We start from the raw sequence: 115,343 nt of genomic DNA, 5'->3' as shown, positions 1-115,343 counted from the left end.
TTCATCATTTCCAGAAGAGGTTCTGATGCTGCATTGATTAAATCAGAGACCTCCACCTGACTTGGTTCAAAGGCAATGACATGGGAGTCCAGCTTTGCCAGAATTAAAAGCCCGGATACCAGTTTTTGAAGCCGTTTCGCCTGATTTTTCAAATGTACCAGATATTCTTTCGTTTCCTCCGTCTGATAGTCTTCCAAAAGTTCAGTCATCAAAGACATGGAGGTCAAAGGTGTTTTTAACTGATGGGCGATATCTGCAATTCGCTCTGACAGTACCTGATGGTCCTGTACCGCCGTTTCCTTCGTACACTTTAATTCCAATACCGTTTTATAAATCTCATCCTCCAGCTGGGAAAAGCAGTCTTCCATCCGTGGGAGTGTCTTTGCTTCTCCATAATTTATGGCTTTCAGATATTCTGTTAACTCCTGTATTCTGATCTCCAGCTTAATTTCTTTTCTTCTCTTTTTCATTAACAGAATCCCACCGATACCTTCAAAAAGTCCGATACCTATTAATGAGGTTAATAACATATGATCACCTATTTTACCCAGAGGGCGGTAACCGTATTTCCCCAAATATGCTCTGCCCGCGCTTCTTTGTTCCTTTGAAGCCCGTTTAAGTCCTGCCTGCAGGGAATCGTTTTGCAACACAGAGCCCACCAGGTCTGCCGTCATATGATATTCATGTACTGTCAAATATGCAGCCATCAGCAAGCCTGTCAGAATGCCAGGAATCAGCCAAAGCAAACATGTTCTTAATAATGCTCTGCACCCTGGACTCATGGTATAATTTCCTCCATTCGGTATCCAATTCCACGTATTGTTAAAATATGACTGGTGTTTCTTAATTTTTCACGCAGACGTTTCATGGTAACCGTCAAAGTATTGTCATTGACAAAGTTTCCTTCCGAATCCCACAACTTCTCCAGGATAAGATTCCGCGGAAGTGTTCTGCCTTTGTTCTCCATGAGAACCAGAAGCAAACGGTATTCCAGTGCTGAAAGAGCGATGTTTTCTCCTTTCAGCACTGCCTGCATCTTTTCCTTATCGATTCGGATATCTCCGCAGGCAATCCATTCTTTGCCGTCTTCCGGCACTCTCCTTAAAACCGCTGCAATCCGCGATTCCAGCACAGCAATATGGAAAGGCTTCGTAATATAATCATCTGCCCCCATATCCAGTCCTTTTGTAATATCTGCCACCTCGTCACGGACAGTTAAAAAGATAATGCTGGTATTCCCCTGTTCCCTTACCCATTTGCAGAACCCGTACCCATTACCATCCGGAAGATTCAGATCCAGTAACACCAGTTGAAATCCCTGGTGAAACTCCTTTTTCGCTTTTTCCAAAGTCTCACAATGCGTAACCGCATAGCCCTTTCGGGAAAGGGCTGCTTTGATTCCGAATGCGATTGTTTCATCATCTTCTAGTAGTAATATATTTGTCATTTTATTTACCTGCGGCTTTCTGGATCTTTATCTTATTTCTGATGTTTAATTAAGTTTTCTAAGTTTGTTTATGACGATAATTCTTTTCTTCTTTTCTACAAGTATACTATAGTTTGACGCATTTTCCAATCTGCAAAGTTTTTGACCCTGTTTTTAATTGTATTTTAATAGCTCATTTTACGTCATAAAAAGGGGGCATAACGAAAAAAACTTCCCCGCAGCAAGCTGCGAAGAAGTTTACACCAACATAATTTAATTAATCAAACCAGACACCTCAGCCCTTCAGCCAACGATAAATCGTATCAATCGTCGCCCCCGTAGCGCCCTTCGCCTGGAATTCATACAGCGGCTTTCCAACATGTGCCGTTCCGGCAATATCCAGATGAATCCATGGCACCTGGTTAGCAAAATGCCGGATGAAAAGTCCTGCCGTAATTGCACCGCAGAAGCTTTCACCCATATTCTTAATATCCGCAATTTCACTTTCCAGCATTTTTTCATTTTCCCGGTAAAATGGCAGACGGCAGAAATATTCCCCGGTGCCCGCGGACGCTTCTTCCAGCTCATTCCATATCTGGTCGGAATCGGCGATTACACCTGTGACATGGTTCCCCAGTGCATTTGCCATAGCGCCTGTGAGCGTAGCAATATCCAGCACCCTGGTAACCCTTTCCTCCATTACGGCATAGCTCACTCCGTCAGCAAGTATCAGGCGGCCTTCCGCATCGGTATTTAATATTTCAATGGTCTGTCCCGAATAGGAAGTAATGACATCCCCTGGAAGAAGGCTTCCGGCTGTCAGGCGGTTTTCACAGATGGGTATTACACAAGTCACATTGACTCTTGCTTTGCTTTTCGCCAATGCCTTTATCACTGAGGCCGTCACTGCACCGCCTGCCATATCACCGTGCATGCCAATCAGGGAATCACGGGATTTCAGACAATAGCCGCCGGTATCCGACGTTACGCCTTTTCCAACCAGTCCGGTGATCTCTTTACTGTCCGGATCTCCATTATAACGCAGTAAGCACATGCAGGGCGGGAATTCACTGCTGCCACCTACCGCATTTAATGCACCCATACCCATTTCCTGAAGTTTTTCGTAATCATACAATACGTATTCTATACCGCAGTCCTTCACATGCTCTTCAATTTCTTTTGCCAGATCCATGGGCCGCAGTTTATTTCCCGGCATATTCACCAGCTTTCTAGTAAAGATCACTGCATCACCCAGAACTTCCCCTTCCCGGTGGAGTTCCTGTGCCAATGCCCGCTGATCCTCCGGGATTCCGGACAGGAAAATATTATATTCTTCTGTCTTTGCATCTTTTTTATAAGTCAGTCCTTCAGCCAGCCCAAGCCGAATGCTCTCCACACATTTCTCAACACATTGGATACCAAAGATTTTAAGAAGCTCAGAAATATCGATTACCGCTTCTTTCATTTCACAGTTCTTCACTTCTTTTGCTGCTTTTGCCAGCAGTTCTTTCAATTTCAGAATGGTAATCTCTTCCGGATTTCCCATCCCAGTCAAAATACATACTCTGCCTTCCCCATCTGTTAAAACCCGGCTCTGCAGATATTTCCCCTGAAAAACGGCAGAAGCCTTTTTGAAATCTTCTTCGATTGCAGAAGACCCTTCCCCATAAAAACGAACGATACAATTTGCAAAGCTGTTATTTCCAATTAATATCATAATACACTCCTTTCAGATCCTCCCATTATTAGTTACAGTGTTTGAAATTGCTTTCTGACAGCTGTATGTACCAGTTTGTGGGATGGATACTGCAGCCATCCCACTTTTCTATTTTAACGTTATCTCTACCACCGTATCGTGTTCATCCGGCAGCGGATAGCAGTCACTGCTATGGGTATCAAAGAAGAAAAATGCATTTTCCGCATATTCCTTTAAGTTCCAGAAAAACGTTTCCTTCACTTCCGACCCATCCTTTAATAAACGCATATGGTCAACCATTCCCGCCATCTTTTCCAGACAGATTGCTCCCGCCTGTTCTTCCATAACATGGGCGTACAGCTTTTTACCGTTCTGGGTAAATCTTCCCCACTCAGGCTTTGGAAATTCTGACAGTCCGCAGCCGTAGATACTTCTGCCGTTCTGCTTCATCCACGTTCCCACTTCTTCCAGAATTTCTACCGATTCTACCGGGATCTCTCCCTTTGCATTGGGACCTACATTTAAGATCAGGTTGCCGTTTTTGCTGACACATTCTACCAGCATATGAATTACCATTTTAGCTGATTTATAATGGTAATCATGAGCCGCATACCCCCAGTTATTATTCAGGGTAATGCATGCCTCCCACGGTATAGGGTTTCCGGCTTCATCACGGATGCCTTCCGGCGGAACCATCTGTTCCGGTGACGCAAAATCACCGGAATATGCGGTAGGATTTAGGGTACGGATAGACCCGGCATTTTCCGCACTTCCTTCCAGGCGGTTATCAATTACGATATGAGGCTGGATGCTTCTTACCATTTCAATCAGTTCCGATGCTTTCCACTTTTCACAATTCATCGGACCATAAGAAAAATCAAACCACATCAGGTCTAAATGCCCGTAATTTGTCAGCAGCTCTTTTACCTGTCCGTGCATATAGGTGAGATACCGGTCAAAGTCATGTTCTTTCCCTTTAAAGTCTTCATTATCTCTCATTGGATGAAACTTGTCCCCATAATGCGGGAAATCGGGATGGCGCCAGTCAATAATGGAAAAATACAGTCCCACACGAATTCCCTCGGCACGGAATGCATCCAGAAATTCCCGTACAAGGTCTCTTTTGCAAGGGGCATTGGTGGACTTAAAATCTGTCAGTTTCGTGTCATAAAGGCAAAATCCGTCATGATGCTTTGCAGTTAATACCGCATATTTCATGCCTGCTTTTTTCGCCAGTCTCGCCCATTCTTTCGGGTCATAATTTTCTGTGGTAAATTCATCAAAAAACTGATCATATTCTTCCTTTGGCATCCGTTCGGTACTGCGCACCCATTCTCCCCTTGCAGGAATTGAATAGAGTCCCCAATGAATAAACATTCCAAATCTTGCGTCACAATACCATTTCGTTCTCTCAGTTCTCGCTTCCACTACCTGGTTTCCCATTTTTTCACTCATTTCATATCCTCCTGTTCATTTTCTAAATTACTTACACATTCTCAAGAATCCTTAGCAGCATCTGACCGGTTCCAACGTTATATCCGCTGACTGCGTATACCGCACAGAGATCTTCTTTTAAAGCCACCACCAGGGGCAGCTGATCAGGATCGACATACACGCTCCTGGCAAGAGTCTGTACATTTTCCCCGAAATCATCATACAATATCTGTATATCCGGGAACGCATCCAGCACTTTATGAAGCGCCTCATCCGATCTGTCCGGTTTTTGCCGGAAGATAAAGCACATCTTTGCCCCGGATTTCAAAAATGCTTCCCTGTTGTCATACAATTCATTTAAAATGTGGTCGGAAGGCTCTTTATTTTCTTCCAGCCAAAAAAGGAAAAGCATGTGGGATGCATCCAGAGAAGATGCCATGATCTCCTTCTTATTTTCATCCAAAAGCTTAAAATTATCAACCGTTATTTCTTCTAACATGTCAGAAATTTTTGCTTCTTTTTGGGATAGGGTAATATGCTTCTCCTGTCCCTTTGCCAAAGAGAAATAATATTTTCTGGCAAATTGCGTACCATTTGGCAGACGGTTGACGGTAATCAAACGGTATTCCCCTGCTGCTGCTGGCAGCCTAAGACCCTGTTTACCACAGCGCTGCCCCTCCAGAACAAGGGAATTCCAGCCTTCTTTTTCCAGTTTGCCCAGACTCCAGTTTCCGGAATAAATCCATTCCGTTTCCGACCCGTCCCCCATAACCGTAACGGCGGCATCGGGTTTCGTTTTTTCCAAAACAGCAGCAAAATGCTCCCCGTCATAATATTCCATTGCCCCTTCTGCTTCCGTAAGCCTTGCCGGTATCCCTATTGACCGGCAGACAGCCACAAACAGAATCTTTTTGGATAAAAAACTGCCGGATTTTACTTTTAAGCAGGCACAGGGAAAGGTGATCAGGTTCTCCTGCTCAGCCTCCGGATTTTCCTTTACATGATCTGCAATAAAGTTCCATAGCAGAAGCGGATTATTAATAAAATCCTTCTTTTGCTCCGGACTGAAATATGCACATAGCCAGGTACGCCAGCAGCTCAGCGGCTCTCTGGATATTCTGGGACAAAGCAGGTACGGCACATATATTTCCTTTGGAAACCTATCTGCATAGGGTTTCGCTTCCCTGCAATGCTCTGCCAGGATATCTGCTTTCAGATCCTGATAATCCTTCTCCCTCAGGCTTTCCAGCAATAAAAGTTTATCCTCCCACTGGTTTTCCATCTGGCCGCTCTCCTGCTGCCATAAATTCCATTTCAGGAATCGGATCACCTCATCGCGGTTTCCCCTGGCTGCTTTTAAAATCGGCTGAAGTCTGTCATCATCTACGGATTGCTGTATTGGAAGTGCATATCCTGCATCATCTGCTTTCCCTTGCGGAGCACTCCCTGTAATCCCTGCGAAAACAACTTCCTGATCAAATCCTTCGATCTTTCTGCGCAGTGCCTTTGCCGCAGCTTTACTTTTCTTTCGTCCCAGCTCTTTCTGTTCTTCGGTTAACGCTACCGGATTTACCGGAGCTGCTGCCGGAGGATAGAATTCCAGATCCTCCCAGACATCTGGCTGCCAGGCTTCACCGGACAGCTGCAGAACCGTTTCATTCTCTTCCCGTGTATCGATACATCTTTCTGCGCAGCTTCCGTCTTTTGCTGCAAACAAATACAGGCTTCCCATCCCGGTCAAAAGCTCTGCTTCCCCGTTCTGGTTCGTCCGTACAGATGCCGCCGTATCCAGCTGGGCATAATTTAATATTTGGAAATCTACTTTTGCTCCTTCACAGGGCAGGTTATTCTGATCCAGCACCCTCACTTTGATTTTCCGGGTTCTTGCATACTGACGGGTCAGATTTACCGATACTGCGCTGCCATTTTGAAGGACTTCTCCATGCTGTGGTGCCTCCACATCAAACCATCTTGCTTCTACCAGCATTGCCCTGGAGGAAGCACCGGTGAACCAGCCCTTATTCAAGATCTCTTCCGGTTCACAGGCCCCCAGGAAATACCACTTTCCGTCACACCATACCTCCACCCAGGCATGATTATCATCGCAGTGGGACCATCTTGGCACAAATACCTGTCTGGCAGGAATCCCCAGACTTCGGAATACCGAAACTGCAAATACCGATTCTTCCCCGCATCTTCCGGCCCCGCTGCGGTAAACGGTAAGGGGCGGTGCCGTCCGGTCATCCGTGGTCTGATAAGCCGCTTCTTTGGCACACCAGTAATTTAAGCGGATCACATCTGCTATCCTGTCTTCTCCGGTAACGCAGTCCTTTGCCGCCTCCCGGAAAAATTTTCTGCAGGGTACAACCTCTTCACTGCTGATCCGGTGATAGAGTACATAGTTCAAGAAAATTTCCCCAGGCATATTCCTGCAGTAAGGCTCCTTTTCCCACAGTGCTATTCCATTTTCGGCATAATCTAAAAAAATCTCAAAATCATAATTTGCCGCATCACTCAGAGGCATTATGGCATAGAGATATTTCAGCGCAAACCCCAGGCTGCCCGGATATACGGCAGCCTTCTTTTCAATTTCTTCTCTTTTTTTTCCCAACAGGGAGAGTTTTTTCTTGTAAGCCTCTGTGATCTTATGTTCGTATTCTTCTGAAAACATTCTATATCGTTCCTTTCCAAATCATCCCATCGGGAATGAATTTTCAAACAGGCATCAGCCCTTCACAGCTCCGATCATAACACCTTTTACAAAATGCTTCTGCACAAATGGATAGATCAAAAGTACTGGAAGTGAAGCTACTACTATTGTGGAATATTTAAGGAGGTCTGTCAATCCCCTTTGTGCCGCCACGGACGATACATCACTGATCATAGTATAGTCAATCTGATTCTGTATTAGTATTTCCCTCATTATGATGGTAAGTGGCTGAAGCTTCTGATCCTTTAAATAAAGCATCGCATCAAAATAGGAGTTCCATTTGGCGACACCATAGTACAGGGTCAATACAGCCAGAATCGGTTTACAGAGCGGAGTTACAATTCTCAGAAGGTATTTAAATGGTGTACACCCGTCAATACTTGCCGCTTCATACATCTCATCCGGGATAGAATTTACCATATACGTACGGCAGATGATCATATTGTATGTAGACATTGCACTAGGAATAATCATTGCAAGCCTGCTGTCAATTAAGCCCAGTTTCTGAACTACCATATAAGTTGGTACCAGTCCGCCGCTGAAATACATGGTAAATACAAACAGCATTGCCAGTTTATTTCTTGCCGCAAATTCTCTTCTGGACAGCGGATACGCACAGAGCATTGTCATTACAAGATTTACCACAACACCTACCGCCGTATATAAAATGGAATTAAAAAATCCATTCATAATCTTCGTGTTTTTAAATACAGCCGCATAGCCCCGCAGGGTAGGATTTACGGGAAACAGAAATACTTTTCCACTGACAACTGCCTGGGGATCGGAAAAAGATGCGCTTACAATATAGACCAGCGGCAGTACAACGATCAAAAATACAGTCGTCAATACCACATATACCATTATAATAAATATTTTATCTCCCAATGAGGAGTTTACAAACCTTGACCATTCTTTCTTATTCATGTCTTCTCCTCCTTACCACAGACTTGTCTCGGTAACTTTTTTACAGACCTTATTTACAATCACCAGCAGCACAAAGCTGACAATGGACTGGAACAGGCCTGCCGCCGTCGAGAAACCAAAGTCGGAGTTCACAATACCGACCTTGTATACGAAGGTGGAGATAACCTCAGACACCCCGCTGTTTAAAGAATTCTGCATTAAAAATACTTTGTCAAACCCGATATTCATGACACTTCCGCAGTTGAAGATCAGCATTGTGATAATCGTGGGCAGGATTGCCGGAAGATCCACATGCCAGATTCTCTGCAGCCTGGACGCACCATCCATCCTTGCCGCTTCCTTTAATTCAGGGCTTACACCTGCCAGAGCCGCGATGTAAATAATTGCAGAATAACCCGCTGTCTGCCATAACCCGCTCCACACATACAGTCCACGGAACAGCTTCACGTCCCCAAAGAAATTAATGGGATCAATCCCAATTTTTCCAAGCAGAATATTGATTACTCCCGTTCGAAGATCCATCATCTGCATCATCATTCCTACCATCACTACGGTAGAAATAAAATAAGGTGCATAAGTAACCATTTGTATTGTCTTTTTATAACGCACACTCCGCATTTCATTTAACCCGATTGCCAGTATGATCGGCAGGGGGAAATTAATCAATAATGTATAAACGCCCAGCACAAGGGTATTAATTATAACCTTTGAGCTGGAAGGTGACATCAGAAACTGCTGAAAATATTTAAGCCCCACCCAGTCACTGCCAAAAATCCCTTTTCGGATACTGTAGTCCTTAAATGCCATCAGTATCCCGCCCATAGGAATATATGCAAAAACAAATGCATAAATTGCAGGTATTGCAATAATCAGCCAGAACTGCCAATTAGAAGACTTTATTTTATTATTTTTATCCACACGGATCTTTGCTGTTTTTGTTATCGCTTTCAAGCAAATCCCTCCTTCTTCCAAAAAAAGGCCGTCACCATAACCTGTCTTATGCAACGGCCTCTTCCATTTCTGTTCTTACTTGTCTTTACCCATCTGTCTTTCATATGCAGTCTGGTAAACACTTAATAAGGTCTGCAGTCCGGCATTATCCAGCCCCTGTTTAAAGGACTCCCAGTCTTTATCCAGATCCTTTTGTCCTGTGATAAATGCTACCTGGTTCTCTGCGATATATTTTTCTACTTCGACGCCTACAGTCTGAATATCGGTTGCCTCCTGATCCGTCAGCTTCAGCTGCGGCATAATATCCAGTTCCCCTTCTTTTTGCGCATATGGTTCCTGAAGGTTCTTGCTTGCTTCATAGAGCATTTTTTCTAATCCCTCTGCCGAACCGATATCAACATTGGGATCTACAGCCTGTCCCAGACGATAATCAGCCGGTGCCACACGGATTCCGATATCCTGCCAGTCATGATTCTGAGTATCCGGAGAATATGCATTGATTACTTTATATAAAGCAGGTTTTCCATTTAAGCCCACTTCTCCTTCCGGATTCAGTACCCAGTCCTTGCCTTCCTCTGCGCCGTACTGTGAACTTAAGTCCCCTGTTTCCGTAAAGAAAGTATCCACCCAGCGAAGTGCTGCTGCCGGATCTTTACATTTGTCCGTAATACATAACCCAAATTCATCTACTCCTGAATATTTGAAAAATGGAGTAATCTGTGTTCCGTCCGGTCCCTTCACTGGAGACATTGCAACATAGTCCCGGTAAAATTCATTATTTTCCGCTGGGTCAATAACATCGGAAAGGGTACCTGCTGGTACAAATAATACCGGTTCGTCTTCCTGGTTCATCAGGGTTCTAACCTGTTCCTGTGTCTGGGTAAAATCTCCGTCATAGATATAACCCTGTTTGTAAAGCTCGCTCATATATTTAAGGCCTTCTTTGTACTTATCGTCTGTAGCAACGCAGACTACTTTTCCTTCTGGCGTTACTGCAGTCTTATCCCGTACGGCCTGTTGTTTTCCCGGGTCTAAAATGAATGATCCCATCATCCATTCTTCAAAGTTTGCATACCAGCCATTTTTTGCATTTGCCCCGGCAATTGCAATACCATCCGGCTTGTACTCTTTGAATTTCTTACATACTTCCATGAATTCTTCTGTTGTTGTAGGAATCTCAACACCCATCGCATCCAGGTATTTCTTATTTACCCACATTTTTCTTCCATACATACAATGGTAACAATCATTAATTTCCGCTATGGAATAAATATGCCCATCCGTCTGGCGGGTAAGATCCATATACTGGCTCATCATTTTCATATAATTTGGCATATTCTTCTCAATCAAATCATCCAATTGAATAATAACGCCCTCTTTTACCCCATATTTTGCTAAATTAGGGTCTACACCCAGAATAACATCCGGATAGTCACCTGACTGCAGTGCCATATTCAGCTTATCTCTCCAGTCATCCCTGGTACCAGTCTGGAACGTCAGCTTAATTCCCGTCTTCTCTTCCATATACTTTGTAAAATCATTTGTCGCCAAATCCTCAACATTTGGCATTGTCATAGTAAAAACTGACATTTCAATGGGTTCTTTTACGATCGGATAAGTTCCCACCTCATTTAAATTACTTTCATCAGATGCTGCGTTTGACTCTGTCTTTGCATCTTTGCCATCTACCGTATCGGTACTTCCTCCACATGCTGACAGACTGACTGCCATCGTAAGAGACAATAAAAGTGCAGTGATCTTTACGAATCTTTTTCTCATAGATTCTTCCTCCTTTTCTTTTTTCTTGTTGTCCCAAAGCAGGCTTAAAACTACAAACATAAAAATTTGAAATAATTTTAAGCAAGCCCAATGTGCAATTATACTTTTGAAAAGATTTTCCACAATTCAATCTGTACTTTATAGACAAAGTAATTTTTCAGTTACTAGGTCTACTCCGTACTTTCCATTGTGTTTTTTCACAGTACGCACTAGGTTTTTACACTCTTTTTTATACATTTTTATCACCGCAATAGCAACGTACAAATCTTTTTTTGGACATACAATTTTTGTCAGACCTTGATTTTAGAGGATTTTCACCGCACTTATCATAAAAAAGTACTGCTTCTGTACTTCTTTCATCTTTATTCTATTTTTTTCAGATTACTGGGTGTCGTTCCCATTACCCGTTTAAATGCTCTTCGAAAAGAGTAATCACTGCCATATCCCGTCTGTTCCGCAACCTCTTTTACAGGACATCCTTCTCTTAACAGACGGCATGCATTCCGTATTCTCACCTGCTCCAAAAACTCACTGAATGTAATTCCAAAATAACTTTTAAAATCTTTGTAGAGTCGGTTCTCCGTAATGTGAAGTTCATCTGCCAGCTGTACCAGGGCAAAGTTTGGATTGGAATACCCGGAATTAATCCGGCTTGCCAGATATTCCTTCATCTGGACCGCATACCCTTCTTCTGTCACTTTGGTATACTGCAGATAATACTGTTTCGCCTCACCGATTGCCCGAAAAAGCTTTTCCTGGTTCTCAGCCTTCTGTATGGCTTCCATTATATCTGCAACGGCTTCTTCTTTCTGTACTTTTTCCAGACTTCTGATCGCCGTGCACCGAACCATTTCCAGCAAATGTTCCGTCATAGAGAGACTCATTGTTTTCTTTAAATAGCAATCATTGATATCCGCCATTATTTTTTCCAGTTCTTCTTCTGTTCCCTTTTTAATCGCATTTTCCAAATGTATCTCCATATCAATGGGGAACATGGACACCTCCATTTTGGAAGGAAGGTCCTCTTTGCAAAGGGGAATACGGATACCATAGAACCTGGCGTATTTGCAGATATCCAGTGCTTCATCATACTTTTCCCCAAGCTTTAACAGGTCAGTAACCTCACCGCTGAGTCCTGCAAAAATATAGAGCCTTTTATCGTAATAAAACTTATAATTCAAGCTCTCTATTTTCTGCTTTAATTCATCTTCCGCATAGTATTCCAGTTCTGGAATGATCATTGCATACACCAGCTGGTTTACCTCATAAAGCATATGGGGAAGATCCAGATTTTCCCGGAAATGTTCCTGGACGTATTCCTGAAATTCTTCCACCGATGAGAAAATGTTGTCTTTCAGCGGATCTTCAAATTCCAGCACGGCTACAAAATACCTTTCTGCATCCAGTTCCAGTTTACTGCATTCCAGATCGGCACGCAGGTCATCCTGGGAATCGTATCTTCCATACAACAGCTTCTGGATAACTGCGGCACGCAGAATCGGTTCCTGATACACCACTCTGCTTTGCAGACTTTCCACACTCTCTAAGAACGGATACAGGCCTTCCCAAAAATTACGCGGCTTCTTTCCATCCGCACCTACAATGGTATCACTGCAGTCGCAGTACTTTTTTACGGCATCCTTTCTTTTAAACCAATAAATAAAGCAAATGGCATAGCCGATCAAAATGGAAGTGATACTGAATATAATGATGAAATACTTCATATACCCGATCTTCTGCATCATCACCTTCCTGGGAGTAATTGTGGCAAATGTCCATTCCGTATAAGTGGATTTCACCGAAGTTGTAACAATCTCCGATTGTTTCATATCATTTTTAGAAAGGTACTCCGAAAACGTCTGATAAGAAGTATCCTTTTGTCCTTCATCCCCAATAAAACAGCTGATAATATTACCCTTTTCATCCATAATAAATGCATCATCTTTTTCATCCACCCTGGCTCCGCTCATCAGATGTTCAATGGCACTGTCATTTAATGCAATCGCAACAGCTCCTTTTTCATCCTGAAAGCTGCTGTTGGGTACGGTCTGTGCCATAAATAGGGCAGTTTTCTTTTCCGTCGGTATATCTACAATTGTTCCGGACATATATTTCTTGCAAAAAGTATCTACTACATTTTCATACTCCATACTTCCAAATCCATTTACCGTGTTATATCCGCTTTTCGTTACCGGTGCCACCGTAGGCATTTTAATCAGATAATTTTTACCTGGAAAAAGCAGATAGACTGCCTTTATTACCTGATTTGTAGTGGAATAATCCGGAAACCTCCTGGATAAGAGATACATTTCATAAAATTCCTTTGACTTATCCTTGCTGTAAGCTGAATCAGCCATTCTGCATAATTCCGTGTCCTCACTGATGTAAATTCCCACGTTCTTAATTTCTTCCATCTGCCGGTCAAAGCTGGTAACCGCCTCTGACAGAAACCGGTTCGCCTTTTCCTTTTGAACATCCAGCAATGCCGACTGCGCCATAAAATAAATCACGATAATTGCAAGAGTTGGAGCTGCTAAAATTATAATATAAGAGCAAAACAACTGTATTGAAATTCTTTTATGATGCAAAATCCCTGTAATTTCTTTTTTATTTTTCACATTATTCCTCCCAAGCATAAAGCAATTAAATCTTATATTTTACAAAATCTGACAATCCACAGCTTGTCAATCCTGCACGCTTATGATAATGTTATATCAGAAGTCAGATAAACAGTCCTCAGATAAGGAGCCGCCTATGTTTTTTAAATCAAAAAAACCAAAAGAAATTCTCTGCATCTACAGCAAAGGCAAACTACTCTATCAGGGTGAATTAAAAGATATTCCCCTCAAAGAATCCGTTATTTTAGAAAAAAGCTTAGCTTTCTTTGATGATCCGGATCCCTGTTACATCCACAGAAGTGCTGTCCGCGTGCGATTAACAGAAGAACTGCTTCGTGAAATTCAGCAGGAGACAGCTTTATCACACTGTCCGCTTATAACTGAATATGTTGACCTTCCCCACATGGAAGAATTCACTTTTATATCAGAGCAGTAAAAAATATACTGCAAACCCCAAAAACAATGCGGCATTAAACAGCTTCACAGCTCCCATATGCCTAAGCATAAACCCGGATACCCGGTTGACATTTTTTGTCCTGCTGATTATGAGTATAAAAACAAATGAAGGCAGGCACATAAACGTTACATATATTACAAACAAGAGACAAATCCAGAACATATTGTCTGCTGCATGCTTCATCAAATATAAAATATTTGCCATATAGATCTGCCCGGTGCAAAAGAATTCTCCCAGCGAAATTGCTATCCCCAATCCAAAAACCACAAATAAAAGCACCATGGGCCTTGCCGCATGAACCCGCTTAATCAGGCGGTGATTCCAACCCCGCAGTTTTGCTGGAAGCTGCATTCTGATCTTACCGTATTCTTTTTTCCTTACATTCCAATAGTCAATAAAATAGAATACCGCGGCAATCAGGAATAAAACCGTAATACCAATATTTATTGCTGTTCTTGCTGCTGCAAATGCTCCCTGGTCAATCCAGGATACCGCATAATAAATACCTGCCCCAATTGCAAAATAAGTAATATATTTGCCCGCCAGATACAACAATCCGCTTTTTAAAACCGATGTATCCGTGGTCAGCAAAATGGAAAGCAACATCAGAAGCATGGATACCGCACAGGGATTAAATCCAGCTAAAAAGCCAGATAATGCAAAGGTAAAAAAATCCTTCCCTGTCACACCCTTATCCGTCTTATGATCGGCAGATACGCTTACGAACCGGTCAAACTCTTCGAATTGTGCCTTTCCCCCATCCAGATCTTCTAAAAACCGGTCACAAATATCCTCTGCGCCTGTCAGATACGAATCTCCGTAAAATAAAGCAGGAACCTTCTGATTCTCCTTAGGTACCTGATACTGACGGAAGAATTCCTGCACCAGCATAACATGATTGGCCTCAGCAATGTTATATTCATTCAGTTCAAATTTATCTCCGGCACCATTATCCAAAAGAAAAGCTTTCACTTTCTCACAATCACTACAGGAATAAGTAGAAAAATACACCACAAAATTCTGTTTCGGGTTTTTGTTTTTTCTTTTTAACTGTGCAATCAGTGTATTTACTTCCGCAGCCTCTGATTCCACATTGCTATTTTCCGTAACTCTATCTGCCTGCGCACTGCTATTCCCTGTAACTTTATCTGCTTGCTCGCTGCTATTCCCTGTAACTTTATCTGTTTGCGCACTGCTATTCTCTGTAACTTTATCTGAATCAAAATTGCTATTCCCCGCAGCTATATCTGATGCTCCATCCGCATTTTTTTGACTTTCACTGAAAAAAACCTCTTTCAGATTTTTTTCTATATCCTCATATCCCCAAATCCATTTGGATCCCACAATGAGAACGGGCAGCTGACCATCCTGTTCATTCTTTGCAGCTTCACAAACTTCTTCGAATTTCTTTTTATCCTCCGGTTGGAACGTATTATAAGTGCGGACTTCATATGTAACCCTGCTTTTCTCCTCCGGGGTAAGGCATTTATTGAAAAGCTCAAAAATCTTTTCATCTTCCTTACATGAGGCACAGGCATTGTTATAAAAAAACTGAATTTCAAGCAGATGATCCCTGGCTTTTGCCGGTAATACAGTCATAATTAGCACAAAAATAATTAACAGACCCACACTGGTCTTCATGCATTTTTTCATTTCATACTCCCTTTTTCTACATATTTTGTTAAATTATAACAAAAAACCTCGCTGTTGTCTAATAACTTTCCATATGGGATTATGACAGAGCGTCTACAAAGCGTCCCTTAATCAGCAAAACCCAAATTCAAGAAATTGTTCGCTCTAGAACCTGTTTCTTTTAAGACATAAAAAGAATCCCTCCAAAACAGCAGTGTTTCCATTCACACAGCCGCTATAGAGGGATCATCCCACAAGAAATAAGTTTTTTATAACCTTATAAATATTTTTTAACGAAATTAGCATCTGTAGGATATGCACAGGAGACCTTTCCTATTTTCTGATGTGTCTCACATCCCTTCCCCAATACCAGTACCACACTCTCTTCTTCTGCTTCTTCAATAGCCCTTTTGATTGCGTCTCCTCTGTTTTCAATACATTCATAGGGACAGCCGACACTTTCTACATAACGTGCGATGTCTCCTGAAATATGTGTAAACTGCTCTTCTCCCGGATCATCTGCGGATAGGTATACTTTTTTTGAATACAGGCCCGCGATCAGTCCCAGATCCCTTCTTCTGTTATAAGCTTTATTGCCGGGGCAGCCAAAAACAGATACAATCTTAGAGAAAGGATGCTCCATCAATACTGACTGGAAAAGCTTTTCAAAACTCAGTCTGTTATGGGCATAGTCCACGATCACCGTAAGCCTCCTTTTGTGGCTGACGTACTGCTCCATCCGTCCTTTCACTTTTACCTTTTTCAAACCGGCAATCATATATTCAACGGGAATATGATATAAATACGCAACCGCAATTGCAGCTAATGCATTCTCAACATTAAAAACTCCGGGCATACCAAGTGTGAATCGTTCATCAAAACGTCCGCTTTTTACCCGGAAATTAATCCTCCCTTTTTCCTGTTGGATATCATACCCAAAAATATCGGGTATTCTGCCATTTTTAACGTCCCCATCAATCCGATCGGCTTGTCCTGTACCAAAAGTAATAACGGACTTCGCCAGCCTGGATGCCTGAAGAATCCGGTCTGCCTTATCTGAGTCCAGATTAATGCACGCTGTCTGACATTGTCGGAAAATGGATAGTTTTGCACTGAAATAATCTTCAAAGTCATCATGTTCCGAGGGACTGATATGATCCTCTGATATATTCAGGAAAACACCCACATCAAAGTTCAGCCCCCGCACCCGCTGGTACTTCAGTGCCTGGCTGGAAACTTCCATAACCATACTGCGCTTTCCGGATGATACGGCATTTTTCATATGCCGGTATAGTTCCATAGATTCCGGCGTTGTCATGCTGGATGTTTTATGTTCCACACCATCTTTAACCTCAATAGATGAAATAATTCCCATACTGCGCAGACCAATGGATTTCTGATACTCATCCATAATCGCCTTGATATAATAAGAAGTGGTTGTCTTTCCTTTGGTTCCTGTAATCCCTACCAAATCTAGTTCCCTGGAGGGGTCCTCATAGAACTGCTTTGCTAAAACAGGCATTGCTTTTCTGATATCCTTTACCAGTATGTAAGGAACTTCATAATCCAGGGGAAAATGCTCCTCTCCAATATAACAGACAGCTCCATTTTTGAAAGCCTGCCTGAGATAGTCTATTTTGAATGCTGCTCCTTTACATATAAATAGTCCCCTTTTCATCGTTTCCCTGGAATCAAAAGTTAAATTTTCAATGATCTGATCTTTCTTTCCATATAAACAACAGGATTTTACTAAATTGGCCTGCTGCAATAATTTCAGATATGTTTTAAGCATATAGTGCATTCCACTTTCCCCCTTATCGGTTGATTTTTTCATTATAACGAATAAATGCATCAAAAAATGCATCTGCTTGTATCCAACTTGTAAACTTTATTGTACAAAACCATGCAGACAGTTAGATGTTACTATATATTAGACGCTAAATTTGAAAAAAGGGTTTCAAAAATATTTTAAATATTTCCTTAAGTTCTTAAATATGAAAATATAAAAACTTTTAAGAAGATATTGACATAAAATACCCAACATGCTATATTAGATACATGCAGTATGTATCTAATATAGCATGTTGGAAAGGAGGAAAAAATTTGGCACGGAATAAATATCCGGAAATTACGGAAAACCGCATACTTGAACTGTCCATGAAGCTGTTCATAGAAAAAGGTTATGAACAGACCACATTACAGGACGTTGCAGATGCTATGGGCATGACACGCGGAGCAATCTATCATCATTTCAAAAATAAAGAACAAATGGTAGATGCCGTTACCACCTACATGTTTCATAAAGCAGTGCCTTTTGAAACAATTAAGGAAGATACTTCACTGACTGCTCTGGAAAAATTAAGAAAAATCGTACTCTGCTCGGTGTCGTCTGAGGATCAGGTGAATACTTTTCTGGCATTATCCAAGACTTTTCTTGATAATCCAAAACTGGTTGCTGCGTATTTGAACAGTGTGAAAGAAAATGCAGAAGGGATCTTTCTGGAGTTTATTAAAGAAGGAATGTCAGATGGATCTGTTCAGGCAGAAAACCCCAAAATTGTGGCGGAGCTGCTTTCCGTCCTTATGGAAATATGGCTATGCCCTTTCATTTTTATGGAAAACCGGGAAGACTTTAGAATCAAGCTCAGATATGCCGCAAATATACTTAACAGCGTGGGACTGCCAATTATCGATGATGAATTGCTTACTGTATTTGAGAAACTGGAAACAATATTCCCGGAAAGATAGATTGCTGCATAGCAATTTATTTTTTACAATTTTACATACATTCTGTATGTATATATAAGGAGGTTTTAATTATGACTGAAGAAAGATTTGAGAAAATGATGGAACATGCGGGTGATGTGATTGAGAATACTGTGGAAGGTGTGGCAAGTTTCGTTGACAATTCTTTAGAAGCTGCTGCAAAGCACAGAGCGGTCCGTATTCTCTTTAGAGCAATATCATATGCCGGTTCTCTTGGCCTGATCATAGGTGCTGGTTACCTTGAAAAACACGGGCACCACCTGATTGCTAAGATTTGTTTTATTACTGGCTGCGCTGCAATCGCAACGAATATTATTCTCAGTTTCATATTTCGAAGGAAATAACGTGTCCACCGTCATCAGGGTGGTCTAAAAAACGCCGAACCCATGCTTAACATTATATTTATGCAGTGGTTCGGCGTTTCTTTGTTTAAAATTATTCCTTACTTTGTGTCTCTTTTATTGCAGCTGCGCTAATCTCTCTTTTACTTGTTCCATCATTTCTGTATATTTTGCAAGCTTACCTTTTTCTTCATCTATTTTTGCCTGAGGCGCTTTGCTAACAAAACGTTCGTTGCTTAACATTCCATTTACTCTTGCCAGTTCCTTCCCTAAGCGTTCTTCTTCTTTTTTCAAGCGATCGATTTCTTTTTCAATATCTACCAGCTCTGCGAAAGGCATATAGATAACTGCCTCCGGTATCACTGTGGATACTGCATCTTCCCCGATACCCGAGCGGTCTGCCTGAACAGTGACCTCACTTGCATATCCCAGGGTAGCGAAGAATACCTTTCCATTTTCAAATATCTCACGGATATTTTCCTTTTCGGAAACCACAAATACCTTTGCTTTTTTGCTTGGCGGAACATTCATTCCGGTACGGGCATTTCGGATTCCACGTACCGCTTCTTTAATAGTCTCTACTGCCTGCTCATCTGCCGTAAAGTTCCATTCCTCTTTAAATTCCGGCCATTCGGAAATCATAATTGATTCTTCTTCTGTCTGAAGAGTGCAGAAAATTTCTTCTGTAATAAACGGCATATAAGGATGCAGCAGTTTCAGGGCATTTGCCAAAACAGTCTTTAATGTCCACAGTGCTGCTGATTTGGTGGTATCTTCATCGTTATAGAGACGGGGTTTCACCATTTCAATATACCAGTCACAGAATTCTTCCCAGATGAAATCATATACTTTCTGAACAGCGATGCCCAGTTCGTATTTATCCATATTATCTGTAACGTCTTTTGCAAGCGTGTTTACTTTGGACAAAATCCATTTGTCTGCTCCGGTTAAGTCTGAAAGATTCATCCGGGATGGAACCTCTGCTTTTTCCAGGTTCATCATAATAAATCTGGACGCATTCCATACCTTATTAGCAAAGTTTCTGCTTGCCTCCACACGTTCCATATAGAAACGCATATCATTTCCCGGTGCATTTCCGGTCATAAGGGTCAGACGAAGTGCATCTGCACCGTATTGTTCGATAATTTCAAGCGGATCAATTCCATTTCCAAGGGATTTACTCATCTTACGTCCCTGGGAATCACGAATCAGTCCATGAATCAGTACGTGATGGAAGGGAACTTCCCCTGTCTGCTCAAGCGCTGAGAATACCATACGGATAACCCAGAAGAAGATAATGTCATATCCGGTTACCAATACGTCCGTAGGGAAGAAGTAATCCAGGTCTTCTGTTTTGTCTGGCCAGCCTAAAGTAGAGAAAGGCCACAGTGCAGAACTAAACCAGGTATCCAGGGTATCCTCATCCTGTGTCAGATGTGTGCTGCCGCATTTCGGGCAAACGGTTGGTACTTCTTTGGATACTACGATCTCACCGCAGTCATCACAATAATACGCCGGTATCCGGTGTCCCCACCAAAGCTGTCTGGAAATACACCAGTCACGGATATTTTCAAGCCAATGGAGATAAATCTTATCAAAACGCTCAGGTACAAAATTTAAAGTATGGTTCTTCAATGCTTCAATCGCCGGCTTTGCCATTTCTTCCATTTTTACAAACCACTGCTGTTTGATCATAGGTTCAACGGTGGTCTTACAGCGGTCATGGGTACCAACATTGTGGGCATGTGGAACTACTTTAACGAGAAGTCCCATCTCCTCTAAATCCGCAACCATTGCTTTTCTGGCTTCATAACGGCTCATGCCCGCATACTTTCCGCCCAGTTCATTGATGGTGGCATCATCATTCATGATATTGATCTCCGGCAGATTGTGGCGTTTTCCCACTTCAAAGTCATTAGGGTCATGGGCCGGCGTAATCTTAACACATCCGGTTCCAAATTCCTTGTCAACATATTCATCTGCAACAACCGGGATTTCACGGTCAGTCAATGGCAGTTTCAGCATTTTGCCTACCAGGTGTTTGTAACGGTCATCCTCCGGATTTACTGCAACCGCTGTATCTCCAAGAAGCGTCTCAGGCCTTGTGGTAGCAATTTCAACAAAAGCATTTTCTTCCCCTGCTACCGGATAATTAATGTGCCAGAAATTTCCGTCCTGATCCACATGCTCTACTTCTGCATCTGAAATGGAAGTCTGACATACCGGACACCAGTTAATAATTCTGGAACCCTTATAGATATAACCTTTTTCATATAATTTGATAAATACTTCTTCAACCGCTTTGGAGCATCCTTCATCCATGGTAAAGCGTTCTCTGTCCCAGTCAGCCGAGGAACCTAACTTCTTCAACTGGTTGATGATCTTTCCGCCGTACTCTTCTTTCCACAGCCAGGCATGTTTTAAGAATTCATCTCTGCCGATCTCATCTTTATCAATTCCCTGTTCTTTCAGCTTCTCTATGACTTTGACTTCAGTGGCAATCGCTGCATGATCCGTTCCAGGCTGCCATAAAGCATTATATCCCTGCATTCTTTTATAACGGATCAGAATATCCTGCATGGTATTATCCAGTGCATGGCCCATGTGAAGCTGTCCCGTAACATTCGGCGGCGGCATCACAATCGTAAATGGTTTTTTGCTCCTGTCTACTTCTGCATGAAAATATTTCTTGTTCATCCACTTATCATATAAGCGGTCTTCAATTCCTTTCGGATCATAAGTCTTTGCTAATTCTTTGCTCATTGTCCTATTATCTCCTTTTTCATTTTTAGCTGCCCGTGCAGATCCCTCTGCACATACATATATGGGTTATAAAATATACGGATTCCCATTTCCCTGCCTGATTTTGCATAAAAAAATGCCCCTTGCTTCTGCAAAGGGCGAATAATCCGCGGTACCACCTTTATTTATATTTACAGAAATCTTCTGCAAATACATCTCAGTCATCCGATAACGTGGATGATACGTGAAAATCTACTTTACGATGAAATCTTATCCACAGATATCCGGCTAATCCGCCAGGTTATCCACAATTTCATCCGGTTCAATCCTCCGGTTCAAAAGCTACCTTCCATTCACACTGCCTTGAATATTCTTCCAGCCGATGAAATATTCTCTCTGTCAGGGTTTTGAATGTACTCCTCTTTCTCACTACCTTTTTATTATGTTATCTTTTGTGATATATTTTCCATAATAATCAAGATGGGGGGATTTGTCAAGGGATTTTGTAAAAATAGGTAAATCTTTACTGTCGGTTCTGCAGTCCGTACATAGTTTACGTATCAAGTAGCTTTTCCTAATCATTTGCAGTACAATAAACACATAACTAACATTTTACCCCAACTAAACCAAGGAGGAATATCATGAATATCAAAAGTGTACACTGTTTAACCTTTAGCCCCACCGGCACCACAAGAAAAATTACAGATACTATTTCTGCTGTTTTTCAAACCAAAATTCATAATCATGACGTAACCTATGACAGAACAAAAGACTTCCCCGATTTCGCCAGTGAAGATCTGCTGATCGTTGGCATCCCTGTCTACGGTGGCAGAATCCCCGCAATATTAGAAGATCTGTTTCACCGCCTTCATGGGAACCAGACGCTTTGTATTCCTGTTGTTCTCTATGGAAACCGGGCTTTTGAAGATGCTCTTCTTGAATTATCTGATCTGCTGAAAGCGCAGGGCTTTATAACTGCAGGCGCGGGTGCTTTTATCGGGGAACATTCATATGGAAGTGAAATTGCAGGCGGACGCCCCAATGTATTTGACCTCGCAGAAGCTAAAAAATTTGCTGAAGCCGTCCGGGATAAGATCACTGGTATTGACTCCCACGAAGCTATAAAACCATTACATATTCCGGGAAACCATCCTTATAAAGAACGTTCCGCCCCGGGCATTCCATGGGGTCCGGTTACTATGGATTCATGCAATAATTGTGGAATCTGTGCCACCGTCTGTCCCATGGGTATCATTGACCGGGAAGATCCGAAAAATATTACGGATCCAGGCAGCTGCCTGCATTGCTGTGCCTGTATAAAAACCTGCCCGCAGAATGCTAAGGCTATGGAATCAGAATTTTACAAGAAGTTCAGGGGGTTCTTAATTGCAAATTGTTCTGAGACACAAAAAGAACCCGAGATCTTTATCTGAATCTAATTAAAGCGAACCCTCCAAGATCTTATATAGTTAGTATAAGACTTAAAGTTACTAGACATTAAATTTGGGTTTTGCTGAGGAAGGACGCTTTGTATTAGTAGTTAGTGTACGAAAAGAGAAGGCGGCGGACCAGGACAGGTGTTTGGAAGGCTTAACGCAGAACTGGTATTTTCTAACCTTCCCGGAGCACTTTTTGGCGGCACGCGGGCATTCGCTCCAAAATCCTGATGCATTTTGCAGCTCACTGCCCGCTTACAATCCGATGGGAGAAGTACTGCATTTTGCAATGCAGTACTAGTCGAATTGTATCCGCCAAAAAGCACTCCGGGAAGGTAAGTAAATGCTCAGCTCTGCTATACGCCTTCCAAACCAATGTCCTGGTCCGCCCCCTTCTCTTTCCGGGATAGCATTCATTGATACAAAGCTGGTTTTCTCAGCATGATGGAATCCTGGGGTTGTGGCATGCTGGACGCGATTGGCGTAAAGCTAATGATGTCAAGCAACTGATCTTGAGAACGGGATTTGTTTTTCTTTCTGTGATCAGAAAAAGAAGTAGAATTTCACAAACTTTCATCTTTTACGCATAAACAGCCGAAACATAATACGCTGCATCCAATAAAGAACAGCCAGCCACAGCCCAGGGGTTCCAACCTGCTGAGAAAACCAGCTTTGTGGCGGCAACCTGGATCTCGGAAAGATGGGTGTGGGAAACTGGCATGGGCGGAGGATGCGTAGAGCAGAACTGAGTATTTACTTACCTTTCCGGAGTGTTTTTTGGCGGATAGTATTCGACTGGCTCCCATTGGATACTAAGCGGGTACTGAACCGAGAAATGCATCAGGATTTCTCGGTGAATGCCCGCGTGCCGCCAAAAAGCGCTTCGGAAAGGTTAGAAAATACCAGTTCTGCGGCCAGCTGACGGAGCCCATGCCAGTTTCCCACACCCATCTTTCCGTACACTACCTACATCTACAAAGCGTCTTTAATCAGCAAAACCCAAATTTATTTGTATTACTTCTTACAGAGACTCCAACATCATAATCCGAAACTATTACCCCATAGGTACGATCAGGCCAAGAAGTTCTTACATAGTAACAAAAAAGTTCCGCGCCATAACACTGGCAGCGGAACTCTTTTAGTTATCCATGAACGCGAAAGATGTAATGATATCAGGTCGACTCTGAAAGTTCCAAATTGCAGTCAACGGTTGTCAGCACCTTATTTAGTGTCATTGAGTGCATAATTCTCATCCACGCCTGCTTTGTATTTTCAAAGTCCTGATAATGTTCAGCTACGTGCTTTCGGAAAAAATCCAGTTCTTCTAATAATACATAAAAATCATCATTCCCAAAATGTTTACAGATTTTCGGTATGGTAAATCTCAGACTCTTTTCAATATTCTCCATTGCGTCCTCATACTTCGCTCTTTGGGTAATATATAACAGAAGAGGCTTATACCTGACCCAGCCAATGGATGCTTTTAAAAATCGTTTGGAAACACTTCCCCCATTGGATTTCATTGCTTTTAGTTCATTTGGCAGTGCTCCGGATAATAAGCTTCCATACGCAGAAAACCCATCATGAAAGGTATAACACGGGATTCTTGTAATGATATTCTCTCCAATGCAAGTACTTAAAAAAGTATCTTCGCCTCTCGCCCCGGGAGGATTATAAAACGGAAATAGTTTGTCTGGATCTTTCAGATTAATGCCGAGATTGGCACCTGATATAAACTTCATACCATTTTTTTCTTTTACTTCACTGACAACTCCATGGTCAATTTTACCTATATCTGCATAGGTAACGCCGCCGTTCTCCATCTTTTCCCTGACGGATTCCCAGTTAATAATATCATTGCTGATGGCTTCTATAAAGATCTGAAAATCATGTTCCGTGAAATTTTCATCGAAAGATATCTTGGGAATTGGAGAGATATAACCACAATGACAGCCGTTTGTCATATCTGATCCCTTAATATTCTGAATATGAGACTCGAGCACTGACTGCCCTACCCACATTAGACTTTCACCCATCTGCACATTGGCAATAGGATACTCATCATCGTCCAGAAATATCAATTCATCCATCTTATTTAACATGGCGAAATATAGCACTGCGTTACGCTTCATGGCATATCCTTCACCAAAGATTAATTTTGCATCTCTGACACTCAGAATTTTTTTTGAAACTAAGGCAGATGCTTCATTTGCTATGGCTGCTTTTCCCAAATAGTGCACCGAGTCTATCAAATCCAGTATTTCTTCATCCACAATCTGATAATCCGACAATTCTGTGTTGGTAAACTTCAGGTCATATGCCACAAATAAATGAAGTGCATATTTTTTGATGTCAATCGTCTGTGAATCTTTCCAGTCATTCAGGTACGATCTTACTACCTTTCGAAAATTCTTTCTGCCAGTTACAAAACCAATCCCTATATTTATTTTTTTATTTTTGATAACATTGTCCTTCTCTCTATTGGGCAAACACAACTTTCTTACTGTATTTTTTTCTTCTTTTGCACAAGTTCCGGTTCAGCTGCTTCTGTAGTCACTGCAGATGGCAATACTGCACTTTTCTTTTTCTTCTTGCCTTTTTTTTGGATTTTTGTCTCCCATAATATTGACCTCATATCTTTCTTTTCCCTGTAGGAAATAAAAAAAGCCACTTTCATTATAAAAGTGACTTGTTTCGAGTTCATATTTAATTTACCTCAGCGCCCTTTCACCAGGAGATGCTGATAGAGTAAGTGTAACACCTTTCGGACATGTTGTCAAATTTACCGGCATTTTTGCAGGCTCTTTCCTTTATCCGAACCGGTGAATCCTCATTTCACAATCAGACTTTTCCTCATATACAACCTGTATTTTTTTCGGTATCCTGGCTCTGCATTCTTTCCTTCCACTTTCCCTGCTCCACTCAATATGGATTACTCCATGAGGTGTAGGCACATCTCCTCTGCACCACTTCATATCCCATAACGGATCTTTTATTTCTACTTTTGCAAAGCCATCCTCCAGCATCTGTACCCCAAGGGCATATTTAATGAAAAAATATGCGGGTGAAGCCGACCAGGAATGACAGTAACTTCTGGTTCTGCTGACTTCGTAAAAGCCCGGAAATACTTCCCAGCAGGTAGTGGAATCATATTTCAGCATTTCACCCCATCGGATTTTAATATCATCCATAATATCCTGCAGTCTGCCCTGTCTCACCAGACACTCATACTGGTAATAAAGCATAAATGGAGAACCGGCCTGTATCATTTCCTTTGGAGCATGAAGAATGTAATCCTCTGCTATTTTCTTCTTATCTTCATCCAGGATTCCGCCATAAAGCAGCAGCAGAATATGTGTCTGTATGCTGAATGTACGGGAAGGTCCATACTGGGGAGAATAGCCGTCCCGATACATTTTTTTTATCAGAATCCCAGAGCTTCGTATCCATATAAGCTAAAAGCCTCATTCTGCTGTCCCCAAAATAGGCTGCGTCTTCCTCATGATCACTTTTTCCCGCATACGCTGCAGCTAATCCGTAACAATATGCCAGAACAGCCTGCTGTCCCGTGACTACACCATGATTATGAATATCCATATCTGCCCAATCCATCATATTCCAGGCATTAATTAAGAAACCTCCGTCCTCCTGTATAAATCCTGCATAATAATTCAGGGTTTCTTTTACCACACCATACATCTGCGGGAAGATAGCTGTATCGCCGCTCACCTTTGCATACTCGAAAATTGAGATGATCCAGTTCATGGTCCACATTGGAATAGAAGTATTCCAGTCCGTAGGTGTCAAAGCATTTAGCAGGGGTGTATTTGCCCTGGCTTCTGCAGAGAGCTCTATACTGTGCTTTATCAGGTCATATTCTCCAAAAAGGTAGGCATTTGTAACGGCACTGATGCCTGCATCTCCAATCCAGAAAGCCTGTTCATAAGTTGGACAGTCCGTAAAACTATCTTCCATACAAAGCTGATGGGTATGGCGGCACATTTCAAAAATCCGGTTTAACAGATAGTCATCACAAGCAAATCCTCCGAAATTACTGGGCGCATAAGTTGCATAGCTGACTCTGAAATCCCGAATCATCACTATATCCCTGCATTCCCGGAAGGTCAGCATGGCATAACGCATCCCCATACGTGCCATACAACGGTATGACTGCCATCCTTCTTTACAGATGTAACGCACGCTGTTATTCAGACCTATGGTATAATCGATCTCCCCCTGATACATATTTTCAAAGCAGTAGATATCTAAAATAGTTCCCGCCGGCGCTTTTATTGTAAATTCCAGACTCCCGGCGTAGATATCCTCGAAGTCCACAATCATCCGGTTCCAGCCATTGGATACCGGAGGGTCTAGCACGGTAATTTCCTGATTGTCCCACAGCATTCCCAGATGCCGGGGCTCCACGGCTGATTCTGCAACTACTTTATCTCTCTTCGCCAGGGAGTAGATATATGCATCACTAAAAATATACTGCGGCTCTATGTAGGTAACCGGACCTCCTGCCTCCACCATTTCTTCCAGTGAGGATACCGTGAATAAACGTTTATGAATATCCGGATAATCCTCCAGCCGGTTATATTCATCCAAACCTCCATATACCCTTTTATATCCATCAACCACCGGAACGATTCTGGATGTAGGCCCTTTTACGAAAAAGTTTCCTGCCACCATCAGCTTCTCCGGAAAGCAAAATTCCATATGGCAATATAAATCATCAAATTTCCCCGATATCTGCAGCAGGAAGAAGTGCTTTCCTTCTTTTAGAAATACCGGTATTTCCCTATGTTCATTGGAAACCTCATACAGCTTTCCATCTATAGTAAAATCCCCGATTATCCCATTCCAGGTCCTGTTTGGAAATGCAATCACACCCTCCATATCCTGTGGTACAATAATCTCACACCCCAAAAACCCGGAAAATATCGTCTCGTCTGCATCTTTGCGCCCCGGGAAGAAAGCATTTCTTGTATTTACAGAAAATTGCTGGCACCCCGGCATTACCTCCTGTATCCTTTTAATCTTTGCAGGGGTCTTTGCCTCCCTCTGGAATTGACGCAGCGGATTCTTTTTTAACCTGCCCTGGCTGTATTCCAATACCCTGGCTGTTCCCCAGTTTTTTGATATCTCCGGTTCTTCCATCCACCGGCTGTCAAATTTATTGGCATTGTAATAATCTCCAAAGCCCAGGTTCACATTTCTCTTTACCGTATGAGAAATATGGCCGCTGTCTTTTGCACATTTCGTTTTCTTCCCGGAAGCTGTTAATACTTCATCATTGGAAGCAACCTGAAACCATACTTTCCCCTCTTCTGCAACAGTCTGATAGGTAGACCATCCGTAACTCCACACCCGCACTGCAAGAAAGTTGCTGCCAGGCTTAACATCCGGGGTCATATCATACAAATCATAAAATAATTCACCCGGTCCGGAACGGATCGGTCCCCGTCCGATTTCTTTTCCGTTTAAATAAACAATGTATCTGGTAACCCCGCAGATCATTAGTTTTATATCCTCCGGCTCCCACCCGGCATAAAATTCTGCAGTAAAGCAGCCCCTTTCATTTTCCGATTCCTGATGTTCTGAAATCCAGATCCACTTTCCCTCCATCATAATACCTCCTGGTCTGTACAATAATCGTATTTTTTAAAAACCGTCCAGCATATCATATATCATATCGCACCTACCCCTTCACGGCTCCGCCTGTAAGCCCTGCCACAATCTGATCCGAGAAAAGAAAATATATAATAATGACAGGAATCAGCGCAACAGTTGCTGCTGCAAAAACCTTATTCCAATTTGCAAGAAAATTTGCAGTGTAGGAATATACGCCCAGCGTAAGAGTTCGCACAGAAGCCTTTGTCAAAAATACCAGCGGCAGATAAAAATCATTCCAGATCGTAACAAAGTTTAAAAGCCCAACGGTAGCAATTACCGGTTTTGAAATAGGTGTAATGATGCTTTTAAATATCTGAAACTCCCCTGCTCCGTCAATTCGCGCCGACTCAATCAGGGATTCCGGCAACTCATTAAAGAATTTCGTAAAGACAAACACCGGAAAAGACATATTCGCAGTATAGATCAGCGCCAATCCCAGCAGATTATTAGTCAGATGAAGCCTGGAAAGCATGATATACAGCGGCAGTATTCCCAACTGGATAGGAAACATAAGCCCCACTAAAAAATAGGTCTGCAAAAATTTACGGCTCTTAAACCGATACTGGGCAAGTCCGTATGCAACCATGGAAGCCACTATAACCAATAGCATTAAAGAGACTCCAACCAGAAAAATACTGTTAAAAAAGTAGCGTAAAAATCCATCATCCCCCAGAACAATTTTAAAATTATTCATTGTAAATTCTTTCGGAAAACCTATGGTATTATTGATCAGATCCTGTTTTGTCTTAAAAGACGAAAGGATCGTATTTCCGATTAAAAAGATAGATAAAAAGGTGTAAATAACCAGGATTACCGAGATGATATTTTTCCCGATTACAGCCCGTTTTGATTCAATTCTTCTGTTTGACTTTTTTTGCCGTTTTCTCATCATATTCCCCATTATATCCCCTCCTAATCCTTCTTACGCTTCAATAATTTTGTAGTGACCAGAGAAAACGTAAGAATAATAAGAAACATGGCAACACTGATGCTGGAACCAAATCCGATAGACGTTTCCCCGAAATAAGTACCGCCAAAAGCGTAACGGTAGAACACCATATTGACAAAATCAATCTTATTATTCACTCCGCCCTGGGGACCAACCAGAATATAAGGGATATCAAACATCGTCAGAGCATAGATCACGCTCAGCGTAATATTCGTAGACATAGAAGCGCTCAGTGACGGCAGTACCACATACCGAAACCGCTTCCATCCGCTCGCCCCGTCAATAATGCTGGCTTCAATAATTTCCTCCGGTATCTCCTGTATATCAGCATAAAAAATCATCATACCGGAGCCGATACACTGCCAGATTACCACCATAACAAATATTTTAAATACCAGGTCCGGATTGCCCAGCCATGCACTTTTTGCCTGGTTGCCAAACAGGCTTCCCACTATCTCATTGAGAACTCCAATATTGGGATCCAGCATAATGATTGCAAAAAACCCAACAATTGACGTACTGATTACGTACGGTAAAAATAACATCATACGGATGTATTTATGGAATTTGATCTTTATATAGATCATGTAGGCAAAAAAGATCTGCAGCGGTGTAATTACAAGCAATACGCAGACAAGATATTTAATGTTATTGCCCAGTGCATTGAAGAATATTTTCGACATTCTGGGATCAAACATCAGCTTTCTAAAATTATCCAGACCAATAAATTTCATATCTCCAATGCCGCTCCATTCAAAGAAGCTGAAATAAACGGCACATATAATCGGTACTATCATAAATATGGTATAAATCAAAAATCCCGGTGCTATAAAACCGATGTATGCCTTTCTTTTTCTCATTGCAGGCACCCCTTTCATTATAAAATCAGGGGGTGCTGTACAAACACCCGTCTGGATGGTACAACACCCCTTTCCTATCCGTTTATCCTGTTTTAACGGGTCAGTGCCGCAAGTTCATCCGTAAATTCCTGTGCTGTCATACCTTTGGTAAATACTTTTGTCTGATCCTCTTCCCATACATTTCTGGGGCTTCCCCCCTCTTTCTCCAAATATCCCAGAATATTGTAGTAGCTCTCCGTCTGGATATCAAACTGGGCAATTTCATTAATTACTTCATTTTCCGATACAATTTTATCGGTACACGGAATGGAATCTAAAGATTTAATCCAGGCTGTCTGCCCTTCCAGGCTAGAAAAATAGTTCACAAATGCAAGTGCTGCATCCGGATTTTCCGTGTCCTTGCTGACGGAAAAACCAACGGAACTGGTTCCTACAAACGGTCTTTTACCATCTTCCGTAGGAAGCTGGAATGCGCCAAAGTTCAGCTCGGGGTTATTTTCCTGGATAGTCTGGATATTCCAGGTTCCTTCGATACACATTGCCGCGTCACCTTTGGAGAATGCAAGCAATGCACCGGACTCATCCACTCCGGTATATCCAGGCCCATAATATCCTTTATCTGCCCATTCTAACATCTTGTCATAAGCTGCTACCACTTTCGGATCGTTTACTTTCGCTTCTCCGGTATCTACATATCCCTGAATCCAATCCAATGCCGTCGCTGCCAGAACCGGTTCAAACTGGAATAAGATTGCCCACGGATCGGAAGCACTAAAGGAAATCGGAAGATAACCTGCATCATTGATACTTGCCAGAGCGGATTCAAATTCACTGAATGTCTTCGGTACTTCCAGTCCCAGTTCTTTAAAAATATCTTTGTTATAGAATACAGCTCGTCCACCTACTTCTGCTGTAGGAGATGCGTAGGTTTTATCGTCCACCTTAACCAGGCTCATTGCATTTGTTCCGTCGTATAAAGAAAAATCCACTTTATCGGTCAGATCCATTAACAGTCCCTGTTTTACGTAAGCCTCCAGATTCGTGGTAGCTGTGCCGTTTGTCCAGAACAAGTCCGGTGTTTCGCCCGCCTGCATCGCTGTCTGAAGCAAATTGTAATATTGATCGGAGGTCTTAATCTGGTACTCTATCTCCACATTGGGGTATTTCTTATTGAATCCTTCGATTACAGCTTTCAGAGGTGCCTCAAACTGCGCCGTATGCTCCCATACCACGAGTTTTCCGCCAATGTCTCCCGCATTTGCATCCCCGCCCGTACTTTCTTCTGTCTTCTTTTCTGTCGTCTTCTCTGTCACTGCCCCGGTGGTTTCAGAAGCCTTTGCCTGTGTTTCTTCTGCTTTTTCTGTTTCAGCCGCCGCTTCTGTAGTCTCCAAAGCCTTTGTATCCCTGGCCTGCGTCTGTGCCGGCTCCGTACCGCCTCCGCATCCCGACAAAATACCTGCCGCCATACTTACGCACAATAAAGCACTGATCATTTTCTTCTTCATATTGATACCTCCCATATCATTTGATATATTTATTCTAACAAGAAGGCTTCTTTATCACTAGTAAGAAAATTTATTCATTTATTCAATATTTTTCTGTCTTTTCCACTTTCCTAACTGCCTGTTCACGATATTATGATTTATTCACATAATTTATATCAGAATCCATAAAAACGCCTTTTCTAAACTCGCCTACTGTTTTCCCGGTGATCTGTTTAAATACCCGGAAAAAATAATTGCTATTCATAATTCCTACCTTTGCAGCAATTTCCTCAACGGACTCTTCCCCCTTTAGCAGCAGTGGTTTTGCTTTTTCAATCCGCAGGCAATTGAGATAATGAACGAAAGTATCCCCCGTATGTTTCTTAAAATATTGACAGAAATAGGCTGTACTCATATGAAAATGTTCAGCAACCTCTTTCAGCGGCAAATCCTTCACATAATGCTCTTCCAGATAGGATTCCATTTTTTCAGCCATACTCTCTTTGTCCATGAGATAAGCCTGTACCCGCTTTCGGATATCGGACAGCCATAGCAGCAGCTCCTGCCCCGAATCAAAACTATTTACCAGAATATAGTTAGGGGATTCTTCCTTGGAAAATAATTTATAAAGTTCTGTCTGGTAATATTTACTAAGATAATCTTCCATATCATGTATAAATTTTACCACCTGCAGCTTTACCTCTTCCGGCGGCCGGTTTGCTTCCTTTTCCGCTTTTAAGAACCGTTCCATCTGTACAGATGCCTGTTCCATCCACTGCTCACTAAATGCCTCTTCTTTTTCAAATACAGGCGCCGGCATTATCTGCTCCCGGGACGTGGAATTGTGAAGTTCTATCAATCTGGAAGTTTCATAGTAAAAAGACAGGCTGCATCCCTCTTTGGCTTCTTTATAAAAATGATTCACCTGACTCAGACTGTCAAATATGTCCGTAATGGACAGAAATAGATTTTTATTAAAATAATTCTTCATATTTTTTCTGGCATTCTGATAAAAATCCAGTACTTTTTTATTGATCTGATCGGATGTCTCTTCCGGTTCAAACCGCATAATACAGAAGACTTCCTTTCCGTGTCTCAAAAAACATTCTCCCATGTGGTTAATATTCAATATTTCCTGGAGGATCTCAACGAGAAAATCATAATCTGTATTTTCTTCACTGATTGTTGTCCGCTCTCCGGTTCCTCTCAGGTTTATATAAGCAATACGATAGCGCTTATCTCCATTTCCGTCTTCAAAAAAAACCGGATTATCATTTCTGCCCTTGGAGATCATGCCCTTTTTTAATTTTTTCTGATAAATTTCGGAAACCAGTTTGGGAAGCTCATCTTCTGACAGTTCATGCTTTAATATGTATTTATCCACACCAAGTTCCATGGCACTTCTGGCATAAGAAAAATCCTCATAGCAGCTCAGAACAATGACTGCCATATGGGACATCTGGGATTTCAGATGCCTGATCAGATCCAGCCCTGTCTCACCGGTCAAACGAATATCCGTAATCAGCACATCTGCCGTATTCTGCTGAAAATAACGTTCTGCATCTTCACCGGAGCCAAAAGCCGCAGCCACTTTCATTTCAGCGGAATATTCATCCAGACACATTTTCATGCCCAGGCGGACCAGCATTTCATCTTCTACAATTACTATATTAATCAAAATTTATACCTTCCTCCTCACCAATAACCGGAAGCCGCAGTAAAACCTCCGTTCCTTCGTTCTCATGGCTTACGATAGACACGTGATAGCTTTCACCATAGTTCAGGCGGATACGCTCCATTACGTTTACAATGCCAACGTGATCCATTCCTTTTGAGGTATCCTTCGCATTACAATCCGCCAGAACACCGGTATTAAACCCTTTTCCATTATCTGTGATCTTTACATAGAGTGCATCTTCTTTGTAAAACTCCATTAGGACTCTGCCCCCATCCGGCTTATCTCCAAATGCATACTGAATGCAGTTTTCCACAAAAGGCTGCAGAATCAGCTTTAATATTTTTAAATTCCCCAATTCCATAGGCAGATCATATTCAAAATCAAAATTCATAAAACGCATTTTCTGGATATAGACATAACAGCCCAGCAGTTCTACTTCCTGCCGGAGAGTGATTTCCTCATTAGTATTATAGGTAACGCTGACCATTAGTTTAATCAGGGACTCTATCATCTTCTTGATGTTCGTCTGCTTATTGGCTGCTGCCATCCATTTAATGGTATTCAGGGTATTGTAGATAAAATGCGGTCCAATCTGCATAGAGAGCACTTTGATCTTTTCTTCATTCTTGGCCTTTTCTTCTTCCCTGATATCCCGGATCAGACATTGTATTTCATCCACCATATAATTAAAATTTGCTGTCAGCATTCCCATTTCATCTGCGCTTCCGGTTTCCCTGATCCTTTGGAAATCCCGCTCTGATACTCTGCGCAGGCCCGTACTGAGATTTTGCATTGGTTTAAAAATATAGTGAGACAAAATATAATAGGCAGTAAACAAAAAAACCGCATAGAGGCATGCTATCACCGAAGCCATCCATTTAATATAGTTTACATCCTTAAAAATAACACTCTGATCCGTCACTGTTAAAAGTACCCAGTCATTCACCTCGGATGAGGAACAAACCACCGTCTTTTCTTTTCCTGTATCCGGGTCCTGATAGGAAAAGGATCCGTTTTGCTGCATGAGCGCCTTCGTAAACAGTTCTCCATTTTGAACCACCCCTGTCTCTTCTTCATAATTGCTGGTAACGATATGCCTGTTCCGGGAGACAATATAATAATCCGTGCCTTCTTCATGATATATGGGATTTTTTAAAATATTCGTGAACAGATCTTCTGAGAAAAACAGCCACAGGGTACCTACATTTTGATTCGCAGAGTTGATCGCTCTCGCCAGTGCAAAGTTTTTCGGTCTCTGATTGTAGGATGCAGACATCTGCTGCGTTGGAATCCAGATCACCTTCCCTTTTTTATCAAGGACCTGCTCCAGATGTTCATCCAGGTACTCCTCCCAATTCAGATAGTGATAACCCGAATTATATATAATCCCATTCAGGTCCAGTACTGCGGAAACAATATATTTCTCAGAATTCACAATACTGCTTAGCAACTGGGATATGTACTTATCCTCTTTGGAATAGTCTTCTCTGTTAATATAATTTTTGGCAGCCTCATTATAATACAGGGACATTGAAGTGTCCTTGAAACTGGAGAACTGTAATTCAATATTTTTATGGGTTTCTTTCATGATGTTCTGCTTCTCGGCAATGATGCTCTTTAGCGCATAAGAAAAATAGCTTTTTACAAAAAAGCCTAAAAAGAAAATACTTGGAATAATAACACAGACAACAAAAATAACAATAATCTTGCTTTTTAGCTGGAAAATGATTTGATGATGACGTCTTTCTTCCATAGAACCCCCCGTCCTATTAAAAAAATCTGTATATTTTGATATTTTTCCCTACTTTTTACTATATAACAAAAACGCGGGAATGTCAAAATAGGGGGATAAACTTTTAAAGTTAACACTTTTAAAGCTACAGATTTAATAAATTCAGGTTTTGTTGAGAAATAGATGCTATGCGGATGGGGGCGTATACGAAAAGATAGGGCATAGAGGAATTACATGGACTCTGCCGGCTGACCGCAGACGTCCACGCAATTCCACTATGCCCCATCTTTTCGAAATTCAGGCTGTCGCCACAAAGCTGGTCTTAAGAGCGAATACATGCCCTGATCTATTCATTTTCATAATGTACCCGGACCATAATATCCTGGTTATAATTCCCGAATCCCGCACCAAATAACGTGAGTCCGCCCACATGTTCCGATTCCTTCTCTACTTCAAATCGAAACCGGATTACCCCTGCATCTTCCAGCCGTAACTGATCCAGCCCCACATTCGATATCTGGAGACCGTCTACATATGTACCGCTTCGGCTGATGACTACCAGTTTTAAAAGACCGTACTGATTCAGGCTTCTGCTCCACCAAAGCGGCGTATAAATGCCATGTCTTCCTCCAAAGTCTCCGGGACTTGTCCACTTTCCAAGTGACTGCCCATTGAGTTTGAAAGTAACATCCGACATCCATTCATTGTTATAACTGGGTGCCTCGGATGAAATCTCAAAACAGAGCGTAATCTGGGAAATATGGTGCCCCGGTGACAGCAGTCTGGACATATTGTACTCTACATATCCCTGGGTAAACCAGATAATACCTGCATCCACATGTTCAGGTCTTGCAAAATCTTCCGGATTATCCCATCCGCCAATCCGGTGATCCCCGGTAGCCAGACCACAGGTGGGGTATACCTCGTAATCACAATAATCCCCCACCATAAATTCTGTCTCTAACAGAGTCATTTCTTTTTTATCCTGTTCCTTTGCATCCACCAGAATTTCATTCACCTTAAGCCTGCAGATTTTCTGGTTTCCCCTGCCGCCGCATTCTGTCAGCACATCGATAATCCCTGCTTCTGACAGCTTTTTTATATGGCTGGTAATGGCACCGTTTGTAATATGAAGCGCCGATGCCAGTTCCCGCATATTCATTTCATTATTTTTTATAAGCAGCTTTATGATATTCACTCTGAGATCAGAGCCCAACGCTTTAAAAACCGAAGCGCCTTCTTCTAAACTGTTTATTACCAGCATCTTTTATCCTCCCTGAAATACGAACCCTGTTTGTGAACTTTGCGGAAATGAAAAAGCGGGGATTCCCGCTTTATATCCTTAAAAGTGGAATTTCTTATGCAGTTCCACCATAAAATCTTTCCATTTAAATATAACCAATGCTGCAATAAATAAAAATGACAGTCCGGAACAGATCACAGAAGGATAGTGGACACCTACACATCCAGTCAATATCAGCAGAAACGGAACAATTCCAACACCTGCTGACATTACGTAATAAATCATATATTCCGGTGGTCCTAATTGCTGTACCTTGGAAATTGTCAGGATCGATATCGTAGTCAGAAGGCTGATACCCGGCAGTACATAATCAATGGACCACCTGTTCCACCCGGTAAATGCATCCCAGGCGAGACAACAGGCAATGATAAGCAGCAGCTGCCACATGGCATTTTTCAGTAAATTTCGTCGTTTGTAAAATCCAACTGCAAGTGCCAGCCACATACAGAGCATGGCTCCCCCCACAAAGAGTGACCAGATACTATGAGGTGTAATAATTACATTTGCCATAACACAGATTACCACAGCCGCCAGACATAAAAAGGAAAACAGTTTAAAGAACTGCATTCCGGGATACACCGGTTTTCGCTTTTCCGGGTATTTATCCTTTAGCATCTCCACTTCAACGCCCTGTTCGTTTAGAATGCGGAAAAAATTCCGCTGAACATTTTCACTTTCAAACCTGGAGGTAAAGCTTAAAACAACATGGTCTTCAAAGGAACACATACAGAGTTCCGTTTTCGGCGTACTGGTAAACACATGGAACCATTTAATATAAGGCCGGTATACTTCCGGCATGTCCACAACACCCATATTCGAAAAGATTGCGGTTACATTTTTAGAGGTAAACTTTGCCGCTGCCTGCAGACAGAGATTCTTAAGCGCCAGCGGTGCCACTCTCAAAAAAGGATTCTGTTCCAGGTTCATGAATTCATTCATCCTGCCTGCAACCCGCTCCTTGGTAAGTTCAATTTTAAAAAACTCTTTCACATGGTTTACCACGTCTTTGAATGTGGTAACTCCCGTTTCAAACTGGAATCCGGCATCAATCCAGCTGAAAAAATTAAGCATGGACTGGGATGGAAAGTACTTGCGCAGATTAACCGGAATCATCAGAACTACCGGATATTTCTCCTGTCTGGGACTCATTTCCCGGTGAATGGCACACAGATAAACTGCCGTCAGAAATACGGTCATCGACACACCATATTCCCTGGACTTTTCCAAAAGCTGCTTTACGGACACCATTCCTTCCGTAATATGCATATTTTCATAATCTGATTTCAATCCCCGAAGCTGATAGGAATGAACAGATTTTTGTTTCTCATCTGATTTTGTTTTAGAATAATATTTAAAGAAGCTGTCGTCTTCCATATCTGCATCGGTAAGATCCTGACTGTCCAGAGGTATCTCTTCCGGAAATTCCTCTTTGTGGGCTTTTAGAATATAATTTTTCACCAGTTCCCTGGTAAACTGCATGGCACCCGTACCATCTGTCAGTGCATGAAAAACCTCAAAGTTAATTCTGTTTTTGAAATAGGTTACTTCAAATAAAAGACTCTTCTTATCCCGGACATAGATATTGCTGCAGGGAAGTTTACTCTCTTCCTTTACAACAGGACGCAGGGAACTTTTCTCCAGATAAAACCAGAAAAATCCTTTCCGCATCACAGAGCAGAACATCGGATAAGCCTCAATGGTTTTATCCAGCGCCTCCTGAAGGATTTCTTCCCGGATCGTTTCCCTTAAATCACAAGAAAAGCGAAATACCCTGGTATCCTTCTTCCCGCTGGTAGCCGGAAATATTTTCGCCGCGTTATCTAATTTTCGCCAACGGGCCAGCTTGGTCTCAGCCATTTCCTAGACCCCCTTTAAAAAACTGTTTATAATTTCAAAACTCTCCTGAACATGATAACTCATAATCCCAAGCGCAAAAAAACCATGCAGGGCATCTTTAATACGATGCACCTCCACTGCATTTCCCGCTTCTATTAATTTTCTTGCATACTCCTCCCCTTCATCCCTGAGAGGGTCAAATTCTGCCGTAATAACCAGTGTTCTAGGAAGACTGGAAAAATCCTGTGCCAGAAGCGGTGCAAAATACGGACTCTGCCGATCCTCGTCACAACTTTGATACAGATCCAGATAATCACTCATTTTCTTGGCAGTCAAAAGAAAATCCGTCCCATTTTCCTGCACGGATAGAAAGGGGGATTTTTCAGAATAATCATTACTGACAGCCGGATAGATCAGGATCTGCCTCTGGGGTACGAATTCTTTTCTGTCCCTTGCCATCTGGCAGATCGCTGCCGTCAGATTGCCTCCGGCACTGTCTCCGATAATTGTAATTCGCTCAGGGTCAACATTTAAAATCATGCGGTTCTGATAGACTGCCTTAACTACTGCATAGCAATCCATAAGCCCGATAGGAAAACGATGTTCCGGCGCAAGCCTGTATTCAATCGATACAACTACATGACCGGTACTTTTCGCCATACGGGCGCAAACACGGTTATAATTCTCAACGCTTTCCGTAACCCATCCGCCGCCATGAATGAAAATCAGAACCGGGCAGGTGTTTCCTTTTGTTCCTTCCCCGGTCAGAATATCTTCATCCGGCATATAGATTCTGACCGGCACCTGATAATCACCATTGTATATCTTATCATCGATTGTCTTATAGAAAATCTTCAGCGGATCAATTGCCTTAAGATTAGCCATATGTCTGGCTGAATCTATTTCGATTCCTCCATAAGACAACGCTTTAAGTGCCAGTCTGAGCGGTTTATTTATCGTCATTCTATTCTCCTTTGGTATTCAGCTGTCCTTTTACCAGAAGCAGATTAAAGCCCATTGGATTTAAGACAATTCCCTTTGCCTGCTCCACAACTACTTTATTCAGATTCTGGAAAGGCATTGCAATAGCCCTGAATTTCTTTTCTTTATTAAATTTATGGAATTCTCCGGGGTCTGTGAATACCGGCTGGTAAACATCGCCATTCTCGTATTTTACAAATGGTACCATAATATTTTTATTATCTCTGGTCAGTTCTTTTGGCTCTTCTTCGCCTTCATTTAATTCCTTGAATTGAATCGGCACCAGATAGTTGCCTCTTCTTATATTAACCAGCATTTCTTCTTCTAATTCCCGTAATCCCTGTTTTTCTTCTTTTTCAACAGGTCTTCTCAGTTCCTGCATGAAATAAAGAGCTGTCAGCTGCAGTTCCGGATTCAATACCGGTATTTTTTCTTTTGGAGCATTGGTATAGTCCGGTTTCTTACATAATTCTTCCAATTGGATTTCAAGAGAATTCACTCCACGGTCAATTACAACTGCATTTGCTCCCATTGGGAATAAATTTATGTAAAAACCAAGGAACTGGTCCTTATTGAATTTAATAATCTGTACCGGTTTCTTTTCCTCATTTAATTTTGCTGCTTCCCGTTGAGCAAACTGCTCTCTGGAGAATATAAAAATCTGGTCATTAAATGTATCTTCATCGCAATGAATATAAGGCATGTTGGTTCCCTTGGAAAATAAAACAAACATCTCTTCTAATACTTTCAGTTTTTCCAAAACTACATTATAGAGAAACTTGGATTTTGTCTCAAAAAACTTAAATGCATTTTCATCTTCTTTATTCTGTTCCATTAAAGATCTGCCGGTCTGGCATAAAATGATAATCTCCTGCATATCCAGCTCTTTATATTTTTCAACCTGAAAGTCATTGCTGACTAATAATTTCTTAAGTTCCTGTTGTCTTTCCTCAGTCATAGTTTTTCCCCTTGCATTTTATTTTATGTGAACATATGCATTTATTATACACTACCATTATAAAAAAGTCAGCACTTATTTGGGGGTTTTGTGGTGGAAAATGGGAATAAAGATATCTTCTATCGAAATTATAAATATAAGTTTGACGGAGATCCTTGCATATTATGACAGAAATTCTATTCATTTTCACTACTTTATAATTCCCTGCATATTTAATAGTACATTGATAATATTTGTTTTTTTATTGATGTAACAAAAAATGTATTAAAGGAGTGATAGATATGTATAACGATAATCAGCTGTATGGCATTGATTTACTGCAGGATGCGGGACCCACCGGGCCAACCGGGCCTACAGGGCCGACTGGTCCCACCGGCGCAGATGGAAGTGTAGGTCCTACCGGCGCTACCGGAGCTACCGGTGCGAATGGCTTAACCGGACCCACTGGTGCCAGAGGTGCTACAGGAGCAAACGGCGCTACCGGCAGTACCGGGCCAACCGGCAGCACGGGTGCCACAGGCGCGAATGGTTCTACCGGACCCACTGGAGTTACCGGACCTACCGGCGCGAATGGGATCACTGGTCCTACCGGCGCAAGCGGCGCTACCGGACCCAACGGAGCTACCGGTGCCACCGGTGCGATGGGCAACACAGGGGCTACCGGCGCGAATGGTTCCACCGGACCTACCGGGGTTACCGGAGCTACCGGTGCGAATGGGATCACTGGTCCCACTGGTGCAAGTGGCGCTACCGGACCAAATGGAGCCACCGGAAGCACAGGACCGCGTGGTAATACAGGTGTTACCGGCGCAAACGGTACTACCGGACCCACAGGTGCTGCTGGCGCTACTGGTGCAAACGGAATCACGGGTCCCACCGGAGCTGTGGGTTCTACCGGTGCTGCCGGAAACACCGGGGCTACCGGGGCAATCGGAGCTACCGGGCCTACAGGCGCTAACGGCGCTGCCGGAATAACGGGTGCCACAGGGGCTACCGGCGCTAACGGAATTACCGGACCCACAGGTTCTAACGGTGCCACGGGAGCTACCGGCGCTGCCGGTAGTACCGGACCTATTGGGGCTACCGGACCAACCGGGGCAGACGGAATCACCGGACCAACAGGCGCTACCGGTTCAACGGGGTCTACCGGGGCAGATGGGGCTGCCGGGCCTACCGGACCAAGCGGCGCTACCGGCGCTACCGGACCCGATGGTCCTGTCGGGCCTACCGGCTTAACAGGCGCTACCGGCGCAAATGGTGCTACCGGCGCCACCGGACCCGATGGGGCTACCGGACCGACCGGAGCAGACGGTCTTGAGGGTCCTACCGGTACTGCATGATTCGTACAACTGCATTCAAGCTATTGTTCCCTTAAAACATATTCTAACAATCCCTCACAGCCTTCGTAAATATCTTCATAAGTCCGGTCAAAATTACCGGTATACCAGGGATCCGCAATGTCTCCGGGATTGTTAGTAAAGTCCAGGAGCTTAAATACCTTATTATCCCTGTCTTCTCCCATAATCCGAATCATATTCCGGATATTAGCCTGCTCCATTCCGATGATATAATCATATTTCTGATAATCATTCCCGGTCAGGCGTATAGCTCTTTTCCCATCTGCAGAAATATTGTACTGCTTTAATTTCTTCCTTGTTCCGGGGTGAACCGGATTTCCAATTTCTTCGCTGCTGGTTGCAGCTGAGTCAATGATGAATAAATCACTGAGACCTCTTTTTTTTACCATATCTTTGAAAACAAATTCTGCCATGGGGGATCTGCAGATGTTGCCAAGGCAGACGAATAGGATTTTTATCATACTCTTGTAACTCCTTATATCTTCGTTTTTCCTTGTTTTTAAAGGGTTTTTACAAATTATATTTTTCTTTCCATTTATATATCTTCTTATAATTACATATTTAAGTAGTCAAAAGTTGTATAATAAATGATAAAAATTCATCTTACTTAACAACCATGTGAAATATGAATCAAGCTAGACAATATCTACATGTTATTATTTTAATTTTAGATATTGCGCACTAACCCTTTTTTAAAATCCAGTATCTATTTCTTCTTCAATGCTTAGCACGGTTAAGTCAACTGGCAATCCACTTATTGTTTCTAACGTAGAACTAATAATATTTATAACATTTAAGATTTTATTTGAATCCTTTGAATAAATAAGCAAAATATCAATATCATTTGGAATCCTATTTGCATTTAATATTGATCCAAGCAAATATATATTATAAAAAGAATCAAACAACGTTATATTCTGCTTGATAAATTCGGAAATATTATGCAAAATTCAGACTCCCCAATCGTACTTTAGCACGCCCAAAACAATTATATTCAAAATATAACTGTCTTAATCTTGGGGTATCATTCAAAAAAACTTTACTTATTTTTCCATCGTCTTACAATTTGAATAAAAGGATTATCAATTCCCAGTCCTTACCGGGTTCATCATAGTATCTCTTATACGAATCAACTCTCCTTAATTAATGCAAGGGATTTCTTCTCCTGTTTTCTGGTCATCTACTACCATGGGAGACGCTGGTCAGAGAAACATGCGGATGGTTTGGATCGTACATCATAAATGCTTTAGTTTATGCTAAGTTGCTTCTCTAGCCACGAAATCACAATTCCACAATAAGGTGTGAGCATCTTTTGTTCTGCATACCTTTTATACACACTCTCTAATACTGCCAAATATGTATCATGGCTCCTATTTCCACACATATTCCTAATCTCACGTTTTGCCTGAATCAATACATTTTTTCTGTTCTCTGGCAGTGATCTGGCTTTACAATTTAGATTGAGTGTCTTTTCTACATCTTTTCTTATCTCTGCATCCAATGAGGTAATATAACCATCTGATGTATAGCGGATTTTTCTAATCGAGTAAATGTCACGAGGATCTACGGTCAACGGAATATTTCCTCTGTGGGCATCACAGGTCTTGTCTTCCTCTTTTACTCCTGGATGAAGGCTATTTCCATAGCATACTCCCAGCATACTTTTATAGTCCAATGTATTCGTTGCATCATATGTTCCGCTCTTGGGATGTCTGGCGCTGTAATGTTCAATTCTTACGTCTTCCGGCGCCTTAAGCTTACACATGCAATACGCACACAATCCTTTTTGTTCCCACCACATTTGTCTACGAATATCTTCACGTGGTTTCGACGGCAAATCTTCATAACATGCTTCTTGATTACTTTTCCTATACTGTAATAGACTATTCGGTTCCTTTTCTTTCCGAATTAATATCACTGTGATTCCTCCTGCATTTTCTCAAAATCCAACGTTACTCTTGCACCGCTTATTTCAGGATCGCTATTTCCTATGATTTCTTCTAATCGGTTTAACAATTCCTCCGCTTTTATTACTTCTTCTCTGTCAATGGCCTGATAGAAATCTGACAACAACTGCTGAACATCCGCTGGACGTTCCCCAACTCCCATCACTTCTCTCAAAATAGAATTTGCATCTCTTCCATAGGTCTGCTCTACAGGCATATAAACTTTACTATTATCAAGAATCCGAATGCGCTCCTTCTCAACAGAATTTATGACCGCCGGAGCGTGTGAAGTAATTATAAACTGCACTTTTGGAAATACACTCTGCAGATCTTTTAATATTGTCTGCTGCCACTCGGGATGAAGATGCAGGTCAATCTCATCAATTAAAATAATACCTGGAGTTTCCGCCAGTACCTGCTCTCCCAGCTGAGGGTTCAGTACTGCCATTCGGTAAGCTATATCACTAATCATACTTAATGTATTCTTATATCCATCACTCATCTCATTAAGTGCAAATCTACATTTTTCTCCGGCATCATTTGTATATTCCATTATGATCCGATGTGAGTCAAGATCAAAGGAGATAGTAGGATCTTTAGCTCCACTAATTTCCCGGAAACATTTACAGACAGCTTCTTCCACTACTTTTAATTGTGTTATTTTTTCTACGCTGCCAGTCTTTTGCTGATTCTGCAGGCTTTTCAATGTCATTTTTTCAAACCAGTTCAGCATCATTTTTTCATTTGACTCAGCTGCCATACAGTCCAGGTATCCCACCTGCCGACTAAACTTTTGAAGGGCTTTTAAATTTCTCTTCTCTTTTTTCTGGGCATAAAGCCTGCCTGTTCCATAATAGGATAATATAGGCAGAACAATATGCGCATCTCCCAGCATAATCTGTTTCTGCATCTGCTCTGCAATATTAATGATCTCATGGGCATCCTTTAATGTCGTTTTTCCTCCGGCAGAATTTAATGAACGTGTCCATATTACGTTCTTTTTACCGTTACATATACCATAGCCTGTAATTTCTACCGGAAACTGGTGCTGTGAATCAATAATGCCATCTAATTCATAAAAATTATATCTCGCATCCTCTTTATGAATATTCCTGCTCACAGTTCCTTCAATACCACATAAAAAAGAGCTGATTGCTATCGCTATTGCATCTAGTATCGTGGATTTCCCTGCCCCATTCTTTCCGACAAACAATGTTAAATGATTATCTAAATTAATATCTGTATCCTCAAAACATCTATAATTTCTAATGTGGAGCGTATTCAATACCATTCTCTGCACCGCCTCGCTTCTTATATTCGTGATTTTTCTTTTCAGATTACTTTTCTATTATATCCAATAACTGTCATGCTAGCAAGGACTTAAATTCCTATTCAAAGTGAATTTATTCCCTTTTGCCCATATTTTAATCAAGGGGTTTGTAATACGTTTACGCACAGCCTGCAGAAAGCATTTTTTACCCTTGCTACTTGCTACTACTATATCTCATCATATTTCAAATTTTTCCCTCTAATCTTTTCCACCGGATACTTCTCGCCATTCTTCTGAATCTTATTCTCTAAAATAACCCCCAGATCTATATGGTTCATCTGGGCAAACCGCAGAATAAAAAACAAAGTATCCGCCAATTCCTCTTCTATATGCTCTCTCTTTGACTGATCTGTGAAGAATTGACTCATTTCTTTCTCTGATTTAAACCGAAAAATATCAAGCAGTTCATTTGCTTCAGTAGAAATTCCGATGGCTAGGTCTTTGGGATTATGAAACTGGTCCCAATCCCGTTCTTCACAAAAATTTTTAACTTTTTCCATTAATTCTTTTACTGTATTTTCATTCATATTCTATCCTCACTAAATAGCGGCTGCAGCTTCTTTCAGCGCTTTTCTCAGTTCAGCGTCACAGGCGTAAATATAAAGTCCATTTACACCACGTGTCATCAGCACTCTTACCTCATGTTGTATTAATATCTCACCAAACTTTTCTTTTGTTCCGTCTGATAAGGTACGATTTTGAATAGCTTTTGCATTATGACTTTCCACCGGATCAAATATAATTTTTCCATTGCGGTATTTTACAGACGGTCCTAATATTACACCTGCATAATTTAAGTCAAACCCCTGAATGGTAAAAGTAGATCCCACCTCGTTTACCGTCTGCGGCTGTTCCGCCCAGGACAATGATTTGATTTTCTTCTTTTGTTTCCGGTCCAGTTCTTTTTCCAACTCATAATTCCAGGGCTTATGCCAGTTTCCAATGCTAACCTCCCAATATTTCCGTAACCTGTCTTTTGCCCAGTCTTTTGCCCGGTTTTTAGCGCTGTATTCCCAGTCATACGTAGCAATCATTCTGGAGAGTGCACAGTCTTTTGTAGATATCTTCCTCTTTATCTCCAATTCAAGTTCCACCGGCTGGTCAAAAATTTTAATCTCATAGCCGGTTTTGTCAGCTGGAATCTTATTCAGTTTCCGGGATTTCGTAAAAGCATCAATCCAATTTACGGTTGCTTTATCCGCTGATATTCTTAACTGATTCTTTAACTCCATATAATTATGGTTTTGTTTCGCCAGCGTTTTAAAATGATCCAGTACCTGAGCTTCCCAAAGCTGCTCTGTTGTCAGTATCTGGTTTTCATCAAACATGACCACCGTCACTTTAGCTCTGTCAATAATATCCTGCAATTGATTTTTTCCCCGATAGGATTGCTTGCCCTGGGTTAATAATAAATGTGCTTCATCTATAAATGCCACATCCACCGGATCTTCCGTTGTATGGTGATTAATAAATGTTGTGGGTTTGCATACAAATTTATCCGTTATGCCAAGTTTCTTTGCAATCTGCTCATATACCGTTATCTGCTCAGTATGGTTTACCATCATATAGCATTGTAATTGATCCATGCCCAGATCCCCTGCTTTTGTAATCAAATCATAAAAGGTACTGCTGTTTAACACGGTCTTTCCGGTTCCCGCTTCCCCTTCAATAAATATCAGTTGTTTTGTCTGATTCCCCTGCATTGCACGAATCACCTTTTGGATAATTAATTCTTTTGCCTGCAATTGCTCCGGTGTCATTTTATGCAACGGAGATGCCTTAAATATAGCTGAATCTTTAATTTCTGTTTCTGTTGGAAACAGATTCGGATCCTCTTTTCTTAATTTACTCCATATATTATGGAAGATAACATCCAGTTCCTCAACTGTATAGTACTTATTTTGGGGATTTTCATTTTGATTATGTACTTTTTTAACATGCTCTATGCTCATCATATAATGCATCAACCGGTTTTCAATATCAAGGGTCAGAGATTTATTAAAATGCTCATGACCAATCAAAAACAGCCTTGCTCTGTTCTTATGCAGCTGGTATTGCCATTTCTTTTTATCATTTGCTTCCTTATAATGCTGTTTTGTTCTCTGAATTACATTATTTGATTCCCCTATATAGACTTCATAATCATTTGATTCCTGCCAGTTATGGATATAAACAGTTGGATAATTCAATATGAGCTCCTGCACCTTTTCCGATTCGGCAGTCTGCAGTCTCTCTTCAAATTCTTTTAATGAAGCATCATTATCCTCAATTTGAAATATAATTGGTTTAAGATTTTCAATTTTTGTCATAATCGTACCTCCATATACTGCCGAAACAGAACATTTATCCATATATTACCACATAATCATTGAAAATTCATTTCTTTTCTCACCTTTTCGGAAACATCAATTCCACAAAATAAAATCTCCCCATAAAACTTCCCATTCGTTTCTATTCACTCATTCACAAAGATTTTATGCTCAAATACAACACACGCCCCACCGGATTTCAGGTTACCGATTTTAATAGTTCCACCGAGTAGCTCCACTAACTGCCTGGCGATATACAATCCCAGACCGGAATGTCCGTCTTTGGTTTGCCGGGCTTTATCGCCTCTGTAAAATTTTTCAAATACTTTTTGTGTGTCTTCCGTACTGAATCCTATACCTGTATCACTGATTTCATATGAGATACATTGATCTACAGCATTTACCGTTATTGTTATTCTCCCTCCCGTTGGGGTATACTGCAGACTGTTCGATAAAATATTATCCAGTATTCTCTCCAGTTTGCCGGGATCTGTTAAAAACGGGTCCGGTATATCTCCTTTGATATTTAATTGGATGGAGATATCCTTTCTCTCCGCCTGGACTTCATAATCATGTACTTTCTGCTCCATAAATTCAGGCAGATTTACCGGAATCAGATGGAGCTGGACAGATGATCTTTCAAGATCCGAGGTATATTGCATTTGCTGTACCAGTGAGACACTTTTTTCTATATTTTCTTCGATAACGTTAAGGTATTGCAGCTGTTCCTCATTCACTTTTGTATCATCAATCAACGCTTCTGCGTATGCCTTTATCACAGACAGCGGCGATTTCAGGTCATGTGCCAATGACTCCACCATTTCTACCCGTTCCTGTTCCATCCTCCACTGGGCTGACAGGGATTTTTTCAGTTCATCTTTCATTTCCATAAAAGCAGTGCAAAGTTCACCCAGCTCGTTATCGGAATGATAATCGATTTCAAAATCCAGATTTTTATTTTTTATCTGACGGGAGCCTTCTTTTAAAAGCTGCAGGGGACTGGTTATATTTTTCGTCAGTCTCCTGGAAAACAGAATAATACATGCTATGAAATAGAACACTGGTGAGAAAGCCACAAGGATAATTGCATAGTTTAGCCATTCATTCCCTTTATTTACAGCAGATAAGCTTAATTGATAGGCGAGGGAAACTGCTCCTTGTATTTTTCCGTCATCGCCAATAACCGGTACTATACGAACATAATTTCCGGAGATGAGCAGCGTCATATTCAGGTTGTCATAGAGCTCTTCTTTCGTTTCAAAAAGCCGGTCAGGATATGTGCCATATAAAATATTGCCTTCCCAATTTACTACCTGATAAGTAAGTCCGGTTTCCTGAATGATATTTTTCAGACCCTCTTCGCTGGATAAAGACAGAATATCTGCTTTTTTATCCCGAACATAGTCTGTTATTCTGGGAATTTGCTGTTCATAATAATCCTGTGGATTGATCTCATTGTTATTAACAGCCTGACGAAACAGCATTATTGCACCTGCATAGGTAAGCAATGATGCAATTAAACTGGTAACTACAATTAAAACCAGTGTGATACGGAATTGTGCTGCAAGTGACCGTTTTTTCATAGCGATTTCCCCTTCTACATTTTATTCCACTTATACCCAATTCCCCAAACCGTAGCGATATAAGGAATAGTAGGCGTGACAGCTGCAAACTTGGTGCGGATATTTTTAATCCTTTCAACTACCGTTGTATCATCTCCACACGAATCATATCCCCATACGTTTTCATAGATCTGTTCTCTTGAAAATACCTGCCCCGCATGGAGGGCAAGCAGTTCTACAATCTCATATTCTCTTTTTGTAAGGGAAATTTCCTCATTGCCAATGTGAACTGTCCGTCCCCGTAAATCCAGGGAGAGGCTGCCAAAATACAGTTTCGGACGCTTCTGCTCTGTATTGATATATTGAGACCGTTTTTCACGCCGTAAATTAGCTTCAATTCGCGCCATTAACTCCCTTAATCCAAAGGGCTTTGTGATATAATCATCCCCGCCAAGAGTCAGCCCCTTGATTTTATCAGTTTCCGATTGTTTGGCACTTAAAAATATAATCGGGCATAACACATCGTTTCGTATGGCATGGCAGACTTCAAAACCGTCCGCTTCCGGCATCATAATGTCCAGTATAATAAGATCCGGCTGTCTCTTTGCCAGTTCAATACCTCTCCTGCCGTCATCTGCAATCAGTACTTCATGCCCTTTTGACTTTAGTTTTTTCTCTAATAAAGCAGTCAATTCTCTTTCATCATCAATAATTAATATTTTACTCAATTTTACATCGCCTCCCATTCCAAAACGTTTAGGACAGGCTTTTAAAAGCCTGCCCATATAGTATCCGCCAATTTTCCCTATTGGTCAAGTTTATGAAAAAGTTGGTAATCACTACTTACCGTATTTGGCAGTTATTCCCTTAATTCTCTGCCATCCCATCTATTAAACCAGATAATTCCGCCAGCCAGAAAAATAAAAAGCCCGAATGCGGTCAGGATAAGTTCTAATATTAATATTCCGCTCCCGGAAATATTTGCAGTTGAAGACCCGGTCTGAAAACAAACTGCCGGCAGCATTGCCATTTTTACCGGCCAGGACCAGGGAATGATCATCCAGATTTTCCCTCCAAGACCGGTTGCCCCGATCAAAGCAGCCATCAGGATTCCACCCATGCTGATTCCGATAGATGCCCCCATTCCCCACAGCAGGCTTACCCACAAATGTATGGACAGTACAGGAAGTGCACCAACTACAGCAAGAAGTGCCGCAGATATAAATAAAAAAATATTACCTCCATCAGATATAACCACCTTCATTCCGATACAGAGAATAAGTATCGCAATAAATGTGCAGCACGTCAGGCAGAAAATTAACATCAGAAACTTACCAATATACAACTTCATTCTGGAAATATGATTGTTCAAAAAACCGGTAAAACTTCCTGCCAGTTCTTCCTCTTGTATCATAAATCCTGACAGAACACCCGCCCCTACCGGAATAATCATTGCCGTCCACACAACAAAAAAACCTTCATAAACAAACTCAGATGTAACGCCACTGCGGATTGACAGATAGGCAACTATGCAAAGGGCAACGATTACAGGCATACAAAAAGTAATCCATCGAATCGCTGTTCGTTTTGTTTTCAACCATTCTGATAATAATAATCTGATCAATGTATTTCCCTCCTTCTAAACCAAACGCCTGAAATTACAGTTATGATAATTAACAGAATTACGGACACAGCAATTCCAACAGGGATTACAGAGCTGTTCAGCAGCGGATTACCGGATTTCAATTCAGTACCGTTGGGATGAACCCCAATAATCGGACACATTAACCTCGTTGCCCAGGACCAGGGTACCAGAAACCAGTAAGACTGCGGTGCTGCCATTACCCCTGCTATCATCCCTGCAAACGCAACTCCCATGCTGAAAAGTATTCCCTTCCAGGCAGCCGCCCATAGCTGTATGGGAATCAGCACAAGAGATACCAGCCAGCATACCAGACAACCGGTTATCATCTGGTATATGGGTATCTCACCTTTTGAGGAGAACAGTCCGGAAATTATAATGGAAAAAAACAGAACCAGTGCTGATAACAGGCTGTGAATTGCCATGGCTGCCACCTTATGTACCCAGACAGCCTTCGGCGAGATATCATGTACCAGAAGTGCGCGGTAATCTCCGGCTTTCTTTTCCTGAGCGGCTGCCATGCCGGCAAATAGTCCCATACCAAGGGGCAGGAATATCAATGGCCACCAGTTAAATACTAAAACCATAATACCTCTCCATGAGTTGGAAAGGGTCGGGACCAGCATTCTGATCACTAAGGAATAGAGTGCAAAAAACAAAGGTATCCATACAATCAGTTTTCTCATAAATGTTCTTTTGTATTTTAACATTTCCGATTTTAAACCATTCATCCTGCTTTTCCCCCTTTGATAATTACATCCGTAAAAAACGCTTCCAGATCTTCATTGGGATTAGGCACACCCTGAAATAAAAGCCTTCCTCCGCTGATAATCCCGATTTCATCAACAACCTGGGCAACTTCCGATAAGATATGACTGGATAGAATTACCGTAATTCCCTTTTCCGGCAAAGAAGAAATAAATTCACGTAATTCCTGAATGCCAAAAGGGTCAAGCCCATTGGTAGGTTCATCCAGAATGAGTAATTCCGGATTATTAAGCAGGGCTATCGCGATTCCGAGCCGCTGTTTCATTCCCATTGAAAACTGTGATGCTTTCTTTTTTTGGTATCTTTAAGATCAACCGTTTTCAGTACTTCGGGAATTCTTTCATTTGGGATTCCCAGAAGCCTTGTATGCACCAGTAAATTTTCCTCTGCTGTAAGATTTCCATATAGAGCGGGTGCCTCTATCAAAGAACCTATTTTTGCAAGAGATTCCCGTTTCCAGGGTTTTCCCTTAAAGATAATCTGCCCTTCCGTAGGTCTGAGAAGCCCAACAATCATTTTAAGGGTTGTGGATTTCCCTGCACCATTGGGACCAAGAAGCCCATAGATACTATTTTGCTCAATTTGCAGCGAAATTTGGTTGGCTGCCATTTGCTCTCCAAATTTTTTTGATAAATTTTTTGTTTCCAATATCATTTTTCCCATATCTAACCGTCCTTTCCTGTAATAGTTCCAAGTCATGTTCCTGTCTATTACAGAAATGATCTTAGCATATAAAAATAACGTTTCTATAACGCGTATCAATTTTAATTTCCACGGACAACGTAATGGTAAGGTCCGGTAAATTTCTGCAAAGTAAAAAGCACATCCGCTCAGACGTGCTTTCTAAAAAATGTTTCTTATTCTTCATTCATTTTCATTTTGCTTTAAGCAATTCCCTTATCCACAGGTGCCATGAGTACTTTTCCCGTGCCACGGTAAACATTCACAAGTCCTTCACCTGATGCAGCTGAACCGATCAGTGTTTTTCCGGAACGCTCAACTGTAAAATCCAGGCTGCCGCTCCATGCTATCGCCATGTTCCCGTCAATTTTCAGTACATCATTATTTAAAGTAATCTCAATCAGTTCTTCCCGGGGAGACGGAGATTCCAGGCATAACACACCGGCACCATTCACACTGAGGTTAAAAAGCCCTTCATTGCCGGCTACCGCTGAAGAAAGATTTGACCGCATTACTGCCTTATGTTTTAAATTAGAGTCGCAGGCAAGGAATAAACCGTCATCCAATACAATAGAACCATTCCAATCCTGCACATCGATCAGCAAAATATGTTTGTAAGTCGGCTCCAGCACTAAGGTGCCGTCTCCGGTATATTCCGGCTTAATTGCTGATTCACCGGTAACTTTTCCACGTACGGCTTTACTGAACAAATCACCCACGCCTTTAATTCCGGTTGTGGCATTTACATTACCAACCATCCACTGCATTGCTCCTGCCTGAAGTGTAATATTGGCTTTGGTCATATCACAGATTACCTGTCTCTTGCGAATATTCATTGCATTGCAGAAATATGCTCTCTGTGCGTCTGAAGGCATTACGCTTAAATCACGTTCATACTCTATTACGGTAAAAGGTCCCATAGATTCCAGTGTGTTAATATCATCATTTTCTGTTAAATTCGAAATACGGTACATATTAAATCCTCCTGATCTTCTTTTTACTGAATTATCTTGTTATTGATTATAACAAATTTCGACCTGAAATACAATTCATTTATTGTGCACATTGATGAAACTTAAAAGAAAAAAATCGCTATATCTCAGCTTATATGCTTATCCCATCCATTTTATGTATCGGTATTCTAATTTAGAAGTTCATAATCTATCTTTACCTGCTCCTGCTCTTCCAGAAGCGCAATCAATAGTTGAAAGACGCTCTCTGCTTCCGGCAGTTTTATTTTCTGCCTACCTGCAGCTGACCGTTCTTCGTCTGAACGGTCTGCTCCTTGCATTTCTGCTCCAGTCACTTCCTCTTCCAGTTTTCTATATTCCGGTTTTTCCATATTCCTGCAGCCTTTCTGTACCTCATCCATATAAACTATGCTTCACCCTTTATCCTGCTACATCACATCAGGGCTCATAATCCATTGCCATTTCTCATAAATTGCTTAACATAAGGAGGGATACAAAATGTTGCCAGAAATATTAGAATACTCATCCCAGCCTGTCACACGCTGCGCACTTTATATCCGGGTATCTTCATCCGAACAGGCAATGCACGGAAAATCCCTGGAAGCCCAAAGAATGTATCTGGAAGAACATGCCGTTAAAAATTCTTATAAAATTGCAGGTATATATGCGGATGAGGGGAAAACAGCCAGGAAGGAATTAAAAAAAAGAAAAGCGATCCATGCCCTGCTGGAATCGGTAAAAAGAGACGAGATCGATGTAATATTATTCTGGAAAATGGACAGATGGTTCCGAAACGTATCCGACTTTTATAAAGTACAGGAGGTTTTAGACCAACACCATGTGAAATGGTTTGCAGTTGCCGAACCAAACATGAACCTGGATACCCGGGATGGACGTTTAAATCTGAATATTATGCTATCTATCGGTCAAAATGAGGTGGATACCACATCCGAAAGAATAAAATTTGTAAATGAAGCTTCCATCTCCCAGGGCAGATTAATATTTGGAAAATGCTCCATGCCCTATGGATATACATCACAAAACATAAATGGAATTAAGAAAATGGTAATTGATAAAGAAAAAGAGGCAATTGTCCATGAATGGGCACGATTTTTTCTGATGTCGCAAAGCAAACGCTCCACGGCTGAACACATCCGCACAAATTTTGATGAAAACTTTACCTATGATATCATGAACAGTATGTTGAAAAGTGAATTCTATATTGGTAAATACAGAGATAACACCACATACTGTGAACCCTACTTTTCATCCCAAACATGGGATATAATTCAGAAAGCAGCAAACCGGAATGTAAGAAAGCCAACCGGAGAAAGAGTATACCTTTTTACTGGATTGATTAAATGCCCCTATTGCGGAAGATCATTGTCTGCATCCTATTCTACTAGAGTTCTGTATAAAAAAACTGGTGCCAGAAAAACATATATTTACTACCGCTGCTCCTATGGAACAAATAATAAACTGCACAAGATTAACCCGCTGAATGAAATTAAAATAGAAAATTATTTACTGGAATACTTACTTAAGGAATATGCCAGATACAAAACCAGATGTATTAGAATTGATGAAATAAAAAAATCAAAACCAATTGGTACTCCGGATAAAATAAAAAAGGAAATAGAACGATTAAATTTTCTCTTTCAAAAAAGCCGAATCGGTCTGGAAAAATATGAAAATGAATATAACAATCTGACCCGGCAACTGCATGAAACAGAGTCCGTCTCCACTAAATCGCAACAAAAAAAGGATCTGTCCGAATTAGAAACTGTTATAAACTGCGGTTTTCATGAAATCTATAGAAGGCTGGGCAGGCAGGGAAAGCAGCGTTTCTGGCATCATATTATTAAAAAAATTAATGTGAACCAAAAAAATGAAATCGTATCTGTTGAATTCAATTATTTTTGATTGTGTTGTACGAATCCGGGAGTACCTACCGGGCCTACTGGTAATACGGGCGCAGACGGAGCTACAGGACCCACAGGAGCTGCCGGGGCCACCGGCGCTGATGGCGCTGTGGGCGCTACCGGACCGACCGGAAATACAGGACCTGCAGGCGAAACTGGCGCCACAGGACCTACCGGAGCCACAGGCGCTGGCGGAGCCACCGGAGTTACCGGCGCTACCGGAAGTACCGGGGCCACTGGAATTACCGGCGATACAGGCGCTACCGGCGCAGTCGGACCTACCGGCGCTACCGGGGCTGATGGGGTTACCGGTGTTACGGGCACTACCGGGGCTACCGGCGCTGACGGAGCGGACGGACCGACCGGCGCTACCGGGGCTACCGGCGCTAATGGAATCACCGGGGCTACCGGACCTATTGGTGCCACCGGACCGACCGGGGCTGATGGCACCGCCGGTGCTACGGGAGCAACAGGTGCTACCGGCGCTAATGGAATCACTGGGCCTACCGGCGCTGCAGGCCAGGCAGGAGCTACGGGAAGTACCGGGGCTACCGGGGCAGTAGGTCCCACCGGGCCAACCGGGGCAGATGGTCCTGCAGGCGCTACCGGGGCTACCGGCGCTACCGGAGCAAACGGGGCCACCGGACCGACGGGCGCCGTTGGTGCCACAGGGCCGACCGGAACCGCAGGAACAAATGGAAATACCGGAGCTACCGGCGCTGCAGGCGCAACTGGTGCTACGGGTGCTACCGGACCTTCTCCTACCCAGACAAATGCAAGATATACGGTAACCTCTTCATCTTTAACAAATAATGCAGCGATTGCTTTTGGTGTTGTTTTCAATAACGGCACCAACATCACCGCACCTACAACTACTACGTTTCAGTTAGCAGCAGGTCATGTTTATTCCGTATCCTATATTGTGAATGCCACCGTAACTTTAGCTGGATTTATCGGAGTAACACCACAGGTAAACGGTGCTGCACAGACCGACTTTGTGACAAACAGCACCTCCACACTATCTGCGACAAACCCTGGCGTATCGGGAACTTTCCTTATTAATGCCACTGCAGCTACAACACTGAGCTTTTTATTTAATTCCTCTCTGACAGCTACCGCTCCACATGGTGCAGTATCGATCGTAGAGTTATCATAATCGCTTTTTAAGCAGAAAGGGAGCTGAATCACAGATGGGTAACCATCTATGACTCAGCCCCTTATTTTTCCTGCATCAGATCATCACGCGGAAGGGTCCCAGAACTACTCCCAGCACCTTCCAGATCACTTTCTTAATAAAAGGAACCTCCGCCACTTTTACATGTGCCGGTGTCTCATAAGTATCTTCATCTATGACTTTTCTGGCATCCTGCTGCAGTTTGTCCATATAACCCTCTAATTGTTTGTTTAGCTCTTTGCTGTCTACAACCAGCATCAATTCCGTATCCACATAAGTGCTTCGAAGATCCAGATTATAAGATCCTACAATCGAGATATCATCATCAATTAAGATGGATTTCCCATGATAAGACACACCCCCGTCATATTCATAGATCTGCACTCCGGTATCAATGATCTTTCCTTTATTTTTCAGATAATCCGATGAAGCAACAATATTATCACCGTTTTCCACCGAATTGATCAGCATGGTGAAATCAACGCCGGTTTCACTGATTTCTTTCATACCCTGGTACATATCGTTACTTAAGACAGCGTATGGGGTATGTAATACCACCCGCTCTTTTGCATGTGCCATCAATTGCTGCATTTCATACCATGCAGTGGGTTCTTTTCCATAGATATCTTTGGGGTTGGAAACCAGTGTTGCCTTATTAGTGGGAACCGTCACCTTATCAAAATAATCATCTTTAACAAATAACTCCGGTTTTTCTTTTTTTATTTCCCGGTAATGCTGTTTTAAGGACTCCACCTCGGCCTTTACACCGTCTTTTTCCTGAAGCCTGCTGTCGGAATGGAAGACTCTGCAGTACTTGTAATCCCACATTTCATTAAAATAGGACTCCAGTTCAAACAGGGAACTTTCCTTAGTCCGGTCCGTCCCTGCCGCTGTATTATAAATAAAAACTTCCCGGTCCAGGCTCTTGTCATCTTCGATATAGTTTCCAAGGAAATAGTCAAATGTATTTCTGCCGCCTAAAAGGTAATACTGATCGTCAACAATCAAATATTTATCATGCATTCTTCCATGAAATGTCCAGGGCTTTACCGGGTTTGGCATATTATAAATGCGCACCTCAATGTTGGGATGACTGGAAACCGCATAAAAAAGCTCTTTTCCCTCCATTCGGATTAAGCCGCTGATTCCATCTACCAGAATCTGAACTTTCACCCCACGGTCTGCCGCATTTAAGATCATCGCCAGTATATCTCTTGTGCTGTATCCCGGACGCATATCAAAGGTGGATAAAATAATCCGCTCCTTTGCCTGCTCAATCATCCTGATCCGCTCATCCAGAGCATCCATACTGTCTTCCACAATATATGCCCGGTCTACCGACAGGGTATCGGAATAATATTTATCTGCACTGGATCCCGCCTTATAGTCTGCACTGACTTTTTTCATTTCCAGAAAAGGTGCCAGCATTCCGATTACGAGATATAAAATAATGGCTATGATAGTAATGATAAGCCAGTGTCTTCTTAAATATGCCTTCATACTATGCTCCTTCTACCTTTACACATGCTCTATCTCCACTTTAGTTCCGCTGATACCGCTTTGTGCCGGACTGACAATCAGCCGTACCGGAACCCTTGCCTTTACTGATTCCACATGAGAGATGATTCCTACTTTCAGATGTTCATTGTGAATCCGCTCCAGGGATGTCATAACTACATCCAGAAGATTCTCGTCCAGGGAACCAAATCCTTCATCCAGGAAAAACAGTTCCAGCGGCGCTGTTCCCTTAAGCTGGATTTCTTCGGACAGGGATAAGGCAAGCGCTAAAGAAGTCACAAATGTCTCTCCGCCGGAAAGGGTTGCCGGAGCTCTTAACACCCCACCGTTTTTATTGTCCCGAATCACAAATTCTCCTTCCAGATTCGTTTCCAGCTCATAATTACCGTTTGTAATCTCTGACAGCCGTCTGGATGCACTTCTGGAAATATACTTCAGGCGCTCTGCCGCCATATATTCTACAAACCGTTTTCCCCGGCTGACCCCTTTTAAATCCTCCAGAATACTGATCTGATGCTCCACGGCATCCAGTTCTTCCCTGAGCTTCTTCTTTTTCTCCAGATTGCCCTTAATACTTTTCACCTGCTGTTTCCATTCACCCAGCTGCTCCTTTTGTTTGTTCAGCGCAGCTTCAAGCCCCTGGCACTTCACATTTAATTCTTTTATTTCTGCTTCCGATACAGCTCTTCCACCCAGCTTTTCACCGGTTTCCTTTATCTTCAAAGAACACTCTCTTAATTCATTATAATGATTATCAATAGACTTTTCAAACTCCTGATATTGCTTTTTGTCTAAAACAGCATTTTTCACTTCTTCCATATCTGCAAAGTTCAGACGGGCCATCTCTTGCTTTAAGCTCTCCTCCGATTTCACACGGGCATTCTTATTACCTTCAAGCTGCCCAAGCAATTGATCTGACTGCTGCTTTATCGACTGGCTTTCCTCCGTTGCCTGTTGAAATTCCAGTCTGTATCTCTCGTATTTCTCCAGCAGTGAAGAAAGTTCTTTTTCCAGTAATGTTACACAGGCTTCCGGATTCATTTCATTTCCGATTTTTTCTGCAACCTGCCTTTTCTTCTCCCGAATACTGCTCTCAAGAGGTATCAGCTCCAGCTGTATTTTATTTGCAGCTTCTTTACCTGTACTGATATTTGCCAGGATATTCTTCTGTAAATCCCGGTTTTCACTCAGTGACTGCCTTGCCCTTTGCAGCTGTTCTTCTCTTTCTTCCCTGTCTTTGTCAAGGCTCTGAATCCTTTTCTTTTCCTCTTTAAAATCCAGTATCCCCGTTTGTGACTGCAAATCCAGTAATAAGGCATTCTGATTTTCCCAGTCAGTCCCGGCTATTTTAATCTCTGCCTGCAGTTCCTCCTGCTGGCGGGACAGAAGATTTATAATACCTGCCTGGCTGTCCTTTTTCCGCTCCAGCATTTGGATTTCAGCATTGCATGTTTCCAGCATTTCCTCCAGATTTTCTACCTGGTTTTCTTCACCCGGCTGAAAGCCATCTGTCTGTTCAGTGTCTTTTCCCCACTCATGGTGTCTCCCACCGCATACAGGACAGGGCTCTCCTTCCTTCAGTTCTTTGCGAAGGAGTGCTATCTGCCTGTCTCTGATACCTTGCTTTAATTTTGTTAACTGTTCCGTAATCTGCTGTCTTTCCCTGAATTTTTTCTCTAATTTTTCGGAGAATTCATTTGCAGTAACTTCTTCTTTCTGAAGTTTTTTGATGCCGGCTGTCCGCTTATTTTCCTGGCTGTTCAGATCCTTTTTAGATTTATTTACGGATTCACTCTGATGAATACCATATTCAATCTGATCCCGGTAATCTGCCGTTACTTTTAACTCCAGAAGGCTCGTTTCCAGTTTATGAATATTCTGGCTTTCTGTTATTTCCTCCTGAATCAGATGTTCCTGTTTCTTTTCAAGATCTTTCAACTGTTCCTGCTGCATAGACAACTTCTTTTGAAGCTCCTGCTGCTGCTGCTGCATGCCCGGAAGTTCTTTCCACTGCTCCCATGCCTCTTTGGCACTCTGCAGCTTTAAGCGGATGCCGCTTTCCTGCTCTTCCCTCTGCCTTGCAATATTCTGAAATGATAATTCTTTCTTCTTTTTCCTTGCATTCGTCTCTTCCAGCCGGAGCTCCCACTCCCGGATCTGATCCTGCAGCATTCTTTCCTGTCTTGCCAGTTCCTCATAAGATACCAGCATGGGCGCTATACCCCCGGCTCGGTCTGCAGCTTTCCGTTTTTCTTCCCGCAGGGCTATTTTTTCTGACTGTTTTGTCAGTTCACCAAGCCTTTGTTCATGCACCTCCCGCTCTTTCATTAAAAAACGGACTGTCAGAAATTCCTGGTACGTTTCCCCCGTAATCCGAAACTCCTGTTCTGTCTTAGCCAGAAGCTGCTTTCCCTCTTCCAGCTGCCTGCTGCGCTGCTCCAGCAGTTCTTCACTGGCAAGAACATAGGCCTCCATCTGACCCTGGATATTCGACCGTTTTGCCCTCTCCTCATTTAAGGCACTGTTCAGCTTTTCCTCCAACCCTTTACCGTATTCTTCCAGACGGAACAGGCGCTCCAGAATTTCTCTTCTGTCCTTCCCGCTGACTTTTAGGAATTCACTGAATTTCCCCTGTGGAAGTACAACTGTCCGCATAAAATCATCAGCAGTTAGTCCGATAATATCCGCACAGGCACGATCCACTCCTTTCACGGTATCCTCTAATATTAATTCTTCCTCTGTAACATCCACCAGTTTACATTTCCCGGCTTTCGTTCCCTGGGTAGTCAGCTTAAATTCCCGTTCTACCCGGTAGCGCTTTGCCCTGACACCGGTAACCTGAAATTCATAGCTGACAGAAGCGCTCTGGCAGTTCTTGTTAATAAATTCATTTGTTCCACGGGACATGGCTTTTATTCCGTACAATGCCATAATCATCCCGTCCAGTATGGTAGATTTTCCGCTTCCCGTGGGACCGAAGATTCCAAAGAAGCCACGCTTGGCAAGCTCCGTAAAATCAATTGTCTGTTCTTCAACAAAGCTGTTCAGTCCCCGTATCTTAAGTCTGATCGGTCTCATGTTCCACATCCTTTCCCAATAACCCCAGCAATACCTCCATGGTTTCCTCCGGAGCCGGAACACCCCGTTCATGGAGATAAAATTCCTGGAACAGCTCATGAAACGGCCTCTCCCGATACCGGTATTCACCCTCTTCTCTTTGGGTCTCCGGAAAAATGGGATGTATCTCCAGGATATCTTCCTTTAACTGTTTCATCTGTTTGATCTCATCTTCCAGAATCGCCCGTCCCGTTTCAATCTCCAGATAAACCCAGCAGACTTTCTCTGCATTATCCTGGCACAGGGAAATCGCATCCGTTACACTTTTGCAGCGCCATACTTCAATGGGCTTATACTGTTTCAGAGGAATCGACGTGATCTTTGCTTCTCCATGGGCACTTACATCCACCAAAAGCACCTGCTTCTGATAGATCTCTTCCCCTCTGTGATATTGGAGGGGTGCCCCGCTGTAACGTGCAATGTGGTTTCCCGGCACTACCTGCGGTTTGTGAATATGTCCCAGCGCAATGTACTGGGCCTTTTCAGGGAAAATATCCCCGCCTACGATATAACTGCCGCCCAATTGAATGCTTCGCTCTGACCCGCCTTCCACACTGTTCATGACAAACAAATGAGATACGATAAGATTTACCGTATCTTCCCGAAAATGTCCTTCCAGAGAGGTAAAAAGCTGCTTCATCCGATCCCCATAGGTAAGCAGCCGCTGCTCATCCGTATCCATATCTCCATAGAGCACTTCATTTAATCTCTTTTCACTTGGAAACGGAATCGTCAGTATTACCGCCCTTTCCGCCCCCAGATCGATCTCTACATATCCCTCATTGGATTCCGTCACCTGATGTTGTCCATACCGCCCCGGAGAAATCACCGTTTTTGGCGTACCCACCATAATAATACCATGATCCATAGCCAGAGGCGTCGCTGCTACAAGCCGCTGTGGATTATCATGGTTTCCTGCAATGACCACCGTTATCCTTTTACCCTGACCTGATATCCTTTTCAAGGTATCGTAAAAAAGCTTCTCAGCGCGGGCGGACGGGTTGGCGGAATCATAGATATCACCCGCAATCAACACAATATCCGGGTTATTTTCTTCTACTATTTTCACAAAATCTTCCAGGAACAGTTCCTGTTCATCCAGCCGGCTTCTGCCCTCCAGATTTTTACCCAGATGCCAGTCGGCGGTGTGTAATATACGCATCCAATGCCCTCCTTTTTCCTGTGTAGTTATTATACTTCCCAAACCGGCAAATGTCAAAAAAACTGGATGCAGCAATTACGTTCATCAGAACACCATTAACACCCTTGCACCCCCAAGTCCCCTGGAATTACCCAGTTCAATCCGGCCCCCGTGTGCCTCGGTAACACTTTTTGCAATAAACAGTCCCATCCCATAATGAAGTTTTGAATTTCTGCTCTTATCACCCTGGTAAAATTGTTCAAAAGCCCGTTTGATCTCCTCCTCTGTAAATCCTCTGCCTGAATCCTCAATGCAGACTGCCAGATGATTGTCTTCTTCAAATCCACTGATCTTTATTTTTCCCCCATCCGGTGTGTATTCCACTGCATTGTCAAATGCATTCATGACTGCCCTGCAAAAAGCAGACTCATCCAAAGCCATTTGCTCCGGCAGATTCCTCAGGTCCACTTCTATCCCTATGGATTTCTCCAAAACCAGTATTTTTGCCTGAGATACCACTTCTTCCATCAAAACCTGCGGATTGGTCTCTTTTCGAAAAATTTCAAACTCCCTGCGGGCACTGTTAATATCCAGCAGCATACGGATATAACCCTGCATCTCTGCTGCACTATGCAGTATATTACCACTATACATCTGCTGTTCCTCATCCAGGTATGTCTCGGATAAAAGCTCTGCATTTCCCCGCAAAACAGTGAGCGGTGTTTTTAAGTCATGGCTTAATGCCGCCACCTGATCTCTTCTGCTCTCTTCCAGTTTCCACTGCTGTTCCAAAGAATCTTTCAGATTTTTCCGCAGTTTTGCAAAAGAATCCAGAACATTGCTGATTTCTTTAATATCAGAACTCTCCATCTCAAAATTAAGTTCTTCCATCCTTATTTGTTCCGTGGTCCGCTCCAGTACGGCAATCTCACGGGACAATAATTTTCCAAACCGCCTGGAGAGCCAGATAATGATCCCCAAAGTCAACAGTATAAATATAATTGCAAGACACACCAGCGGGTTTGGAAGATATTTTTGAAGCACCGGATTGGTAAAGCTCATGGCTATCTTATATAAGATAACGCAGGTTCCTCCAGTGACAGGTACCGTTTTAATAAAATAATCCCGAATGGTATTCGCTCCCTTTACAGCGTTGTCATAAGCCTCATCCTTTAAGTCTTCCTCTATACTTCCCTTTCTGAAAATGCCATCTTCATCATATATGCCATAGAGGCATCCCCTGGGAATAAAAGCGGATACATCTGTACTCTCTGCAATCTGATCCCTGTACGCCTCTATCTGGCGTTCATAATAGTTTGCCGGAAGCACACTTGTGCTGTATGCCAATGCCTGCAGAATCAGTATCACCACTCCTGCCGCCGCCAGTATTCCAAACCCGAGAAAGACCACATATCTTGTAAATATATTTGTTATTGTCGTCTTCTTTTTTAATCTCTCCATTTATATCCCATACCCCATACCGTTTCAATCGGACAGCAGCCATATTTAGACAGCTTGCCTCTGATATTCTTAATATGCTCCACAATTACCGCAATGTCACTCTCTTTATCGTAACCGAAGACCGCTTCGTATATCCGCTCTTTGGAAAAAACCTGTCCGTGGTTCAACGCAAGGTATTCACAAATCTCATATTCACTTTTCGTGAAAAGAATCTGGTTTTCCTGAAACCAGACTTCTTTTGCCTTCAGCTGGAATGTCAGCCCCGACAGATGAAAGGCATTTTTCTTCTGCCTGTGATCCCTTCTAATATGTGCTTCCACCCTAGCCCTCAGTTCTCCAATGCCAAAAGGTTTCGTAATGTAATCATCGCCTCCGATGCTAAGCCCGGTCATGAGGTCGGACTCCATGGTCTTAGCCGTCAGAAACAAGATTGGACAGTCCACTTTGTCCCGTATTTCCCGGCACAGGGTAAAACCATCTGTTCCCGGCATCATTACATCCAGTAATATCAAATCAAAATTATATTTTTTTATTTTCAATACTTCATCCGCACGGTCATATGCCGTGACATGGTGACCGGATTTTTCCAGCGCACTTTTAATAATCATAAGGATTCCTTTTTCGTCATCCACTGCTAAAATTTCTGCCATACCTGCTCCTCTAAGATGTACTCTTTCTGCCTTCAAAACGGGAAATAAACACCAGTGATATCAGAAATACAACCATAGTGGCAATGAACATCCCTGCCGGTTTTCCAGCGTCCAGAAACATTTCCATCTGCCCCTGTGGGTAGTATAACAAAAAATAATCACACAGTCTAGCCCCCCAGGAACAAGGTAAAAAGCCCCATATTCCATCACCAAGCCCGGTAAGCATCAGCGCTGTCACAAGGCATTCTACCACTGCAAGCCCCATAAGTGCGCCTCTCCCAAAACGTATCCCAACCATAAGATGAATCGTATACATAATTACCTGACAGCAAATTATGATTACCGCCGCCCATGCAAATAGAGAAAAATCAACCTGACCTGTTCCCGGCAGAGAACGAAATCCCAGCCAGAAGGTTCCAATTGTAAAAACAGCTACTGCCATACCGGATAAAAACAGCATAATAAATTTACTGATCCAGACTTTCCATCTTGGATACTGTTGTGACAGCATTTCTTTAAATCCCCCTGCCATTGCCTCCTGCTCTGCCGCCATAGCGGTTACTACTGCTCCAATCAGTGGAAACGCAATTGCCACTACTTCTAAATATGCCTGTACTTTACCTGCCGGCTCCCAGGGAGAAATCACAAAATATACCAGAAAGAGAACATTCCCAAGCAATGGTACCAGAATATGCACCGGAAAAAATGCCGTATGTCTCATCTTCATAAAATCTGCCTTTAACAAATACCATAAGCTTCTCATTAATTCTGCGCCTCCCTGTTTTTATACCATCTGCCTGTAAGATAAGTAATTACGGCAAACAGCAGTAAAGATAATATAATTCCCGGCAAAAAAACACCCTTTGAAAGGAGTTCCGGTGTAAAGGTATAACTTCCCGGTTCAGCCATAAGTCCGTTGGGCAGAATTCCAATAGCAGGTATCATCAGCCTTGCCGTATAAGTATAAGGTACTGCCATCCACCAATTACTTAAGGAAACCGTTGCACTAAATACAATATATGCCGCCAGATTTATAATAAAGGTTGGGAATATACCAATCTTATACCCCAGAAACATACACAGTGGAATCTGCCACAGAGAAGTTATGATCATCAGTGCCGTTCCAGCCAGCATAGATAAATTGGAAACAAGGGGGTATCCGGTATCTTTAAATAATATTCCCTCCACAAATGAAACAATTAGAATCAGCAGGCAGGAAATGGCAAACCGTTCTGCCATAACAGCCGTCTTCGCATACCATATATGTTTCATTTTAACCGGCATAACCAATACTGCCTGGTCTTTTAATTTCTTGTCAATTCCGGCACTTAGCGTACAGGCAATCGTCAGCATACCGGGCATAATCATTCCATACCACCAGTTAAAATTATCAATCTGTGCATAATTAGAGGCGAGGAACAGGGAAATAAAGGAAGTGACTAGCGGTGCCGCAAAAAACAATACTTTCAAAAACGTATGTCTTATTTTTATTCTTTCTGAAATGATACAATTGTACATTAGATTTCCCCCTCTCTGCGGTATGTTCCCGCCACTTCCATAAATAAAGCTTCCAGGTCATCTTCTTTATTGAATTTACCCTGGTATCCCAGAATTCCACCTGAAATAATTCCCACATAATCTGCCATCTGATTCACTTCGCTGAGTATATGACTGGAAATGATAACGGTAATTCCCTTTCCCGCGAACGAGCAGATCAGTTCCCTTAATTCCTGGATTCCAAAAGGATCCAGTCCGTTAGTAGGTTCATCCAGTATTAGTAGCTTCGGATGATTTAAGAGTGCAATGGCAATCCCCAGACGCTGCTTCATCCCCATAGAAAACTGTCCTGCCTTTTTCTTACCCGTACCCGTTAATTCTACCGTCTGCAATACTTCCTCAATTCTTTTTTCCGGAATCTGAAGAGCGGTTGTCCTGACCAGCAGATTTTCTCTTGCCGTCAGATTTTCATATAGAGGTGCCGATTCAATAAGCGCCCCAATCCTGGCAAGATCCTTCCTCTGCCACTGATGTCCTTCAAAATAGATCTCTCCTGAAGTAGGCCGCAGCATACCGGTCAGCATTTTTAATATGGTAGACTTTCCTGCCCCATTGGCGCCCAACAGCCCATATACGGAATTTTCCGGTATCTTTAAACATACATTGCTAACCGCTTTCTGTTCCCCGAAATTTTTACATAAATTACTTGTTCCTAAAATAACATTCATTTTCTCACCTATTATTCATTACAGGCAATCCTGCAATACTGTTTCCTCTCTTTTAATTGATACCAGTATCATACAGCCCAATTATAAGAAATCTATAAGGAAAGAAAAAAAGCCATGATTACTCATGACTTTTACCCCTTTGTCTGACATTAAAATAAATTGTAAATGTTGTTCCATTTCCCAGATGGGATTCTGCTTCTATCCAACCGCCATGTCCATCAATAATTGTCTTTGCGATATGAAGTCCCAGTCCCTTTCCTTTTGGTTCCCCGGAAGCTCTCTTCGAATAATTTGCTTCGAAAATATGTGGCAGATCCTCCGGTGCAACACCTTTTCCAGTGTCACTGATTGTAATCCGTATTTCTTTTTTTATATCCATCCGGATATGAATCTTACCTTCAAAGGGGGTGAAATCAAACGCATTATAAATAATATTTCCAAACGCCCTGGCCAATAAATTCTCATCCAGTTCCATATAGATCTTCTGTTCCGGAAGGCTGATATTAAAATAAATGCCATATGCCTGTGCATCCGGAAGATGATTTTCATAGAGTTGCTGTAAAAAATCGTTGAGAAGCTGCCTTTTTTTCTTAAATATAATTCTGTCGTCCACAGAAAGCTCCTGCAGATTTGCAACTCTGCTTTGTACCTCTTCCGACTTTTGTTCAATGGCTGTCAGATAGGCTCTCGTCTCGTCGTCAATTCGTACATTACTGATTTTCATAAATTCGATAAAAGTCTGAATGGAAGATACCGGTGCCTTCAGGTCGTGAGCAACCTCAGAGAGCAGTTTCTTTCTTTCATGAAGAAGCCCGGTCAATTCCCGGGTACGCACATTGACCTCCTGCTCCAGATGCCTGGTCAGCCTCTCATTCTCTTCCTGGATCTCACGGATATAAAACTGCAGCATAACCGAAAACACAATGATCAGGCAGAAACCCGCGTATTCCTTTGGCCAGGCTCCCCGGACCGGTTCGAACAGATTACTGGTAAATACATCCCAGAGGATTCCGATTCCATATATCACATTGCCGGCAAGCATCAGGTAGAATCCACGTTTTCCCATGAGAATCCCTTTAAATGCCATCAACAGCATATAGCAGCTGATAAAAATCTGATATCCGTCTATTACACTGCCGTAAATTCCATTCAGACTGGGCGCTTTTGTTAATATTAATAATGGAACAAAAAAAGAAAAAAGACACATTCCAATACATAAGGGCAGCATACCCTTCTTAAAATAAAGTTTTTTGTCCTCCCCTGCAACCAAAGCACTTATCGCTGCCGCACAGGCGATCATGATATACTCACTGCTGTCTTCCAGCGCATACAGGAAATTCACATTCAAAACCCCGATCCAGCGTACAAAAGGATAACTTACATGTATCCCATAAGCCAGACATAATACACCATAGAGGACATATATTTTCTTGTTTCCATTTCTCCAGACTACCAGAGAAAACAGTGCCATAGTTAATGCTGCAATACACAGAATTCCATAAACAATCAGGCGTGCAAACACAATCCCCGTTACGGTTCCTGTAGTTCCAAGAATCACCGGATAAAACATGCCGCTGTAATAATGTTCGTAATTGGTGATTTCCAACACCAGGTCCGTTTCTTTTCCGGCTTCAAAACTCACCACCTGATTTTGAACAACACCACGGTAAGTATCCTTATCCAAGTCACCAAGCTCAGCCACAGATTTTCCGTTGATATAGATCCTGGAAGAGCTGAAAAGCTCCGGCACCTCCATGCTTAAAATCACCGGTTCCCCCAGGTTCACAATCTTCAGACGGTAGGAAGCACTCCCAAATGCACTTTCATTTTTCTGACGCATGGAATAGTCGGAATATTGTCCGATAAATATATACCGGGGTTTTACCCTTTCCCCGGAACCACTATAATAAAGCGTTTCATTATAAAATTCCCAATCATCAATCGGGCACAGATAACTTCCATTCGCAAAAGTATCCCCATCAATGGTCAGTACTCCTTTTACCGGCTGTGCAGAAAAATGGGAATATTTATTATCCAGCTTATCCAAAATGCCAAACACCGCCAATATAAGGATTCCAATGGCACAAACCATTAACAACCCGGAAATGATCTTTTTATAATTATGAATTGAACTTATATCCTCTTCCCCAAATCGTTTCAATGTAATTGTGTCCCTCCCTCAGACTGTTCATTTTCTTGCGTGCCTGTGCAAGATGAACCTGGACGGTATGTGCGTCGCCAAGGTTTGGCTGGTTCCAGACATTATCATAGATCTCTGCGGCTGAAAACACCTTGTCCGGATGCCTTGCCAAAAAATAGATGATATTAAATTCCGCGGCAGTAAAAGTGATTTTTTTATCCCCGCATAAAACCGTTCTTGTAGAAACATAGATTTCAATGGGCGGAAAATGTAAAATGCGATCCGCGGCCTCCTGTGTACCATAGGGCTTCAGCCTGGCATAAATGCGCAGCTCTAACTCCTTAAGACTGTATGGCTTTGTAAGGTAATCATCCCCTCCAGCCAAAAATCCATTAATCCGATTCTCTTCCTCCAGATGATTGGATACAAATATAATCGGTATGTCTCTCTTCTCTTTCATTTTACTGCAGACTTCAAATCCATTCCCATCCGGAAGGGATATATCCAGAACAACACAGTCTGCTTCTGACTGCTCCATCATTCTGTATGCCTGTTCCACATTTTCTGCCTCGCAGACCTGGAATCCTGCCTGTTCAAAATAGATTTTATTTACAGTGCGCAGCGCACGGTCATCTTCAACGATTAGAATTCGATACATATATTAATCTATTCTCCTTTTTAACACCCAGAGCAAGATAGAGCGTGGTGTTTTACAATTGCTCAATTTCGATGTACATTATGATATGCTCTGGATTATTTCTATTAATCTTATATACGAATCATTTCCTTTTCTATCTCACTAATTTAATGTTTTGTAACTTTATGGTTAATTGCCATACCGCTCCCAGCCAAAAGGAAAAAAACTGCTGCTACTATTTTTTTATTGGACTTTCCCGCTTCATTCACCGGCTTGGGCTCGGTAAAGGCCGCAGCTCCACCTGCTTTCCGGTGGGATTTTCCGTCTGTTTGCTCCAAAGTAGAATCCTCATTATTGCTCTTTATAAATTCCACAGCATTCTCTTTCGCTTCTGAGGATAGTTCCGTGGATGACTCACCCTGAATGCCTGTATCTTCACTTTTTTCCTCCAATGTTTCTCCATCTTCCGGGGTGCTTACTGCTCCCTGCGTAAGATCCGTTTCTATGCCACCGGTTCCCTTCTGCCTGCCACTAAATGGCTGCGCAGCCGGATCAGCAGTAACTCCCTGAACCGTTTTGCCGCTATTTCCATTCAAATCTTCCTGATCTGCTTTGCTTTCGCTCCCGTTCCCTACTTCCTGATTTGCTTTGCCTCCGCTCCCGTTCCATACTTCCTGATCCGCCTTGCCTTGGCTCTCATTTTTATCTTCTTGCCCGCTATCTCCAGACCCGTTATTTCCTTTATCCGGTTTCTGCTTGTTCCCTGATCCGGAAGAAAGACTGCCGCCCCCCGAAGGGGTATTGGGGCGTCGGTCCGGCTCTTTCGTTCCCCCGCCGCCCCGGTCACCTCCGCTGCCTCCGTCTGCCAGTTCTGTTTCCTTAGGATCTGTTTCCGTCTCCGTACCAGAACCGCTTCCATTCGAGGTATTATTACCGGTAGTTTCATCGGTATCCGGTGGGTTTACACTTTCTGACGGCTGGTACTTGCTGCATATACCCGTAGCATACTCCGCCTTCCAGATATCTGTATATCCCTCATAGACAAAATCCATAATTTTAAGCCGCACATAATAGACCTGATCCAGAGGCACATACAACATGCATGTTCCCACATCATAATAATCATTCTTCATGGAATCCGTAACGTTACGGGTGGTCCAGTTTACCAGGTCATTGGAATACTCAAGCCAAAGCTGTCCTGCACCCCATGGTTTATCATAACTAATAATCAGATTCTTCTGATTCCATTTCACTTTCAGACGTCTGGCATTTGCAGCTGTAGTCATGCGGATCGCAAGCTGGGGCTTTACCTCTTCCCAGTTCTCAATGCCTGCCTTCTGGCCATCCGTTAATACAAAGTCACCTTCCAGAATAAAATCCCGCCCCCCTGCCAGGCCTTTTTGAAAACTTTCCTCGGACCACACAACCGGTAAGCTTGCATGCAAAGCAGGCTGCGCAGAATCCTGTCCATCCATTTCATTTTTCTCATAGAGCAAAACCTCTATTTCTCCGGGAATCTTTACCTGCTCCATAGCCGAATTATTCAAAGTAATAACCGGATCCATATATGGTGATAAAACCATTCTGTATTTCTTTACACTACCGGAAACAGTGTATTCTTCCGCGTTCACCATTTCATTTTGAATTCCGGGACGCTTTGCAGCCTGAACCGGCAGTTCTCCTGATCCCAATACTATAACAGATATAAAAAAAAACAAAAGAAATCCTGTTCTTCTCATTTTATGTATTCACCCCTCTGACAGCTTTCCGATCTGTATTCCTTCAAACCCCTCTCTACTCCCGAAAAACTTCAGACATTCAATAAAAGAATTTATCCCCACATTGATAAACTTATCCTTATGGTAAACCAAATCAAAACTGCGTTTCCACCTGTTTGTATCTTCCCGGAACATGTACATCTCACCGGAACGCACTTCTTCTTCCACAAGTCTGTAAGCGATCACACTCAGACAATTATCCTTAATTATCGCATGCTTAATTGCCTCCGTTCCCACTACTTCCCAGGCAACATTTACACTAACCCCGTGTTTTTCCAGGTCTTTTTCAAAAAGCTCCCTTGTTCCGCTTCCTTTTTCACGCATCACAAACTTCTGACCTTCCAGCTGACAGAAATAGAGCCTTTTCATTCCAGCGAAAGGATGTTCTTTTGCACATACCAAAACCAGTTCATCTTCAATCATCGGTTTAATCAACAGATCCGGACTCTTAACCTGTCCTTCAACCACCGCTATATCCAGTTCTGCATCCATGAGCTTTTGTTCTATCACTTTTGTATTATTCACACAGGCGAAAATATCCACGTCCTCCTGCATCTGCTTAAACCGCTGAACCATGTCCGGTAAAAGGCAGGTGCCTACTGTCATAGAGGTTCCTACACGCAGTATTTTCATCTGCTTTTTGCTCAGCATCTGCTCTTCCAGATATTCAAACTGACGAAGTACATCCCTTGCATGCCCCAAAAGCTTTTCTCCCAGATCCGTTATGTAAAGATGTTTTGACAACCGTTCAAACAACAGTCCCCCATAATGTTCCTCTAATTCCCGTATCGCCTGACTCACCGTAGGCTGGGACAGGAACATTTTTTCTGCTGCCAGACTCATTGTCCCGCAATCTGCTACCATCACAAAAATCCTCAGGTGCCTGATTGTCATATCCATTCCTTCTTCCAAATTTATCTATAGGTTTTACCTATGTTTATAATAAGATAATATCATTTTTATTATTAATAAACAAGTGTTATAGTAATACATATAACAGGAAAAGAGGTTTTGTACATATGAAAGTATTAATCATTGGAGGCGTCGCTGCCGGCACCAAAGCTGCTGCTAAATTGAAACGTGAAAACCAGGGATATGAGGTACAGATTCTGACAAAAAGCGCTGAGATCTCCTATGCCGGATGCGGTCTTCCTTATTATGTGGGAAGCATCATTGAGGATAAGGAAGAACTAATCGTGAATACACCGGAGAGTTTTGCTAAACAGACCGGTGTCATGGTATCCACCGAAACCGAAGTAACCCATATCGACCGGTCCGAAAAAACAGTAACCGCTTTAAACCTGAAGACCAAAGAATCTACTGTTTATTCTTATGACAAATTAATTGTCGCTTCCGGGGCAAGTCCCGTTATACCTCCAATCGATGGTATTCATTTAAAAAATGTCTTCTATATGAGAACACCCGAAGATGCAATTTCTTTAAGGGAAACGCTGGAAACATCCGGTATCAAACGTGCGGTTATTGCAGGGGCAGGTTTCATCGGCCTTGAGGTTGCAGAAAATCTGGCATCTAAAGGTGTGCGCGTTTCTGTCATTGATATGGCGGATCAGATTTTACCCGGATTCGATACCGAATTTGCCGCATATATCGAAAACCACCTGGCTGATCACGGCATAATGTCCTTTACCGGAACACGTTTAGAAGCCATTCTCGGAACAGACACAGTGGAAAAGGTTCAGACTTCCAGGCGTGCTATGAAAGCAGATGCCGTTATTCTCTCTATCGGTATCCGTGCAAACACAGAATTTCTGGCTGACACAGGTATCGAGCTAATGCCAAACAGAACCGTAAAAGTAAATGAGCACTTACAGACCAATGACCAGGATATTTATGCCATTGGTGACTGTGCCTGCGTCATAAATGCCATAACAAAAGAACCTGCCTGGTCACCAATGGGGTCTTCCGCAAATATTGAAGGCCGTATTGCAGCAAAAAATATAGGTGGGAAAAATCTCTCCTACAATGGCGTTCTCGGTACAGGGGTCTGCAAACTACCGGAATTAAATGTAGGCAAAACCGGATTGAGTGAGGCTGCTGCCATTGCTGCCGGATTTGATGCCGTCAGTGTTATTTCCGTAGTCGACGACAAAGCTCACTACTATCCCGGAGCCTCTGCTTTTATCGTAAAAATGATTGCAGATAAAAAAACGCATAAACTGCTGGGATTACAGGCTGCCGGAAAAGGTGCAGTTGATAAAATGGTAGATATTGCAGCTGCCGCTATTTCCCTTCATGCAGCGTTAGAGGATGTTGAAAATATGGATCTTGCCTATGCGCCTCCTTTTTCCACAGCTATCCATCCATTCTCTTCGACTGTCAACATATTACTAAATAAACTGAGCGGAGAATTTGAAACTTTCACACCGGTTGAATACCAGGAAGGCAAAGCAGAAGGATATCGGCTCATTGATGCTTCCATAACCCCTCAGATTGACGGCGCACGCTATATAGACCTTTCATCCGTAAATGGTCCTGTACCGGAATTAAATACAGATGACAAGCTGTTGCTCGTCTGCAGCAAAGGAAAACGCGCCTATATGCTTCAGAACCGCATGAAATACTATGGATATACCAATACCAGAGTCTTAGAAGGCGGAACAGCATTTAATGAAATAGAAGGATAAGCGATAACCGGATATCAGCAGCTATAAAGAAGTAACTCAGAACAAACAAATATAATTACATAACTCAGGAGGAAAGAAATGGCAACTTTAACAATCAGCCCAGAAGAAGAAAAAAGAGTAAAAGCTTTAGGATTTTTAAGCAACAAAGGAACGGATAATTTTTCCGGCAGAATCATTACGATAAACGGTAAAATTTCAGCGCAGCAAATGCAGTGTATCTCGGAAGCCGCAAATCTATATGGAAACGGGGTAGTAACCCTGACCACCAGACTTACCATAGAAGTACAGGGCATTCCCTTTGATAAAATCGAAGACTTTCGTACCTATCTTTCCAAATCCGGCTTAGTAACCGGCGGCACCGGATCTAAAGTACGTCCGGTAGTAGCCTGTAAAGGAACCACCTGTCAATACGGCCTGTTAGATGCCTTTGCAATCTCCGAAGAAATTCATGAGCGCTTCTATGTGGGCTACAATACGGTAAAACTGCCGCACAAATTTAAAATTGCCGTTGGGGGATGTCCCAATAACTGTGTAAAACCGGATCTGAACGATATCGGAATCATCGGTCAGATGACTCCTGTCTTCGAAGAAGACTGCTGCAACGGATGTAAAAAATGTTCCGTAGAAACAGCCTGTCCGGTGGGTGCTGCCAAAGTAGTTGACGGCATCCTGGAAATTGATGAAGAAGCCTGCAATAACTGTGGCCGCTGTATCGGAAAATGCCGCTTTGATGCCATTGAAGAAGGTGTACCAGGATTTAAAATCTATATCGGAGGCAGATGGGGAAAACGTATTGCTATAGGCAAAGCATTAAATAAAGTATTTACTTCCAAAGAAGAAGCACTGGATGTTATTGAAAAAGCAATCCTCCTTTTCCGTGAACAGGGAAAAACAGGTGAACGTTTCTCCACAACAATAGAACGTTTGGGCTTTGAAAATGCAGAATCACAGCTTTTGGCAAACGATCTGTTAGAACGTAAACAGGAAATTCTGGATGCCAAACTACATCTGGTAGGCGGCGCTACCTGCTAAATGGCATAATAATCTGAAATTGTAAAAAAGTACTTGCTTTTTTCGACAATTTGTGATAATCTTTTAACAAAGAAAAGGGAGTAGCTACCATCGTAATTATAAATCAGATGGTACATGAAGGCGTCAGAACGATAGCGATATCCGCGTCATGTAAGTAATTAGCAAGACTTTTATTCCAGCAGTCAGTCTGGGGTAAAAGTCTTTTTTTAATACCTTTTTCTTTTGTAACTTGAGTTTGTCTTAAAAATGATCATTTATAAGGCATACTCTTAGAGGGAACGGCACATAAATTTCTGCCATGGAAGTTATTTATCTGCCGGACAATTACGAGGAGGATTTGTATGTGGAACCCGAACATGAACAATAACATATTTAATGAATCAAAAAAGAATTTCCAGAAAAACGTTAAGAAAACAGCCAAAGGTGTAAAAAAAGTAGTTATCATCGTCGCAGCGGGTGTGGCAGCCGTCTTCATTGTATCCGGATCCTTTTATCAGATTCAGGAACAGGAGCAGGCTGTACTTACCACCCTTGGAAAACCCAAAGCTGTCACTGAGACTGGTCTTCATTTTAAAATTCCTGGAATTCAGCAGGTAAAAAAAGTAAATACCACAATTCAGGGTTTTCCGATCGGCTATACGATTGAAAATAACCAGACTGTAGATACCGAAGGCATTATGATAACTTCTGATTATAACTTTATTAATGTAGACTTTTTCGTGGAATACCGTATTGCAGAACCGGTCCAGTATTTATATGCTTCTCAGCGTCCGGAGGATATCTTAAAAAGTATCTCCCAAAGCTGTATCCGTACTGTGATCGGAAGCTATAAAGTAGATGATGTATTAACTACCGGGAAAAGCGAAATTCAGGCTAAGATCAAAGAAATGATCATAACCAAAATTGAAGAACAGAACCTCGGTCTCCAGCTGGTGAATATTACCATACAGGACTCCGCTCCCCCTACCCAGGAAGTGATGCAGGCGTTTAAAGCTGTGGAAACTGCAAAGCAGGGAAAAGAAACCGCAATCAATAATGCCAACAAATACCGGAATGAAAAAACACCGGAAGCTGATGCAAAAGTAGACCAGATTATCAAAGATGCACAAGCCCAGAAACAGACCAGAATTAACGAAGCAACTGCACAGACATCCAGATTCAAAGCCATGTATGAAGAATATCAGAAAAATCCTGTTGTAACAAAACAGCGTATGTTCTACGAAACAATGGAAAGTGTACTTCCGGGATTGAAAATAGTAATTGACAGCGGTAACGGCGTCCAGAAGGTACTGCCTTTAGCACCATTTTCAGAAAACGATACATCAGCAGATAATGGGCAGAAACCGGAAAAAGACGATACCCAAGAGACCGATGCTCCAAAGGAAAACAAGACCAATAACGCCGAAAATCCAACTGCCGAAACTACAAACCCGGAAACGCCACAAACGGATGCACAATAAGGAGGACTATGAATTATGAAGAAAAAAGTTGTTATAGGTTGTTTTGCTGCGGTAGTTGTTGTGGTTACACTGGCTTCTTCCGTGGTGATTTCCAAACAAAATGAATATAAGCTGGTACGCCAGTTCGGTAAGGTCAGCCGTGTAATTGCTGACCCCGGAATCCATTTAAAGATTCCTTTTATCCAGACTGCAGATACTTTGCCAAAAGAAACTCTGCTTTCTGATTTAGTACCGTCTGATGTAATTACTAAAGATAAAAAAACTATGATCAGCGACAGTTATGTATTATGGAAAATTGTAGATCCTTTAAAATTTGCACAAACCTTGAACTCTTCCCAGACTAATGCGGAAAACAGAATTAACACTGCCGTTTATAACGCAACGAAAAATGTAATCAGCAGTATGACCCAGGATGAGGTAATTACCAGCCGTGACGGTGTACTTTCTACAAACGTTATGAAAAATATCGGTAATAATATGGAACAGTATGGTATCGAACTTCTGGTTTTCGAAACGAAGCAGCTGGATCTGCCCAATGATAACAAGGAAGCTGTATTTGAACGTATGATCTCAGAGCGAAACAACATAGCCGCCACTTATACAGCAGAAGGAAAATCAGAAGCTAAGGTTATCAGAAACACAACCGATAAAGAAATTGCCATTAAGATATCCGAAGCAGAAAAACAGGCAGAAATCCTCATAGCAGAAGGCGAAGCTGAATATATGAAGATTCTGTCAGCCGCTTATGCAGATGAAGGGAAAACAGATTTTTACTCATATGTAAGAAGCCTGGATGCTTTAAAAGCTTCCATGACCGGAGATGACAAAACCGTAATTCTCTCGGAAGATTCCCCTATCGCCAAAATTTTTCAGGGTTACGAATAAAAAACAGGGCCATTCACAGCATAAATGTGAATGGCCTTGTGCTATTTACTTTCTAAACAATGCATGAATCAGAACTTGTGTCTCTGTTCACGTATGATTTTCAAATTGGATCTATTCGGTGATCTGATTGATTTTCTCTAACAATGCATCCAGTTCTTCTTCACTTACTTTACCCTGTGCAAAAGTAATTACTCCGCGGATTGGCATATACATCATCATCGCTTCATTCATGGCCGTCGTACTTTCACCCAGTGCATCATCTGCTGCATCCCCTAAAACTGCCACTTCTTTCAGAAGATATCCTGCAATCTCCATCGCTTTTTCATCCTTCATTAAATCACCAAAGGTCGTATTACGATTATATGATCTGGTTTTTTTACTTGTGCTTTCCACATGAACAGATGCTGCAGCAACGATATCCCGGGATGATTTTCCAATCTGGATCTCATAGTCTGCATTTTCTACTTTCCAGTCTCCTGCTTCCATATCAAAGTAAGCAAATGCACGTTTTTCAAGTTCAAAGCTGACTGTCTTCGTTTCGCCCGGATTTAATTCAATTTTATCAAATCCTTTTAATTCCCGGACCGGACGGATGATACTGCCATTTAACGGAGCCACATACAACTGAACAACTTCTTTGCCTTTGATTGTTCCTGCATTTGTTACATCTACCGTAACTCTGAGGGTCTCGGTATCCTTCATATTCTCCTTATCCAGCACCAGATTACTGTATACAAAGCTGGTATAACTCAGTCCATGACCAAATGGGAAGAGAACATCCATCTTTTTCTTATCATAATAGCGGTATCCTACAAATACCCCCTCTCTGTACTCTACCTTGTCGCCTTCTCCCAGATAGTACAGATAAGAAGGATTATCCTCTAAGCGAATGGGAAATGTTTCCGCAAGTCTTCCGCAGGGATTTGCTTTTCCGAACAGAATATCCACGGTTGCAGCGCCTACTGCCTGGCCGCCCAGGTAAGCTTCTAATACGGCTTTCACATCCTGAATCCATGGCATTTCTACCGGAGATCCATTATGAAGTACAACCACGGTATTTTTATTCACAGCTGCTACCTGACGGATCAGCTCATTCTGGCAGTCCGGAAGTCTCATGTGCTTGCGGTCAAATCCTTCGGATTCAAAGGAATCCGGCAAGCCGGCAAATACAACCGCTGTCTCTGCTTTTTTCGCTGCTTCTACCGCACTCTTTATCAGCGCTTCATCTATCACATCTTTTTCTGTTATAAATCCCGGTGAATATGTTATATGCTCCATTCCTGCTGCTGCATCCAGCGCAGATTCCACCTTAAATGAATTTATATGAGAACTTCCTCCACCCTGATATCTTGGTTTTTTGGCAAATGCACCGATAAATACGGTATTTGCCTTCTCATCCAATGGAAGAATCTGGTCATTTTTTAAAAGAACCATGCATTCTGCTGCTATTTCCTTTGAAAGCTTATGGTCTGCTTCTTTATCGAATACCGCGTTTTCGTTACGGTTCTCAACAAATTTATATACAATATTTAAAACTCTCTCCACCGCTTCATCCAGGCATTCTTCTGAAAGTGTACCTGCTTTTACTGCCTCTGCAATTTTTTTATCATTAATACCAAAGGAAGATGGCATTTCCAGTTCCAATCCAGCCTTCAGACTGTCAACTCTGTCATTTACAGCGCCCCAGTCACTGACTACGAAGCCGTCAAATCCCCATTCATCTCTCAGGATATCCGTGAGGTATTTTTTATTTTCGCATGCATATGTACCGTTAATCCGGTTATAAGAACACATCACAGTCCACGGCTTAGACTGCTTTACTGCTCCTTCAAATGCAGCCAGATAGATTTCCCTCGCAGTACGTTCATCCATCTCAGAGCTGGAAGACATTCTTCGGTGTTCCTGGTTATTAGCCAGAAAATGCTTGATGCTGGTTCCTACATTTTTGCTCTGGACTCCTTTGATATGGCTTGCTGCAATTTCAGATGCCAGATAAGGATCTTCTGAGTAGTATTCAAAATTTCTTCCGCACAGCGGGGAGCGTTTGATGTTCACTGCCGGTCCTAAAATTACTGCAACGTTTTCTGCCTGACACTCTTCTCCCAGGGCTTCTCCCAGCCTGGTTGTCATCTGGCGGTCAAAGGAAGCTGCCAATGCACAGCCAGCAGGAAAACAAACTGCCTTGATGCTGTCATTGATTCCAAGATGGTCTGCTTCCTGATCCTGTTTGCGAAGTCCGTGAGGTCCGTCGCTTACCATAATTGCCGGGATTCCCAGACGCTCTACCGCCTTTGTATGCCAAAAATCCTGACCGGAACATAACCCGGCTTTTTCTTCTACTGTCATCTGACCTATTAATTCTTTTACGTTCATAATCAATCCTCCTGATTAAAAATTATCTGCTGGATATTGCCTGTATGAACGTATTATATTACATTTTATAAGTCAAAAAAAGAGAGATTCTGGCTTCTTTATAGGTCAATATTGACTTTTTTTAAAAAGACGTTCTCTTGATGTCGAACACACTTAACCGTTATGCTTCCTGCAAAGCAGCCTTTGGGTCTGTATATTCTCTGCCAAGAGCATCTGCAACACCTTTGAAGGTAACCTTGCCCTTATACGTGTTAAGACCGGCCATAAAATCAGCATCTTCCCTTAACGCATCCACACCTTTATCCGCCAGCTTTAAGACATAAGGAAGGGTACTGCTTGAAAGGGCAATGGTAGAGGTTCTGGAGACCGCACCCGGCATATTTGCAACGGAATAATGTATTACGCCATGCTTTTCAAAACACGGATTGTCATGCGTTGTAATCTTGGTCGAAGTTTCCACACAGCCGCCCTGATCAATTGCAACATCTACAATGACACTGCCTTTTTTCATTTCCTTAACCATATCCTCTGTTACCACTTTCGGCGCTTTTGCACCCGGTATTAATACCGCTCCGATTACCAGATCAGCATCTTTTACTGCTTCTTTTAAGTTATAAGGATTATTAAACTGGGTATGGATTCTGCCTCCGCTAATGTCATCAATATATGCCATTCTTTCAGCATTGATATCAAATACAGTGACATCTGCTCCCATGCCTGTGGCTACTTTCGCAGCATTTAACCCTACAACTCCGCCGCCTACAACAACTACCTTTCCAGGCATAACTCCGGGAACTCCACCGAGAAGGACCCCGCTTCCTCCATTATAATTTTGAAGCATATAAGCTCCAACCTGTACGGACATTCTGCCTGCAACCTCACTCATAGGAGCCAGCAGCGGAAGTCCTCCGTTTTTGCCGCGGATGGTTTCATAAGCTATTCCTGTGGTTTTGGATTCCAGTAATGCATCTGCCAGAGAGGCATCATTTGCTATATGCAGATAGGTAAATACCAACTGGTCTTCTCTTAAATATTGATATTCTGACTCCACATATTCCTTTACCTTTACAATCATATTCGCTTTTGCAAATACATCTGCGGCATTTGCTGCAAGTTCGGCTCCCGCACTTATGTATTCCTCATCCATAAATCCGCTTCCTTCTCCTGCCTTTGTCTCCACGATCACCTGATGTCCCGCATTCACCAGCGTATATGCACCTGCCGGCGTAATTGAAACTCGATTTTCATTATTTTTAATCTCTTTTGGCACTCCAACTATCATAATAATTCCCATTGTATATCACAGGTTTGCCTGCAATACAGCCACTACCTTACAAAAGCTGAAAGATCTGCAGCGTGGCATCCTTTCTCTTAGATATTTTCTTTCAACTTTAAATAACTAGTTAACAGTATATCATAAAATCTTCTATTTTCCACATTATTTTCACATTATATCCATTCATAATTATAGTTTTTTCCACTTGTAACTGATATTTAAATGTAGTATAGTTTATCAAAATACACAACCGGAGGTACTTATGAAGGAATTATATCATGTTTCGGGTACGCTGAATGAAGGCTTTGTTGGACAGATTTCATATACGGTCTGCCTGGATAAAACTTACGATGAACTGGATATTGAATTTACCTTTGACAAACAACACTATACCGATATCACGGATGAATTAAAAGAGGAAATGAAATCTCTTGTGGAAAAGGAATATGGCATTACTGCTTCTTCTGAAGAAGAAATTATAAGGGTAATCAAAAATGATATGAAAACGGAAATACATACGCTTGCTACATTAAATGATACATTTATCGGATGCGTACACCGCCAGCTTACCACTCGCCATATGCACTTTACCCCGCTGACAGCGACAGAAGGCTGCATTGCCATGCCCTGCTTTGAAGGTGTTTTAAAAGTGACTCTGCTGGTGTTTAATGTAATACAAAACGATACACACTATGAATTATCCGTATTTGCAGGAGGGAGGAACACAACATGTACAAACGTTTAGAACTGCACAATCATACCACGGAATCTGACAGCAGCATTACCTGTGAAGAACTGATTGACCTGATGGTAAAGGACAAAGCCGATGCTTTTGCAATTACCGATCATAATACCATTTCCGGACATGGCAAAATCCGCAGGCTGTTAGAAGATCGGGGATATCCCATCGATTGCATTTACGGAATGGAATATACCACCTATTATGGGCACATTCTCTGCCTGAACCTTCACGAATATGTCCCCTGGGAGAATATCAATCTTCATAAACCGGAATTGCTGTTTGAGGCTGCCAAAGATAAAGGGGCTCTGACGGGGGTTGCACATCCCTTCTCCTATGGACACCCATTTGCCAGAGGATGCCGCTTTGACATGAAAATTACGGACTTTTCTTCTCTGGATTTTATTGAAATCTTTAATAATCCGGAACCGCTGCACGAAGTGAATGAACGGGGACTGCTGTGGTGGGAATCCCTGGTTCTGGACGGACACCGGTTAGCTATGACCTGTGGCATGGATCTCCATGGAAAATGGGACATGGGCGGACAGTTTGCCACCTTTATACCCGGCAGGAAAGATGGGAATACCTCCCAGGAACTTGCTGATGCCGTTCATTCCCAGAAGACCTGTATTTCTAAAGGACCTGTACTGCAAAGTAATATGGATGAGAATAACAACTCCATAGCATTTTCAATCGTTCCTACAGACAAACCCGGATATTATCACTCCGCTACCGATTCTTATTATCTGACACTGAAAACGTCAGCGGAAACCATCCAAAAAGAAATTCAGCCGGACGAAACACTTTATGTTGACCTGGCAGAGCTCAAGGGAGAAAAAATCATCATTCCAAAATTATATCATCAGGATACTACTATAGAAAATCTGGTTTGTGTTGGCTCTGTTATTTATACTCAGCATAACATATAATATTACTGCCAACAGCGTACATCCTGCTGCAATCTCCGGGACTCCCCATGCTTAGAAAACCAGTTTAATTTGAAGTGCGTATTTCTTGACCCCTCTTCTCTCCTATGCTATTCTTAATACAAACACGACGATTACTTCTATTAAAGAAAGGCATCATTTTTACCATGGATAATTATTACTATGAGCAAACCCGTTTGGTTTCAGATCTTCATGTGAATTTCGAGCGTATTCTGATTTCTAAAATGTACATTCCAGGTCACTGGCATGAAAGTATCGAGATACTTTATATGAAAGACGGATGTCTGGAAACGATCATTAAGAATCAGACTTTTATACTTAAAAAGGATGACTTTATCCTGGTAAATCCACGGGATTTACACAGCACCAGATGCCTTAGTTACTGTGACTATATCCTTCTCCAGATTCCATACCCTATGCTCAAAAACTATATTCCGGATATTGATACGATTCGATTTGAAATCAACGATCCCGCAGTAAATCCAATTATCCAGACGAAGCTGCGCCAAATCAAAGAAATTATACAGCAGATGCTGGTTCTGTTTGATGTGAAACCTCTGGGTTCCCATTTGAAATTCACCAGCCTGCTGTTTGAGATGCTTTATCTTCTCTACCATAATTTCCAGGTGCCGATTGATCCTGAAACAATGGAAAAAGACACCCGGAATCTGGAACGTTTGAAACCAATCCTGGATTATGTGAAAGAGCATTACAATGAAAAAATACTCTTAAACGAGATTTCTGCCTATGCGGGATTTACTCCGGAATATTTTTGCCGTTTCTTCAAAAAGCACATTGGCATCACCTTTGTGGAATACTTAAATCAATATCGTTTCAACTGTATTTATCAGGACCTCGGCAGCACGGATACACCTCTGCTTACTCTCCTGGAAATGCATGGATTTACCAATTATAAACTTTTCCGTAAAATGTTTTATGATATCTACGGATGTACCCCGGGACAAATCCGAAAAGAACTTGTTACAAGAAAAGATACCGGCAATCAACATGCGATTTCTTTTTGGATGAATTCTATAAATGCATCCAAAGACATCTGACCAGTACTCTGGCTGTCACGGCCACGCAGTGAAATTGTGCCTGCTTCTTCTTCCTTCCGGCCCAGTATCAGCATATAAGGCACTTTTTCCAACTGGGCCTCTCTGATTTTATATCCTACTTTTTCATCTCTTTGGTCCATCTCGCAACGAATACCTGCTATTTTTAACTGTTCTGTGATTTTCATGGCATATGCGTTGGACTTTTCCGATACCGGTAATATCTTGGCCTGAACCGGTGCAAGCCATACCGGAAATTTTCCTGCATAATGCTCAATCAGGATTCCGATAAAACGCTCAATAGAGCCAAATACTACCCGGTGAATCATGATCGGCCGGTGCTTTTCTCTGTCTGCCCCGATATATTCTGCTCCAAATCGAAGGGGCAGCTGGAAATCAAGCTGTATTGTTCCGCACTGCCATGTCCTGCCAATGGAATCCCTTAAATGAAAATCGATCTTCGGTCCATAAAAAGCTCCATCCCCTTCATTTACATCGTAGGACATACCAAGTTCATTTAAAGCATTCTTAAGGCCGTTTGTAGCCAAATTCCAATCCTCATCACTTCCGATGCTGTTTTCCGGTTTTGTAGATAATTCCACATGATACGTAAATCCAAACTTCTGGTACACTTCATCAATTAATCGGACAACACCTTTTATTTCCTCCGTGATCTGTTCTTTTGTCATAAAAATATGGGCATCATCCTGCGTAAAACTGCGCACCCGCATCAATCCATGAAGGGAACCTGATTTTTCATGACGGTGTACTACGCCCAATTCCCCAATGCGCATGGGCAGCTCCCTGTATGAATGCGGCTCTGACTGGTAGACCAGCATCCCACCCGGACAGTTCATTGGCTTGATGGCAAAATCTTCTCCATCAATAGAAGTCGTGTACATATTTTCTTTGTAATGATCCCAATGCCCGGATGTCTCCCAGAGTTTCCGGTTCAACATGACAGGAGTGGAAATTTCTACATAGCCTTCCCTTTGATGAATTCTTCTCCAATACTCAATTAACTGATTTTTAAGCACCATTCCCTTTGGCAGGAAGAACGGGAATCCAGGTCCTTCGTCCATCATGGTAAACAGCCCCAGTTCTTTCCCGAGCTTTCTGTGGTCTCTTTTCTTTGCTTCCTCCATCTGCAGCAGATATGCTTTTAGCTGAGATGGTTTTTCAAAAGAAATACCGTAGATTCTGGTAAGCATTTTGTTTTTCTCACAGCCTCTCCAATAAGCTCCTGCAAGTGCCGTCAGCTTCACTGCACCAACACATTTTGTATTCTTTAAATGAGGCCCTTTGCACAAATCACAAAACTCACCCTGCCGGTAAAAACGGAATTTCTCTTCTGCCGGCATGTCATTCATCAGTTCCAGTTTGTAAGGTTCCTCCTTTTCCTTCATAAAAGAAATCGCTTCTTCTCTGGATAATTCCAAGGATTCTATCTCATAACCTTCCTCTGCGATATTTCTCATTTCTTCTTCAATCTTATCCAGATCTTCTCCTGTCAAAGGGATCTTACAGTCAAAATCATAATAAAATCCATTTTCAATTGCAGGACCGATTGCCAGTTTTGTCTCTGGAAACAACCGTTTCACTGCCTGTGCTAAAATATGTGCCGTTGTATGATAAAACACACTCTTATCAATTTTTTCTTTCATCTGCTCCATGCTCCTTTACCTTTTTATGATAGGGAATAAACTTCTGCTGAAAATCCTATAACAATTTGGCCAAATTGCAGTAACATAAGAAAAGCACCCTCAAACGTACAACAGTATAACTGCCAACACGTTTAAGGGTGCATACTAATCAGAATGCACGGTTCCACCTTAATTTTTCTCTTTCAGATTCTAACAAATCCAAGCCTTTAACGCAGGCATACGGCAATGCTTATTCTCTCGACTTCGCACCGCTGCTCGGGAATGGTCTTCGCTGACATTTCACATGAGAAACTTCCACCAATCTGTTTCTCTCTCTGACTGCTTCCTGACAGTTACTGTTTCCTTCATAGCTTTTCTTATATTGAGGCTATTATAGCACTTTAAACGCAGCTGTCAAGGTAGATTTCATTATTTATAAATTTTTTTAGCGGAAAAGCCTCTTCCCCGTACTTCATTTACATGGCTGATCACCATAAATGCTTTGGGATCTTCCTCCATAACCAGTTGATTCAGCTTCACCAGTTCCCGGTTTGAAATAACAGTCAGAATTATCGGCTGTTCATTTTGCATATATCCAGTCTGTGCATGGATAAAGGTGGTTCCCCGATCCAGGCGTTTTAATATCTCCCGGTTGATCTCCTCATATTTTTCGCTTATAATTTTCACCTGGGTCTGAGAGGTTCCCATAAAAAGGATTTTATCCAGAACTACCGAATAGATCAGTACAAGGAGAATTCCATATACAATCTGTTCCGAATCCGAAAACAGCATCTGCAGTATCAGAATCGTAAAATCAAAAACATAGAGCATTGCCGAAACCGGCAGCCCGAATTTCTTATTCAGTACCAGAGGCGGGATATCCATACCTCCGGTGGAAGCCCCTGCACGAATCACAATTCCGATTGCAAAACCGATCATAATTCCACCGCAGATGGTGGATAACATCCGGTCATTGGTGACCTGCCCTAATATGGGGATTTTCTGAAACACACCCAGAATAATCGGATAGTAAAAGGTACTGATCAGCGTCGTAAGCGCGAAACGCCTGCCCAGGATACAGGCTCCCACAATAAACATAACGGCGTTAAAACAAAATACAAATGCTGATATCGGAATTTGAAAATAATGATGAAAAGATAATGCCAGCCCCGTGGTGCCCCCCGTAATCATTTGATTTGGAAGAATAAATATGGTGATTCCAAGTGCATAAATCGTATTCCCTAAAAATACATAGAGAACATTTTTCATTTTTGATAACTGCGATAACATAAGATCCCCTCTTTCTAAAATTCTTTTCTTCTCTTGTTTCTTGATTTTTGTTAATTCATTTTAACTAAATTTCCTTTAAAGACTGACGTTCATATCTTAAAAGCAATAAACTACATTTATAAAGGATTCTGTTATATTACTACAGTAAAGCACAAAAAAAGCAGGTTACTAAGTAACCTGCTAAACCTGCTTATATTCCGAAAATAATATTTAGTTTTTTTCAAATCCTTTTGTAAGCTCAATGAAATACACATCCTTCTTTATCTTTGATAAGAATACCACAAATAGTTAAGGGAGTAAAGCTATAGTTTCTAAACCCGACTGATTTTATATCAGCTATTTCATAATCGTCCGGTAAACATCCATGAATCCCATAACGGTAACAATCACTACCAGAATCGGTGTAATAAATCGAATACAGATCAGCCATGCCTTTTTCAGTTTGAAAGAAATCCCGTCTGATTCCACATGCTGCAAAATGCGCTTTGGTCCCCATATCCATCCAACGAAGATACACATGAGAATTCCGCCTATCGGCATCAGAATATTATCCGTCAGCATACCCATAAAATCAAATACAGAATAATTCAATATGGTTACGTCACCCAGTACCCCGAATGATAAGGCACTTGGGATTCCTAACAGAAATACACCCAATGCCACGAAAAACACAGCCGTTCTCCTTTTGCACTTAAAGTGATCCAACACGGAAGATACCACACATTCCAGAAGTGCTATAGCGGAAGTTAATGCTGCAAAAAACATCAATCCGAAAAACAGCAACGCAAAAATCCAGCCGCCGGACATACTTTCAAATACTTTCGGAAGCGTTCCGAATGTAAGGCTCGGTCCCTGTGCCGGCTCCAGCCCAAATGCAAATACTGCCGGAAAGATAGCCAGTCCCGCTAAGATTGCAACAAAGGTATCAAGACCTGCTACAATAAGGGCATTTTTCGGTATATTTTCTTTTCTGTTCAAATAACTGCCATAAGTGATCGTGATTCCCATACACAAACTCAGTGAGTAAAATACCTGTCCCAGCGCAGCCGGTACAGATTTCAGGTCAAATCCTCCGTTCAATTTAAAAACGAAATCCACACCTTGTTTAGCCCCCGGAAGTGTCAGGGAACGTATAACAATGATGATCAGCAAAATTAACAGTGCCGGCATCATAAACCGCGATGCTTTCTCTATCCCTTTTGTTCCTCTGTAACACACAAATCCTGTACATGCCATAAATACCAGATGCCAGATTACAGGTGATGCCGGCTCTGCGATATAAGCTGCGAAATCTGCCGGTGCATTCATGCTTGTAACATAACTTGCAATATATTTTAAGATCCAGCCACCGATAACACTGTAGTAAGATAATATAATAAACGCACATAAAATCCCCATAATACCAATGATTTTTGATTTGGGATTTAAATTCTCATATGCCTGAACCGGACCTTTTCCTGTCATTCTTCCAATACTCATCTCCGTAATCATAACCGGAAGCCCTAATACCGCTATAAAAATTAAATACGTAATTAAAAACTGAAATCCACCGTTCTTTCCCATCAAATACGGGAACTTCCACAGATTTCCTAGCCCAACCGCTGCTCCCGCAGTTGCCAGGATAAAACCCAGGCTAGATGCCCATTGTCCTTTTTTCTCCATTTTGCCCTCCAATTAAGATTGTCTTACCCTCTGCTTAAAAGAACAGAGTTAAAATCAGTTTAACAAAATTGTAGGTATATTTCAACAAAATTAATCATTTTTCCATATATATCTTCAAACTTTTTTAATTTTTCCCATAAACTTGTAACAGAAATATAACTTGCTTCTATTCTATGGCAGATGTAAAATAACAGTAACGAAAAAAGGAGGTGAAATCCATGTCAAAGAGAAAATACATATGGTTTGCCATTTGCAATATTATTTTTCTACTATCTACATTTCTCCATGAATGTATTCACGGTTTTAGCATGGCACGGCTTGGTCAGTCTGTAAGTACAGGTTTCAGACGAATTGGCAATGTGTATCTCTACCCCAGAGATTCCGGTTTCCGCATGAATCTGGATCTGGATATTAAGACACTTATGGATTTTAGTGTTCTGCTGACACTTACGCTGGCAGTCATATTCACCTTACTGTTTTGCAAAATCCGTTTTAAAAACCCTTTTACCAAAATGATCATTCTGGCACTGGCTCTTTGTAATTCCTGTCTGAGAATTATAGCATGGGGTGCTTCTCTTTTGCTTCCGGTCTTTGTCGGGCAGTCAGTAAGAATTGATGAATTGAATACCGGAACTGCGCTTGTCACAGCAACAGGTAATCCTTCCCTTCTCTACGTTCCTGCGATTCTTTCCGTTTTTATATCTCTCCTCTGTTTTATCAAGCTGCTTATGCGTCTGCGAAGAAGCCGTGATGAAGGCTATAAAAACTTTATCTTTTTGTTTTTTATGGCACTTATCAGTTCTTTTATCATTTCAAATATACTTGATAATTATATAAGAATTAACTGGATTGCCTGAAATTGCACAGTATTCAATGCATAGAAAGGCAGGGAACAGATTATTTGCGCTGTTCCCTGCCTTTTCTTTAGCTGCTGTCTTTCTTAGTTAAAAAATCTGGCTCCTACATAACCAACAAGTCCGTTTGCTTCTACTTTATACCATCCGCCTACATCTTCTAAAAATGTAACTGCCTGTCCTGCCTGCAGTGTATCCAGGATGGCTCCGTCATAACTTGGTGCTTCACGTATGTAAGCTGCTGCATTCATGTAAATTGTCTGGGGTACGGGTGCCTCTGTAGCTTCTGTCTGAGGTGGTGCATCTGTCTGCGGTGCCTGCGTCTGTGCTGTTGCCGAATCTGTTGCTTCCGTCTGTGCATTCGTCTGTGCATTAGCCTGAGCCCCGGCATTTGTGGATCCCCCACCGTTTACTGACTCCGATGATTTTGTAGATTCCCCGGGAGTTTCTGTTGATTTCTCTGTTGTTTTCTCCGTTGTTTTTTCTGTTGATTTATTGGTTTCTGATTTCTGTGTCTGCTTTTGTGTTTCTGGCTGCTTTTCTGTTTCTTTCTTATTCTCAGTTCCATTTTCTGTGCCGGGCTTTGTTTCTTCTGTCTGTTTTTTGCTGCCATCGCCGTTTGTCATCATATTCCCAAGCAGCTTATAACCGAAAAATAAAATACAAATCACTGCAATTACTGCAATCGCCAATACGAAATACCTTAAATTATCTGATAACCATTCTTTGAATTTTTTCATTACATTACCTCCATAACGAAATAACAGAAAACTTACCAGAGCTTTCTATTATTTAAATTAGTTTATGCCTGCTGCCCTGCAAACTGAGAATGATACAACTGTTCGTAGAAACCTTTTTTCTCCAACAGAGAATTGTGCGTACCCTGCTCTACAATATTACCATCTTTTACGACAAGAATCAAATCTGCATTTTTAATTGTTGATAAACGATGTGCAATAACGAAACTGGTTCTTCCTACCATTACCTTTTTCATTGCGTCCTGCAGCATTTTTTCAATTCTGGTATCCACAGAAGAAGTTGCCTCATCCAGTATTAATATATCAGGATCTTTTAAAATTGCCCTGGCTATGGTCAGAAGCTGTTTCTCTCCCTGGGAAATGTTTCCGCCTTCCTCATCGATGACCATATTATAGCCCCCGGGCAGAGTTTTGATAAAATGATGGACATTTGCCGCCTTTGCTGCATCGATGACTTCATCTTTTCTGGCATCCAGTCTACCATATTTAATATTTTCAAAAATACTTCCGGAGAAGAGCCAGGTATCCTGCAATACCATGCCGAATATGGAACGCAGGCTGCTGCGCTTCATCTGGCGGATATCTACACCATCGATTAAAATCCTGCCCTTGTTTACATCATAAAAGCGCATCAGCAGGTTAATCAGTGTTGTTTTTCCTGCACCGGTTGGACCGACGATGGCAACCATCTGTCCGGAATGTACCTCTACCGTAAAATCTTTGATAACAGGCTTTTTCCCATATCCGAAATATACATGATCAAATACCACCTTGCCCTGAACATCCGGAAGCTCTACAGCCGGATCTGCTTCTTTAACCTCTTCTTCTTCACCAAGTATCTCAAATATACGGTCCATTGCTGCAAACGCAGCCTGAATCTGGGAAGAAAGCTGGGAAACCTGGGACAATGGGTCATTAATCTGCCAGATATAACGAATGAACGCCTGCAGATTACCTATTGAAATGCCTCCACTGATGGCAAAAACAGATCCCACTACTGCAACACTGCCGATTGTCAGATAAGTAATCAGGGATATCAGCGGTGACATTACAGAGGACATAAATTGTGCTTTAAATGCATGTTTACGCAGATCCTCATTTATATTTACAAATTCTTCCACCGAAGATTCCTGCTTATTGAAGAATAATATCTCCTGAAAACCGGTATACATTTCTGTAATCGTACCGTTTAATTCTCCCACGGAATCCTGCTGCGCCCGGAACTGCTTCTGGCTTTTTCCTACAATAAATCTGGTAACCAGAAGTGCCAATGGTATAATGCACATTGCCATACATGCCATTACCGGCTGTATGGTGAACATCATTGTAATCGCCAGAATCAATGTCAGAACCCCGCTGATGACCTGACTAAAACTCTGCTGCAATGCTCCGGATACGGTGTCGATATCATTAGTTATCCGGCTTAAAACATCCCCAAAACTATTCGTATCAAAATAGCGTACCGGGAGTCTGCGTATCTTGTCCTGAACATCATTTCTCAGGTCATGCATGGCATTCTGAATAGAATCGGTCAGCAAATATACACTGATGATCTGAGAAAATGTTTTAATCAGATAAATTACAGCCAGCAGAACCAGAATTTTAGTTACTATCTCAAAGTGAACACCTGCATCCGGCAGCTTTTTCATAATATCCATTGCATCTTTTGAAAGCTGTGTGGTGATCATACCTTCTACTCTGGGAGCCACCGTCATGGCAGCTACCGATACAATAACCATCAGTACAGCACCGATAAATTTCCATTTATACGGAGCAATATACCTTTTCATCTGCTTCAGATTTTTAATAAACTTGCCTTTTTTATTACTACTCATGATCCAATTCCTCCTCACTCAGCTGAGAAGCTGCTATTTCATGATAAATCGGGCATTCCTTTAAAAGCTGTCTGTGGGTTCCCCTGCCAACAACTTTTCCTTCATTTAATACAATAATCCTGTCAGCATCCATAATACTTGCAATACGCTGTGCCACCACAAGGACAATTGCATTTCCGGTTTCTTTTTTCAGATCCTCCCTCAATTTTGCATCGGTTTTAAAATCCAGTGCAGAAAATGAATCATCAAATATGTAGATTCTTGGCCTTTTTGCTAATGCCCGGGCAATAGAAAGCCTTTGCTTTTGTCCTCCCGATACATTCGTTGCATTTTCCGTAATGTTTTCGGAAAATCCTCCCTTTTCCATAATAAATTCATAAGCCTGAGCAGTTCTTGCTGCCTTTTCCACTTCCGCCATGGTAGCTTCCGGGTTTCCAAAGCGGATATTATCAGCAATCGTACCGCGGAAAAGCATTGCTTTTTGTGGAATAAATCCGATCGTATTACGCAGACTTTTCAGATCGTATTCCCGAATGTCTGTGCCATTCATGGTGATCCTGCCCGCAGTCACATCGTATGCTCTGGGTATCAGATTTACAAGGGTACTTTTTCCAGAACCGGTACTGCCAATAAAAGCAACCTTTTCCCCCTTTTTAGCTGAAAATGAGACATCTTTTAATACTGCTTCCTCTCCGTCCGGATACACAAAAGTCACATGATCAAAGTTGATTTCCTCTACCTCGCACTCCATCTGTTTTCCATTCTCCGGATTTTTCACCTTTACATCCTGCTTTATTACTTTTTCAATACGTTTTGCACTGACTCTTGCCCTGGGATACATCATGAAGACTAGACAAAACAGCATAACGGAAAACATAGCATGAAACAGGTAATCCATAAATGCCACCAGCATTCCGATTTCCAGATTTCCTTTGTCAATCATTTTAGCTGCAACTGCAAAAATAGCCATTCCTGCAATATTCATTAACAGGAAGAAAGTCGGCTGGGTCATAGACATCAGCTTAAAGAGCTTTTTGGAATATTTCATATACTGATTGTTTTCTTCATTAAAACGCTGCTGCTCATGTGTATCGTTATTAAATGCCCGGATAACACGTATTCCGCTTAGATTTTCTTTGGAAACACGGTTAATTGCCTCCATTGCCATCTGCTGATTTTCACTGATCGGCTCAGAAATCTTAGCAACTGCGATTACACCCACTATAATGACCGGGACCGTAGAAATAATGATCAGCGATAATGGCAGTGACGTACGCAGTACCAGACTAAAGCTGACAAAAATCATAACCGGTGTCATAAGCGCTGTACGAAACAGCACATTCATAAACATCTGTATCTGGAATGCATCATTGTTTGTCCTTGTGATCAGGGATGCTGCACCAAACTGGTGATATTCACTGTGTGAAAATCCCTGCACCTTCCGGAACATCTCTGTACGGATATCACGGGTAATGGCAGTGGATAAATAAGCACAGCAATATCCCAGCAGTATGGTACCCGCAACCCCTAACAGGGAAATCACCAGTATAATGCCACCCATTTTAAAAATGTAATTCTTGTCTCCTGTCAAAACTCCCTGGTCAATCATCCTGGCTACAATCGTTGGTATGCCAAGTTCTACCAGTGCAAATCCAAAGACAGACAAAATGTTTAATAAAAACATTTTCTTGTAATTTTTAAGATATTTAACTATTAAATTCATGGGGATTCATCTCCAATATTCTTTATTTAATTTCAGCGTACTAACGTACTAAGATGAAGGGCACGTAGCGGGCTACGTAACCTGCATTCGGGGCAAATAAGCCGCAAAGCCGGGCATGCAGATGGGTGAATGAATTTTCAAACACGCTCTGGCGCCTACCTTCCGGATCCTGCCAATATATCATAATTAATAGTCCTGTAAAATAACGTTTCTATTTCTTCCCAGGACGCAGGCTTTTTGCCCATAATCCACATTGATTTCGTTACAACTGCCTCCAGATTCATGTCCTTCGCTTCCAGATAGCGGATCTTTCCTTCCAGTCGTTTCCCTACTTCATAGACTGATATATGGCTTCCCTCAGACATAACCTGGGTTGTAATTACCAGCACTTTCTCCTGTGGCTTATAGCTGTTCTGGCATTTACAAAAAGTATCCAGCAATTGATCCGGAATCCCTCCCACACCAAATCCTTCTATAATAATTACATCATACAGCCGGTATATTTCTTCAATAAGTTCCGGAGAGCTGCAGGGAGTTAGTTTCAGCAAAAATACTTTGGGATTTAAGTTTAATTCAAATACGGCATTTCCTCCCCTGGGGGCGGTAATGTAACGGATCACCTGACTATTGCGGATCACTGCAATATCCGGAAAATTAATACTTGAAAAAGCCTGATAGCTCAGCGTATTTATTTTTTTAGCTCTGGTTCCTGCAATTGCACGCTGTCCAAATACTACCTGTACACCATTGGTATCATCCTGAAGCATATAATGGAAACTGTCACGAAGATTCATCATTGCATCTGTTGATTCGAAAGAGATCGGCTTTTGTGCCCCGGTTAAAATCACAGGCTTTTTTGAATTCTGTATCATATAGGACATGGCAGCTGCCGTATATGCCAGAGTATCTGTTCCATGAGCAATCAAAAATCCATCATAACGATCATAATTTTCCTGGATACAGCTTACCAGTTTACACCAGTAACTATAGTTCATATTGGTGCTGTCGATATTGCAGATCTCTAAAGTATCTACCGTGCAGAGTCCTTCGATATCCGGTATATATGAAAGCAGTTCATCGCCGCCCAGAGCCGGAAGCAGCCCATGCTCACTCTCCTTAGATGCAATTGTCCCGCCAGTCGTCAGCGTTAAAAATTTCTTCATTTTATGCATTTCCCTCCTGTCCTTTTTCATACTCATGAAGATCAGTATACAATGAATTCTTCTTTTTGTACATGCTAAACATAAGATATTTATAGTACAATTATTCATGTTTTTACAAAATATATACAAAAAACCAGTGTTGATATTCGGAAGCATCACATGATCTGATTCTTCTGATTATCATTCGCACTGGTTTTATATTCTCAACTAATTAATTCTGTCTGATTATTTATAATTATCATTATTTTTGTAATTTTAGAGTTCTTTAATTATAGTTTAAGCAATTGTATATCCCCCATCCAGAATCAAATTGGCACCATTAAACAGACTGGCGGCATCACTTGCCAGATAAACTGCACAGGCTGCTACTTCCCGTGGATAACCAAAACGTCTGGATGGAATCATCTGCTTAAACGCATCTCCCTGCTCATTGTTCCAATTCATGGAACCCATAGGAGTTAATATAATAGTCGGGGAAATCGCATTCACTCTCACATTGTATTTTCCCCATTCCAGTGCAAGCTGCTTAGTCGCCTGAATCAGACCTGCCTTTGCGGTTCCATATGCAAGATGACGTTCTAATGCCACTACTCCTGCCTGAGAAGCAATATTTATAATGCTTCCGCCGCCATTCCTTATCATCGTTTTCCCAACAGTCAGTGACATACGCACAGCACCTGTTAAATTAACTGCCATTGTCAGATCCCAGACATGTTCCGTACTTTCCTCTGCGGATTCCAGATAGCCAACGCCGGCGCAGTTCACAAGGATATCAATCTTACCAAATGTTCCTATAGCTTCATTCACCGTCTCTTGAACCACTTCTTTACTTGTAATATCACCGGAACAAGACAGAAATCTTTTTCCCTGTCCGGATACATATTCCTTCAACTCCGGGGAATCTTCCAGATCAAATGCAATTATATCTGCACCTTTTCTGGCGAACATCTTAGCGATCTCCAACCCTATGCCACTGGAAGCACCGGTAATAACCGCATTCTTTCCATCCAATGTAAAGTCTTCATTCATATTATTATAACTTATCTCAGGACTCATTCAAACACCTCTCTTCCTTATCGGATCCCCAATATGATCACTCAGAAACCTGAATGAGTACCTTTAGGCTGCTGTCTTTATGTTCTTCGATATACCGGAAAGCTTTTGCATAATCAGCTAATTCAAAAGTTTTGGAAATTAGAGGCTTTGTGTGGATCATGCCTCTGTTCATCAGATCAATCGTTCGATCGTAATCTTTTTCCACGTACATCAGACTCCCAATTAACCGCAGTTCTTTATCCTGCACCAGACTCATATTGATTTCCGGTCGATTTCCAAATACTCCCACTACAACAATATCATGTCCCTTTTTAGACAGTTCTATTGCCTGATTAACGGTAGCACCAATGCCAACGCATTCAAAAAATATATCTGCTTTGTCCCCTTGGAATGCCTGTTTCATTGCTATTTCCACAGATACTTTTCCCGTATTTGCAATTTGCGAAATTCCACATTCCCTGGCAACCTCCAGCCGGTAATCGGATAAATCCGTAATCAGAACCTGCTTAGCCCCTTCCGCAAGAGCTGCCTGCGCTGTCAGATTCCCTATTGTACCAGCACCCATTACAACTACATTTTTTCCTTTAACATCAGCACCTCTATGTACCGCATGGACACCTACTGCTGCAGGTTCTATGGTAGCTGCGATTTCTTTTGGCATTCCCTTTGGTATTTTCTTCACCAAAGAAGCATCAAAAGCAAAATAATCACACGCAGCTCCCGGAGTCTGGCATCCTATTACTTTCAGGGTATCGCATATATTATATCTGCCGCTCCGGCAGGGCTCACATTGGTGACAGAAAATCTGCGGCATTGCCGTGACCAGTTCTCCGGGCAGTACCCCTTTGACCCCTTTCCCGGTTTCCACCACCCTGCCTACGAATTCATGTCCTAAAGTAATCGGGCATGTAATAAAAGGATGCTTCCCATAATAGGCATGAATATCAGAACCACAGATTCCTATATAATCCACCTTAATCACAATCTCATTTTCTTTTGCTACAGGTTTGGTCGTTTCTGTAATTAAAATTTCTTCCGGATTTGTCAATGTTGCTATTTTCATCTTTATACCTCCTACATATCCCAGGTCCCGCCTGCGATACTGCATTAATAAGTAGTTTCAGTTCTATTTAATCTGTCCGTTTTCGGTATGAATCTTAATCCACTCATCTACATTCTTCTCATCTATCAACTGTCCTTCAATTAAAGTTTTTTCAAATTCTTCCTTGCCTGAAAGGACTTTATCAATTATACCAAATGTAGTTTCAGCCATTACTTTTGCGTTCTGGACACAGGTAGCCGTCAACCCGCCATCTTTGATGGACAACACTGCATCTGCCAATCCGTCTACACCGTAAAAGGTCATATTTTCCGCCCTTTTCGCATCTTTCGCGGCTTCCAAGGCTCCAAGAGCCATAGCGTCGTTCATCGAAACCACTGCATCAATCTGATCATATGCCTGCAGCCAGTCTTCCATAAAGTTCATCCCCTTTGATTTTTCCCAGTCTCCAATCTGCTCATCCAGAATCTCAATATCTGGTCTTGCATCAAACAACGTCTTTTGAAAACCTTCTCTTCTTCCAATAGAATGAGAATTTCCGGATGGTCCCAATAAGATTACAACTTTCCCATTTTGCGGGATTTTCTGTGCTGCAACTTCTGCTACAATAGACCCCTGTTCTATGGGATCACAATCTACATTGGATGCGTACTGGCTACCGCCGTCGCTCTGGTTAACCATTAAAATCGGTGTTCCATCCTGTACATACTGATCTACCAGATCTGCTTCCGCATCGGGCTCCAATGGATGCAGAATAATATAATCATATCCCTGGGTAACACAATTTTCCAGATTCGCCAGCTGGGTAGATAATGTATTCTTAGAATCCAGAATCGTCAGGGTCATATTGGGATATTGTTTCACTGCAATCTGAAGTTCCTGTGCCAGCCAGGCAGCAAAAGTTGCTGACATGTCAGTAGGAAGCAGTGCAATTTCAAACTCTCCCTTTGCATCACTGGCAGCATTTGATACTGCTTCCATTGCTGTCTCTGCCGTCTCTTTTGCTTCTTCTTTTTCCGTTACCGCTCCTTCTGCCCCGCCGCTGCTGCATCCTGTAAACAATGCCGCCATCATAACCGCTGCTAACATTACGCTTAATACTCTTCTTTTCATTTTAAACCCTCCTTGATTTCATATTTATTTACTACTCTGAGCTATTTCAGAGGTAGTTTCCATAATCTTCATTTTCCGTTTTCCTCTTTTCGACCGAATATCAAACAATACCGCTATAATAATCAAAAAACCTTTGATGATCTGCTGGGAATAAGACTCTACCCCTAACAGATTCATAATATTATTTAATATTCCAATAATTAATGAACCAACCAGCGTTCCAAAAGCCGTACCCACACCTCCGGCAAAACTGGTTCCTCCCACAACCGTGGCCATTATGGCATCTGTCTCATATCCTGTTCCTTCACTGGGAATTCCTGCATTTAATCTTCCCATTAAAATCATGCCGGCAATCGCTGCAAAAACTCCTGAAATAATAAAGGTGACCCATTTTGTCTTTCTAACCTGAATACCTGCTGCATTTGCTGCATCTTTATTTCCGCCAATTGCATATATGTATCTTCCAAACTTTGTATATTTTAATAAAATATGGGTGATCAGGCACATAACAGCCATAAATACTACGGTAATTGGAATTACACCAAATACGGTACCCTGTCCAAGAATCTTAAAATCACCAATCTTATAGACATTATTTCCAGCGGTATACAGACAGATACTGCCAAAGGTTATCGTCTGCATCGCCAGGGTAACGATAAACGAAGGAAGTCCAAAATGGGCTACAAATAACCCGTTTAAAGCGCCAACTACAGCCCCCAGAAGAAGTCCGAATAAAACAGCCAGGAGCAGATTGCCGGTAGCCACATATAAGATACATGCATAAGTTCCAGCCATTCCCGCAAGGCTTCCGATGGAAAGATCTATTTCACCGCTGATAATTACCATACCCTGGGCAAAAGACAAAATTGTTACAATGCTCACTTGCTTTAATATGTTCATTAGATTTGTTGATGTCATGAATTTCGGTGACAAAAAGGAACAGATCACCACCATCACAATCAAAATTAAAAATGTAGAAAATTTTTGTATTCTCGTTTTTACATTACTTTTCATTTTTATACCCCTTGCATATTGCAGGCCTGTCTGCAATACTGCCACAAAATAGTAAAGGTGAAAGTATCACAGTGTGGCTACCTTTCCATCTTAAATTTTCTTTCACCCGTTTCTCCTTTTCCCCCGGTTTTTGTAGCTAATTTCATAATTCTTTCCTGGGAACACTCAGCTCTTCCAATGACACCCGTCACATACCCCTTATTCATAACATATATGCGGTCACACATTCCGATTAATTCCGGCAGCTCAGAAGATATCATAATGATACTGAGTCCTTTTTCTTTCACCAGCTTCATCATGATATTATATATCTCCAGCTTTGCCCCCACGTCAATTCCACGGGTCGGTTCATCCAGTATCAGTACTTCACCATCCAGCATGAGCCATCTTGCCAGTATTACTTTCTGCTGATTTCCTCCGCTTAAAGATCCCAGATCAGTTTCTATACCGGCGCCTCTCACGTTCAGCATGGAAGACATTGATTTTGCTTCTTCCATTTCTTTTTTAAGGTTCAGAAAACCGCCCTTCCTTACCCGGAGACTGGCAAGCGCAATATTTTCGCGAATACTTCTGATTCCCACCACCCCTTCTTTCTTGCGGTCTTCTGATACCATCAGTATTTTGTTACGAATAGCCTGAGAAACATTTTTAATCTCTACTTTCTTATCATTTAAAATAATTTCCCCTGAATCATATGGGTCCAGTCCAAATATCGCCCTTGCGACTTCCGTCCGCCCCGCTCCCACGAGTCCTGCCATTCCAATAATTTCCCCTTTTCTTAAGGTGAGGTTTACCTTTTCAAAGGTATTCTTGCTGGATAAATCCCGAACTTCAAAGATTACTTTTCCAAGGGGAACCTCCTCTTTGGGATAGATATTGGAAATTGGTCTTCCTACCATATGGGCAATCAGGGTGTCATTGTTAAAATCAGCTGCCGGACCTGTGATAATCGATTGTCCATCCCGAATCACCGTTATATCATCTGCTATCCGGAAAATTTCTTCCATTTTGTGCGAAATATAAAGAATACTGATTCCCTGACTGCGCAGACGGTTAATTGTCTCAAAAAGAGCTTCCACCTCCTGATTGCTGATGGAAGATGTAGGTTCATCCATAATAATTACTTCCGCCTTAAATGCTACTGCTTTTACAATTTCAAGCATCTGAATATTAGAAACGGAAAGCTCTTTAATTTTCATTCCCGGATCATAATCCAGACCATTCTCCCGGAAAATAGATTTCACATTATTGCGCAGTTCCTTCCAATCAACCACTCCGGCCTTTCCGGGATGCTTTCCCATAAAAATATTCTCTTCAATGGTAAGATCGGGAAAGAAATTTAATTCCTGATAAATCATTGCTATTCCCGCTGCCGAGGATTCCAGCGGGCTTGCAAAAAACACTTCTTTCCCATCCAGCAGTATCTGTCCGGAATCTCTTTGATACAGACCATTGATGATTTTCATCAGGGTAGATTTTCCTGCGCCATTTTCTCCCATCACGGCATGTACCGTTCCCTTACGCAATGAAATATTAACGTGATCCAGTGCCTTGACGCCGGGAAAGCTTTTACAGATATTTCTTAATTCCAGTTTTACGTTATTTTCCATTCCTTCCTCTTTTCCGCAGTGTGTTCTAATTGCCTGCTTACTTTACCCCTTCCATCATCGCCTTTACTGAATCCGGACTGATCTTACCTTCCATTGGACCAAATGCCATTGTATTCAACGCTCCTGCGGCCGATGCCATCCGGGCAGCCTCAATTAAATCTCTGCCTTCCAGCAAACCACATATAAATGCTCCGTCAAAACAGTCCCCGGCACCAGTTGCATCCACCGGTTCAATCGAAAAAGCACAGATATCTGATTTTCCTTCCCTCGTATGGATACTGCATCCCCTGGAACCGTTTTTAAGCACCAGTATCTCCAGTTCCGGGTTTTCAAAGCAGGCTTCTACTGCCGTTTCCACTGTACTTTTCCCTGTAATCTGGAGAAGCTCATCCACGCCCGGTAAAAAAATATTTGTATTAGCCATGACTTCTCCCACAATCCCTGATACTTCCTGGTCATGCATTAATTCCTTGCGGATATTGGGATCAAAAGAAATCTTTGCCCCTAAGCTTTTTGCAAGTTTCATGGTATCAAGAATCTCTTTGGCAAAATTCTTATTAGAAAGAAGAGAGCATCCCATAACATGAAAAAATCTGACACCATTCATTACTTCCCTGCCGGGCATTTTAGCTTCGGCTGCAGGAGTGTTGCCCATATGAAAAATGAACTTCCTGGAACCATCGGAAAAATAGGTTACAAATGCCACTCCGGTTGCCCCTGTATCACTTTCCATCACACAGGAACAGTCTACTCCGTCCCCTCTCAGACGATTCAGAATATTTTTACCAAAGTCATCTTTTCCGACTCCGCCGATTATCCCGGCGCTGTGCCCCAGCCTTGCTGCCGTATCAATGAAGATTGCCGGAGCCCCGCTTGGAAACGGACCTTTGAATAAACCCGGCTGATCCAGCAAAACCCCCTCTTCGATCCGCATAATCTCTACAATCATCTCACCCATAATCCATATATCTGCCATCCGTTTAATCTCCTTTTATATCGTTTTCTTTTAGAACTTACTTTTCAGAAACGCCAGAGAATCCGCAAGCTCTCTGCTGAGCTTCTCTTCATCAGCCCCATTGCTCAGATCCCTCCATACTTTGATATCCTTACCTATCTGTCCGCCCATCTTCACAAATGGCTCCATTACAACACTTCCCTCATATCCAATTTCCTGAAGTGCCTTGCCGATTTCTCCCCAGGGAAGTGCTCCCTGTCCCGGTAGTTTACGGTTTCCTTCTCCTACATGGAGTTCTCCCATATAGTTGCCGGCACATCGTACAGCCTTTGCAATATTGTCTTCTTCGATATTCATATGAAATGTATCTAACAGCAGCTTCACGTTAGGTGACCCGACTTCCCTGCAGAATTTTACTCCTTCTTCACAGGTGTTGAGAATATGAGTTTCAAATCGGTTTACTACCTCCAGACACATCTCAATCCCCAGTTCCTCTGCCGTCTTAGCCATCTTTCCTACACTTTCAACACCTCTACTCCAGATTTCATCTTTATTCAGGTCCGAAAAATCATTAGGCCAATATGTATACATCACTCCTACAATTTTCTTCGCTCCTATCTTCACCATATTTTTCATAATATCCGTTAAATAAGAGATTCCGGCTTCCCGGACTGACGGATCTTTAGAAGCAACATCTTTCTCCTTCGCCGGCCCTATATTCGCCGTAATCTGCAGCCCCAGTTCACTACAGGTATTTTTCAGTTCCAGTAGCTGTAAATCCGACATCTCCAGCAGATGTCCTGCCCCTACTTCCATAATATCAAAACCTGCTTTCTGAATCTTTCCAGCTGTTTCGATATAATCGCATCTCCATTCATTTCCCCAGTAGGAATATAACACTCCAAATTTCATTCTTCAATCTCCTTTCAAATTGTGCTCGTGCTCATTAGGTAAATAAATCATAACACGCAATAGATTTTATATCAATAGTTTAATTTTACCTATTTTTTATATTAGAATTTGTAACTATATACCAAAGATAAAATTTGTCATTGAATTTGTAATTCAAGTACATATATTCTTGATTTCTAAAGGAATAGACATCACAGAAATTATATGATAATATGAAAAAAAGAGATTGACCGAAAGGAAGTAGAAGTTTATGGCCGTTACGATCAAAGAAATCGCTGACCTGGCTAATGTGTCACGTGCAACTGTAGATAAAGTGATTCATCACAGACCGGGTGTAAAAAAAGAAACAGAAGAACGAATCCTGACGATCCTGAAAGAATTAAATTATCAGCCTAACCTGATCGGAAAGGCATTGGTAAATAGTAAAAATCCATTTAAACTGGGGATTATTTTAACACCGGAATATAACACCTACATACAATATACCCTCAAAGGAATCCGAAGAGCAGAAAAAGAATTTTCGCACTTTGGAATAGATGTTACGGTTAAAATGCTGACATCTTTAGAGCCAGTTGAACTTATGAGTATCCTGAATGAATTTCAGGCAATGCATATCTCCGGCCTGGCTATCCTTCCTATGGACGATGCCCAGGTAAAGGCTAAGATCAATCAAATAGCAGGAGAAGGCACTGCAGTCGTAACTTTTAATTCAAGATTAAGGGGCATTGATGAGATTTGCTTTATCGGACAAGACCATTACAAAGGCGGAAGAATAGCCGCAGGACTTATGGAAAAAATTGTCCCGGAAGAGGGGGACATCGGAGTTATTATCAGTACAAAAAATCTGTCCTGCCATCAGGACCGTTTATCGGGATTTACAACACGAATTGCAGAAAGTAAGATTCCCCTTTCCATTGTCGATATTCAGGAGAACCAGGATCGGAAAGAAGATGCCTTCCGTATCACACTGGAATATTGCAACAAATACCCTAATCTGAAAGGTATTTACCTGGCTGGCGGTGGGATCACCGGCGTTGCCAGCGCACTGTCATTATCTAACAATAAGAGTCGTATAAAATTAATATGCCACGATTTGCTTCCGGAGTCAAGTACTTTATTAAAAAATGGCATTGTTGATTTTGTTCTGGGTCAAAGTGCAGAAGAACAAGGCTACCAGCTTATCAAGGTACTATTTGATTTTCTTGTAAAGGAACAGACTCCAAAAGATCAGTTTTATGAGATTCCGGTGGAGATTATTACCGGGGAGATGGTGTAGATTTAACCGGGATTCACAATTCTCTGTAAACTAAAGTACAGCCCTTATCATATATGATAAGGGCTGTATTCAGCTTATATTAATTCCTATTTATTATTCAAAGCTGCCTGTGCTGCTGCTAATCTAGCGATCGGCACACGGAATGGTGAGCAGGAAACATAGCTTAAACCAATCTTATGGCAGAATTCTACGGATGAAGGATCTCCACCGTGTTCTCCACAGATACCAAGTTTAATGCCTGCATTTGTTGAACGGCCTTTCTTAACTGCCATTTCTACTAACTGGCCAACACCGTTCTGATCTAATCTTGCAAATGGATCTGATTCGTAGATTTTTGCTTTGTAGTAAGCATCTAAGAACTTACCGGCATCATCACGTGAGAAACCAAATGTCATCTGTGTTAAATCGTTTGTACCAAATGAGAAGAATTCAGCTTCTTCAGCAATTTCGTTAGCAAGTAAAGCTGCTCTTGGGATTTCGATCATTGTACCGATGTGGTAAACGATGTCAGATCCTTTTTCTTCTTTTACTTTTTCTGCTGTTTCAACAACAACATCTTTAACGAATTTTAATTCTGTTTTATCACCAACTAATGGGATCATGATTTCAGGAACTACGTTGTAACCTTTTTCAGCTTTTACTTCGATAGCTGCTTCCATTACGGCTCTTGTCTGCATTCTTGCGATTTCAGGGTAAGTTACAGCAAGACGGCATCCTCTGTGTCCCATCATTGGGTTGAACTCGTGTAAGTCGTCACATTTAGCTTTTACTTCTTCTGGTGTCAAGCCCATGTCTTTCGCTAATGCAGCAATATCTTCTGCATCAGTAGGTACGAACTCATGAAGAGGAGGATCTAAATAACGAACTGTCATTGGTTTTCCTTCCAGAACTTCATACATTGCTTTGAAGTCAGCTTTCTGGAATGGGATTAATTCGTTAAGAGCTGCTTCTCTTGCTTCTACACTGTCAGAAAGGATCATTTTACGGATCTTAGGAATTCTGTCAGCATCAAAGAACATATGCTCTGTACGGCAAAGACCGATACCTTCAGCTCCTAATTTAACAGCGTTAGCTGTATCTGCAGGAGTATCTGCATTTGTTCTAACTTTCAATGTTTTGAATTTATCAGCCCATCTCATAATTCTTCCGAAATCTCCGCTTACGGATGCTTCTTCAGTAGCGATGTCGCCTAAATAGATCTTACCTGTAGAACCGTCTAAGGAAATGTAATCTCCTTCTACAATTTTGTGTCCGCCAAGTTCGAAGTATTTTGCTTCTTCATCAATTTTGATTTCTCCACAACCGGATACACAAGCTGTACCCATACCACGTGCAACTACTGCTGCGTGAGATGTCATACCGCCGCGAACTGTTAAGATACCTTCTGCTGCATGCATACCTTCGATATCTTCAGGAGATGTCTCAAGACGAACTAAGATAACTCTTTCACCAGCTTCGTGAGCTGCTTTTGCTTCGTCTGCTGTGAAGTATACTTTACCTGCTGCTGCACCTGGAGATGCCGGCAGAGCTGATCCGATTACTTCGCCTGCTTTTAATGCTGCTGCATTAAAGGTAGGATGTAATAACTGATCCAGGGATTTTGCTTCGATTCTGCAAACTGCTTCTTCTCTTGTGATCTTTCCTTCATCAACTAAATCACAAGCGATTTTCAGAGCTGCAGGAGCAGTTCTCTTACCGTTACGTGTCTGTAAGAAGTATAATTTACCTTCCTGGATTGTGAATTCCATATCCTGCATATCACGGTAATGATTCTCTAATTTTTTAGCGATTGCCATGAATTCTTCATAGCATTCCGGTAAATCTTCTGCTAATTTAGAAATTGGCTGTGGTGTACGGATACCGGCAACAACGTCTTCACCCTGAGCGTTGATTAAGTATTCACCGTAGATACCATTGTCACCGGTAGATGGATTACGTGTAAACGCAACACCTGTTCCGGATGTTTCGCCCATGTTACCAAATACCATTGCCTGAACGTTTACAGCTGTTCCCCAGCTTCCAGGGATATCGTTCATACGACGGTATACGATAGCACGAGGGTTGTCCCAAGAACGGAATACCGCTTTAACAGCTTCCATTAACTGGATCTTAGGATCCTGTGGGAATTCTTCGCCCATTTTTTCTTTGTAGATTGCTTTATATTTTGCAATTACTTCCTGTAAATCTTCTGCTGTAAGATCTGTATCGAATTTAGCACCTTTTTCTTCTTTGACATCTGTTAAGATACCTTCAAAGAAAGTTTTGCTCATTTCCATAACTACATCTGAGAACATCTGGATAAATCTTCTATAAGAATCATATGCGAATCTTGGATTTCCAGTTTTCTTAGCGAATCCTTCTACTGCAACATCATTTAAACCTAAGTTAAGAATTGTATCCATCATACCTGGCATAGAAGCTCTAGCTCCTGAACGTACAGATACTAATAATGGATCTTCATTATCACCAAATGTTTTGCCCTGAATTTTTTCCAGTTCTCCGATTGCTTTGAAAATCTGATCCTGCACTTCTTCTGTAATTTTCTTGCCGCTATTGTAATAGTCAGTACAAGCTTCTGTCGTAACGGTGAAACCTTGAGGGATTGGAAGTCCTAAGTTAGTCATTTCAGCTAAGTTAGCACCTTTTCCACCAAGAAGGTTTTTCATACTTGCGTTTCCTTCTTTGAATAAGTAAACCCATTTTGCCATTTTTACTAATTCCTCCTAAAATGTATTTGTATATGTTAGTACAGAGTATCTGATCCCTGCATAACTACCATATCTGCGAGCTTTGCGCACAGTTTTATTTTAACACATATCCTAGTCTAGTCAAGTGAAAAACCGCATTAATAACCCTATATTACGTATTTTTTTCAGTAATCCCGCAAAAATATAAGCCCTGCCGCATTTTTTTGTCGCGTCAGAGCTTATATTATTTACAATATGTTACACTTTTTTTATTTATAAACCAGATGTCTCGGGATACCGTCTACCATTACCGGAGGATAATCTCCCTGTACCAGCGGCTTCACATATGCCAGAAATTCATTGGTAACATACGTTCCGTCTTTGGATATCCAATCCCTTGGAACCAGTTTTTCATCATTTGCGATCTTATGCACATCATAAATACCGGTAGCACATTGATATGGATCATCCGATACACGGTCAATGACAACCATCTTTCCCGTATCTCCTTCGTCAGCTGCTTTAACGGCAGCACCTCCTACCATAAACGCTTCGTTAATATCCACTCTGGATGCCACATGGGATGCACTTCTTTGCAGCGTGCTGAATTCCACGCCCCTTGTCTTACATCCAATCTCTGCTGCTATAAGGTTCGCCAGATAATCCGCTGTTCCGCTAAGCTGCTTATGTCCAAATGCATCTATATAGTCAGAATTCTGGGAAAGTTCACATACATATCTTCCGTCTGCTAATTTAATTCCCTCGGAAACGGCTACCACTATGGAATGTTTTTTCTTTATCAGGGAACGTATTTTATCTAAAAACTTTGATACATCGAATGGAAGCTCCGGCAGATAAATTAAGTCCGGTCCATCACAGTCCTCTCCTTTTGAAAGGGCTGCCGCGCCGGTAAGCCAGCCTGCATTTCTTCCCATAATTTCGATGATTGTAACAATATCCTTCTTGTATGACAGTCCAAGACCGTCCCGGATTACTTCTTTTGTGGATGTTCCAATGTATTTTGCCGCACTGCCAAAACCAGGAGTATGATCAGTAAGTGCCAGGTCATTGTCAATGGTTTTCGGCACACCTACAAATTTCTGCGACTGTCCCGTAAGTATTGCATAGTCGGAAAGCTTCTTAATGGTATCCATGGAGTCATTGCCGCCGATATAGATAAAGCTGTCAATCTCCAGCCTGTTTAATATCTCGAATATCTTCTCATAGATATCTTTATCTTCATGTATCTCCGGCAGTTTATAACGGCAGGATCCCAGATAAGCCGATGGAGTTCTCTTCAGTAATTCAATATCCAGGTCATTCTTGATATATTTAGACAGGTCAATGTATTTCTCATCTAAAAATCCCTGAATCCCATGAAGCATACCAAACACTTTATGAAATCCTCTATCCCTTGCAGTCTTATAAACACCGGCTAAACTGGAATTAATAACTGCTGTCGGGCCCCCCGATTGTCCTACAATAACATTTCTTTTCATGTCAATACCTCCGTCCTCGCATTCTGCACAAATTTATAGTTGCTATTATATCAAATAAATACAAAACATACAAGGTTTTTGTTTGGAAACGTGCAATTTTACTTTATCTCCAAACTTTTATCACATTTTCATATGCAATTTGCTTAGCTTCTGCCAAAGTCACCTCATCCGTTCCGGTTTTTCCATCCAGATAGTACCAGAAGGCGCTTATCTGCGGAAACAGCCCAACTGCTGCGCGGTAATAGGATATTGGCTGAGGGATCAGCTTTTCTTTGTAAGCCTGATTCACCAGCCCGGTGACAAAGCAGCGCAGTCCGCTGTCATACCCTTCCAGCTTCAGAATGCTTTCCAGATGCTCCTGCTCCATTGTGATGGACTGTGCATGGAAACACAGATACTGAAGCCAGCTTCTTCTGGTCTTATAATTATTCTCCATATTGTTCAGGATCTCGTATATTTTATCCTCGAAACAATCTTTTTTCATTACACAGTGTGCCATATCACAGATGCTTTTATGGATATTGTAAAGAATCGCCTTTGTTATGATTTCTTCTTTACTTTGAAAATAGTCATATGCCGTACCTTTCCCTATGCCCGCCTTTTGGGTAATATCCGATACTTTGATGGAATGTAAACTCATTCCATCAAGCACCAGTTCATTCACTGCCTCATACATAGCCGTGACCTTTGGGGAATTCAGCTGCAGCAAATCCTGTAACTTTCCTGCGTCCATTTATATTTCCTCCTCTGTGATGTCTTCTTTCCGGTTAAAAATATCATAAATACAGGGAACAACCACCAGCGTAAGCAATGTTCCGTAAATTAATCCGCCTATCGTTACAATTGCCATAGGCTGAACCATATCGGAACCCATTCCGATTCCCATGGCCATGGTGGAAAGCCCTAAAACCGTTGTCAGCGCCGTCATAATAATCGGGCGCAGTCTGGTCATTCCGGCTTCTGCAATTGCTTCTTTTTTCTCCATACCGCCTTTTCTAAGCTGGTTAATATAATCAACCAGAACAATACCATTGTTTACAATAATACCGGACAGCATTACAAATCCGATCATGGCTATGACGCTGACTGGATTATTGGTGAGAAACAGTCCCAGTAAACCACCCGTAAATGCAAGGGGTATGGTAAACATAATGATAAATGGTGACAGCAGAGACTGAAATTGTGCAACCATGATCAGATACATAAATACCACTGCAAGACCCAGCATTTTAAATACTTCCGTCATCGATTCTTTTATTGTCTGATCCTCTCCTGCCATCTCTACGGTATAGCCCTTTGGTACATCGTAATTGACCAGCTTTTTATTAATTTCATCTGATACAATACCGATATTCGCATCTTTGTCCAGACCGGCCGTTACAGTTACATAACGGGTCTGCGATTCTCTGTTAATGGAAGTAAAGCCTTCTGTATCCACGAATTTTACAATATCCATAAGTGGTACATCTTTATCTTTTCCTTCTGCATCTTTTCCGGTAATACGCAGTTTTTTAATTTCTTCTCTGGTTAGGGATTTGTCTGCACCATCCACCACCATAACTGAGTAGTCTTTGGCATCTGCTGAAATCGTAGTTGCTGATTTTGCATCTGCCAGTTTCCCCTGCAGATACTGGAAGACCTGCGCAACCGTCAGCTGATATTCAGAAGCTGCCGTTTTGTCTACGACCAGACGCATTTCCTGTGTTTTCTCTTCCACACCGTCAGACACATCCTGCGTACCTTTTACTTCTTTTACGATCCCGGCAACATCTGCTGCTATTTCCTTGATCGTATCCAGCTCACGACCCTTAACCTTTATGGATACCCCGCTTCCTCCCAGCGCTGACATATCCATGCTGGAAGTCTCTACTTCGATTTCGCAGGGGAAGTCCTTTGTCCTGTTTTTAATCTCTTCTGCTATTTTGTCGTTGGAGGCTTTCTTATTTTCACTTAACAGTACATACATGGTTACTTTATTGGTTTTTGATTTTCCGCCTCCGAACATACCTGCACCGGAATTTCCCGCCATTGCTCCCACATCGGCAACATCCTGGATATTCTGTATTTCTTCCATTACTTTATCAGACATTTCTCCGGTTTCTTTCAGGGTAGCCTCATCCGGCATGGTCAGGCTCACATTCATCTGGGTACTCTCCATGTCAGCCATAAATGCAGTACCTCTGGATACCGCCAGTACACCGCTTAATATCAGCAGAACCACTGCACCAATGAGAACAACCGGCTTAAACTTAAGCGCCAGCTTTATAATTTTTCCATATCCCGCAATCAGCCGGTCCAGTACCTTACTTTGCTTTTCGGCAGTATTTTTTAACAGTCCTGCCCCCATCATCGGCACCAGAGTCAATGCAACTGCAAGACTTGCCAGGAGGGAAAACGCAATAGTAAGCCCCATATCCACAAACAGCTGCCTGGTAATGCCTTTGGTAAACACAATCGGTGCAAATACGCAGATGGTAGTCAGGGTGGATGCCGCAATTGCACCTGCAACCTGATGAGCCCCCTCTACTGCCGCCTTTTTCACCGGAAGTCCTTCCGTCCTCAGACGGTAAATATTTTCTATAACAACAATGGAATTGTCCACCAGCATCCCCACTCCCAAAGCCAGCCCGGATAAGGAAATGACGTTCAGGGTAATCCCGGTAAAATACATCAGCACAATAGCGGTCATAATACTGATCGGTATGGAAAATGCAATAACCAGTGTCGGGCGGAAACTCTTTAAAAATAAAAACAGCACAAGGATTGCCAGTATACCGCCCATAATCATATTCTGAATAACCGAATCTACTACCAGATCAATGTATACCCCCTGATCCATAAGGGTAATAAAGTGAGCCTGGGGGTTGGACTGTGTCAGTTCATCAAACCGGGCTTTGATCCGGTCTGATACCTCTCCGGTGGAATATCCGGACTGCTTCTGCATGGTAAATAAGATACCTGCATGGCCGTTAATCTTTGCATATACCTCATCGCTGTTATCGGTTACTGCAACATCTGCCACATCCGACAATTTAACGGGCTCTACTCCATCCATATGCATATCCATTAAAACCAGGTCAGATAAGTCTTCCACCTCTGTAATCTTGTCGCCTACCCTTACCAGATAATCCACGCCATCTTCCGTAACGTATCCGGCAGGCATGGTAAAGTTCTGGGCAGCCAGAATCCCTTTTACCATATCTGCTGTTACAATCTGATCCAGATCGGCCTTATCGTATGCCGCATCTCGCTGAGAATCCAGCTGGTCTTTTGCAGATTTTAACTCTTTTTCCCCACTGCTTAATTCTGCCTTTGTGGCTGCCAGTTCAATCGTAGCCGTTACCTTCTGCCTGTTCAGCTCTTCCAGTGCTTCTGCTACGGTGGACTGTCCTGTTTTTATCTGCGTCTTCGCTGTCTCTAACTGCTGTTTCGCAGTTTCCAGCTGAAGAGCGCCCTCATCCAGCTGTGCTTTCCCATTTGTGATCTGATCCTGAAGCTCATTAAGCTGGGACTTCAGTACTTCAATCTGTTCTTTTCCCTGGGCGGCCTGCTTTTTTCCTTCTTCGATGAGCGCAGCTCCCACATCAGTCTGATCTTTGCCTGCGGATGCCTCCACCGCTTTTTCCAGCAGGGCTTTGCTCTGAGTCAGCTTAGATTTGGTATCTGTCAGTTCAGCCAGCTTTTCATCAATCTGGCTTTCCTCTATACCCATCTTTTTTAAACCGTCTTCTATTGCACGGATACCTGCTTCTGTCTGCTGCAGCTGCTTTTCCAGTTCTTCTATTTTATCAGCTGGTGCCATTTCACCCAGTGCCCGCAGCTGCTCCAGTGCCTTTGTAAGTTCTTCCTGCGCCTTTCGCAGTGCCGGGAGCTTCTCTTTCGCCTGGGTTAAAGCTGCCTCGGCATCTGTAATCTGCTGTATCTGGTTTTCCAGTTCTTTTAGCTGCTCCGGCAGAGACTTCATCTGAGTGGCCGCATCTTTTAATTCTTCTGCCTTTTTTTCCAATTCTGCTTCGCTTTGGGCAAGCTCGCTTTCCTTGGCTGCCAGTTCTGCCTGTCCCTGGGTAAACTTAGTTTCCAATACTTCAATGAGAGATCTGGATGTTTCCAATGTCTGCTGTTTTTCTGCTATAGCGGCAAGCGCTGAGTCGATCTGTACTTCGTTTTTCAACAGTTCGTCCTTACCGCTGCTAATCTGAGCTTCTGCATTTGCAGTCTGGTCAGCCAGTTCTTTCTGTCCTGAATCTAACTGCTTTTTGCCGTCTTCGATCTTGCTTTGGGCTTGATCCATTTCCGTTTTTGCATCCGCAAATTTAGCATCCAGGGATGCGATAATTTTCTGATTCACTGCATCTACTTTTTCCTGGCGGATGACAACCTTTATATCTTCCTTCACATCTCCCGAAGTAGATGCGGAAGCTACACCCTCAATACTTTCCAGATCCGGGAGCAGTTTGTTCTTCACCAGTTCCGTAAGTTCTGAGCTGCTCATATCACCGGCTTCCACTGCCGCTACCATAATGGGCATCATGTCCGGATTCAGCTTCATGATTATCGGACTTCCCACGGCATCATCCCAGTAACCTTTGATCTGGTCCAGACTTTCCCGCATTTCAATGGTGACTGCGTCCATATTGGCACTCTGGGAAAATTCAAGTATAACCTGTGATACATTTTCACTGGATACTGAGGTAACATTTTCAATATTACTAATGGTTGCCATTGCCTGTTCCACAGGCTTGGTGACCATCGACTCTACCTCCTCCGGGCTTGCTCCCGGGTACGTAGTCATAACAATTGCATAAGGCAATGTCATATCCGGAAGCAGATCTGTCTTCATATTTAAAAATGACACAACCCCCAGTATAATTACCAGAACCACAGCCACTACTACCGTATACGGCCGTTTCACACTATATCGAGATATCATATTTCCTCCTTCCTTTGCGTATAACCCCACAATCATATTATTTGCAGATAATTTCCTGTGTTCTTCCGTCCGACCAGTCAGTCAGTTTTGTGAAATCGAAAAACCGCGATGCAAATGTTTATTGCTATCGCGATTTTTTAAATCTATAACGTTATCTTCCCGCTTAGTTACAGCTCGTCAATCAAAGCCCAGATTTCATCCCTGCCCTGTTTTGTCTCTGCAGAAAAAGGTATTATCTGAGTTCCTTCTACCACATTCAGACCTGTCCTGACCTGTTTTAAATGCTTTGGAACCTGGCTTCTTTTCAGCTTGTCCAGTTTCGTTGCAATAATAATTGGCTCATATCCATTATGCAGAATCCAGTCATACATGGTTTTGTCATTTTCCGACGGCTCATGGCGGATATCAATTAACAAAAACACTGCTTTAAGCTGTTTTGACTCATGGAGATAACGCTCGATCAGTTTCCCCCATTTTTCTTTTACCGCCTGGGCAACCTTTGCATAACCATATCCCGGAAGATCAACCAGATACATTTCATCATTAATATTATAGAAATTGATTGTCTGGGTTTTTCCAGGCGAAGAACTGGTTCTCGCAAGGGATTTCCGGTTCATCAGCCCATTAATTAAGGAAGATTTTCCCACATTGGACTTCCCTGCAAATGCAATCTCCATTTTATCATTATCCGGAAGCACGCTGGTTATTCCGCATACTGTCTCTAATGCTACATTTTTTATTACCATATTTTCCTCTCATACCGCTATTGCTGCGGTTTCAAACATCTTCCCGGTTAAGCTTTAACCAGTGCCTCAGGCAGAATGTCTTTCATCGTCTCGGCGAACCGGATTTCCAGTCCCCTTTTAATTTCGCTTGATATTTCTTCTACATCTGGTTTATTTTTGGCGGGAACGAATACCGTCTTCATTCCTGCATTTTTAGCAGCCAGCAGTTTTTCCTTCAGTCCTCCAATGGGAAGAACTCTTCCTCTCAAAGTGATCTCCCCGGTCATCGCGACATCTGCACGGACCGGTGTTTCTGTAATTGCTGAAATCATTGCGGTTGCCATTGTTACTCCGGCAGAGGGACCGTCTTTGGGTACTGCCCCTTCCGGAATATGTATGTGAATATCATGCTTTTTGAAAAAATCATCCTGAATCTTATACGCTTTGCTCAAAGAGCGTATATAGCTGATGCCTGCCTGTGCAGATTCTTTCATTACATCTCCCAGTTGTCCGGTCAGTAAAAACTCACCTTTTCCCGGAAGAATATTAACTTCTATCTGAAGGGTATCTCCGCCGACACTGGTCCATGCCAGTCCCCGGACAATCCCGATTTCATTTGTTTCATTCAAGCCCTGGAAGCTGTATCTTTTCTTGCCAAGGTATTTGGCCAAATTAGATTCTGTAATTGTAATGCGAGACTTCTTGTTTTCTAAGATTTCCCGTGCTGCCTTTCGGCAGATCTCTCCAATTTTTCGTTCCAGGTTACGAACTCCTGCCTCTTTTGTATAAGAAGCTATGATTGTCCGCAGTGCTGTGTCACTGATGGATAATTGCTTTGCGTTCAGTCCATGACGTTCGATCTGCTTTCTGATCAGGTGTTCTTTGGCAATATGAAGTTTTTCATTCTCCGTATAGCTGGAGATTTCGATTATCTCCATTCGGTCCAGCAGCGGTCTTGGAATCGCCTGCATATCATTTGCCGTGGCTATGAAAAGCACTTCTGACAAATCAATGGGGATTTCCAGATAATGATCCCTGAATTTATTATTCTGCTCAGAATCCAGTACCTCCAGAAGTGCAGAAGATGTATCCCCCTTATAATCACTGCTGACTTTATCCACCTCATCTAAAAGCATCAGTGGATTTTTAACTCCTGCCGTTTTCATGCCACTGGCAATTCTTCCCGGCATGGCGCCAACATAAGTTCTGCGGTGACCTCTGATCTCAGCCTCATCCCGTACGCCGCCAAGGCAGATACGGACATACTTTTTATCCAGTGCTCTGGCAACAGACTTCGCAATGGAAGTCTTACCTGTTCCGGGAGGTCCTACCAGACAGAGAATAGGGCTTTCCCCTTTCTTTGTCAAAATGCGGACAGCCAGAAACTCCAAGACTCTCTCTTTTACCTTTTCCAGTCCATAATGATCCTGATCCAGGATCTTCTGGGCATTTTTCAGATCTTTGTTGTCTTTGGATGCCTTATCCCAGGGCATTTCCAGTAATGTTTCCAGATATCCCCGGATAACTGCACTTTCAGAAGAATTGGATCCAACGCTTTTAAAACGTTCAATCTCTTTTGCGATCTTCTCCTTTACCTTGCCTGAAGCCTTGAGTTTATTCAGTTCTTCTTTAAAATGATCGGCATCACCTAAAAGGTTATCTTCGCCTAATTCCTGACGAATTACTTTGAGTTGTTCACGCAGAAGATATTCTTTCTGATTCTTATCCACATGTTCTTTTACTTTTTCCTGTAAATCACGCTTAATCTTCAAAACATTGATCTCGTTACTCAGTATCACGCTGAGCAGTTCGTAACGTTCAAAGATATCTACTGCTTCCAACAGGCGCTGCTTATCTTCAAAATAAAGTGGTATATTAATACCAATCTGATCCACCAGCTTTTCGATCTCTGTTATTTCCAAAAGCTGATGTACCAGTTCTTTACTCATTTTTCCGTTTTCTTTGCTATAGTTTTCAAAAATTTCTTTTAAATTCCGAACCATAGCCTGTTTCATATAGTCATCCATTGGCTGCGCAGGCTCCTGAGAAAAGGTACCTGCCTCAACTACCAGATATTCCTCTGTCTCTGATAAATCCAGAAGTTCAGCACGTTCCAGCCCTTCAGCCAGAACGCGGAAAATATTCTGCGGCAGTTTGACCACCTGCTTGATCTCAACAATTGTACCAATATGATACAGGTCATTTAACTCCGGATCAGATAGATCCGGGTCTTTCTGCGTCACTACAAACAGCCTTTGTTCTTTTAACATTGCCTCTTCGATAGCTCTGATAGATTTTGTCCTGCTGATATCGAAATGTACAATCATAGAAGGTAAAATTGTCATTCCGCGAAGTGCAACTGCTGGTATATTCTTTATTATTTCACTCATTTTTATCCCTCTAGTACAGTATTTCGTAAATTTCAGAGAATAGAGTGCCTGATATTTTCGTCAGTACAAGGCATTGT

87 protein-coding genes, 2 pseudogenes and 1 other annotated feature (1 of these 90 running past the window's edge) are annotated in these 115,343 nt (G+C 42.1%); of the genes and pseudogenes, 16 read left to right on the top strand and 73 right to left on the bottom strand.

From position 1 onward, the window contains the following. The 9 genes from RHS_RS10030 to RHS_RS09990 form a co-directional block, all read right to left on the bottom strand. On the bottom strand, positions 1–782 hold the 5' portion of the coding sequence (locus RHS_RS10030; protein WP_047833095.1) for an ATP-binding protein. It extends 391 nt beyond the left edge of the window; 782 of the gene's 1,173 nt are visible here — the first part of the coding sequence; its start codon is at positions 780–782; its stop codon lies off the left edge, out of view. After that, on the bottom strand, positions 779–1,447 hold the full coding sequence (locus RHS_RS10025; RefSeq protein WP_027296723.1) for a response regulator transcription factor: 669 nt from the start codon (positions 1,445–1,447) through the stop codon (positions 779–781). Before RHS_RS10025 ends, RHS_RS10030 begins: the two co-directional genes overlap by 4 nt. Before the next feature lie 274 nt (positions 1,448–1,721). Then, a complete protein-coding gene (locus RHS_RS10020) occupies positions 1,722–3,143 on the bottom strand; it encodes a M17 family metallopeptidase (RefSeq protein ID WP_047833094.1) in 1,422 nt (473 codons plus the stop codon). A 108-nt stretch (positions 3,144–3,251) separates the two neighbouring features. After that, entirely contained in the window at positions 3,252–4,577 is a 1,326-nt protein-coding gene (locus RHS_RS10015; RefSeq protein WP_200889762.1) for an alpha-L-fucosidase, read from the bottom strand. A 31-nt stretch (positions 4,578–4,608) separates the two neighbouring features. Further along, entirely contained in the window at positions 4,609–7,227 is a 2,619-nt protein-coding gene (locus RHS_RS10010; RefSeq protein ID WP_395021971.1) for a transglutaminase family protein, read from the bottom strand. A 54-nt stretch (positions 7,228–7,281) separates the two neighbouring features. Further along, positions 7,282–8,190, bottom strand: coding sequence for a carbohydrate ABC transporter permease (locus tag RHS_RS10005; protein WP_047833093.1), 909 nt, complete (start codon positions 8,188–8,190; stop codon positions 7,282–7,284). A gap of 12 nt (positions 8,191–8,202) precedes the next feature. Beyond that, positions 8,203–9,141, bottom strand: coding sequence for an ABC transporter permease (locus RHS_RS10000; protein WP_395021968.1), 939 nt, complete (start codon positions 9,139–9,141; stop codon positions 8,203–8,205). A gap of 75 nt (positions 9,142–9,216) precedes the next feature. Continuing rightward, positions 9,217–10,920 (bottom strand): extracellular solute-binding protein, encoded by a 1,704-nt coding sequence (locus RHS_RS09995; RefSeq protein WP_027296710.1) that lies wholly within the window; start codon positions 10,918–10,920, stop codon positions 9,217–9,219. Positions 10,921–11,282: 362 nt separating this feature from the next. Then, entirely contained in the window at positions 11,283–13,538 is a 2,256-nt protein-coding gene (locus RHS_RS09990) for an AraC family transcriptional regulator (RefSeq protein ID WP_047833092.1), read from the bottom strand. A gap of 136 nt (positions 13,539–13,674) precedes the next feature. Between RHS_RS09990 and RHS_RS09985 the strand changes: the two genes are divergently transcribed. Continuing rightward, positions 13,675–13,974, top strand: coding sequence for a hypothetical protein (locus RHS_RS09985; protein ID WP_044296537.1), 300 nt, complete (start codon positions 13,675–13,677; stop codon positions 13,972–13,974). On the opposite strand, the gene RHS_RS09980 is transcribed toward RHS_RS09985, so the two are convergent. Both RHS_RS09980 and RHS_RS09975 read right to left on the bottom strand, forming a co-directional pair. Further along, entirely contained in the window at positions 13,963–15,648 is a 1,686-nt protein-coding gene (locus tag RHS_RS09980; RefSeq protein ID WP_047833091.1) for a hypothetical protein, read from the bottom strand. The genes RHS_RS09985 and RHS_RS09980 overlap by 12 nt on opposite strands. 256 nt (positions 15,649–15,904) lie before the next feature. Continuing rightward, the gene (locus RHS_RS09975) at positions 15,905–17,428 is read right to left on the bottom strand and encodes a Mur ligase family protein (protein WP_052430963.1); all 1,524 of its coding nucleotides are present in this window, start codon (positions 17,426–17,428) and stop codon (positions 15,905–15,907) included. A gap of 302 nt (positions 17,429–17,730) precedes the next feature. Between RHS_RS09975 and RHS_RS09970 the strand changes: the two genes are divergently transcribed. Together RHS_RS09970 and RHS_RS09965 are read left to right on the top strand one after the other, a co-directional pair. Beyond that, positions 17,731–18,375, top strand: coding sequence for a TetR/AcrR family transcriptional regulator (locus tag RHS_RS09970; RefSeq protein ID WP_027296707.1), 645 nt, complete (start codon positions 17,731–17,733; stop codon positions 18,373–18,375). Between the two features lie 71 nt (positions 18,376–18,446). Then, the gene (locus tag RHS_RS09965) at positions 18,447–18,737 is read left to right on the top strand and encodes a hypothetical protein (protein ID WP_027296706.1); all 291 of its coding nucleotides are present in this window, start codon (positions 18,447–18,449) and stop codon (positions 18,735–18,737) included. Between the two features lie 114 nt (positions 18,738–18,851). Here the strand turns inward: RHS_RS09965 and RHS_RS09960 are convergent, their stop codons facing one another. Further along, the gene (locus tag RHS_RS09960) at positions 18,852–21,497 is read right to left on the bottom strand and encodes a valine--tRNA ligase (RefSeq protein ID WP_047833090.1); all 2,646 of its coding nucleotides are present in this window, start codon (positions 21,495–21,497) and stop codon (positions 18,852–18,854) included. Positions 21,498–21,627: 130 nt separating this feature from the next. Next, positions 21,628–21,915: a binding site (T-box leader), on the bottom strand. A 202-nt stretch (positions 21,916–22,117) separates the two neighbouring features. Between RHS_RS09960 and RHS_RS09955 the strand changes: the two genes are divergently transcribed. Beyond that, positions 22,118–22,909, top strand: a complete 792-nt coding sequence (locus tag RHS_RS09955) for a 4Fe-4S binding protein (protein WP_044296533.1) — start codon at positions 22,118–22,120, stop codon at positions 22,907–22,909. 843 nt (positions 22,910–23,752) lie between these two features. Here the strand turns inward: RHS_RS09955 and RHS_RS30730 are convergent. The 14 genes from RHS_RS30730 to RHS_RS09895 form a co-directional block, all read right to left on the bottom strand. Next, positions 23,753–23,875 (bottom strand): hypothetical protein, encoded by a 123-nt coding sequence (locus tag RHS_RS30730; RefSeq protein ID WP_255348072.1) that lies wholly within the window; start codon positions 23,873–23,875, stop codon positions 23,753–23,755. A 209-nt stretch (positions 23,876–24,084) separates the two neighbouring features. Beyond that, positions 24,085–25,401, bottom strand: a complete 1,317-nt coding sequence (locus RHS_RS09950; RefSeq protein ID WP_395021963.1) for a hypothetical protein — start codon at positions 25,399–25,401, stop codon at positions 24,085–24,087. 11 nt (positions 25,402–25,412) lie between these two features. Further along, the gene (locus RHS_RS30725; RefSeq protein ID WP_395021961.1) at positions 25,413–25,547 is read right to left on the bottom strand and encodes a hypothetical protein; all 135 of its coding nucleotides are present in this window, start codon (positions 25,545–25,547) and stop codon (positions 25,413–25,415) included. A 175-nt stretch (positions 25,548–25,722) separates the two neighbouring features. Then, positions 25,723–26,328, bottom strand: a complete 606-nt coding sequence (locus tag RHS_RS09945; RefSeq protein WP_047833089.1) for an alpha-L-rhamnosidase C-terminal domain-containing protein — start codon at positions 26,326–26,328, stop codon at positions 25,723–25,725. Continuing rightward, positions 26,231–28,543, bottom strand: coding sequence for a hypothetical protein (locus RHS_RS09940; protein WP_395021958.1), 2,313 nt, complete (start codon positions 28,541–28,543; stop codon positions 26,231–26,233). The genes RHS_RS09945 and RHS_RS09940 overlap by 98 nt, the downstream gene beginning before the upstream one ends. A gap of 70 nt (positions 28,544–28,613) precedes the next feature. After that, a complete protein-coding gene (locus tag RHS_RS09935; RefSeq protein WP_027296696.1) occupies positions 28,614–29,489 on the bottom strand; it encodes a carbohydrate ABC transporter permease in 876 nt (291 codons plus the stop codon). An 11-nt stretch (positions 29,490–29,500) separates the two neighbouring features. Then, positions 29,501–30,397 (bottom strand): ABC transporter permease subunit, encoded by an 897-nt coding sequence (locus RHS_RS09930; RefSeq protein WP_047833087.1) that lies wholly within the window; start codon positions 30,395–30,397, stop codon positions 29,501–29,503. A 92-nt stretch (positions 30,398–30,489) separates the two neighbouring features. Beyond that, positions 30,490–31,902, bottom strand: coding sequence for an extracellular solute-binding protein (locus RHS_RS09925; protein WP_047833086.1), 1,413 nt, complete (start codon positions 31,900–31,902; stop codon positions 30,490–30,492). A gap of 130 nt (positions 31,903–32,032) precedes the next feature. Next, on the bottom strand, positions 32,033–33,559 hold the full coding sequence (locus RHS_RS09920) for a response regulator (RefSeq protein ID WP_044296528.1): 1,527 nt from the start codon (positions 33,557–33,559) through the stop codon (positions 32,033–32,035). Continuing rightward, entirely contained in the window at positions 33,552–35,312 is a 1,761-nt protein-coding gene (locus RHS_RS09915) for a sensor histidine kinase (RefSeq protein WP_047833085.1), read from the bottom strand. Before RHS_RS09915 ends, RHS_RS09920 begins: the two co-directional genes overlap by 8 nt. 325 nt (positions 35,313–35,637) lie before the next feature. Further along, positions 35,638–36,555, bottom strand: a complete 918-nt coding sequence (locus RHS_RS09910; protein WP_027296691.1) for a transcriptional regulator — start codon at positions 36,553–36,555, stop codon at positions 35,638–35,640. Between the two features lie 78 nt (positions 36,556–36,633). Next, positions 36,634–38,451, bottom strand: a complete 1,818-nt coding sequence (locus RHS_RS09905; protein ID WP_027296690.1) for a DUF6320 domain-containing protein — start codon at positions 38,449–38,451, stop codon at positions 36,634–36,636. 3 nt (positions 38,452–38,454) lie between these two features. Next, positions 38,455–39,393 (bottom strand): alpha/beta hydrolase, encoded by a 939-nt coding sequence (locus RHS_RS09900; protein ID WP_027296689.1) that lies wholly within the window; start codon positions 39,391–39,393, stop codon positions 38,455–38,457. A 1-nt stretch (position 39,394) separates the two neighbouring features. Continuing rightward, on the bottom strand, positions 39,395–40,369 hold the full coding sequence (locus RHS_RS09895; protein ID WP_052378043.1) for an SseB family protein: 975 nt from the start codon (positions 40,367–40,369) through the stop codon (positions 39,395–39,397). Between the two features lie 281 nt (positions 40,370–40,650). On the opposite strand from RHS_RS09895, the pseudogene RHS_RS09890 reads away from it, so the two are divergent. Continuing rightward, positions 40,651–41,700, top strand: a pseudogene (locus RHS_RS09890) (exosporium protein); the annotation flags it as partial. Positions 41,701–41,729: 29 nt separating this feature from the next. On the opposite strand, the gene RHS_RS09885 reads toward RHS_RS09890, so the two are convergent. From RHS_RS09885 to RHS_RS09825, 12 genes and pseudogenes are all read right to left on the bottom strand, one after another. Beyond that, complete coding sequence (locus tag RHS_RS09885) at positions 41,730–42,188, bottom strand: low molecular weight protein-tyrosine-phosphatase (RefSeq protein WP_027296687.1); 459 nt, start codon at positions 42,186–42,188, stop codon at positions 41,730–41,732. Positions 42,189–42,973: 785 nt separating this feature from the next. After that, positions 42,974–43,645 carry a hypothetical protein gene (locus tag RHS_RS09875; RefSeq protein WP_047833083.1) on the bottom strand — a complete coding sequence of 224 codons (672 nt, stop codon included), beginning with the start codon at positions 43,643–43,645 and terminating at the stop codon, positions 42,974–42,976. Continuing rightward, complete coding sequence (locus tag RHS_RS09870) at positions 43,642–44,964, bottom strand: AAA family ATPase (RefSeq protein WP_047833082.1); 1,323 nt, start codon at positions 44,962–44,964, stop codon at positions 43,642–43,644. The genes RHS_RS09875 and RHS_RS09870 overlap by 4 nt, the downstream gene beginning before the upstream one ends. A 206-nt stretch (positions 44,965–45,170) precedes the next feature. Next, positions 45,171–45,530: a nucleotide pyrophosphohydrolase gene (locus tag RHS_RS09865; protein WP_027296686.1), complete on the bottom strand. Its 360-nt coding sequence runs from the start codon at positions 45,528–45,530 to the stop codon at positions 45,171–45,173. Between the two features lie 12 nt (positions 45,531–45,542). After that, entirely contained in the window at positions 45,543–47,312 is a 1,770-nt protein-coding gene (locus RHS_RS09860; protein ID WP_047833081.1) for a DNA/RNA helicase domain-containing protein, read from the bottom strand. A gap of 146 nt (positions 47,313–47,458) precedes the next feature. Next, positions 47,459–48,895 carry a HAMP domain-containing sensor histidine kinase gene (locus tag RHS_RS09855; RefSeq protein ID WP_047833080.1) on the bottom strand — a complete coding sequence of 479 codons (1,437 nt, stop codon included), beginning with the start codon at positions 48,893–48,895 and terminating at the stop codon, positions 47,459–47,461. A gap of 14 nt (positions 48,896–48,909) precedes the next feature. Continuing rightward, a complete protein-coding gene (locus tag RHS_RS09850) occupies positions 48,910–49,602 on the bottom strand; it encodes a response regulator transcription factor (protein ID WP_027296683.1) in 693 nt (230 codons plus the stop codon). Between the two features lie 131 nt (positions 49,603–49,733). Beyond that, the gene (locus tag RHS_RS09845) at positions 49,734–50,498 is read right to left on the bottom strand and encodes a lantibiotic immunity ABC transporter MutG family permease subunit (protein WP_047833079.1); all 765 of its coding nucleotides are present in this window, start codon (positions 50,496–50,498) and stop codon (positions 49,734–49,736) included. Continuing rightward, the gene (locus RHS_RS09840) at positions 50,495–51,247 is read right to left on the bottom strand and encodes a lantibiotic immunity ABC transporter MutE/EpiE family permease subunit (RefSeq protein WP_047833078.1); all 753 of its coding nucleotides are present in this window, start codon (positions 51,245–51,247) and stop codon (positions 50,495–50,497) included. The genes RHS_RS09845 and RHS_RS09840 overlap by 4 nt, the downstream gene beginning before the upstream one ends. Beyond that, positions 51,244–51,947, bottom strand: a pseudogene (locus RHS_RS09835) (lantibiotic protection ABC transporter ATP-binding protein). Before RHS_RS09835 ends, RHS_RS09840 begins: the two are co-directional and overlap by 4 nt. Positions 51,948–52,168: 221 nt before the next feature. After that, positions 52,169–52,939, bottom strand: a complete 771-nt coding sequence (locus tag RHS_RS09830) for an AIM24 family protein (protein WP_027296679.1) — start codon at positions 52,937–52,939, stop codon at positions 52,169–52,171. Between the two features lie 167 nt (positions 52,940–53,106). Beyond that, the gene (locus RHS_RS09825) at positions 53,107–53,337 is read right to left on the bottom strand and encodes a hypothetical protein (RefSeq protein ID WP_047833077.1); all 231 of its coding nucleotides are present in this window, start codon (positions 53,335–53,337) and stop codon (positions 53,107–53,109) included. A 97-nt stretch (positions 53,338–53,434) separates the two neighbouring features. On the opposite strand from RHS_RS09825, the gene RHS_RS09820 reads away from it, so the two are divergent. Further along, on the top strand, positions 53,435–54,859 hold the full coding sequence (locus RHS_RS09820) for a recombinase family protein (RefSeq protein WP_047833076.1): 1,425 nt from the start codon (positions 53,435–53,437) through the stop codon (positions 54,857–54,859). Continuing rightward, the gene (locus RHS_RS09815; RefSeq protein ID WP_081820417.1) at positions 54,860–56,014 is read left to right on the top strand and encodes a hypothetical protein; all 1,155 of its coding nucleotides are present in this window, start codon (positions 54,860–54,862) and stop codon (positions 56,012–56,014) included. A 75-nt stretch (positions 56,015–56,089) separates the two neighbouring features. On the opposite strand, the gene RHS_RS09810 is transcribed toward RHS_RS09815, so the two are convergent. The 12 genes from RHS_RS09810 to RHS_RS09755 form a co-directional block, all read right to left on the bottom strand. Continuing rightward, positions 56,090–57,532, bottom strand: coding sequence for a phospholipase D family protein (locus RHS_RS09810; RefSeq protein WP_047833075.1), 1,443 nt, complete (start codon positions 57,530–57,532; stop codon positions 56,090–56,092). Positions 57,533–57,550: 18 nt separating this feature from the next. Further along, positions 57,551–60,628 (bottom strand): AAA family ATPase, encoded by a 3,078-nt coding sequence (locus RHS_RS09805; RefSeq protein WP_047833074.1) that lies wholly within the window; start codon positions 60,626–60,628, stop codon positions 57,551–57,553. Further along, on the bottom strand, positions 60,609–61,829 hold the full coding sequence (locus tag RHS_RS09800) for an exonuclease SbcCD subunit D C-terminal domain-containing protein (protein ID WP_047833073.1): 1,221 nt from the start codon (positions 61,827–61,829) through the stop codon (positions 60,609–60,611). The genes RHS_RS09805 and RHS_RS09800 overlap by 20 nt, the downstream gene beginning before the upstream one ends. Positions 61,830–61,913: 84 nt before the next feature. Continuing rightward, positions 61,914–63,269 carry a HAMP domain-containing sensor histidine kinase gene (locus tag RHS_RS09795; protein WP_047833072.1) on the bottom strand — a complete coding sequence of 452 codons (1,356 nt, stop codon included), beginning with the start codon at positions 63,267–63,269 and terminating at the stop codon, positions 61,914–61,916. After that, positions 63,257–63,919 (bottom strand): response regulator transcription factor, encoded by a 663-nt coding sequence (locus tag RHS_RS09790; protein ID WP_027296673.1) that lies wholly within the window; start codon positions 63,917–63,919, stop codon positions 63,257–63,259. The genes RHS_RS09795 and RHS_RS09790 overlap by 13 nt, the downstream gene beginning before the upstream one ends. Before the next feature lie 10 nt (positions 63,920–63,929). Next, the gene (locus tag RHS_RS09785) at positions 63,930–64,682 is read right to left on the bottom strand and encodes a lantibiotic immunity ABC transporter MutG family permease subunit (RefSeq protein ID WP_047833071.1); all 753 of its coding nucleotides are present in this window, start codon (positions 64,680–64,682) and stop codon (positions 63,930–63,932) included. Then, positions 64,682–65,437: a lantibiotic immunity ABC transporter MutE/EpiE family permease subunit gene (locus RHS_RS09780; RefSeq protein WP_027296671.1), complete on the bottom strand. Its 756-nt coding sequence runs from the start codon at positions 65,435–65,437 to the stop codon at positions 64,682–64,684. The genes RHS_RS09785 and RHS_RS09780 overlap by 1 nt, the downstream gene beginning before the upstream one ends. Further along, positions 65,437–66,144 (bottom strand): lantibiotic protection ABC transporter ATP-binding protein, encoded by a 708-nt coding sequence (locus RHS_RS09775; RefSeq protein WP_047833070.1) that lies wholly within the window; start codon positions 66,142–66,144, stop codon positions 65,437–65,439. The genes RHS_RS09780 and RHS_RS09775 overlap by 1 nt, the downstream gene beginning before the upstream one ends. A gap of 118 nt (positions 66,145–66,262) precedes the next feature. Next, positions 66,263–68,305, bottom strand: coding sequence for an ATP-binding protein (locus RHS_RS09770; RefSeq protein WP_395021946.1), 2,043 nt, complete (start codon positions 68,303–68,305; stop codon positions 66,263–66,265). Beyond that, entirely contained in the window at positions 68,265–68,942 is a 678-nt protein-coding gene (locus RHS_RS09765; protein WP_047833069.1) for a response regulator transcription factor, read from the bottom strand. The genes RHS_RS09770 and RHS_RS09765 overlap by 41 nt, the downstream gene beginning before the upstream one ends. Before the next feature lie 146 nt (positions 68,943–69,088). Continuing rightward, the gene (locus RHS_RS09760) at positions 69,089–70,660 is read right to left on the bottom strand and encodes a hypothetical protein (protein WP_047833068.1); all 1,572 of its coding nucleotides are present in this window, start codon (positions 70,658–70,660) and stop codon (positions 69,089–69,091) included. Positions 70,661–70,669: 9 nt separating this feature from the next. Further along, positions 70,670–71,593: a LysR family transcriptional regulator gene (locus RHS_RS09755; RefSeq protein WP_044296508.1), complete on the bottom strand. Its 924-nt coding sequence runs from the start codon at positions 71,591–71,593 to the stop codon at positions 70,670–70,672. 125 nt (positions 71,594–71,718) lie between these two features. Between RHS_RS09755 and RHS_RS09750 the strand changes: the two genes are divergently transcribed. The 4 genes from RHS_RS09750 to hflC all read left to right on the top strand — a co-directional run bounded on the left by RHS_RS09750 (position 71,719) and on the right by hflC (position 76,721). Beyond that, positions 71,719–73,344: an FAD-dependent oxidoreductase gene (locus tag RHS_RS09750; protein WP_047833067.1), complete on the top strand. Its 1,626-nt coding sequence runs from the start codon at positions 71,719–71,721 to the stop codon at positions 73,342–73,344. 78 nt (positions 73,345–73,422) lie between these two features. Continuing rightward, positions 73,423–74,376 (top strand): 4Fe-4S binding protein, encoded by a 954-nt coding sequence (locus RHS_RS09745; protein ID WP_047833066.1) that lies wholly within the window; start codon positions 73,423–73,425, stop codon positions 74,374–74,376. A 341-nt stretch (positions 74,377–74,717) separates the two neighbouring features. Continuing rightward, the gene (gene hflK / locus RHS_RS09740) at positions 74,718–75,836 is read left to right on the top strand and encodes an FtsH protease activity modulator HflK (protein WP_395021942.1); all 1,119 of its coding nucleotides are present in this window, start codon (positions 74,718–74,720) and stop codon (positions 75,834–75,836) included. A 15-nt stretch (positions 75,837–75,851) separates the two neighbouring features. After that, positions 75,852–76,721, top strand: coding sequence for a protease modulator HflC (gene hflC, locus RHS_RS09735; protein WP_047833065.1), 870 nt, complete (start codon positions 75,852–75,854; stop codon positions 76,719–76,721). A 111-nt stretch (positions 76,722–76,832) separates the two neighbouring features. Here hflC and RHS_RS09730 read toward each other — a convergent pair whose 3' ends face one another. Then, positions 76,833–79,094, bottom strand: coding sequence for a glycosyl hydrolase (locus RHS_RS09730; RefSeq protein ID WP_047833064.1), 2,262 nt, complete (start codon positions 79,092–79,094; stop codon positions 76,833–76,835). A 160-nt stretch (positions 79,095–79,254) separates the two neighbouring features. Next, the gene (gene ald / locus RHS_RS09725; protein WP_027296661.1) at positions 79,255–80,376 is read right to left on the bottom strand and encodes an alanine dehydrogenase; all 1,122 of its coding nucleotides are present in this window, start codon (positions 80,374–80,376) and stop codon (positions 79,255–79,257) included. Positions 80,377–80,632: 256 nt separating this feature from the next. Between ald and RHS_RS09720 the strand changes: the two genes are divergently transcribed. The 3 genes from RHS_RS09720 (at position 80,633) to RHS_RS09710 (ending at position 83,114) form a co-directional block, all read left to right on the top strand. Continuing rightward, positions 80,633–81,115 carry a DUF6669 family protein gene (locus RHS_RS09720; protein ID WP_047833063.1) on the top strand — a complete coding sequence of 161 codons (483 nt, stop codon included), beginning with the start codon at positions 80,633–80,635 and terminating at the stop codon, positions 81,113–81,115. Further along, entirely contained in the window at positions 81,100–82,038 is a 939-nt protein-coding gene (locus tag RHS_RS09715) for a CehA/McbA family metallohydrolase (RefSeq protein ID WP_047833062.1), read from the top strand. Before RHS_RS09720 ends, RHS_RS09715 begins: the two co-directional genes overlap by 16 nt. Positions 82,039–82,202: 164 nt before the next feature. Next, the gene (locus tag RHS_RS09710) at positions 82,203–83,114 is read left to right on the top strand and encodes an AraC family transcriptional regulator (RefSeq protein WP_070041515.1); all 912 of its coding nucleotides are present in this window, start codon (positions 82,203–82,205) and stop codon (positions 83,112–83,114) included. Here RHS_RS09710 and thrS read toward each other — a convergent pair. The 3 genes from thrS to RHS_RS09695 form a co-directional block, all read right to left on the bottom strand. Beyond that, positions 83,060–84,775, bottom strand: a complete 1,716-nt coding sequence (gene thrS / locus RHS_RS09705; RefSeq protein ID WP_395021937.1) for a threonine--tRNA ligase — start codon at positions 84,773–84,775, stop codon at positions 83,060–83,062. The genes RHS_RS09710 and thrS overlap by 55 nt on opposite strands. Before the next feature lie 408 nt (positions 84,776–85,183). Next, positions 85,184–86,044 carry a YitT family protein gene (locus tag RHS_RS09700; RefSeq protein ID WP_044296500.1) on the bottom strand — a complete coding sequence of 287 codons (861 nt, stop codon included), beginning with the start codon at positions 86,042–86,044 and terminating at the stop codon, positions 85,184–85,186. A gap of 336 nt (positions 86,045–86,380) precedes the next feature. Beyond that, the gene (locus tag RHS_RS09695) at positions 86,381–87,706 is read right to left on the bottom strand and encodes a sodium-dependent transporter (protein ID WP_047833060.1); all 1,326 of its coding nucleotides are present in this window, start codon (positions 87,704–87,706) and stop codon (positions 86,381–86,383) included. A 218-nt stretch (positions 87,707–87,924) separates the two neighbouring features. Here RHS_RS09695 and RHS_RS09690 point away from each other — a divergent pair, with 218 nt between their 5' ends. After that, complete coding sequence (locus tag RHS_RS09690; protein ID WP_027296656.1) at positions 87,925–88,563, top strand: hypothetical protein; 639 nt, start codon at positions 87,925–87,927, stop codon at positions 88,561–88,563. Positions 88,564–88,646: 83 nt separating this feature from the next. Here RHS_RS09690 and RHS_RS09685 read toward each other — a convergent pair whose 3' ends face one another. The 12 genes from RHS_RS09685 to RHS_RS09635 form a co-directional block, all read right to left on the bottom strand. Further along, positions 88,647–89,300 (bottom strand): SH3 domain-containing protein, encoded by a 654-nt coding sequence (locus tag RHS_RS09685; protein ID WP_047833059.1) that lies wholly within the window; start codon positions 89,298–89,300, stop codon positions 88,647–88,649. Between the two features lie 62 nt (positions 89,301–89,362). After that, complete coding sequence (locus RHS_RS09680; RefSeq protein WP_047833058.1) at positions 89,363–91,153, bottom strand: ABC transporter ATP-binding protein; 1,791 nt, start codon at positions 91,151–91,153, stop codon at positions 89,363–89,365. Beyond that, entirely contained in the window at positions 91,146–92,876 is a 1,731-nt protein-coding gene (locus tag RHS_RS09675; protein WP_047833057.1) for an ABC transporter ATP-binding protein, read from the bottom strand. Before RHS_RS09675 ends, RHS_RS09680 begins: the two co-directional genes overlap by 8 nt. A 40-nt stretch (positions 92,877–92,916) precedes the next feature. After that, a complete protein-coding gene (locus RHS_RS30720) occupies positions 92,917–93,060 on the bottom strand; it encodes a DUF6783 domain-containing protein (RefSeq protein ID WP_395021933.1) in 144 nt (47 codons plus the stop codon). Then, on the bottom strand, positions 93,032–94,039 hold the full coding sequence (locus tag RHS_RS09670) for an asparaginase (protein WP_044289749.1): 1,008 nt from the start codon (positions 94,037–94,039) through the stop codon (positions 93,032–93,034). Before RHS_RS09670 ends, RHS_RS30720 begins: the two co-directional genes overlap by 29 nt. A gap of 276 nt (positions 94,040–94,315) precedes the next feature. Beyond that, positions 94,316–95,095: a GolD/DthD family dehydrogenase gene (locus tag RHS_RS09665; protein ID WP_047833056.1), complete on the bottom strand. Its 780-nt coding sequence runs from the start codon at positions 95,093–95,095 to the stop codon at positions 94,316–94,318. Between the two features lie 37 nt (positions 95,096–95,132). After that, a complete protein-coding gene (locus RHS_RS09660) occupies positions 95,133–96,158 on the bottom strand; it encodes an alcohol dehydrogenase catalytic domain-containing protein (protein ID WP_047833055.1) in 1,026 nt (341 codons plus the stop codon). Between the two features lie 63 nt (positions 96,159–96,221). Continuing rightward, entirely contained in the window at positions 96,222–97,268 is a 1,047-nt protein-coding gene (locus tag RHS_RS09655; RefSeq protein ID WP_052378040.1) for a sugar ABC transporter substrate-binding protein, read from the bottom strand. A gap of 24 nt (positions 97,269–97,292) precedes the next feature. Beyond that, positions 97,293–98,282 (bottom strand): ABC transporter permease, encoded by a 990-nt coding sequence (locus tag RHS_RS09650; protein ID WP_070041510.1) that lies wholly within the window; start codon positions 98,280–98,282, stop codon positions 97,293–97,295. A 77-nt stretch (positions 98,283–98,359) separates the two neighbouring features. Beyond that, positions 98,360–99,892 carry a sugar ABC transporter ATP-binding protein gene (locus tag RHS_RS09645; RefSeq protein WP_047833054.1) on the bottom strand — a complete coding sequence of 511 codons (1,533 nt, stop codon included), beginning with the start codon at positions 99,890–99,892 and terminating at the stop codon, positions 98,360–98,362. Positions 99,893–99,929: 37 nt separating this feature from the next. After that, positions 99,930–100,868: a sugar kinase gene (locus tag RHS_RS09640; RefSeq protein WP_044296493.1), complete on the bottom strand. Its 939-nt coding sequence runs from the start codon at positions 100,866–100,868 to the stop codon at positions 99,930–99,932. Positions 100,869–100,898: 30 nt separating this feature from the next. Continuing rightward, the gene (locus RHS_RS09635; RefSeq protein ID WP_047833053.1) at positions 100,899–101,759 is read right to left on the bottom strand and encodes a sugar phosphate isomerase/epimerase; all 861 of its coding nucleotides are present in this window, start codon (positions 101,757–101,759) and stop codon (positions 100,899–100,901) included. 250 nt (positions 101,760–102,009) lie between these two features. Between RHS_RS09635 and RHS_RS09630 the strand changes: the two genes are divergently transcribed. Then, positions 102,010–103,035, top strand: a complete 1,026-nt coding sequence (locus RHS_RS09630; RefSeq protein WP_027296646.1) for a LacI family DNA-binding transcriptional regulator — start codon at positions 102,010–102,012, stop codon at positions 103,033–103,035. Between the two features lie 86 nt (positions 103,036–103,121). Here RHS_RS09630 and ppdK read toward each other — a convergent pair whose 3' ends face one another. The 6 genes from ppdK to lon form a co-directional block, all read right to left on the bottom strand. Continuing rightward, positions 103,122–105,743 (bottom strand): pyruvate, phosphate dikinase, encoded by a 2,622-nt coding sequence (ppdK, locus tag RHS_RS09625; RefSeq protein WP_027296645.1) that lies wholly within the window; start codon positions 105,741–105,743, stop codon positions 103,122–103,124. A gap of 248 nt (positions 105,744–105,991) precedes the next feature. After that, entirely contained in the window at positions 105,992–107,227 is a 1,236-nt protein-coding gene (locus RHS_RS09620) for a 6-phosphofructokinase (RefSeq protein WP_138003522.1), read from the bottom strand. A 97-nt stretch (positions 107,228–107,324) separates the two neighbouring features. Then, entirely contained in the window at positions 107,325–107,954 is a 630-nt protein-coding gene (locus RHS_RS09615) for a TetR/AcrR family transcriptional regulator (protein ID WP_047833052.1), read from the bottom strand. Further along, positions 107,955–112,151, bottom strand: coding sequence for an efflux RND transporter permease subunit (locus tag RHS_RS09610; protein WP_044296492.1), 4,197 nt, complete (start codon positions 112,149–112,151; stop codon positions 107,955–107,957). A 167-nt stretch (positions 112,152–112,318) separates the two neighbouring features. Then, the gene (gene yihA / locus RHS_RS09605; protein ID WP_027296641.1) at positions 112,319–112,897 is read right to left on the bottom strand and encodes a ribosome biogenesis GTP-binding protein YihA/YsxC; all 579 of its coding nucleotides are present in this window, start codon (positions 112,895–112,897) and stop codon (positions 112,319–112,321) included. A 47-nt stretch (positions 112,898–112,944) separates the two neighbouring features. Continuing rightward, entirely contained in the window at positions 112,945–115,266 is a 2,322-nt protein-coding gene (lon, locus tag RHS_RS09600) for an endopeptidase La (protein ID WP_027296640.1), read from the bottom strand. Positions 115,267–115,343 lie beyond the last annotated feature (77 nt).

The organism is Robinsoniella sp. RHS (assembly GCF_001029355.1).
Taxonomy (GTDB): Bacteria; Bacillota; Clostridia; order Lachnospirales; family Lachnospiraceae; genus Robinsoniella; species Robinsoniella peoriensis.
This window is presented reverse-complemented; position numbering and strand designations above follow the sequence as displayed.

Coding starts and splice junctions, on each gene's coding strand:
- RHS_RS09710 (WP_070041515.1), top strand. CDS start 82,203: ATGGATAATTATTACTATGAGCAAACCCGTTTGGTTTCAGATCTTCAT.
- RHS_RS09995 (WP_027296710.1), bottom strand. CDS start 10,920: ATGAGAAAAAGATTCGTAAAGATCACTGCACTTTTATTGTCTCTTACG.
- RHS_RS09780 (WP_027296671.1), bottom strand. CDS start 65,437: ATGTACAATTGTATCATTTCAGAAAGAATAAAAATAAGACATACGTTT.
- RHS_RS09960 (WP_047833090.1), bottom strand. CDS start 21,497: ATGAGCAAAGAATTAGCAAAGACTTATGATCCGAAAGGAATTGAAGAC.
- RHS_RS09700 (WP_044296500.1), bottom strand. CDS start 86,044: ATGTTATCGCAGTTATCAAAAATGAAAAATGTTCTCTATGTATTTTTA.
- RHS_RS09680 (WP_047833058.1), bottom strand. CDS start 91,153: ATGAGTAGTAATAAAAAAGGCAAGTTTATTAAAAATCTGAAGCAGATG.
- RHS_RS09630 (WP_027296646.1), top strand. CDS start 102,010: ATGGCCGTTACGATCAAAGAAATCGCTGACCTGGCTAATGTGTCACGT.
- RHS_RS10020 (WP_047833094.1), bottom strand. CDS start 3,143: ATGATATTAATTGGAAATAACAGCTTTGCAAATTGTATCGTTCGTTTT.
- hflK (WP_395021942.1), top strand. CDS start 74,718: ATGTGGAACCCGAACATGAACAATAACATATTTAATGAATCAAAAAAG.
- RHS_RS09790 (WP_027296673.1), bottom strand. CDS start 63,919: ATGGCAGAAATTTTAGCAGTGGATGACGAAAAAGGAATCCTTATGATT.
- RHS_RS30725 (WP_395021961.1), bottom strand. CDS start 25,547: ATGAGGTCAATATTATGGGAGACAAAAATCCAAAAAAAAGGCAAGAAG.
- RHS_RS09775 (WP_047833070.1), bottom strand. CDS start 66,144: ATGAATGTTATTTTAGGAACAAGTAATTTATGTAAAAATTTCGGGGAA.
- RHS_RS09925 (WP_047833086.1), bottom strand. CDS start 31,902: ATGAAGAAGAAAATGATCAGTGCTTTATTGTGCGTAAGTATGGCGGCA.
- RHS_RS09695 (WP_047833060.1), bottom strand. CDS start 87,706: ATGGAGAAAAAAGGACAATGGGCATCTAGCCTGGGTTTTATCCTGGCA.
- RHS_RS09940 (WP_395021958.1), bottom strand. CDS start 28,543: ATGATGGAGGGAAAGTGGATCTGGATTTCAGAACATCAGGAATCGGAA.
- RHS_RS09915 (WP_047833085.1), bottom strand. CDS start 35,312: ATGGAAGAAAGACGTCATCATCAAATCATTTTCCAGCTAAAAAGCAAG.
- RHS_RS09900 (WP_027296689.1), bottom strand. CDS start 39,393: ATGACGATAAATAAACCGCTCAGACTGGCACTTAAAGCGTTGTCTTAT.
- RHS_RS09910 (WP_027296691.1), bottom strand. CDS start 36,555: ATGCTGGTAATAAACAGTTTAGAAGAAGGCGCTTCGGTTTTTAAAGCG.
- RHS_RS09715 (WP_047833062.1), top strand. CDS start 81,100: ATGTACAAACGTTTAGAACTGCACAATCATACCACGGAATCTGACAGC.
- RHS_RS09635 (WP_047833053.1), bottom strand. CDS start 101,759: ATGAAATTTGGAGTGTTATATTCCTACTGGGGAAATGAATGGAGATGC.
- RHS_RS09655 (WP_052378040.1), bottom strand. CDS start 97,268: ATGAAAAGAAGAGTATTAAGCGTAATGTTAGCAGCGGTTATGATGGCG.
- RHS_RS09750 (WP_047833067.1), top strand. CDS start 71,719: ATGAAAGTATTAATCATTGGAGGCGTCGCTGCCGGCACCAAAGCTGCT.
- RHS_RS09895 (WP_052378043.1), bottom strand. CDS start 40,369: ATGACTGAGGAAAGACAACAGGAACTTAAGAAATTATTAGTCAGCAAT.
- RHS_RS09865 (WP_027296686.1), bottom strand. CDS start 45,530: ATGAATGAAAATACAGTAAAAGAATTAATGGAAAAAGTTAAAAATTTT.
- RHS_RS09860 (WP_047833081.1), bottom strand. CDS start 47,312: ATGACAAAAATTGAAAATCTTAAACCAATTATATTTCAAATTGAGGAT.
- hflC (WP_047833065.1), top strand. CDS start 75,852: ATGAAGAAAAAAGTTGTTATAGGTTGTTTTGCTGCGGTAGTTGTTGTG.
- lon (WP_027296640.1), bottom strand. CDS start 115,266: ATGAGTGAAATAATAAAGAATATACCAGCAGTTGCACTTCGCGGAATG.
- RHS_RS09870 (WP_047833082.1), bottom strand. CDS start 44,964: ATGGTATTGAATACGCTCCACATTAGAAATTATAGATGTTTTGAGGAT.
- RHS_RS09675 (WP_047833057.1), bottom strand. CDS start 92,876: ATGAATTTAATAGTTAAATATCTTAAAAATTACAAGAAAATGTTTTTA.
- RHS_RS09730 (WP_047833064.1), bottom strand. CDS start 79,094: ATGAACGTAAAAGAATTAATAGGTCAGATGACAGTAGAAGAAAAAGCC.
- RHS_RS10005 (WP_047833093.1), bottom strand. CDS start 8,190: ATGAATAAGAAAGAATGGTCAAGGTTTGTAAACTCCTCATTGGGAGAT.
- RHS_RS09955 (WP_044296533.1), top strand. CDS start 22,118: ATGAATATCAAAAGTGTACACTGTTTAACCTTTAGCCCCACCGGCACC.
- RHS_RS09685 (WP_047833059.1), bottom strand. CDS start 89,300: ATGAAAAAATTCAAAGAATGGTTATCAGATAATTTAAGGTATTTCGTA.
- ppdK (WP_027296645.1), bottom strand. CDS start 105,743: ATGGCAAAATGGGTTTACTTATTCAAAGAAGGAAACGCAAGTATGAAA.
- RHS_RS09615 (WP_047833052.1), bottom strand. CDS start 107,954: ATGGACGCAGGAAAGTTACAGGATTTGCTGCAGCTGAATTCCCCAAAG.
- RHS_RS09975 (WP_052430963.1), bottom strand. CDS start 17,428: ATGCACTATATGCTTAAAACATATCTGAAATTATTGCAGCAGGCCAAT.
- RHS_RS09650 (WP_070041510.1), bottom strand. CDS start 98,282: ATGAAAAGTAATGTAAAAACGAGAATACAAAAATTTTCTACATTTTTA.
- RHS_RS09755 (WP_044296508.1), bottom strand. CDS start 71,593: ATGACAATCAGGCACCTGAGGATTTTTGTGATGGTAGCAGATTGCGGG.
- thrS (WP_395021937.1), bottom strand. CDS start 84,775: ATGAAAGAAAAAATTGATAAGAGTGTGTTTTATCATACAACGGCACAT.
- RHS_RS09830 (WP_027296679.1), bottom strand. CDS start 52,939: ATGTACCGTATTTCGAATTTAACAGAAAATGATGATATTAACACACTG.
- RHS_RS09785 (WP_047833071.1), bottom strand. CDS start 64,682: ATGAGAAGCTTATGGTATTTGTTAAAGGCAGATTTTATGAAGATGAGA.
- RHS_RS09825 (WP_047833077.1), bottom strand. CDS start 53,337: ATGGATGAGGTACAGAAAGGCTGCAGGAATATGGAAAAACCGGAATAT.
- RHS_RS09670 (WP_044289749.1), bottom strand. CDS start 94,039: ATGAAGAAATTTTTAACGCTGACGACTGGCGGGACAATTGCATCTAAG.
- RHS_RS09745 (WP_047833066.1), top strand. CDS start 73,423: ATGGCAACTTTAACAATCAGCCCAGAAGAAGAAAAAAGAGTAAAAGCT.
- RHS_RS10010 (WP_395021971.1), bottom strand. CDS start 7,227: ATGTTTTCAGAAGAATACGAACATAAGATCACAGAGGCTTACAAGAAA.
- RHS_RS10015 (WP_200889762.1), bottom strand. CDS start 4,577: ATGAGTGAAAAAATGGGAAACCAGGTAGTGGAAGCGAGAACTGAGAGA.
- RHS_RS10025 (WP_027296723.1), bottom strand. CDS start 1,447: ATGACAAATATATTACTACTAGAAGATGATGAAACAATCGCATTCGGA.
- RHS_RS09810 (WP_047833075.1), bottom strand. CDS start 57,532: ATGAAGGCATATTTAAGAAGACACTGGCTTATCATTACTATCATAGCC.
- RHS_RS09720 (WP_047833063.1), top strand. CDS start 80,633: ATGAAGGAATTATATCATGTTTCGGGTACGCTGAATGAAGGCTTTGTT.
- RHS_RS09980 (WP_047833091.1), bottom strand. CDS start 15,648: ATGAAAAAATGCATGAAGACCAGTGTGGGTCTGTTAATTATTTTTGTG.
- RHS_RS09930 (WP_047833087.1), bottom strand. CDS start 30,397: ATGAGAAAAAGAAAGGCATACATCGGTTTTATAGCACCGGGATTTTTG.
- RHS_RS09965 (WP_027296706.1), top strand. CDS start 18,447: ATGACTGAAGAAAGATTTGAGAAAATGATGGAACATGCGGGTGATGTG.
- RHS_RS09765 (WP_047833069.1), bottom strand. CDS start 68,942: ATGTATCGAATTCTAATCGTTGAAGATGACCGTGCGCTGCGCACTGTA.
- RHS_RS09640 (WP_044296493.1), bottom strand. CDS start 100,868: ATGGCAGATATATGGATTATGGGTGAGATGATTGTAGAGATTATGCGG.
- RHS_RS09855 (WP_047833080.1), bottom strand. CDS start 48,895: ATGAAAAAACGGTCACTTGCAGCACAATTCCGTATCACACTGGTTTTA.
- yihA (WP_027296641.1), bottom strand. CDS start 112,897: ATGGTAATAAAAAATGTAGCATTAGAGACAGTATGCGGAATAACCAGC.
- RHS_RS09645 (WP_047833054.1), bottom strand. CDS start 99,892: ATGGAAAATAACGTAAAACTGGAATTAAGAAATATCTGTAAAAGCTTT.
- RHS_RS09690 (WP_027296656.1), top strand. CDS start 87,925: ATGTCAAAGAGAAAATACATATGGTTTGCCATTTGCAATATTATTTTT.
- RHS_RS09935 (WP_027296696.1), bottom strand. CDS start 29,489: ATGGGGAATATGATGAGAAAACGGCAAAAAAAGTCAAACAGAAGAATT.
- RHS_RS09985 (WP_044296537.1), top strand. CDS start 13,675: ATGTTTTTTAAATCAAAAAAACCAAAAGAAATTCTCTGCATCTACAGC.
- RHS_RS09800 (WP_047833073.1), bottom strand. CDS start 61,829: ATGCGTATATTACACACCGCCGACTGGCATCTGGGTAAAAATCTGGAG.
- RHS_RS09885 (WP_027296687.1), bottom strand. CDS start 42,188: ATGATAAAAATCCTATTCGTCTGCCTTGGCAACATCTGCAGATCCCCC.
- RHS_RS09820 (WP_047833076.1), top strand. CDS start 53,435: ATGTTGCCAGAAATATTAGAATACTCATCCCAGCCTGTCACACGCTGC.
- RHS_RS09805 (WP_047833074.1), bottom strand. CDS start 60,628: ATGAGACCGATCAGACTTAAGATACGGGGACTGAACAGCTTTGTTGAA.
- RHS_RS09840 (WP_047833078.1), bottom strand. CDS start 51,247: ATGAATGGTTTAAAATCGGAAATGTTAAAATACAAAAGAACATTTATG.
- RHS_RS09945 (WP_047833089.1), bottom strand. CDS start 26,328: ATGTATCGGGACGGCTATTCTCCCCAGTATGGACCTTCCCGTACATTC.
- ald (WP_027296661.1), bottom strand. CDS start 80,376: ATGATAGTTGGAGTGCCAAAAGAGATTAAAAATAATGAAAATCGAGTT.
- RHS_RS30720 (WP_395021933.1), bottom strand. CDS start 93,060: ATGATATATTGGCAGGATCCGGAAGGTAGGCGCCAGAGCGTGTTTGAA.
- RHS_RS09905 (WP_027296690.1), bottom strand. CDS start 38,451: ATGGCTGAGACCAAGCTGGCCCGTTGGCGAAAATTAGATAACGCGGCG.
- RHS_RS09795 (WP_047833072.1), bottom strand. CDS start 63,269: ATGGAGAGATTAAAAAAGAAGACGACAATAACAAATATATTTACAAGA.
- RHS_RS09660 (WP_047833055.1), bottom strand. CDS start 96,158: ATGAAAATAGCAACATTGACAAATCCGGAAGAAATTTTAATTACAGAA.
- RHS_RS09760 (WP_047833068.1), bottom strand. CDS start 70,660: ATGAGAAGAACAGGATTTCTTTTGTTTTTTTTTATATCTGTTATAGTA.
- RHS_RS09665 (WP_047833056.1), bottom strand. CDS start 95,095: ATGAGTCCTGAGATAAGTTATAATAATATGAATGAAGACTTTACATTG.
- RHS_RS09610 (WP_044296492.1), bottom strand. CDS start 112,151: ATGATATCTCGATATAGTGTGAAACGGCCGTATACGGTAGTAGTGGCT.